General features: G+C 63.2%; 93 protein-coding genes, 1 tRNA gene and 4 pseudogenes (2 of these 98 cut by a window edge). 49 read left to right on the top strand and 49 right to left on the bottom strand.

What is annotated here, in order from left to right:
• Positions 1–1,575 carry the 3' portion of a feruloyl-CoA synthase gene (locus CLU85_RS04540; RefSeq protein WP_100409243.1) on the top strand. 225 nt of this gene lie to the left of the window's left edge, so only the last 1,575 of its 1,800 coding nucleotides appear in the window; the start codon falls outside the window, past its left edge; the stop codon is at positions 1,573–1,575.
• Positions 1,576–1,614: 39 nt separating this feature from the next.
• On the opposite strand, the gene CLU85_RS04545 is transcribed toward CLU85_RS04540, so the two are convergent.
• On the bottom strand, positions 1,615–2,109 hold the full coding sequence (locus CLU85_RS04545; protein ID WP_100409244.1) for an HU family DNA-binding protein: 495 nt from the start codon (positions 2,107–2,109) through the stop codon (positions 1,615–1,617).
• A gap of 327 nt (positions 2,110–2,436) precedes the next feature.
• On the opposite strand from CLU85_RS04545, the gene CLU85_RS04555 reads away from it, so the two are divergent.
• Positions 2,437–4,179, top strand: a complete 1,743-nt coding sequence (locus CLU85_RS04555; protein WP_100409246.1) for a diguanylate cyclase — start codon at positions 2,437–2,439, stop codon at positions 4,177–4,179.
• Positions 4,180–4,227: 48 nt separating this feature from the next.
• Here CLU85_RS04555 and CLU85_RS04560 read toward each other — a convergent pair whose 3' ends face one another.
• The 3 genes from CLU85_RS04560 to CLU85_RS23510 are packed head-to-tail and all read right to left on the bottom strand — an operon-like array spanning position 4,228 to position 5,183.
• Positions 4,228–4,875: a hemolysin III family protein gene (locus CLU85_RS04560; RefSeq protein WP_100409247.1), complete on the bottom strand. Its 648-nt coding sequence runs from the start codon at positions 4,873–4,875 to the stop codon at positions 4,228–4,230.
• A 43-nt stretch (positions 4,876–4,918) separates the two neighbouring features.
• Positions 4,919–5,083, bottom strand: a complete 165-nt coding sequence (locus CLU85_RS23090; RefSeq protein ID WP_198509133.1) for a hypothetical protein — start codon at positions 5,081–5,083, stop codon at positions 4,919–4,921.
• Entirely contained in the window at positions 5,052–5,183 is a 132-nt protein-coding gene (locus tag CLU85_RS23510; protein WP_255409630.1) for a hypothetical protein, read from the bottom strand. Before CLU85_RS23510 ends, CLU85_RS23090 begins: the two co-directional genes overlap by 32 nt.
• Positions 5,184–5,360: 177 nt before the next feature.
• Here CLU85_RS23510 and CLU85_RS04565 point away from each other — a divergent pair, with 177 nt between their 5' ends.
• Together CLU85_RS04565 and CLU85_RS04570 are read left to right on the top strand one after the other, a co-directional pair.
• Positions 5,361–6,365 carry a M14 family zinc carboxypeptidase gene (locus CLU85_RS04565; protein WP_100409248.1) on the top strand — a complete coding sequence of 335 codons (1,005 nt, stop codon included), beginning with the start codon at positions 5,361–5,363 and terminating at the stop codon, positions 6,363–6,365.
• Positions 6,366–6,379: 14 nt separating this feature from the next.
• Entirely contained in the window at positions 6,380–7,135 is a 756-nt protein-coding gene (locus tag CLU85_RS04570; protein WP_100409249.1) for an alpha/beta fold hydrolase, read from the top strand.
• 29 nt (positions 7,136–7,164) lie between these two features.
• On the opposite strand, the gene CLU85_RS04575 is transcribed toward CLU85_RS04570, so the two are convergent.
• Together CLU85_RS04575 and CLU85_RS04580 are read right to left on the bottom strand one after the other, a co-directional pair.
• A complete protein-coding gene (locus CLU85_RS04575; protein ID WP_100409250.1) occupies positions 7,165–8,475 on the bottom strand; it encodes an SPOR domain-containing protein in 1,311 nt (436 codons plus the stop codon).
• A gap of 205 nt (positions 8,476–8,680) precedes the next feature.
• A pseudogene (locus CLU85_RS04580) lies at positions 8,681–9,645 on the bottom strand (YcjF family protein).
• A gap of 427 nt (positions 9,646–10,072) precedes the next feature.
• On the opposite strand from CLU85_RS04580, the gene CLU85_RS04585 reads away from it, so the two are divergent.
• Both CLU85_RS04585 and CLU85_RS04590 read left to right on the top strand, forming a co-directional pair.
• On the top strand, positions 10,073–11,239 hold the full coding sequence (locus CLU85_RS04585; protein ID WP_100409251.1) for an acetyl-CoA acetyltransferase: 1,167 nt from the start codon (positions 10,073–10,075) through the stop codon (positions 11,237–11,239).
• Positions 11,236–12,747: an AMP-binding protein gene (locus CLU85_RS04590; RefSeq protein WP_100409252.1), complete on the top strand. Its 1,512-nt coding sequence runs from the start codon at positions 11,236–11,238 to the stop codon at positions 12,745–12,747. Before CLU85_RS04585 ends, CLU85_RS04590 begins: the two co-directional genes overlap by 4 nt.
• A gap of 70 nt (positions 12,748–12,817) precedes the next feature.
• Here the strand turns inward: CLU85_RS04590 and prpR are convergent, their stop codons facing one another.
• Positions 12,818–14,794, bottom strand: a complete 1,977-nt coding sequence (prpR, locus tag CLU85_RS04595; RefSeq protein ID WP_100409253.1) for a propionate catabolism operon regulatory protein PrpR — start codon at positions 14,792–14,794, stop codon at positions 12,818–12,820.
• A gap of 289 nt (positions 14,795–15,083) precedes the next feature.
• Between prpR and CLU85_RS04600 the strand changes: the two genes are divergently transcribed.
• The 4 genes from CLU85_RS04600 (at position 15,084) to CLU85_RS04615 (ending at position 18,691) form a co-directional block, all read left to right on the top strand.
• Positions 15,084–15,953 (top strand): oxaloacetate decarboxylase, encoded by an 870-nt coding sequence (locus CLU85_RS04600; protein ID WP_100409254.1) that lies wholly within the window; start codon positions 15,084–15,086, stop codon positions 15,951–15,953.
• A 78-nt stretch (positions 15,954–16,031) separates the two neighbouring features.
• Positions 16,032–17,075, top strand: coding sequence for a tripartite tricarboxylate transporter substrate binding protein (locus CLU85_RS04605; RefSeq protein WP_100409255.1), 1,044 nt, complete (start codon positions 16,032–16,034; stop codon positions 17,073–17,075).
• Positions 17,076–17,118: 43 nt separating this feature from the next.
• Positions 17,119–17,919: an SDR family oxidoreductase gene (locus CLU85_RS04610; protein WP_100409256.1), complete on the top strand. Its 801-nt coding sequence runs from the start codon at positions 17,119–17,121 to the stop codon at positions 17,917–17,919.
• 124 nt (positions 17,920–18,043) lie between these two features.
• Positions 18,044–18,691 (top strand): DsbA family oxidoreductase, encoded by a 648-nt coding sequence (locus CLU85_RS04615; RefSeq protein ID WP_100409257.1) that lies wholly within the window; start codon positions 18,044–18,046, stop codon positions 18,689–18,691.
• A gap of 196 nt (positions 18,692–18,887) precedes the next feature.
• On the opposite strand, the pseudogene CLU85_RS04620 reads toward CLU85_RS04615, so the two are convergent.
• The 3 genes and pseudogenes from CLU85_RS04620 to cphA (CLU85_RS04630) all read right to left on the bottom strand — a co-directional run bounded on the left by CLU85_RS04620 (position 18,888) and on the right by cphA (CLU85_RS04630) (position 24,278).
• A pseudogene (locus CLU85_RS04620) lies at positions 18,888–19,363 on the bottom strand (CreA family protein).
• A gap of 29 nt (positions 19,364–19,392) precedes the next feature.
• Positions 19,393–21,972, bottom strand: coding sequence for a cyanophycin synthetase (gene cphA, locus CLU85_RS04625; RefSeq protein WP_100409258.1), 2,580 nt, complete (start codon positions 21,970–21,972; stop codon positions 19,393–19,395).
• 98 nt (positions 21,973–22,070) lie between these two features.
• A complete protein-coding gene (gene cphA / locus CLU85_RS04630; RefSeq protein ID WP_100409259.1) occupies positions 22,071–24,278 on the bottom strand; it encodes a cyanophycin synthetase in 2,208 nt (735 codons plus the stop codon).
• Positions 24,279–24,517: 239 nt separating this feature from the next.
• Between cphA (CLU85_RS04630) and CLU85_RS04635 the strand changes: the two genes are divergently transcribed.
• From CLU85_RS04635 to CLU85_RS04645, 3 genes and pseudogenes are all read left to right on the top strand, one after another.
• Positions 24,518–26,824: an ABC transporter ATP-binding protein gene (locus tag CLU85_RS04635; RefSeq protein ID WP_100409260.1), complete on the top strand. Its 2,307-nt coding sequence runs from the start codon at positions 24,518–24,520 to the stop codon at positions 26,822–26,824.
• Positions 26,825–26,845: 21 nt separating this feature from the next.
• Positions 26,846–27,339 (top strand): annotated as a pseudogene (locus CLU85_RS04640) (DUF1854 domain-containing protein).
• Positions 27,340–27,738: 399 nt separating this feature from the next.
• Positions 27,739–28,170, top strand: coding sequence for a hypothetical protein (locus CLU85_RS04645; RefSeq protein ID WP_100409261.1), 432 nt, complete (start codon positions 27,739–27,741; stop codon positions 28,168–28,170).
• A gap of 262 nt (positions 28,171–28,432) precedes the next feature.
• Here the strand turns inward: CLU85_RS04645 and CLU85_RS04650 are convergent, their stop codons facing one another.
• The 3 genes from CLU85_RS04650 to gspF all read right to left on the bottom strand — a co-directional run bounded on the left by CLU85_RS04650 (position 28,433) and on the right by gspF (position 31,165).
• Positions 28,433–28,852 (bottom strand): EF-hand domain-containing protein, encoded by a 420-nt coding sequence (locus CLU85_RS04650; RefSeq protein ID WP_369858156.1) that lies wholly within the window; start codon positions 28,850–28,852, stop codon positions 28,433–28,435.
• 125 nt (positions 28,853–28,977) lie between these two features.
• Entirely contained in the window at positions 28,978–29,928 is a 951-nt protein-coding gene (locus tag CLU85_RS04655; RefSeq protein ID WP_100409263.1) for a 5'-nucleotidase, read from the bottom strand.
• Between the two features lie 4 nt (positions 29,929–29,932).
• Positions 29,933–31,165: a type II secretion system inner membrane protein GspF gene (gene gspF, locus CLU85_RS04660; protein ID WP_100409264.1), complete on the bottom strand. Its 1,233-nt coding sequence runs from the start codon at positions 31,163–31,165 to the stop codon at positions 29,933–29,935.
• A gap of 239 nt (positions 31,166–31,404) precedes the next feature.
• Between gspF and CLU85_RS04665 the strand changes: the two genes are divergently transcribed.
• Positions 31,405–32,154, top strand: a complete 750-nt coding sequence (locus tag CLU85_RS04665) for an SDR family oxidoreductase (protein WP_100409265.1) — start codon at positions 31,405–31,407, stop codon at positions 32,152–32,154.
• Here CLU85_RS04665 and CLU85_RS04670 read toward each other — a convergent pair.
• Entirely contained in the window at positions 32,151–33,161 is a 1,011-nt protein-coding gene (locus tag CLU85_RS04670) for an LLM class flavin-dependent oxidoreductase (RefSeq protein ID WP_100409266.1), read from the bottom strand. The two genes, CLU85_RS04665 and CLU85_RS04670, sit on opposite strands and share 4 nt — an antisense overlap.
• 202 nt (positions 33,162–33,363) lie before the next feature.
• Between CLU85_RS04670 and CLU85_RS04675 the strand changes: the two genes are divergently transcribed.
• Positions 33,364–33,849, top strand: coding sequence for a CZB domain-containing protein (locus tag CLU85_RS04675; RefSeq protein ID WP_100409267.1), 486 nt, complete (start codon positions 33,364–33,366; stop codon positions 33,847–33,849).
• A gap of 36 nt (positions 33,850–33,885) precedes the next feature.
• Here the strand turns inward: CLU85_RS04675 and CLU85_RS04680 are convergent, their stop codons facing one another.
• From CLU85_RS04680 to CLU85_RS04700, 5 genes are all read right to left on the bottom strand, one after another.
• Positions 33,886–34,314 (bottom strand): hypothetical protein, encoded by a 429-nt coding sequence (locus CLU85_RS04680; protein ID WP_100409268.1) that lies wholly within the window; start codon positions 34,312–34,314, stop codon positions 33,886–33,888.
• 37 nt (positions 34,315–34,351) lie between these two features.
• Positions 34,352–34,900 carry a crossover junction endodeoxyribonuclease RuvC gene (gene ruvC / locus CLU85_RS04685; RefSeq protein ID WP_100409269.1) on the bottom strand — a complete coding sequence of 183 codons (549 nt, stop codon included), beginning with the start codon at positions 34,898–34,900 and terminating at the stop codon, positions 34,352–34,354.
• A 57-nt stretch (positions 34,901–34,957) separates the two neighbouring features.
• Complete coding sequence (locus CLU85_RS04690; RefSeq protein WP_100409270.1) at positions 34,958–35,950, bottom strand: phosphatidate cytidylyltransferase; 993 nt, start codon at positions 35,948–35,950, stop codon at positions 34,958–34,960.
• Between the two features lie 63 nt (positions 35,951–36,013).
• Entirely contained in the window at positions 36,014–36,775 is a 762-nt protein-coding gene (locus CLU85_RS04695) for a lysophospholipid acyltransferase family protein (protein WP_100409271.1), read from the bottom strand.
• A gap of 74 nt (positions 36,776–36,849) precedes the next feature.
• Entirely contained in the window at positions 36,850–37,788 is a 939-nt protein-coding gene (locus CLU85_RS04700) for an AraC family transcriptional regulator (RefSeq protein WP_232727728.1), read from the bottom strand.
• Positions 37,789–37,836: 48 nt separating this feature from the next.
• Between CLU85_RS04700 and CLU85_RS04705 the strand changes: the two genes are divergently transcribed.
• Positions 37,837–39,291: a cytochrome P450 gene (locus CLU85_RS04705; protein ID WP_232727729.1), complete on the top strand. Its 1,455-nt coding sequence runs from the start codon at positions 37,837–37,839 to the stop codon at positions 39,289–39,291.
• 72 nt (positions 39,292–39,363) lie between these two features.
• On the opposite strand, the gene mtgA is transcribed toward CLU85_RS04705, so the two are convergent.
• The 4 genes from mtgA to CLU85_RS04725 form a co-directional block, all read right to left on the bottom strand.
• Positions 39,364–40,098 carry a monofunctional biosynthetic peptidoglycan transglycosylase gene (mtgA, locus tag CLU85_RS04710; RefSeq protein ID WP_100409273.1) on the bottom strand — a complete coding sequence of 245 codons (735 nt, stop codon included), beginning with the start codon at positions 40,096–40,098 and terminating at the stop codon, positions 39,364–39,366.
• A 16-nt stretch (positions 40,099–40,114) separates the two neighbouring features.
• A complete protein-coding gene (gene aroE / locus CLU85_RS04715; protein ID WP_100409274.1) occupies positions 40,115–40,957 on the bottom strand; it encodes a shikimate dehydrogenase in 843 nt (280 codons plus the stop codon).
• 108 nt (positions 40,958–41,065) lie between these two features.
• Positions 41,066–41,938 (bottom strand): TonB family protein, encoded by an 873-nt coding sequence (locus CLU85_RS04720; RefSeq protein WP_100409275.1) that lies wholly within the window; start codon positions 41,936–41,938, stop codon positions 41,066–41,068.
• Positions 41,939–41,993: 55 nt separating this feature from the next.
• Positions 41,994–44,069: a ribonuclease catalytic domain-containing protein gene (locus CLU85_RS04725; protein WP_100409276.1), complete on the bottom strand. Its 2,076-nt coding sequence runs from the start codon at positions 44,067–44,069 to the stop codon at positions 41,994–41,996.
• Between the two features lie 124 nt (positions 44,070–44,193).
• Here CLU85_RS04725 and CLU85_RS04730 point away from each other — a divergent pair, with 124 nt between their 5' ends.
• Positions 44,194–45,756, top strand: a complete 1,563-nt coding sequence (locus CLU85_RS04730; RefSeq protein ID WP_100409277.1) for a Wzy polymerase domain-containing protein — start codon at positions 44,194–44,196, stop codon at positions 45,754–45,756.
• Positions 45,757–45,790: 34 nt separating this feature from the next.
• Here the strand turns inward: CLU85_RS04730 and CLU85_RS04735 are convergent, their stop codons facing one another.
• Positions 45,791–46,375 (bottom strand): YqiA/YcfP family alpha/beta fold hydrolase, encoded by a 585-nt coding sequence (locus CLU85_RS04735; protein ID WP_100412375.1) that lies wholly within the window; start codon positions 46,373–46,375, stop codon positions 45,791–45,793.
• A 117-nt stretch (positions 46,376–46,492) separates the two neighbouring features.
• Between CLU85_RS04735 and CLU85_RS04740 the strand changes: the two genes are divergently transcribed.
• The 7 genes from CLU85_RS04740 (at position 46,493) to CLU85_RS04770 (ending at position 54,681) form a co-directional block, all read left to right on the top strand.
• Positions 46,493–48,931, top strand: a complete 2,439-nt coding sequence (locus CLU85_RS04740) for a serine/threonine protein kinase (protein WP_100409278.1) — start codon at positions 46,493–46,495, stop codon at positions 48,929–48,931.
• Positions 48,932–48,967: 36 nt separating this feature from the next.
• Positions 48,968–50,140 (top strand): rod shape-determining protein RodA, encoded by a 1,173-nt coding sequence (rodA, locus tag CLU85_RS04745; RefSeq protein ID WP_100409279.1) that lies wholly within the window; start codon positions 48,968–48,970, stop codon positions 50,138–50,140.
• Between the two features lie 156 nt (positions 50,141–50,296).
• Positions 50,297–50,638 (top strand): YegP family protein, encoded by a 342-nt coding sequence (locus CLU85_RS04750; RefSeq protein WP_100409280.1) that lies wholly within the window; start codon positions 50,297–50,299, stop codon positions 50,636–50,638.
• Positions 50,639–50,724: 86 nt separating this feature from the next.
• Positions 50,725–52,209, top strand: coding sequence for a metalloprotease TldD (gene tldD / locus CLU85_RS04755; RefSeq protein WP_100409281.1), 1,485 nt, complete (start codon positions 50,725–50,727; stop codon positions 52,207–52,209).
• Between the two features lie 117 nt (positions 52,210–52,326).
• Positions 52,327–52,866 (top strand): hypothetical protein, encoded by a 540-nt coding sequence (locus CLU85_RS04760; RefSeq protein WP_100412376.1) that lies wholly within the window; start codon positions 52,327–52,329, stop codon positions 52,864–52,866.
• 287 nt (positions 52,867–53,153) lie between these two features.
• Positions 53,154–54,275 carry a 3-deoxy-7-phosphoheptulonate synthase gene (locus CLU85_RS04765; protein WP_100409282.1) on the top strand — a complete coding sequence of 374 codons (1,122 nt, stop codon included), beginning with the start codon at positions 53,154–53,156 and terminating at the stop codon, positions 54,273–54,275.
• 94 nt (positions 54,276–54,369) lie between these two features.
• A complete protein-coding gene (locus CLU85_RS04770) occupies positions 54,370–54,681 on the top strand; it encodes a hypothetical protein (protein ID WP_100409283.1) in 312 nt (103 codons plus the stop codon).
• Positions 54,682–54,736: 55 nt separating this feature from the next.
• Here CLU85_RS04770 and mpl read toward each other — a convergent pair whose 3' ends face one another.
• A complete protein-coding gene (gene mpl, locus CLU85_RS04775) occupies positions 54,737–56,161 on the bottom strand; it encodes a UDP-N-acetylmuramate:L-alanyl-gamma-D-glutamyl-meso-diaminopimelate ligase (RefSeq protein WP_100409284.1) in 1,425 nt (474 codons plus the stop codon).
• Positions 56,162–56,368: 207 nt separating this feature from the next.
• Between mpl and CLU85_RS04780 the strand changes: the two are divergent.
• From CLU85_RS04780 to CLU85_RS04815, 8 genes and pseudogenes are all read left to right on the top strand, one after another.
• Positions 56,369–56,967 (top strand): annotated as a pseudogene (locus CLU85_RS04780) (hypothetical protein).
• Complete coding sequence (locus tag CLU85_RS04785) at positions 56,964–57,542, top strand: TlpA disulfide reductase family protein (protein ID WP_100409285.1); 579 nt, start codon at positions 56,964–56,966, stop codon at positions 57,540–57,542. The pseudogene CLU85_RS04780 and the gene CLU85_RS04785 overlap by 4 nt, the downstream one beginning before the upstream one ends.
• Positions 57,543–57,702: 160 nt before the next feature.
• A complete protein-coding gene (gene accB / locus CLU85_RS04790) occupies positions 57,703–58,158 on the top strand; it encodes an acetyl-CoA carboxylase biotin carboxyl carrier protein (protein WP_100409286.1) in 456 nt (151 codons plus the stop codon).
• A gap of 7 nt (positions 58,159–58,165) precedes the next feature.
• Complete coding sequence (gene accC, locus CLU85_RS04795; RefSeq protein WP_100409287.1) at positions 58,166–59,515, top strand: acetyl-CoA carboxylase biotin carboxylase subunit; 1,350 nt, start codon at positions 58,166–58,168, stop codon at positions 59,513–59,515.
• 80 nt (positions 59,516–59,595) lie between these two features.
• A complete protein-coding gene (gene prmA, locus CLU85_RS04800) occupies positions 59,596–60,498 on the top strand; it encodes a 50S ribosomal protein L11 methyltransferase (protein ID WP_100409288.1) in 903 nt (300 codons plus the stop codon).
• A gap of 55 nt (positions 60,499–60,553) precedes the next feature.
• The gene (locus tag CLU85_RS23590) at positions 60,554–61,021 is read left to right on the top strand and encodes a zinc-ribbon domain-containing protein (protein WP_369858158.1); all 468 of its coding nucleotides are present in this window, start codon (positions 60,554–60,556) and stop codon (positions 61,019–61,021) included.
• Positions 61,022–61,131: 110 nt separating this feature from the next.
• Positions 61,132–62,133 carry a DUF3426 domain-containing protein gene (locus CLU85_RS04810; RefSeq protein ID WP_232727730.1) on the top strand — a complete coding sequence of 334 codons (1,002 nt, stop codon included), beginning with the start codon at positions 61,132–61,134 and terminating at the stop codon, positions 62,131–62,133.
• A gap of 24 nt (positions 62,134–62,157) precedes the next feature.
• Positions 62,158–63,060: a carbohydrate kinase family protein gene (locus tag CLU85_RS04815; protein ID WP_100409289.1), complete on the top strand. Its 903-nt coding sequence runs from the start codon at positions 62,158–62,160 to the stop codon at positions 63,058–63,060.
• A 134-nt stretch (positions 63,061–63,194) separates the two neighbouring features.
• On the opposite strand, the gene CLU85_RS04820 is transcribed toward CLU85_RS04815, so the two are convergent.
• The 8 genes from CLU85_RS04820 to CLU85_RS04855 all read right to left on the bottom strand — a co-directional run bounded on the left by CLU85_RS04820 (position 63,195) and on the right by CLU85_RS04855 (position 73,486).
• The gene (locus CLU85_RS04820) at positions 63,195–63,797 is read right to left on the bottom strand and encodes a histone (RefSeq protein ID WP_100409290.1); all 603 of its coding nucleotides are present in this window, start codon (positions 63,795–63,797) and stop codon (positions 63,195–63,197) included.
• Between the two features lie 184 nt (positions 63,798–63,981).
• On the bottom strand, positions 63,982–65,181 hold the full coding sequence (locus CLU85_RS04825; RefSeq protein WP_100409291.1) for a ribonucleotide-diphosphate reductase subunit beta: 1,200 nt from the start codon (positions 65,179–65,181) through the stop codon (positions 63,982–63,984).
• Positions 65,182–65,316: 135 nt separating this feature from the next.
• The gene (locus CLU85_RS04830; protein ID WP_100409292.1) at positions 65,317–68,235 is read right to left on the bottom strand and encodes a ribonucleoside-diphosphate reductase subunit alpha; all 2,919 of its coding nucleotides are present in this window, start codon (positions 68,233–68,235) and stop codon (positions 65,317–65,319) included.
• A gap of 386 nt (positions 68,236–68,621) precedes the next feature.
• A complete protein-coding gene (gene ampD, locus CLU85_RS04835) occupies positions 68,622–69,230 on the bottom strand; it encodes a 1,6-anhydro-N-acetylmuramyl-L-alanine amidase AmpD (RefSeq protein WP_100409293.1) in 609 nt (202 codons plus the stop codon).
• A complete protein-coding gene (locus CLU85_RS04840) occupies positions 69,214–70,743 on the bottom strand; it encodes a sigma-54 dependent transcriptional regulator (protein WP_100409294.1) in 1,530 nt (509 codons plus the stop codon). Before CLU85_RS04840 ends, ampD begins: the two co-directional genes overlap by 17 nt.
• Positions 70,744–70,754: 11 nt before the next feature.
• On the bottom strand, positions 70,755–72,458 hold the full coding sequence (locus CLU85_RS04845; protein WP_100409295.1) for a PAS domain-containing sensor histidine kinase: 1,704 nt from the start codon (positions 72,456–72,458) through the stop codon (positions 70,755–70,757).
• 3 nt (positions 72,459–72,461) lie between these two features.
• On the bottom strand, positions 72,462–72,692 hold the full coding sequence (locus CLU85_RS04850; RefSeq protein WP_100409296.1) for a PP0621 family protein: 231 nt from the start codon (positions 72,690–72,692) through the stop codon (positions 72,462–72,464).
• Positions 72,689–73,486 carry an inner membrane protein YpjD gene (locus CLU85_RS04855; RefSeq protein WP_100409297.1) on the bottom strand — a complete coding sequence of 266 codons (798 nt, stop codon included), beginning with the start codon at positions 73,484–73,486 and terminating at the stop codon, positions 72,689–72,691. Before CLU85_RS04855 ends, CLU85_RS04850 begins: the two co-directional genes overlap by 4 nt.
• 99 nt (positions 73,487–73,585) lie before the next feature.
• On the opposite strand from CLU85_RS04855, the gene ffh reads away from it, so the two are divergent.
• Positions 73,586–74,965 (top strand): signal recognition particle protein, encoded by a 1,380-nt coding sequence (gene ffh, locus CLU85_RS04860; protein ID WP_100409298.1) that lies wholly within the window; start codon positions 73,586–73,588, stop codon positions 74,963–74,965.
• A gap of 133 nt (positions 74,966–75,098) precedes the next feature.
• On the opposite strand, the gene mdoH is transcribed toward ffh, so the two are convergent.
• From mdoH to CLU85_RS04920, 12 genes are all read right to left on the bottom strand, one after another.
• Positions 75,099–77,177, bottom strand: coding sequence for a glucans biosynthesis glucosyltransferase MdoH (mdoH, locus tag CLU85_RS04865; RefSeq protein WP_100409299.1), 2,079 nt, complete (start codon positions 77,175–77,177; stop codon positions 75,099–75,101).
• Positions 77,150–78,664, bottom strand: coding sequence for a glucan biosynthesis protein G (locus tag CLU85_RS04870; RefSeq protein ID WP_100409300.1), 1,515 nt, complete (start codon positions 78,662–78,664; stop codon positions 77,150–77,152). Before CLU85_RS04870 ends, mdoH begins: the two co-directional genes overlap by 28 nt.
• 238 nt (positions 78,665–78,902) lie before the next feature.
• Positions 78,903–80,321 carry a sigma 54-interacting transcriptional regulator gene (locus tag CLU85_RS04875; protein WP_100409301.1) on the bottom strand — a complete coding sequence of 473 codons (1,419 nt, stop codon included), beginning with the start codon at positions 80,319–80,321 and terminating at the stop codon, positions 78,903–78,905.
• An 11-nt stretch (positions 80,322–80,332) separates the two neighbouring features.
• Positions 80,333–81,040: a hypothetical protein gene (locus CLU85_RS23260; RefSeq protein WP_232727731.1), complete on the bottom strand. Its 708-nt coding sequence runs from the start codon at positions 81,038–81,040 to the stop codon at positions 80,333–80,335.
• Complete coding sequence (locus CLU85_RS04885) at positions 81,030–82,487, bottom strand: HAMP domain-containing sensor histidine kinase (RefSeq protein WP_100409302.1); 1,458 nt, start codon at positions 82,485–82,487, stop codon at positions 81,030–81,032. The genes CLU85_RS23260 and CLU85_RS04885 overlap by 11 nt, the downstream gene beginning before the upstream one ends.
• A gap of 16 nt (positions 82,488–82,503) precedes the next feature.
• Positions 82,504–83,850 (bottom strand): tRNA (N6-isopentenyl adenosine(37)-C2)-methylthiotransferase MiaB, encoded by a 1,347-nt coding sequence (gene miaB, locus CLU85_RS04890; protein ID WP_100409303.1) that lies wholly within the window; start codon positions 83,848–83,850, stop codon positions 82,504–82,506.
• Between the two features lie 101 nt (positions 83,851–83,951).
• The gene (locus CLU85_RS04895; RefSeq protein ID WP_100409304.1) at positions 83,952–84,389 is read right to left on the bottom strand and encodes a hypothetical protein; all 438 of its coding nucleotides are present in this window, start codon (positions 84,387–84,389) and stop codon (positions 83,952–83,954) included.
• A 141-nt stretch (positions 84,390–84,530) separates the two neighbouring features.
• Positions 84,531–84,607, bottom strand: a tRNA-Met gene (locus CLU85_RS04900).
• 26 nt (positions 84,608–84,633) lie between these two features.
• Positions 84,634–85,413 (bottom strand): enoyl-CoA hydratase, encoded by a 780-nt coding sequence (locus CLU85_RS04905; RefSeq protein ID WP_100409305.1) that lies wholly within the window; start codon positions 85,411–85,413, stop codon positions 84,634–84,636.
• Between the two features lie 98 nt (positions 85,414–85,511).
• Positions 85,512–87,347: a M61 family metallopeptidase gene (locus tag CLU85_RS04910; protein ID WP_100409306.1), complete on the bottom strand. Its 1,836-nt coding sequence runs from the start codon at positions 87,345–87,347 to the stop codon at positions 85,512–85,514.
• 42 nt (positions 87,348–87,389) lie between these two features.
• Positions 87,390–88,115, bottom strand: coding sequence for a DsbC family protein (locus CLU85_RS04915; RefSeq protein WP_100409307.1), 726 nt, complete (start codon positions 88,113–88,115; stop codon positions 87,390–87,392).
• Between the two features lie 56 nt (positions 88,116–88,171).
• Positions 88,172–89,305 carry an FAD-dependent monooxygenase gene (locus tag CLU85_RS04920; protein ID WP_100412378.1) on the bottom strand — a complete coding sequence of 378 codons (1,134 nt, stop codon included), beginning with the start codon at positions 89,303–89,305 and terminating at the stop codon, positions 88,172–88,174.
• 93 nt (positions 89,306–89,398) lie between these two features.
• Between CLU85_RS04920 and CLU85_RS04925 the strand changes: the two genes are divergently transcribed.
• From CLU85_RS04925 to CLU85_RS04940, 4 genes are all read left to right on the top strand, one after another.
• On the top strand, positions 89,399–90,271 hold the full coding sequence (locus tag CLU85_RS04925) for an MOSC domain-containing protein (protein ID WP_100409308.1): 873 nt from the start codon (positions 89,399–89,401) through the stop codon (positions 90,269–90,271).
• Positions 90,272–90,356: 85 nt separating this feature from the next.
• Positions 90,357–91,451, top strand: coding sequence for a redox-regulated ATPase YchF (ychF, locus tag CLU85_RS04930; RefSeq protein ID WP_100409309.1), 1,095 nt, complete (start codon positions 90,357–90,359; stop codon positions 91,449–91,451).
• Between the two features lie 139 nt (positions 91,452–91,590).
• Positions 91,591–92,460 (top strand): EamA family transporter RarD, encoded by an 870-nt coding sequence (rarD, locus tag CLU85_RS04935; protein ID WP_100409310.1) that lies wholly within the window; start codon positions 91,591–91,593, stop codon positions 92,458–92,460.
• Positions 92,461–92,967: 507 nt separating this feature from the next.
• Positions 92,968–94,626, top strand: a complete 1,659-nt coding sequence (locus tag CLU85_RS04940; protein WP_100409311.1) for a bifunctional aminoglycoside phosphotransferase/ATP-binding protein — start codon at positions 92,968–92,970, stop codon at positions 94,624–94,626.
• Between the two features lie 36 nt (positions 94,627–94,662).
• Here CLU85_RS04940 and CLU85_RS04945 read toward each other — a convergent pair whose 3' ends face one another.
• Positions 94,663–95,145: a YqaA family protein gene (locus CLU85_RS04945; protein WP_100409312.1), complete on the bottom strand. Its 483-nt coding sequence runs from the start codon at positions 95,143–95,145 to the stop codon at positions 94,663–94,665.
• Positions 95,146–95,294: 149 nt separating this feature from the next.
• Between CLU85_RS04945 and CLU85_RS04950 the strand changes: the two genes are divergently transcribed.
• The 5 genes from CLU85_RS04950 (at position 95,295) to CLU85_RS04970 (ending at position 99,656) form a co-directional block, all read left to right on the top strand.
• Positions 95,295–95,879, top strand: a complete 585-nt coding sequence (locus CLU85_RS04950) for a M15 family metallopeptidase (protein ID WP_100409313.1) — start codon at positions 95,295–95,297, stop codon at positions 95,877–95,879.
• Positions 95,880–96,110: 231 nt separating this feature from the next.
• Positions 96,111–97,157 carry a tRNA dihydrouridine synthase DusB gene (dusB, locus tag CLU85_RS04955; RefSeq protein WP_100409314.1) on the top strand — a complete coding sequence of 349 codons (1,047 nt, stop codon included), beginning with the start codon at positions 96,111–96,113 and terminating at the stop codon, positions 97,155–97,157.
• Positions 97,154–97,387 carry a Fis family transcriptional regulator gene (locus CLU85_RS04960; RefSeq protein ID WP_010459546.1) on the top strand — a complete coding sequence of 78 codons (234 nt, stop codon included), beginning with the start codon at positions 97,154–97,156 and terminating at the stop codon, positions 97,385–97,387. Before dusB ends, CLU85_RS04960 begins: the two co-directional genes overlap by 4 nt.
• Positions 97,388–97,482: 95 nt before the next feature.
• Complete coding sequence (purH, locus tag CLU85_RS04965) at positions 97,483–99,084, top strand: bifunctional phosphoribosylaminoimidazolecarboxamide formyltransferase/IMP cyclohydrolase (RefSeq protein WP_100409315.1); 1,602 nt, start codon at positions 97,483–97,485, stop codon at positions 99,082–99,084.
• Positions 99,085–99,155: 71 nt separating this feature from the next.
• Positions 99,156–99,656 (top strand): c-type cytochrome, encoded by a 501-nt coding sequence (locus CLU85_RS04970; protein ID WP_100409316.1) that lies wholly within the window; start codon positions 99,156–99,158, stop codon positions 99,654–99,656.
• Between the two features lie 125 nt (positions 99,657–99,781).
• Here CLU85_RS04970 and pobA read toward each other — a convergent pair whose 3' ends face one another.
• Entirely contained in the window at positions 99,782–100,990 is a 1,209-nt protein-coding gene (pobA, locus tag CLU85_RS04975; RefSeq protein WP_100409317.1) for a 4-hydroxybenzoate 3-monooxygenase, read from the bottom strand.
• Positions 100,991–101,231: 241 nt separating this feature from the next.
• Between pobA and CLU85_RS04980 the strand changes: the two genes are divergently transcribed.
• The gene (locus tag CLU85_RS04980) at positions 101,232–102,011 is read left to right on the top strand and encodes an IclR family transcriptional regulator C-terminal domain-containing protein (protein WP_100409318.1); all 780 of its coding nucleotides are present in this window, start codon (positions 101,232–101,234) and stop codon (positions 102,009–102,011) included.
• A 76-nt stretch (positions 102,012–102,087) separates the two neighbouring features.
• On the opposite strand, the gene hemL is transcribed toward CLU85_RS04980, so the two are convergent.
• Together hemL and CLU85_RS04990 are read right to left on the bottom strand one after the other, a co-directional pair.
• Complete coding sequence (gene hemL / locus CLU85_RS04985; protein WP_100409319.1) at positions 102,088–103,398, bottom strand: glutamate-1-semialdehyde 2,1-aminomutase; 1,311 nt, start codon at positions 103,396–103,398, stop codon at positions 102,088–102,090.
• Positions 103,382–104,326, bottom strand: coding sequence for a bifunctional hydroxymethylpyrimidine kinase/phosphomethylpyrimidine kinase (locus tag CLU85_RS04990; protein ID WP_100409320.1), 945 nt, complete (start codon positions 104,324–104,326; stop codon positions 103,382–103,384). Before CLU85_RS04990 ends, hemL begins: the two co-directional genes overlap by 17 nt.
• 94 nt (positions 104,327–104,420) lie before the next feature.
• Here CLU85_RS04990 and CLU85_RS04995 point away from each other — a divergent pair, with 94 nt between their 5' ends.
• The 6 genes in view from CLU85_RS04995 to CLU85_RS05020 are tightly spaced (at most 59 nt apart) and all read left to right on the top strand, a layout consistent with a single transcriptional unit that may run on beyond the window.
• Complete coding sequence (locus CLU85_RS04995; RefSeq protein ID WP_100409321.1) at positions 104,421–104,594, top strand: rubredoxin; 174 nt, start codon at positions 104,421–104,423, stop codon at positions 104,592–104,594.
• 59 nt (positions 104,595–104,653) lie between these two features.
• On the top strand, positions 104,654–105,052 hold the full coding sequence (locus CLU85_RS05000; RefSeq protein WP_005796099.1) for a PleD family two-component system response regulator: 399 nt from the start codon (positions 104,654–104,656) through the stop codon (positions 105,050–105,052).
• Complete coding sequence (locus CLU85_RS05005) at positions 105,052–105,417, top strand: PleD family two-component system response regulator (protein WP_010459520.1); 366 nt, start codon at positions 105,052–105,054, stop codon at positions 105,415–105,417. Before CLU85_RS05000 ends, CLU85_RS05005 begins: the two co-directional genes overlap by 1 nt.
• Before the next feature lie 15 nt (positions 105,418–105,432).
• Positions 105,433–105,960 carry a chemotaxis protein CheW gene (locus CLU85_RS05010; protein WP_100409322.1) on the top strand — a complete coding sequence of 176 codons (528 nt, stop codon included), beginning with the start codon at positions 105,433–105,435 and terminating at the stop codon, positions 105,958–105,960.
• Between the two features lie 21 nt (positions 105,961–105,981).
• Positions 105,982–108,273, top strand: a complete 2,292-nt coding sequence (locus tag CLU85_RS05015) for a methyl-accepting chemotaxis protein (protein WP_100409323.1) — start codon at positions 105,982–105,984, stop codon at positions 108,271–108,273.
• 48 nt (positions 108,274–108,321) lie between these two features.
• Positions 108,322–114,261, top strand: partial view of an Hpt domain-containing protein gene (locus tag CLU85_RS05020; protein ID WP_100409324.1) — the 5' portion only. 174 nt of this gene lie beyond the right edge of the window; only the first 5,940 of its 6,114 coding nucleotides appear in the window; the start codon lies at positions 108,322–108,324; its stop codon lies beyond the right edge, outside the window.

A 114,261-nucleotide genomic window follows, 5' to 3' on the forward strand; every position in this document is an offset into this window, starting at 1 on the left:
CAATTGCGCCGCGCTGTAGGCGCGGTCGCACAGTCGCTGATCGACCTGAAGCTGCCTGCAGGTCGGCCCATCGCCATCCTGTCTGAGAACGCGGTGGACCACGCCGTGCTCATGCTCGCGGCCATGCATGTCGGCATCACGCCGTGTTCGCTGTCGAGTGCGTATGCGCGCTCCCGCGACCTCAGCCGTCTGCACGACATGCTGGCGGTGTTGGATCCCTGTCTGGTCTACGCTTCCGATGCCCAGACCTATTTGCCAGCCCTGGCCTGCTTCGACGGGGATGCCGTGAAGGTCTTCAGCCACAACGCCGACCTCTGTCCGGGCGCCTTGGCGTTTGAGCAGTTGCAAAGTGCCCAGGAAACACCTGCAGTGCGCAAGGCGTTCGAGACCCTGATGCCCGACGGCCATGCCAAGTACCTGCTGACCTCTGGCTCCACTGGGCGGCCCAAAGTGGTCATCAACACGCATCGGATGCTGTGCGCCAACCAGCAGATGATGGCCCAGACATGGCGCTTTCTTGGCCAGGAAAAGCCGGTGCTGGTGGACTGGCTGCCCTGGAGTCATACCTTCGGCGGCAACCATAACCTCAACATGGTGCTGTGCCATGGGGGCACGCTCTACATTGATGAGGGGCGACCCATGCCAGGGCTCATTGAGAAGACAGTGCGCAATTTGCGCGACGTCCAGCCCACGATGCTCTTCAACGTGCCCCGGGGTTTTGACATGCTGCTTCCGTTTCTGGAGGCCGACGACGCACTGGCGGTGGAAGTCCTTGCGCGCATGCGTTTGGCCTTCTATGCGGCGGCGGCGCTGGCTCCGTCCACCTGGCAGCGGCTGGAGGCGCTGGCCCACCGGGTGCGCCCTTCCCGCCCTCTGTGGCTGACAACATCGTGGGGATCGACCGAGACAGCCCCCGCGATCACCACCGCGCACTGGCGCCTGGAGGGCGCAGGCTGCATTGGGGCGCCGCTGCCTGGGCTGGAACTCAAACTTGTGCCCAACGGCAGCAAGCTGGAGATGCGGGTGAAAGGAGTGTCGGTATTTGCGGGTTACCGCAACGCACCGCGCGAGACAGCGGCGGCTTTTGACCACGAAGGCTTCTATTGCATCGGCGACGCGGGGTATCTGGTTGACGCCGACCGGCCGGAGCGGGGTGTGGTGTTCAACGGGCGCGTGGCCGAGGACTTTAAATTGTCGAGCGGCAGCTGGGTGTCTGTGGGCACGCTGCGGGTGGAGCTGGTGTCGAAGCTGGCCCCGCTGGTGCAGGACATCGTTCTCACTGGCCACGACCGCGATGAAGTCGGTATGCTCGTTTTCCCGTCTGCCACCGGGGCGGCGGACACCCCCAGATTGCAGGCCGCTTTGCGTACCCTCATGCAAGTGAGGCGCAGCGCGGGTGCGGGGTCATCACAATGCCCTGTACGGGCTATGGTGATGGTTTCTCCGCCGGATGCAGATGCGGGCGAAATCACCGACAAGGGTTACATCAACCAGAGGGCGGTGTTGTCGCGTCGTGCCGTGGAGGTTGAAGCGCTGTACTCCAGCCCAGCAGGGCCGGGCGTACTTGTGGCGTAAGCCGGCCGGCCCAAGGGGCTGTGAGGCCCCTCTGGTGCATCAGGCTGTGGCGTCCTTGAGCTTCTTCAGGGCGCGGGTCTTGATCTTGACCGATGCTGGCTTGGCAGGGAACCAGCGCTCTGCACCCGTGAACGGGTCTTTTCCGAAGCGCTTCTTCTTGGCGGGCACTTGCTGCAGACCAATCTTCAGCACGCCGGGCAGCGTGAATTCGCCGGAGCCCTTCTTGTGTACGGAGCCCAGAATGGCAGCTTCCAGTGCTGCCAACACGGCCTTGGCGGCCTTGGGTTCCACGCCCGACTGCTCAGCCAGGTGGGCGATCAGCGTGGTCTTGTTGAACACCGTCTTGATCGGCTTGAGCACTGCAACGGCGGCTACAGGCTTGGCTGCGGGCGCCACAGCCTTTTTAGCGGCGGGCGCTGCCTTCTTGGCGGGGGCCGCCTTTTTTGCAGCAGGAGCGGCTTTTTTGGCTACAGGTGCAGCGGCTTTGGTGACGACCTTCTTTGCAGGAGCAGTGGTTTTTTTTGCAGTTGCCATGATGTTTCTTCGTTGGTTTGAGTTGCGATGGACCCTCCCGATTTCTTCCGAGGGCCTGCGCGATTTTAGGTGCGAGAACGCTCAGACCGATAGAGCCCATGACCAGCCGATGTCTGAGGCTTCTGCCAGCGCTGTGTTTGCAGGCTCCAGAAGGGGTGATTGCGCAGTCCTGAGCACTGGGAAAGACCTGTACCCGGAGCGGATTCAAGTGGGCACAATGCTGATGCCCGGCTGCCTGTGGGCCTTGCTGCGATTGCTACGGGTCACTGGGCGCGTGGCGGCCGCTGGGTTTTTATTTCCCGTGTTGTTCCCGTAAAGCGCTTGTTCATGCAACTCAGTCGAATGCTTCATCTGCTGGGCGCCCTCGTCCTTGTTGCGACGATTGCGTTGGTCGGACGCATGGCGACAACGGAATGGCGGTCTGTCCACCAGGCCTCTGAAAGTCTTCGGCTGTTGGATCAGTTGCGGCTGGGGTTGCTGGCGGTGGAGATGGTCTCGCGGGAACGTGGGCCGACCAATGGCGCGCTGGGGGATGCCTTGCCCTTGGAAGCGCACCGCGCTCAGGCACTGCAAGAGGCGCGTGCGCGCACCGACCAGGCGTTTGATGCGCTGCTGCAGGCGGTGGCTTTTGTACCTCGCCCTGCCGTGGGCAGCGCTGGCCTCGCGCAGAGCGTGCAGGTCGCCCGCCAGGCATTGGTAAAAGCCCGCAGTGGCGTTGACGAGGCGCTGGCAATGCCCCAAAGCCAGCGCTCTGCGACCACGATTCGCGAGGCTGTTTATGGCATGGTGGCCGTGGTGCCTCTGCTGGCCCCGGTGACCAATGCCCTTGCCAGTACAGCGCAGCACGCCTATCCCGTGCTGAGCGACGATGTTCAGGGTGCACGCCTGGCTGTGGACTTGCGCGAGTATGCCGGGCTGCTGGGCTCTCACTTCACGGCGGCGCTGGTCAAAGGCGAACCGTTTTCTCCCGCAGAACGCCGGGCTATCGATGAAACACGTGGGCGTATTGCGCAGTTGCGGGCCTTGGTGGAACTGCGGCTGCCACTTCCTGGCAAATCAGCCGCTGCAGTACATGCGTGGGGCCGCGTGGAGGCCCGCTATTTTGGTGTGACGCAAGCGTTGCTGGACACAGTGCTGGCCCAGGGAGACGGCGATGGGCACTATGGTTTGTCTGCTGCGGGGTTTGCGGCGCTGTATGTGCCGGAAATGAACCCCATCCTGGAGCTGCGCGATGCACTGCTGGTGCAGGCCCATGAACAAGCTTCTCAGGAGTACCAGCGTGCCCTGCGGGTGCTGATCTGGGCGCTGGCCGGATCGGGCGTGCTTCTGGTGGTGCTGGGTGGCGCGTTGTATGTCATTCAGTACCGGGTGCTGCAACCCCTGGCAAAGACCACGCGGGCCCTCAGTGCTCTGGCAAACGACAATTTGCAGGCGCCTTTGCCCGAGCTGATGGCCGACGACGAAATGGCCGCAGTCATTGGCGCTGTGCGTTCGTTGCAAGGCCAGACGATGCGGCGTCAGGAGCTGGAGCGTGAGCGGGATCGGCTCATAGAGCAGTTGAAGGAGCAGTCCGAAACCGACTACCTCACGGGGCTGCCCAATCGCCGCTCTTTCATTGCAAAAGCGCGCAGTGTTTTGGCACAGGCCATGCGTTACGACGTCGATGTGGCTTTGGTGGTGCTGGATATCGACTGGTTTAAGCAGCTCAACGACACGCTGGGCCATGCGGCCGGCGACAAGGCCTTGCTGTCGGTGGCCGATGTCCTGCGCGCTCAGTTGCGCGAAGGGGATCTGGTCGCGCGTTTTGGTGGCGAAGAGTTTGTAGTCTTGCTCCGTCACTGTGATCGTGAGCAGGGCCTGCAATTTGCGGAGCGGCTGCGCGAGATGATTGCGGGTGCGCAGGTGCTGGGCACTGCAGATCCCGCCGTGGCGGTGACCGCAAGTCTTGGCATTGCAGACTCAGGGCGCTTGGGATGGGGGCTGGACGCGTTGTTGTCAGCGGCAGACGCAGCGATGTATCAGGCCAAGAATGCGGGGCGCAATCGTGCTGTCGCCTCATCCAGCGCTTGAGTGCTGCACTGGCGCTGTTGTCGCGCGCCATTCCCTGGCAGTTCCGTGTCAAGCCTGCAACGGCTGCGAAAGCCCCAGCACGGCAACGATGTGGCAGCCTGTGCCCGCTGCCACGAACCCATGCCATATGGCATGTGCATAACGCACGGCCGTATCCAGCACAAAAAACACCACCCCGACGGTGTAGGCCACACCCCCGATCACCAGCCATGCGGTGCTTACCGCAGGCAATTGCGCCATGAGTGGCAGTGCCGCCAGCAAAACGAGCCAGCCCATCGTCACGTACAAGGCCGTTGAAAGCAGGGGCGGCATGTGAAGCGCCCGCACCTTCACGGCAAACCCCGCCGCAGCTGCCAGCCACACCAGGGTCAGCTGAACACTGCGGGTGGAATCCCCTGGCGAAAGAAGGGCAAACGGGGTGTAGCTGCCTGCAATGAAAAGATAGATGGCCGCGTTGTCCAGCCGCAATAGCCACTGCTTGGATCGTCCTTCAGGCATGGCGTGATAGAGGGTGGACGCGCCGTACAGCAGGGTCATCGTGGTCACGAAGATCCACAGCCCTGTGTGTGCGCTGGCATTGGCAGGCGTGGCCGATGCCAGTAGTCTGGGAGCGGCCAGGAAAGCCCCGAGCAGGGTGGCACCGTGCAGCACGCTGTTGGCGATTTCCTCGGCCATGTCCTGCTGTCGTTGCTGCATCAGGCGCCCCCGCAGACCAGAGTGACGAGCAGCATGTTTGCGCTCAGTGATGAGCCGGTGTCTGCTGGCGCTCGCGACGCAGGTGGTAGCGCGACCGCTGTAGCGCCAGGAATTCCACAAGGCCCCAGGCCAGCGCACAAGCCAGTGTTCCGCACAACGCGGCCCAGCGGTAGGGCTCAGTCTTGCGCCGGGGCTGCTGCATCGTCATAGGCCCATTCGTGTGTGCGTGGCAGGTCGAAGCTCAGCCAGCCGTTTTCATCGAACAGCTCATCCAGCAGCCGCTGCAATCCGAGCAATTTCCAGAGCATGGTGCGCCTCTTTCAAAGGGTGGTGACTGCGGCCAAGGTAGCGTGGTTGTGTGACGGTTTCGCGTCGACTGGCTGAAACCAGACATGCGTGCAGCAGGGCCCCCACGCTGGCCCGCCAGCGCTATCCTCAGCGCTGATCTCCTGCCCCGATGGGCCCCGAAACATCTTCCTCAGAACATGCTGCCCGAACTCCTGGCTCTGGAAAAAATCATGGAGCTGGGCGCGCCCCATCTTCAGGTTCAGGTGATTCGGCAAGTGCCTCTGGCGTCCGGCGAGTGCTTGCCGATCTATGCCATCGGCGTGGGCAATCCGGCGCTGGATGTGCCGGCCGTGGGCTTCTTTGGCGGCGTGCACGGGCTGGAGCGCATCGGGGCCGAGGTGGTCATTGCCTACCTGCAGAACGTGGTCATGCGCCTGCAATGGGACACCACGCTGCACCAGCAGTTGGAGCGTGTGCGTTTGGTCTTCATGCCCATCGTCAACCCAGGGGGCATGTGGTCTGCCACGCGGGCCAATCCGCGCGGTGTGGACCTGATGCGCAACGCGCCGGTGGATGCCGTGGATCGCGTACCGCTGTGGGTTGGCGGGCAGCGCGTGAGTGCGGGACTGCCCTGGTACCGGGGGCGCCTCGGAGAACCGATGGAGGTGGAAAGCCAGGCGCTGTGCGAGGTTGTCACGCAGCAGTTGCTGGCGCGGCCTTTCAGCATGGCACTGGACTGCCACTCGGGTTTTGGGGTGAAAGACCGGCTGTGGTTTCCGTTTGCGCACACACGCCGGCCGATTGCGCACCTGGCAGAACTGCATGCGCTGCAAGAGATCTTCTTGCAAGCCCACAGCAATCACCAGTACGTCATTGAGCCCCAGAGCGCGCAGTACCTGGCCCATGGTGACCTGTGGGACTACCTGTACCTGCAGGCATGCCGTGACGTGCCCGCGCACACCTTCTTGCCCCTCACGCTGGAGATGGGGTCGTGGCTATGGATCAAAAAGAACCCCCGCCAGCTGTTCTCGCGCAACGGCATCTTCAACCCCCTCATCGATCATCGCCAGCAGCGTGTTTTGCGGCGGCATCTGTCGCTGCTTGATTTTTTGTCGCGTGCGGCCTGCAGCCACGCCCGCTGGGCGCCCGCGCCTGAGCAGCGCGCACAGCGCCGCACCGATGCGCTGGCAATCTGGTATTGAGGGGAGGCCACACCATGCGCCAATGGATTTTGCTGCGGGGGCTGACCCGTGAGTCGGCCCATTGGGGTGGGCTGGTGGCCGACCTGCAGCGGGCGCTGCCGGGCGATTCCGTGCTGGCGCTCGACCTGCCGGGCAATGGCCAATGGCACCGGATGCCGTCGCCCACCTCGGTGCAGGGCATGGTGCAGGCCTGCCGGGCTGATCTGGCTGCGCGTGGATTGGTGCCGCCGTTTCACCTGCTGGCCATGTCTCTGGGGGCCATGGTGGCGGTGGAGTGGGCACGTGTGGCCCCTGAGGAGATCGTGGAAGGTGTGCTGGTGAACACCAGCTTGCGCCCCTTCAGCCCGTTTTATCACCGGCTGCGTCCGCGCAACTACGGGCCCTTGCTGCGCCGGGTGTTGCCGGCCCGGTCGGCGCTCGTGGTGGAGCAGCAGGTGTTGGCCATGACCAGCAATCGCGCCAAGGAGCATGCCCCGGTGCTGGCGGCCTGGCTGGCGGTGCGCAGGCAGCGGCCGGTATCGGTGGTCAACGCGCTGCGCCAGCTGGTGGCCGCTGCGTGCTACCGGGCCCCGGCCATTGCACCCCAGCCCCCTTTGCTGCTGCTGGCCAGCCGGGATGACCAATTGGTGGCGAGCGCATGTTCGCACACGATTGCTGCCGCGTGGAACCTGCCCTTGGTGATGCACCCATTTGCGGGCCACGATCTGTCGCTGGACGACCCCGCCTGGCTGGTGGAGCAGGTTCGGCAGTGGGCGCAGCGCCACGACTGAAGTGACCACAGGCCGTGGCAGGCCCGGCGCTATGGTTGCTTGAACACCACCGCTTCCAGCGCCATGGCGCGGATCGCTTCTGCCGCACTGTCGGCCTGCGCGCGCGTGTCGTAGGGGCCCACGCGGACACGGATGCGTCGCCCCTTGGCGTTGTTCAGCTCCTGGCGGAAGGCGGGCAGGCCTTCGTTGAGCAGGCGCGCCTGCGTCTTGCGTGCGTTGGCTTCTTCGGCGAACAGGCCCACGTTGATGTAGTAGCCCGGGGCAGTGCCCACCGTGGGCAGCGCGGTATCGGCGGTGGAAGCTGCTGCCGCCGGTGCCTTGGGCTTGGGGGGGGCTGCCGCCCGGCTGGCTGCATCGCGGCGCGCAGGGAGGGGCTTGGTGGTGCTGGCTGCAGGTGCTGGCGCGGGGGGCGATGCCGCAGAGGTCGCGGGCTTGGGCGGCGTTGCCGTGGCGGCCTTGGTGGACGCTGTGGCTGTTGCGGACGGCGTGGGGGATGGGGGCTCGGCCGATTTTTTGGCAGCTGCGGCAGCAGGCGCTGGCGGGACAGGGGCAGGTGCCGAAGGCGCAGATGGAACGGGCGCTGGCGCCACAGGTGCCGGTGTGGCTGCTGTGGCCGTCTCGGACGTGGCAGGCGGTGGAGCAGGCGTGGGCGCTGCTTCTGTCACTGGAGCGGGCAAGGCCCCTACGGGCTTGGTGGCCGATGCCGCGTTGGCCGCTGCCGTGGCCTGCGCCACTGTGACGGCGGGCTCCAGCGCCAGGGGCTTCACATCCGAGGGCGACAGGGCCAGGTAGGCGATCAGCGCGGCGATGCCCAGCACCCCATTGGCCACCACCAGCACTTGCAGCCGCTTGCGCGAGCTGGCTTGCTTTTCGAGCAGCGCACAGGCCTCGGGCACCGTGCGCGACGCCGCCAGCGCGCGCGCAATGCGTTTGCGGATGTCGGCGTACAGGATGGCGTTGCCATACAGCCCCGGCACGGCAAAGGCCAGTACCGCAAAAGCGCCCAGCACACCCAGCTCCACGCCCACAGGCCAGTGCAGTAAAGAGCGGCCCACCCCGAATACGATCAGCGCCAGCCCCTCGGCTGCCGCCACATAGACCAGCGCGGCGCCCCACAACTGGCGAAACAACATCCAATTCAGGGTGCAAAGGCAGGCGGCCCAGTTCCAGGTGGTGGTTGTGCGGCCGGTGTCGTCAAAGCGCTCGAATACCTTCAGGTAGTAGTCCGCATTCACCGGCCCCAGCGCCAGGCGCGACATGGCCGCCATGGCGTTGTCGGATGGCGAATCGAGCGACATGGCTGGGATGATGGAGGCGACAGGATCCGTGTGGTCGAGCATGGCTGGATTCTGTCATGCACCGACCGGTGTGCCACCTGCTTTGCAGCAAGGCGCTGCGCCGGGGCAACGGGTGTGCGCAGCAGCGTGGAGCCTCACGCCCAAGCCTTCTGGCAGGCCTCTACGCGGGAGCGCGGCGGATTTTGGGTCAAAGAGGCAGGAGGTGCAGGCGGAATATGCGCCAATAGCTACTAAATATGTAGCATTTTTATGCGCCACGCACCAAAGCCATGATCTGGCCAGCATCCAGCGTGGCCGCCTTTTGCTGGATCTGCGGCAGGTATTGCGTCTGCAACTGCTTGGCGGGCGTGAGCAGTCCCTGAAAGGTCTCGCGCAACATCGCCGTGCTCATGATCCGGCCGCCAGCGTAGTAGCGCTTGGCCACTTGCCCTAGTGCATAGGTGGTGGCAAACGAAAATGCCATGCCTGTGGCAGCGCCCCCCATTCCACCGATCGTGCGGCCCGCCACCTTGCCCAGCAGGCCCCCAGCAGCTTGCGGCCAAACTGCTCCAGGTACTGAGATGTCAGGCCCACACCCGCTGCCGCGATGAACTCCTTGATGTGCCCCTGGTCCAGCTCCACCCCGTGCGTTTTTCCAATGGCATAGACCATCTTCACTTGCATGGGAATGATGGCCATCGATGCCCAGGACTGCGGCAACAGCTCCAGCGCACCGTTGAGCAGGGAATAGTTGAGGATGGACTTGTCCAGCTCGGCATCCGAAGCACTGGAGGTGGCAGTGGCTGTTGTTGCGGCCGCAGCAACGGGAGCGGCCAGGGGCACAGCTTTCTCGGCCACCTCGACCAGCGCGTCCGCCGCTTGGTCAAACGCCGCCGTTTGAGGGGCGCTCAGTTGAAGGGCCGCCTTGAGGCTGATGAGGAACTCTCGCTCTGCCGCAGTCTGGCGGCCGTCCACGTCGCACACACACACGGCCATTTCGTATGCCAGCTGGCGGTGCAGGGGTTCGCTCAAGCCTTGCACGGCGGCCGATACGCTGGTGCGCTGGAGCAGCACATCCTGATAAAGGCGGGGCAGGTCGGCCATGCCCGCATCGCCCGCCAGTGACTGGGCAATGCGGCGGATCTCCTCGCGTTCGGCGTCGTCTTTGTTGCCGTCCGCAAAGGCGGCGAGAAGCGCGATGGTGAGGAGGGATTGTTGCTGGTCGAGGGTCATGGCGTATGCCCGCAAGGGCGTTGAATAAAAACGGTGGGGCGCACGCGCGGGTGTTGTTGGCCCATACAGCGGCGCGAGAGATCCTCTGCACGAATCACCGCGCGGTGTACATCTGCGGTCTCGGGCTGTCGGCGGCGTCGCAAATGCTCGCAATAGCTACGGCTATTGCTGCGCTTTGCGCCTGGCAGCCCGCTCCGATCCGCAGCGCATACTTGCTGCTCGATTCGTGCAAAGGATCCCTAGAGGTCCACATGCAGTCTAGGCAACCGGGTTTCAACGCCACAGCTTGTAGGGAATTGGCCGGGCTGGCAGCGCGATGTGGATGGATGGCCGGAAGGGTTTTCCCTTGGGTATTTGGGCGACTGTGCAGGGGTACACGGCGTGCCTACAGTGCCTCCCATTGATGTGACGTTGCTGGAGTGTGGACATGGGTGTATCGATCGTGGGCTGGGCACATTTGCCGTTTGGCAGGCTGGACGGCCTCGGGCTGGAAGACCTCATCACCCGCGCGGGCCGTGAGGCCTTGCAGCACGCGGGCATTGACGGCACGGTGGTGGATGGTGTGTGGCTGGGCAACCTCAACGGCGGGTTCACGCCCGATGTGTTTGCCTCGTCGCTGGTATTGCAATGCGACGATGCCTTGCGCTGGAAGCCCGCCACGCGGCTGGAGAACGCTTGCGCTTCAGGCTCGGCCGCCATCTATGCGGCGTGCGACGCGATCGAAGCTGGGCGCGCCAAGGTGGCCCTCGTCATCGGTGCCGAAAAAATGACCGCTGTATCCGGCGCCGAGACCACGCGTATCCTGGGCGAATGCGGTTATTCGGGCGAGGCCGGCCACCCGCCGGGCGGCTTTCCGGGCATTTTTGCTACCATTGCGCAGGACTACTTTGCCGCGCATGGCGACCACTCGTCCACCTTGGCACGCATCGCCGCCAAGAACCACGCCAACGGCGTGCTCAACCCCTGGGCCCACATGCGCAAGGACCTGGGTTTTGAGTTCTGCAACACCGTGTCCGAGCGCAACCCGATGATTGCCGCGCCGCTGCGCAAGACCGATTGCTCGCTGGTGTCCGACGGCGCGGCGGCGCTCATCCTGGCGGCCGATGGCGCGGTGGGCGACTTCCCCCGCGCCGTACGCTTCAAAGCGCGCGCGCAGGTCAACGACTATCTGCCCATGGCGCGCCGCCGGGTGGTGGACTTCGAGGGGCCACGGCGTGCCTGGCAACAGGCGCTGCAGCAGGCAGGTTGCACGGTGCACGACCTGTCGCTGGCTGAGGTGCACGACTGCTTCACCATCGCCGAACTGCTCACGTACGAGGCCATGGGCCTGGCGCCTGTGGGGCAGGGCCACCGCCTGCTGGAGGACGGCACCGTGCTGTGCGGGGGGCGTCTGCCCGTCAATGCCTCGGGCGGGCTCAAGGCCAAGGGCCACCCGATCGGCGCCACGGGCGTGTCGATGCATGTGGTGTCGGCCATGCAACTGATGGGCGAGGCGGGCGACCTGCAGGTGCCGGGCGCCACGCTGGCGGGTGTGTTCAACATGGGTGGCTCGGCCGTGGCCAACTACGTGAGCATTCTGGAGCGCGCACTATGAACATCGCCCACCTGCTGCGTCGCAGCGCCTTGCTCCACGCCCACCAGCCCGCGCTGTTGCACGGCGACCAGGTGTTGTGGACCTACGGTACGCTGGCCACCCGCACTGCAGCACTGGCCGCTCACCTGCGCACGCAGTGCGGTGTAGCCCCCGGCGACCGCGTGGCCATCTACGCCGCCAATGCGCCCGAGTACCTGGAGGCCCTGCACGCCATCCTGTGGGCGGGGGCCGTGTCGGTGCCGGTCAACTACAAGCTGCATGCCAAAGAGCTGGCCTACGTGCTGGCCGACTCCGGCGCGCAGGTGGTGCTGACCTCTGAAGTGCTGGCGCCCGCTGTGCGCGAGGCGGATGCACTACAGGGCGCGGTGCTGGTTTTCGGCTCTGACGCCTATCGCGCCGCGGTCGCACACCCTCCCATGGACGTGTGCGACCGAGCGCCGCACGATGTGGCCTCGCTGTTCTACACATCGGGCACCACCGGCCGTCCCAAGGGCGTGATGCAGACCCACCGCAATCTGCTGGCCATGACGGCCTGCTACTTCACCGATGTGGACGATGTACTGCCCGGTGATGCCATGGTCTACGCCGCGCCCATGTCGCACGGCGCGGGGCTTTACAACTACGCCCAGGTGCTGCGCGGCGAGCGGCATGTGGTGCCGCTGTCGGGCGGCTTTGAGCCTGCGGAACTGGTGCAGCTGGCGGCATCGGTCGGCCAGCTCACGCTGTTTGCCGCACCCACCATGGTGCACCGCCTGGTGGACCATGTGCGCGCCACGGGCGCCGATGTCTCGGGCTTCAAGACCATCGTCTACGGGGGCGGCCCCATGTATGCCGACGACCTGCGCAACGCCTTGGTGGTGATGGGCAACCGCTTTGCACAAATCTACGGCCAGGGCGAAAGCCCCATGACCATCACCGCCCTGTCGCGCGCCCAGCTGGCCGACCGCGACCACCCCCGCTGGGCCGAGCGCATGGTGTCGGTGGGCGTGGCGCAGTCGCTGGTGGAAGTGCGTGTGGTCGATGCCACGGGTCAGCCCGTGCCCACCGGCGAGACCGGCGAGGTGGTGGTGCGCGGCGACACCGTGATGCTCGGCTACTGGAACAACCCCACCGCCACGGCGCAGACCCTGCGCGACGGCTGGCTCTGCACCGGCGATATGGGCGCGCTGGATGCCGATGGTTTTCTCACGCTCAAGGACCGGTCCAAGGACGTGATCATCTCCGGCGGCAGCAACATCTACCCGCGCGAGGTGGAAGAGGTGCTGCTGCTCCACCCCCAGGTGCGCGAGGTCGCCGTGGTCGGCCAGCGCGATGCGGAATGGGGCGAGGTGGTGGTGGCCTTCCTGGTTGCGGGGGAGGGCGGGGCGGTGGCCGATGCGGTGCTGGATGCGCTCTGCCTTGCACACATTGCGCGGTTCAAGCGGCCCAAGGAATACCGGTGGGTGGAGGCGCTGCCGAAGAATAGCTATGGGAAGGTGTTGAAGACGGAGCTGCGTGCGATGGCTTGAGTGGTGGAGTGCACGGCGCTCAGGGAGAGTGTGTTTCAGCAACCCGTTGTCAGTCCCGATGCCGATCAGTTCATCCCTCGGGTTCATGTGTTTCAACGGTCGCGGACGGCTTGTCTCGACACCAACGCCAAAAAGTGGACCGGCTGATACCCAGCTCCGCAGCTGCTGCTCCAGGGCGCCCACCATGGCGCTCCAACGCTGCGAGGGCAAGTGCGTGCCGATCTGGTTGTTCTGACTCAGGCGCTTCGGCTGCCGGGGCTTGTTCAATGTCTGGCGGGGCAGCAAAGAGTTCCGGGCATTCGTGTCGCAACCCGCTCCACTCCACCCTTTCGATTCGGCGGTACTGAGACAGCCATACGGCGATGCGGTCGCACATGTTTTCCAGCTCGCGCACGTTGCCGGGCCACGGATGCTGTTCCAGTGCACCTCCGACATTGACGAGTACCTCAGCGGCGGCAAAGCTGGACACGCCGACCCGGGTCAGACTGTGGGCCAGCAGGCGCGCGGCAAGGGCTTGGACATCGCCATTGCGATCACGCAGTGGGGGCAACGCCAGCGTGAGGGTGTTGAGGCGGTAGTACAAGTCCTGACGGAATTGGCGCGCATTCACCATCTGCAGCAGTGGCTGGTGGGTTGCCGCTATCACGCGCACGTCGACTGGGATGGGAGTGACAGACCCCAAGCGGGTGATGCGCCGCTCCTGCAAGACGCGCAGCAAGCGGGTTTGCAGCGTGAGCGGCATGTCGCCGATTTCGTCCAGAAACAAGGTTCCCGTGTGGGCCGCTTCAAACAGCCCGCGCTTGCCGCCGCGGCGTGCACCGGTAAAAGCGCCCTCCTCGTGCCCGAACAGCTCGCTTTCCAGCAGCGTTTCAGGGAACGCGGCGCAATTGATGGCCACGAAGGGCTGGCGTGCCCTTGGGCTTGCGTTGTGCATGGCCTGCGCAAAGAGCTCTTTGCCGGTACCACTCTCTCCGGTGATCAAGACGCTGAAGTCGGTGGCGGCATAACGTCGGGCTCTGGCGACGGCTTGCAAAAACGCAGGGGCTTGCCCCGCCAGGCTTTCAAAACGATGGCGCGCAGCATGGTCGCTGCGGCGGTGCTGAATGCGCAAGCTGTTGTCGGCCTCGTGGATGGTGCGAGCGTCGTACAAAGTCAGCGCTGCGCCCGTGGTTTGGCCGCTTTCATGAATGGGGGTGCGATTGGCAATCCAGTCGCGGCCTTGCAGGCGCAGCACCGCGCCATGTTCTGGCTGGCCGCTCTCCAGCGTCTCGCGCAGCGACAGGTCGGTGGTGATGGACGCGAGTGGTTCGCCCAGGCGCGGCGCGCGCACCATGCCCAAAATGCGTTGCATCGCCGGGTTGATGGCAATGATCTGTTCAGACTGATTCACCGCCAGGACCGCCTCTTGCAGGGTGTGCAGCACCGTGTTGAGCTGTTCGTATCGCCCCGCCTCCAGCTGTGCCACTCGGGCCAACTCCAGGGCGTCTTCAAAGCCTTGGCGGATGCTGGCATGCGAATACGCCAGCAATCCAACCAAGCCTGCGTTTTCTGCCAGTTCCACCACCAGGCTGGAGCCCACGACCACGCGGATTCCATCGCTGTGCAGCTGGCGGATGCACGCGCGGGCCGAGTCGGGCGTCTGGTAGGCGTACTGGTGGATGTCGATGTTCAGCAGGCCCTTGACGGATTCCAGTTCCGGGAGGGTGTGCCCGTACATCACGATACCCACCCGGTCAGCCGTCGCTCTCGCCTTGATGAGCGCCTGCAGGATGTCAAACCCGCTCAACTGGATGGTGGCCACCGGTGCACTGATCCCGCTGCGTAGCAGGCTGGCGTTGGACCCCGCGCTGACAAAGACATCGACAAGCCCGCTGTCCAGGCGCTGGCGGGCCAGGTCAAGGGCTACCTCAAAGCTGCCATCAATCACCTCGATCTCCGCTCTGTCCCGGTATTCCGCCACGATGGGCATGGCCATCAGGCGGATCTGGCGGTAGCTCACGAAGCAAAGGCGAGGACGACTGGCAAGCGGCGTGACGGGGGTTGGCATAGGACGGAGGCGGAGCGCGGACGATGCGCTGGCTGTGCAAGCGTTTCAACGAGAGGTCGTTGCGTTTCATTGGTCTGCAAGTGAAACACAAGTATGAAACATTTTGGGGGCCAATGAAACATCCACTCCGCTGCTGCGCCACGTTGCCGTAGGCATAGTCAATCAAATCAATGCCTTGCGGCAGCGGAGCGGGTTGGCACGTACTGTGCAGTAACCACCCTCATACAACCCTGCTTACAACATCACTTCCATTGCCATGTCTGAATCTGCTCCTTCTTCCAAAACGTCCATGTCCGCTCCCACCTCTTTGCGCCACCTTCTGACCCAGCCTGGGCTGGTGATTGCACCCGGGGTGTACGACATGGTCTCGCTGCGGCTGGCCGACACCTTCGGCTTTGATGCCTTGTATATGACGGGCTTTGGCACGGTGGCATCGCACATGGGCTTGCCAGATGCCGGGCTGGCCACGTATTCGGACATGGTAGGGCGGGTGAAGGCCATGGCAGGCATGGCCCGCTCCCCGCTGATTGCGGACGGCGATACGGGCTATGGCGGTTTGCTCAACGTGCGCCACACGGTGCAGGGTTACGAGGCTGCGGGCGCGCAAGCCATCCAGTTGGAGGATCAGGAATACCCCAAGAAATGTGGCCACACCCCTGGCCGCCGGGTGATCCCCATGGAAGACATGGTGCGCAAGATTCGCGTCGCCGTTGACAGCCGCCGTTCTTCCGATTTCCTGGTCATCGCGCGCACGGACGCGCGTACCAGCCTCGGTCTCGATGAGGCCCTTCGCCGGGCAGAGGCTTACGCCCGCGCCGGAGCGGACATCCTTTTTGTCGAGTCGCCCGAGAGCGAGGAAGAGATGCGAAAGATTGGCCAAACCGTGGACAAGCCCCTGCTGGCCAACATGGTGGAGGGCGGGCGGACGCCCGTGCTGTCGCACAACGAGCTGGAGTCCATTGGCTACAAGCTCGCCATCTTTCCGGTCACTGCCTTATTGGCCGCCACCCAGGCCATGAAGACGGTGTATGCGCAGTTTCAGCGCACGGGCTCGTCGGTGAACAGCGACGCAGGCTTGATGCCCTTTGCGGAATTGACGCAGCTCATGGGTTTTGAGGACGTCTGGGCGTTTGAACGCCAATACGCCGAGACGCCCTGACTTGCGAAGCGCGTGCCTGCTGGAGCCTTTCACCCCCTCGACATGACGACCTCAAAGCACAACACGAAGGAGACAAACATGAAGCCTCATCCATTTCTCGTCCCGTACGGCAACGTGCCGCCTGCGCCTGGCATGCAGCGTCGGTGCAAGCTGCTTGCCCTGTCAGCCGTGCTGTGCCTCGGCATGGTGGCCGGGATGCCCACGGCCACGCATGCGCAGGACGTGTGGCCCAGCAAACCTCTCCGGCTGATTGTTCCTTTCACCCCTGGAGGCGTCACCGACACCAGCGGGCGTCTGATTGCCGAAAGTCTTGGCAAGCGCCTCGGCCAGCAGGTCGTGGTGGACAACAAACCGGGTGCCTCCGGGAACATTGGCACCGCGCTGGCCAAATCGGCGCCGGCAGATGGCTACACCCTGGTGCTGGGTTTTGACGGCACCATGGTGATCAATCCGCATGTGTTTTCCAAACTGCCTTTTGATACGGCCAAAGACTTCGCGCCGATCGGCAAGATTGGTGATGCGACCCTGGTGCTCGTGGCAAACCCTGGCGTGCCGGTCAAGGGCCTGGCCGATGTGATTGCCTTGTCGAAGACCCAGCAAGGAGGCCTTTCATTCGGCACCTCGGGGACGGGAGGCACCCCCCATATTGCCGGTGAATTGCTCAAGATCCGGACGGGTGCCAACCTGACCCACGTGCCCTACAAGGGCGGTGGCCAAGCCATGACCGATGTGCTGGGGGGCACGATTCCACTGGTGTACACGGCGGTGGCGGGCGCCCACGGACACATCAAATCCGGCAAGCTCAAAGCCATTGCGGTGTCGAGTGCGCAGCGCACCAGCGCCTTGCCCGATGTTCCCACGTTTGTCGAGAGCGGTGTGCCGGACTTTGTTGTCAACTCCTGGGTGGGACTGCTGGCACCGGTGGGTACGCCTGCGGCGGTCATCACGCGACTGAACACGGAACTGAACGCGGTGCTGAACGATGCCGCAGTGCGCGAGAAATTGCGTGTGATGGGTATCGAGCCCACACCTGGCACTGCGGAGCAATATCGCGATGAAATCAAGCGGGACCTGGATCGGTATGGTGCCGTGGTCAAAGCGGCTGGCATTTCGATCGAATGACGCGGCGTGGTCCTGCCAACTTAACCTTTATCAGAGCAAGTCAATGGATCTGAATCTCAAGGACAAGCATGTCCTCATCACGGGGGGCAGCAAAGGCATTGGTTTTGCCTGTGCGGCGGCGTTTCTGACCGAAGGGGCGCGCGTAAGCCTGGTATCGCGCAGCATCGAACACCTGGAGGCCGCACGCCACCGGCTGGCGGCGGATGTGAATGGCAGCGCTGGGCGTATCAGCATCCATGCCGCTGACCTGCAGCAGCCGGAGTCGGCGGCGAAAGCGCTGGCTGCTGCCGAAGCCGCCTTTGGGGACGTCGATGTGCTGGTCAACTCTGCAGGGGCTGCCCGGCGTACACCGCCCGAGGAACTGAGCGCGCAGGCCTGGCACGATGCGATGAACGCCAAATTCTTCACCTATGTCCACATGGTGGATCTGGTGGTCAAGAAGATGGGGACACGGGGCCAGGGGGCCATCGTCAATGTGGTGGGTGCAGGCGGAAAGGTCGCCAGCCCCATCCATATGCCTGGCGGGGCCGCCAATGCGGCGCTGATGCTCGTGAGCGCGGGCATGGCGGCTGCCTATGGGCCGAAGGGCGTGCGCGTGAATGCCGTCAACCCCGGCGCCACCCACACCGAGCGGTTGCAGGCGGGAATGCTCGCCACGGCACGCATGCACAACATCTCGGAACAGGAAGCGCTTGCGCAGGCGACGAGCAAGGTGCCGCTGGGTCGCCTGGCACAGCCGGAGGAGGTCGCCAATGTGGTGCTGTTTTTGGCGTCCGAGCGTGCCAGCTATGTCACGGGCGTGGTCCTGACGATGGATGGTGCAGCGACGCCCATGGTGGTGTGATACTTGAAGCACGCTCTGGTTGGACTGCACTTCAACGGCTCCCGGAGGCCTTCATTAAACCTGCGGCCTGCGCGGTTTTGAGGCCCGTCCTACTATCCCCGCTTGCCATCCTCAGACTTGACCCATGCCCACCACCCTCAAAATCGATTTCGTCTCCGATGTCTCCTGCCCCTGGTGCATCATCGGCCTCAAGGCGCTGGAGCAGGCGGCGGATCGCCTGCAGGGCGAGGTCGCGCTGGACCTGCATTTCCAGCCGTTTGAGCTGAACCCGCAGATGGGCCCTGAGGGCCAGGACATCAACGAGCATCTGCAGGAAAAATATGGCTCCACCCTTGAGCAGCTAGAGCGCAATCGCGAGGCGATTGCAGCGCGTGGCGCCGACCTGGGGTTTACGTTTGGCAAGGGCAAACGCAGCCGTGTCTACAACACCTTCGACGCGCACCGCCTGTTGCATTGGGCTGAAGAGGCGGGCCTGCAACCGCAGCTCAAGCATGCGCTGTTCAAGGCGTATTTCACCGACGGACAAGACCCGAGCAACCACGAGGTGCTCGTGCGTGTGGCGGGGGAGGTGGGGCTGGATGTGGCCGAGGCGCGTGCGCTGCTCGCCTCAGACCGCTACGCCGACGAGGTGCGCGAGCGCGAGCAGTTCTATCTGCAAAACGGCATCCATTCGGTACCCGCGATCATCGTCAACGAGCGCCATCTGATCCAGGGTGGGCAGCCGGTTGACGTGTTTGAGCAGGCGCTGCGGCAGATTGCGGCACAGGGGTGATTGGCCTCGGCGCTTTGAATGCTATTAATTAGATAGCTTCGTGTGCTTTATGCATAAGCATCAGAGGCTGTTTTGATCAAAGAATGGGGCTGCATGCAGCCCCATTCTTTTAGGTTTCTTGCGCGCTGGCTGTGCCACTGGGTATTGGTGGTAGCGGCGGGTGTCAGGGCCTGCCAGCGTGCGCGCAGCGCATGGGCTACTTGCGCAGCGGTATCGCCAGCGCCCGGTCCACCGGCACGGCGGTCACGCTGTTCTGGGGGAGCCGTCGATGAGCTTTTCAGAGTAGGTCAGGTACACCAGCGTGTTGCGGGCCGGGTCCACCATGCGCACGATGCGCAGGCGCTTGAACAGGATGGACATGCGTTCGCTGAACACTTCCTCCTGCTTCTTCAGTGGCTCGGGAATGCTGATGGGACCGACCTGGCGGCAGGCAATGGATGCTTCGGCGCGGTCCTCGGCCAGGCCCAGCGTACCCTTGATGCCGCCTACGCGTGCGCGTGAGACATAGCAGGTCACGCCCAGGACACCGGGGTCGTCATAGGCCTCGACGATGATGTCGTGGTCGCGGCCAATCCACTGGAAGGCCGTGTCTACGGTGCCGATCTTCTCGCCAGACGCAGCCTGCGCTGCACTGGTCGCGCCCAGAAGGGCCGCCGTCGCAGCGATGGCCACGAGGGTTGCCGCCGCCGCTTGGGGGGCTTTCACGCAGCAGCCCCGGCGTCGGTGCAGCGCTGGGCCAGGTGGGCCAGCGCTTCTTCGACCTGGTCCACCAGCACAAGGCACAGGTCGCCGGGCGAGAGGCGCTCCAGCGCGGCGTCGATGGCGATGAACTCGCCACGGATCTCTTCCACATGCGTGGTGCGGGGCGCGCCAGCCAGGCCTTCGCGCAGCAGGGCCATCACCTCGCCGTCGGCACGGCCGCGCTGGGCGGCGTCCTGGTACAGGATCACGTCGTCAAATGCGGCGCCCAGGATCACGGTCTGCTCGCGGATGTCTTCGTCGCGCCGGTCGCCGGCACCACTGATGACCACGCTGCGGCGCTTGCCGGGCAGGGCGTCCACGGCCTGCACCAGGGCGCGCATGGCGTCGGGGTTGTGGCCGTAGTCGGCGATCACGGTGGCACCCCGGTAGTCCATGATGTTGAAGCGGCCGGGGGCGTTGTCGCTGTCGTTCACAAAGCCCGACAGGCCACGGCGGATGGTCTGCCAGGGCATGCCCACCCCCCAGACGGCGGCGACGGAGGCCATGACGTTTTCAACCTGGAAGCCGATCTTGCCGTTGCGCGTGATGGGCACGTCGCGCAGATGGATGGTCTCGCGCCATGAGCCTTCGGAGGCCACGATGGAGTCGCCATCCACATACACCGTGCGGTGGCCCTGGGCGCGGTGCGTGACCATCACGGGGTGGTGGCGGTCGCTGGCAAAGTAGATCACCTTGCCGGGGCAGGCCGTGGCCATGGCGGCCACGATGGGGTCGGCGGCGTTGAGCACGGCGTAGCCCGTGGGCGCCACGTTCTGCACGATCACGCGCTTGAGCACGGCCAGGTCTTCCACCGTGGTGATGTAGTTCAGGCCCAGGTGGTCGCCCGCGCCGATGTTTGTGACCACGGCCACCTGGCAGCGGTCAAAACCCAGGCCTTCGCGCAGGATGCCGCCACGGGCGGTCTCGAACACGGCGGCGTCCACCTCGGGGTGCAGCAGCACGTTGCGGGCGCTCTTGGGGCCGCTGCAGTCGCCGCTGTCAATCTGGCGGCCGTTCACGTAGACGCCGTCGGTGTTGGTCATGCCCACGCGCAGGCCCTGCGCGGTGAACAGGTGCGCAATCAGGCGGGCGGTGGTGGTCTTGCCGTTCGTGCCGGTGACGGCCACGGTGGGGATGCGGCCGTCGTCGCCGTGGGCGTAGAGCTTGTCGACCATGGCCTGGCCCACATTGCGGGGCTTGCCGTAGCTGGGTGCCAAGTGCATGCGCAGGCCAGGGGCGGCGTTCACTTCGACAAATCCGCCGCCTTGTTCTTCGAGCGGGCGCAGTACGGTTTCTGCCACCATGTCCACGCCGCAAATGTGCAGGCCCACCATCTGGGCGGCGGCCACGGCGCGCGCCGCCACTTCGGGGTGCACGTCGTCGGTGACGTCGGTGGCGGTGCCGCCAGTGGAGAGGTTGGCGTTGTTGCGCAGGATCACGCGCTGGCCCTTGGGTGGCACGGAGTCGGGTGTCAGGTCCTGCATGGCAAGGCGGGCCACGGCAATGTCATCGAGGCGCATTTTCGTCAGCGAGGTGGCATGGCCTTCGCCACGGCGCGGGTCCAGGTTGACGATGTTCACCAGCTCGCGCACGGTGTGTTCGCCATCACCCAGCACCTGCGGCGGCTCGCGGCGGGCGGCGGCCACCAGTTGGTCACCCACCACCAGCAGGCGGAAGTCGTGGCCGGGTAAGAAGCGCTCGACCATCACGGTGCCATACTCAAAGGCGTTCTTATAGGCCTCTTCAAGCTGTGCGCGGTCGGTGATGTTGACGGTGACGCCCTTGCCCTGGTTGCCGTCTTGCGGCTTGACCACCACGGGCAGGCCGACCTTCAGGGCGACCTCCCAGGCTTCGTCCACAGTCTCCACCGGCTTGCCCAGCGGCACGGGCACGCCAGCAGCGTGCAGCAGGCGCTTGGTCAGGTCCTTGTCCTGGCCGATGGATTCGGCCACGGCGCTGGTCGAATCGACCTCGGCTGCCTGGATGCGGCGCTGCTTGGAACCCCAGCCAAACTGCACCAGGCTGCCGCGCGTGAGGCGGCGGTAGGGGATGCCCCGGGCCACAGCGGCCTCGACGATGGAGCCGGTGCTGGGGCCCAGGCGCTCGTCTTCGTCCAGCTCGCGCAGGTCGGCGACGGCCTTTTCGGCATCAAAGCTGCCGTTGCCCAGCGCGGCCTGGATGAGTTGCTGTGCGTCTTCAAACGCCTTGCGGCCCACGGCTTCTTCGCTGTATTCGACAACCACTTGGTACACACCGACATCACTGGTGGCTGTGGTGCGCGCAAAGGTCACGGGGCAGCCGGCCTGCGCTTGCAGCGCCAGTGCTGCGGTCTGCAGCACGTGGGCCAGCGACACATCGCCGCCACCGGTTTCCGGGTGCAGGGCGCCGATGGCGGGGAACAGGGCCCGCAGGCGGGCTTCGAATCCGGCCATCTGGCCCACGGCGCGCTCGTTCTCGGCGCAGGTCACCACGGCCTCGATGGCCATGTGGCGGCTCCAGAGATTGGGGCCGCGCAGGGCCCGGGTGCGGGTTACATCCATGGAAGTCTCTTTCAGTGGTCCATCAGAGCGCTGGGGCCCTGTTCAGGTCGTGGGATGTGGGGTCAAGCAACAAACAAAGGCAAATGCACGAGAGGCCGTCACGACCGCAGGGCGGCGGTGGGGACCAGTTCGGGCTCGAAGGTCTTGATGCCTGCGCCGATCAGGTCGGGGGCAATGTCCAGCGCCCAGGCGGTGCCGACCGCGGCCAGCAGGGCTTCGGTGTCGGGCACCACGGCATTGCGGCCGAAGGTCAGGTCAGACAGCGCGCCCAGCACATGCTCGGCACTGCCCGTGGCCAACACCACGCGACCGTTCTTCACGATGACAGCGCGGCCATTGTCTTTGGCACGGTGCTCGACGATGGCGGGCAGCGTGGCGTCTTGCGCATACAGCACCACGTCTCCGTCGGACAGCGGGGCCAGATCGGCCACCTGGGCGATGGCCGCATTCAGCACGGTGGCGCCTTCGGCCAGCACCACGTCTACCTGGGTGCGCATCACCTTGGTCATCTGGTCCTGCTCGTGCACGTCAAATTCGGCCAGCGTTTCCACCCCATCCATGTCGGTCACCACGCCCACCTGGCAGCGGTCGTAGGCCAGGCCGTCGCGCAGGATGGTGCGAGCGTCGCTTTCGATCACGGCGGCCTGCACCATCTTGTTCATGAGCAGGCGGTGGGCGGCTTCCCAGTGGGCGCAATCGGTGGCTTCCACGCAGCGGCGGTCCAGGAACAGGCCGTCGCGGCAGGCCAGGCCTGTGTGGTGGCCGCTCAGGTGCAGCAGCCAGGCCACCACGCGGGCGATGGTCGATGTGTTGCGTGTACCCGCAACACCCACCAGGGGAATGCGGCCCACGGGGCCTTCGTCGTCGTTTTCAGAGGGGAACAGGTGCTCCGCAATGGCCTGGCCTACGGGGCGCGGGGCGCCCACGGCGGGCTTGAGGTGCATGAGCAGGCCAGGGCCGGCGTTCACCTCGACGATGGCACCACCCTGGGTGTGCAGGGGTTTGGAAATGTCCCGCGCCACCATGTCGATGCCAGCGATATCGAGGCCCACCACCTTGGCCGCCAATTGGGCGATGTAAGCCACCTCGGGGTGCACGTCGTCCGTGCAGTCCACGGCCACGTTGCCGTTGCGCTGCACCACCACCTGGCGACCTGCGGCAGGAACGGAGCCGGCGCCCAGGTCCTGGCGCTTGAGTTCGAGCAGCACCTTGGTGTCGGTGGCCAGGTCGATGATTTCGAGCGGGTACTCTTCTTCGTAGCCCCTGCGCGGGTCGGAGTTGAGCTGGGTGTCGATGAGTTCCTTGACGGTGGAGCGGCCGTTGCCGGTGATGCTGACCACCTCGCCACGCGCGGCGGCTACCACCTTGCCACCCACCACCAGGATGCGGTGCTCGTCGCCGGGGATGAAGCGCTCAACCATCACATCACTACCCTCTGGGTAGGCGACGTGGTAAGCGGCCTTGATGTCTTCCTGCTTGTGCAGGTCCAGAGTCACGCCCCGGCCGTGGTTGCCATCCGAGGGCTTGACCACCACGGGCAGGCCGATATCCTGCGCAGCCTCCCAGGCTTCTTCGGGGCTGTTGACGACCTGGCCTTCCGGGATGGGCACGCCGCAGGCCTTGAGCAGGCCCTTGGTCAGGTCCTTGTCGCTGGCGATGCCTTCGGCAATGGCGCTGGTGAATTCGGTTTCGGCTGTCCAGATACGGCGCTGGCTGGCACCGTAGCCCAACTGAACCAGGTTGCCATCGTTCAGGCGGATGTGAGGAATGCCACGGTCGGTGGCGGCCGTGACGATGCAGGCGGTGCTGGGGCCTAGGTACTGGTCGTCCACTTCGGTGCGCACCCGGGCCACGGCGGTAGACACGTCGAAAGGCTCGTCGTTGATGGCCGCCATGATGAGGGCGTGGCCCTGGGCCAGCGCCACGCGCGCCACACTTTCGTCGCGGGCCCGGAACACCATGCGGTACACGCCGCGCTGGCTGGTGCTGCGCGTCTGGCCAAAACCGGTGGGCATGCCCGCCAGGTTCAGCAGTTCAATCACTACGTGCTCCAGCACGTGGCCGCACCAGGTGCCTTCCTGCAGGCGCTGCATGAAACCACCGCGCTCGCCCACGCCGCAGTGGTGCTCGACCAGCGCCGGCAGCCAGGCCGTGAGGCGGTCATTGAATCCAGGAAGGGTGCTGGATGGGTGGTCCTCCAGCGCTCCCAGGTCAAGCCAGACTTCCAGTGCAGGCCGATAGGTCCAGATATTGGGGCCGCGCAGGTAGTTGATGCGAAGCAGTTGGATGTCGTTGAGTTTCGCCATGGATTGCAGCGGGTGTGTTTCCAGCCTTAGGAGGGCTTTGCGGGGAAAAGAGGACGAAGGGGGACTTTTGTGGACGATGATTGTGCGCCAGTCCAAGGCTGTGCGCAGTGTCAGCCAAATGACTGCCGCAGACGTTACATGAGGATGCCGTCGCACCGTGGTGTGCAGTATCGGTGAGAATTCCTGCTTTCGCGAGTTCGGCCACCGTGGGCTGTCGGTGGCGGAAAAACCAACCAAAAATGCAACATCACCATTCTGTGGACGCCTCCGGTGTCTTTTCTGGCCCTGTGGGGATTGATTTGCGAGCCATGCTCGCTTCCAAAGAGAACGTGCTGGCTGCGCTGCAGGTTGACCTGAGCGTCGCACTGCAGTTTGCGGCAGGGTGGGTGGTGGTGACGTCCGAGCGTTTGTTGGCCTGCGAGCCGGGTACCACCGTCTGGCGCAGTTGGCCGCTGGGCAGCGCCCTGGCACTGCGCCTGCAGGACCATGGTGGCATCGGCTCGCTGGAGCTGCATGACCCGAGCGCCCGCTTGGCGCTGTGGCGTTTCACGCTGGCTCACCATGCCCAGGCATTGCGCCTGGTGCAGCGTTTCGAGCAGCAAAACGCACGGGGCGAGGGTGGGGCTGAGGACGAGGCCGATGAGCCTGCTTGTCCCACCTGCCACACGCCGCTGCCGCCCGACACGGACGAGTGCCCGGCCTGTGCCCGTGCCCAGCCGCCGCAGACCTCTACCTGGGTGCTGCTGCGTCTGTGGCGCTTTGCGCGCCCCTACCGCAAGCAGCTGGCGGCGGGCTTTTGCCTCACGCTGGCGTCCACCGCCGCCACGCTGGTGCCGCCTTACCTCACCATCCCCCTGATGGATGACATCCTGATCCCTTTCCAGAATGGCCAGAAGATCGAACCCAGCCTGGTGCTGCTGTACCTGAGCGGCCTGCTGGCGTCCGCTCTGGCCGCCTGGGGCCTTTCCTGGGCGCGTACCTATATCCTGGCGCTGGTGTCCGAACGCATCGGCGCCGACCTGCGCACCACGACCTACGAGCACCTGCTGCGCCTGTCGCTCGACTATTTTGGCGGCAAGCGCACCGGCGATCTGATGGCGCGGATCGGCTCGGAGACGGACCGCATCAACGTCTTCCTCTCATTGCATGCTCTCGATTTCGTGACCGATGTGCTCATGATCTGCATGACGGCGGCCATCCTGTTCTCCATCAACCCCTGGCTGGCGCTGGTCACCCTGGTGCCGCTGCCTTTCATCGGCTGGATGATCCACACCGTGCGCGACCGCCTGCGCACCGGCTTTGAGAAGATCGACCGTGTGTGGTCCGAAGTGACCAACGTGCTGGCCGACACCATTCCCGGCATCCGGGTGGTCAAGGCCTTTGCGCAAGAAAAACGCGAAGCCCAGCGCTTTCGCGATGCCAATCAGCACAACCTGGAAGTGAATGACAAGCTCAACAAGACCTGGAGCCTGTTCACCCCCACGGTGTCGCTGCTGACCGAAATCGGCCTGTTGGTGGTCTGGGGCTTTGGCATCTGGCTGGTCTCGCGCAACCAGATCACGGTGGGTGTGCTCACTGCGTTCATCGCCTATATCGGGCGTTTCTACAGCCGGCTCGATTCCATGAGTCGCATCGTCTCGGTCACGCAGAAGGCCGCTGCCGGTGCCAAGCGCATCTTTGACATCCTCGACCATGTGAGCAATGTGCCAGACCCGGCACAACCCGTGAAGGTGGACAAGGTTCAGGGCGCGATCAGCATGCAGGGGGTGGGCTTTCGCTATGGCAGCCGCTCGGTCATCAAGGGGCTTCAGCTTGACATTCGGCCTGGTGAGATGATCGGCCTGGTGGGCCACAGCGGCTCGGGCAAGAGCACGCTGGTCAACCTGATCAGCCGGTTTTACGACGTGAGCGACGGCTCCATCCAGGTCGATGGCATCGACATTCGCCGCTTTGCGGTGGCCGACTACCGCCGCCACATTGGCCTGGTGCTGCAGGAGCCTTTCCTGTTCTTTGGCACCATCGCCGAGAACATCGCCTATGGCAAGCCCGAAGCGACACGCGAAGAGATCGTGGCGGCCGCCCGTGCCGCCCATGCCCACGAATTCATTCTGCGCCTGCCGCACGGTTACGACTCACTGGTGGGTGAGCGCGGCCAGGGGTTGTCTGGGGGCGAGCGCCAGCGCATCTCCATTGCCCGTGCCCTGCTCATCGACCCGCGCATCCTGATCCTCGACGAGGCCACCTCCGCCGTGGATACCGAGACCGAAAAGGAAATCCAGAAGGCATTGGACAACCTGGTGCAGGGCCGTACCACCATCGCCATCGCCCACCGCCTGTCCACCCTGCGCAAGGCCGACCGCCTGGTGGTGATGGACCGGGGCGAGGTGGTGGAGGTAGGCCCACACGACGAACTGATGGAAAAGCAGGGCGCCTACTGGCGACTCTATGAAGCCCAGGCGCGCCGCGCCGAAGAAGATGCCCAGGCGGCCGGTGTAATCATTGACAGCGGTCTGCTGCACCCAGCCCACCCTGCTGGCAATCCCTGAGATGTTGTGAGCGAGTCTGTCATGAACCCATCCCCTTCTCCGTCGTCCACCCCGTCTTTCCAACTGGCGCGCAATCCGCATGGCCGTCTGATCCTCACGCTGCCTGATGGCACAACCCACGAAGGCGTCACGCCGGTGCGTGCCTTTCCCATTGCGGCGCCCGGTGATGGGCTCTCGCTGGTGGGCTCGGACGGGCATGAAATGCTGTGGATTCCCCGACTGGAGGCGGTAGCTCATCCCGCCCGGCAGCTCATCGAGGAAGAGCTGGAAGTGCGCGAGTTTGTACCCACTATCGAAAAAATCCTCGCCGTGTCTAGTTTTTCGACGCCCAGCACTTGGAGTGTAGAGACCGACCGAGGTCCGGCCAGCCTTGTTTTGAAGGCCGAAGAGGACATTCGCCGCCTCGGGGGCGCACGCGTCTCTTGATCGCTGGAGGCGATGGGGTGCAGTTCAGAGTCAAGGACACCACGGCGTTGGACCGGCACTCACGCCGATTGCTCGAACGTTTTCTTTGATCGGCAGGTGGCGGGGCAGACGCAGCCCAGTCCCCGTTTCTCCATCTGTAGCCGCTCTTATCGCTGCAGTGTTTTGACACGCTCGCTCGTGCCCCTGAGCGTTGGACGCGGCACCGTCTCTTAATACTCCACGGACTTTGGCTAGCTTACAGCCCCGTACGCGACCTCTTTGGGGGGCGTGCCTTTGCTCGTCGCCTTGCGCCGCTCGGAGGGATGTCCGCCGTCTGTTCTGGTGAAGGGGGCAGGAGAGGCAGGCTGTGGGCGGATTTTCTAAGGGAAAACCCTATATTTCAGTCAATCGGTGAAAAAGACCTAAATTTCCCCTTCTTTTTGCCGTAATGAATGTACGAAGAGTCCGGAAGACCTTCTGTAACTTCCTTTCAACTACGGGCCATTGTTATGCAAATGCCACCTGTCGATCGATCGCCGAGCTGGCGTCCTCAGGGCGCTGATTTGTATTCCACTGGCGCCTCTGGGGCGCCTCCGGTGCGTCCCATCAACGCCCCCAACCCCGTCGAGTCCATGGACCGAATGGGCGATGGCGCGATCGTGCGTGAGCCGGACAAGCCCTCCGCACCCGATGCGCCCAATCGGGACTGGACGACGGTCAAGAAGAAGGAGACCGTGGAAGAGCCGCCAGAGCCGCCCAAGGAGCCTCTTTACAAGCAGCTGCTGGAGCACATCCAGTCCATGTGGCGAGCCAGCGGTAGCGCGGTGGAGATGGCCCAGGAGATCAACAAGATGACCCTGCAGGAACGGCTGGCCCAGCAGGCCAAGAACGAGCCGTTGACCTACGCAGACCCGAAGGTCAAGCGCACGGGGGGTGTTTGAGCCTCGACCGCGCCCTGCGGTAGAGGAGGGGGAGGGCATGCTCCGGCTTGGTGGGGCATGGCGTTGTGTGCAGTCTCCGGCATCTTTGCTGGATAGGGCTAGGGCACATGCGGATAGAAATGCACCTCCAGTTGGGGTGCACTGCCTTCTGATGGAGCGTTTGCTCCTAAAAATATAGCTTTTTGCGCTTTATGGATAAGCGCCAGGTGCCAATTCCGCGTGAATTTTTTACCGCTGCTGGCATCGACCACAGAGGTTGCCTTCAAGGCCGGGTTTCGGGTGCTGCCGTGGATGTGTGTGGTGTGGGTGGGATGGTGGTGGCCTGCGCAGCTTTGACACGCTCGCGCTCAGCGCGGTACTTGGCCGCAAACACCCGCACCTCGTCGTACGACACGTAGCCGTCCCCATCCGTGTCCGCCTCGTCAAAAGCCGCTGCGAGGCGAGGAAAAAGTTTGACCTCGGTGCGGCTGAGTTTGCCGTCGCCATTGAAGTCCAGCATCTTGAACTCGCGCATGGCCTTGGCTTCGCCCTGGGTCCGTGAGGCCCGAGGTTCTGTGGGCGTTGTGGCGGTGTGGTAGGCGCCAGGGGCGGGTTCCGGGGTCGCAGGTGCCTGGGCCTGGGCAGCGCTACAGACCCACAGGGTGGACAACAGCCACCCCATCCTTGAAATTTGTGTGCGCAAGCTGTGTTCCTTTGGTGCAGAGCGGTGATCGTTGCACATGGGGGCGCCGTGCGGGAGATTGCAACCGGGGTTTTGCAGGATCTCACCGGTCGTTGCAAGCTTTTGCCGGGTCTTTTCAAGCCCGCTCAGTTCTGGTTACCGATTTTGTCAATGCCCACCGTTTTGTGGGGGTTCGAGATGCCGCTGTTCACGTGGCCTGCGGGCACATGGCGTGCGGCCGAGGTGACATGACCCGTCTGGTCATCGAAGAAAAAGTCGGGTTCGAACTCGCGCAGAAACTCCCCCTTGGGCAGGCCGCCCAGGAACATGGCCTCATCCACTGCGATGTTCCAGCCCATCAGTGTGCGGATTGCGCGTTCGTGCGCTGGGGCGCTGCGCGCTGTGACCAGGGCCGTGCGGATGCGCATGCCATCGCCACCTGCCTCGCCCGCAGACTGCAGGCGGTGCAACGCAGCCAGCAGCGGCTTGAATGGGCCATCGGGCAGAGGTTGTTCGGCCTTGTCGGTTTCGTGTTGCTGAAAAGCGGCCAGCCCTTCGGCCTGGTATACGCGCTCGGCCTCGTCGGAGAACAGCACTGCGTCGCCGTCAAACGCAATACGCACTTCGTTCGGGTTGGAGTCGCCTGCCTGTACCGATTCCGTCACCACCCGTGCTGCGGGGTAGCCCAGGTGCAGGGCCTCGCGCACGTCGGCTTCGTTGGCGGACAGGAAAAGATGCGCCCCCAATGGGCGCAAGTAGCGAAAGGGATCGCGCCCCTGGGTGAATACACCGCGCTGGATGGTGGGCAGGCCATGGGCGTGGCACGAGCGGAACACCCGCATGCCACTCACCGGGTCGTTGCGAGAGAGCAGCACCACCTCGACCCGCTGGTGCTCGGGCGTGTTGAACGCCAGCAGCTTGCGCACCAGCGAGAACGCCACGCCGGGTGCGGCGGGCACGTCGAGCCGCTGGCGCTGCAGTTCCACGTAGGCGCGGTCGTCGTTCTCGTGTTCGAAGACGCGGTTCTCTTCCTCGAAATTGAACAGCGCCCGCGAGGAGATCGCCACCACCAGTTTGTCGTCCAGAGTCACGGCCATATAGTCACTTCACAAACTGGTTGAGCTGAATGATCGGCAGCAGTACCGCCAGCACGATCAGCATCACGATCAGGCCCATGCCCACGATGAGCAGCGGCTCCAGGATGGTGGCCAGCGCCATGGCGCGGCGCTGCACCTCCGCCGACAACTGCCGCGCTGCGCGCTGCAGCATCACCGGCAGTTGCCCGGTCTGTTCACCCAGGCGCGCAAACATCGACAGCAGTCCCGGAAAACGTTTTTTCTGCGCCAGTGCCGACGCCAGGGGCGCACCCTCGCGCACCAACACCAGGGCGTCCAGCGCGTCGGCGCGCAGGGCGCGGTTGCTCAGGGTTTCTGCGGCGGCTTGCAGGGCCTTGAGGATAGGCACGCCGGCACCCGCCAGCATGGCCAACGTACCGGCAAATCGGGCGGCGTTGTAGCCCCGGGCCAACTTGCCCACCAGTGGCAGGTTGAGCCACGCGGCATCGAATTTTTCGCGAATATGCTCGATGGTGAGCGCCCATCTTGCTCCAGTTGCTATTAAAACAGAAGCAATCAGCAACACCCAGCCGTAGCTGCGCACAAAGGCGCTGAGGCCCAGCATGGCCACGGTCAAGAACGGCAGCGCCCGTTTGGTGCCCGCAAAAACGCTGGCGACCTGGGGCACCACATAACCCACCAGGAACAGCACGATGACGATGGCCACCAGCGTCACGATGGCCGGGTAGAGCGCGGCGCCCACCAGTTTGGCCTTGAGCGCCTGGCGCTCTTCCAGGTCGTCGGCCAGGCGCTCCAGCACCAGGCCGAGGTTGCCACTGTGTTCGCCGGCGCCGATCACGGCGCAGTAGATGTCCGAGAACTCGCGCGGATGCTGCGACAGGGCCCGTGCAAATGTGGCCCCAGCATTTACCTCGGCGCGCAGCGCCGCGACGAGGTGGCGCTGGCGTTCGTCATCGGCCTCTTCGGACAGTGCCGTCAGTGCGCGCTCCAGTGGCAGGCCCGACGACACCAGCCCGGCGATCTGCCGCGTCCAGATGGCCAGGGCCGTGGCGTTGAACACGGGGCGGGTGAACAGGCGCTGGCCGAGGCTGGCCGTGCGGCCATCCAGCGACTGTCCGGTCTGCACCAGTTCCACCGCCAGCGGCACCAGAGCCTGGGCCCTGAGCAGGCTGCGCGCCGCCTTGGCGGTATCGGCCTCCATGAGGCCTTTGCGGGTCTGGCCCTGGGCGTCCAGGGCTTCAAAGGAAAAAGCGGGCATGCGATGCGGGTGGGCGTAGTGAGGCGGCGGTTGGATGGTTCATGAACCGGGCCGCCGGTGTACAAGGGCAGATATCCGTCACCCAGCGATGGTAGCGGCTACCTGTGACCCCCGCGGGCCCGTCGCTATTGCGGCAATGCCATGACTCAGGTCAAGATACTGACGCACTGCGCGCGCAGAATAAAAAAGGGGTCTGCGGCATTCGGCTGCAGGCGTGTTGAACGAACAAGGAGTCTTTCATGCTGAAAAACAAGGTGGCGTTGGTGACGGGCGCGTCGTCAGGCATTGGCCGTGCCATTGCGCTGGTGTGGGCGCGCGAGGGCGCCAAGGTTGTCGTATCAGACGTGAATGTGGCCGGGGGCGAGGAGACGGCAGCGTTGGTGCGCGCAGCAAGAGGCGATGCGATTTTTGTGGCGGCGGACGTTGGCAAACCCGAGGACTGCGAAGCGTTGGTGAACCGCACCGTGGCCCACTATGGCCGCCTGGATGTGGCGTGCAACAACGCCGGCGTTGGCGGCCCGCAGGCGCTCACGGCCGACTACCCGCTGGACGGTTGGGCACAGGTCATCAACATCAACCTGTCGGGCGTGTTCTACGGCACGAAGTACCAGATCGCCGCCATGCTCAAGAGCGGCGGTGGCTCCATCGTCAACATGGCCTCCATCCTGGGGGCCGTGGGGTTTGCCACGGCATCTGCCTATACGGCGGCCAAGCATGGCGTGGTGGGGCTGACCAAGGCGGCAGCCATCGAATACAGCGCTCAGGGGGTGCGCATCAACGCCGTAGGGCCGGCCTTCATCCATACGCCCATGATCAGTGGGCTGGAGCAGGACGCGGGCATCAACGCCATGCTGGTGGGCGCACACCCCATTGGCCGCTTGGGGCAGCCCGAGGAAGTGGCCGAATTGGTGACCTGGCTGGCGTCCGACAAGGCGTCGTTTGTGACCGGGGCGTACTACCCGGTTGACGGCGGTTACCTGGCCCGCTAGCGCAGGGTGCCGTGGGCTTGGGCCGCGATGTCCAGCGAGCGCAAGCGCAGTGCCGGGTCGTACACATCGCTCACCAGCATGAGTTCATCGGCTCCGGTGGTGTTGGCCAGGTGCTGCAAACCGGTGCGCACGGTGTCGGGCCCACCAATGACTGCAGCCGCCAGAAAATCGCCAATGGCAGCGCGCTCCTGGGGTTGCAGGCGAGCGGCATAGTTCTCGATCGGCGGCAGCAAGCGGCGGCGGTCGCCCGTCAAGATGCCCAGCACCCGCTGGTAGGTGCTGCTGGCCAGATAGTCTGCCTCCTCATCGGTGGGGGCCGCAATCAGCGGCACACCAATCGCCACATACGGCTTGGGCCAGGCGGCCGAGGGCCGGTACAGGTTGCGGTACAGGTCCAGCGCCTGGTGCAACAAGCGGGGGGCGAAGTGGGAGGCAAAGGCGTAGGGCAGGCCGCGCTCCGCTGCCAATTGCGCTGAAAAGAGGCTGGAGCCCAGCAGCCAGATCGGCACCTCGGTTCCTGCGCCGGGCATGGCGATCAGGCGCTGGCCGGGCTCGGCCGGGGCCAACAATCGCTGCAGCTCTGCCACATCTTGCGGAAAGTCGTCAGCGGTTTCTACCCGGCTGCGGCGCAGTGCGCGCATGGTGGTGGGGTCGGTGCCGGGTGCGCGCCCCAGGCCCAAGTCGATGCGGCCGGGGTACAGCTCGGCCAGCGTGCCAAACGCTTCGGCCACCACCAGCGGCGCATGGTTGGGCAGCATCACACCGCCCGAGCCGACGCGGATGCGTGAGGTGCCGCCAGCAATGTGTCCCACCAGCACCGCGGTGGCCGAACTGGCAATACCCGCCATGTTGTGGTGCTCTGCCAGCCAATAACGGGCAAAGCCCAGCTTTTCAGCATGTTGCGCGGTACGCAGCGCAATCTGCAGTGCATCGGCCACCGTGCCGCCGTCGCGGACGGCGACCAGGTCAAGCATCGACAGGGCTGGGCGGTGAGTGTGTGAGGTCATGTGTTGATTGTCTGGTGATTGCCGCATTCATGCCGATGACGCTGCAGAGCTGGCGGGGCCAGAAGGGTTGCCTTTGGTGCTTTTTATCGGAGGGCAATTTTTTGGTAGCCAAAACAGCCATGTGGACACAGAATGTTTCAAGACTTTTCTGCATTGGCAGGTGTCGCCACGTACGGATCAGCGACCGTTTTAAGGGAAGACGATGGGTTTTTTCAGCCGCTTGTTCAAGATTCGGGAGCAGGACCCCTCCAGCCCCGAGACCACCTGGGCCATGGAGGACAACGGCAGTGAGCTGGTGCTGGACGCCGAGTACGCAGCCACGCTCATGACCGAGATTGACATTGACGCCGCCATTGCGAGCCACGAGCGCTGGCGCCTGCAATTGCAGGACATGGTCAACGGCCGGTCTGACGAGGTCATGCGGCCCGAGCGCATCTGCCACGACGACCGCTGTGACCTGGGGCGCTGGCTCTATGGCACCGGGCGTGTGCGCCTGGGGCACTACCCGGCGTTTGACATGCTGGTGGCCCGCCACAAGTATTTTCACCAGCAGGCCGCCGATGTAGTGACGTTTTTCCAGTCGGGCGAGCAGCAAAAGGCGGCGCAACTGCTCAATAGCAGTTGTCGGCATGCGTCCAACCAGGTGTTGCTGTTGCTCAAGGAGCTCAAGCGCGGTTTGGGGCGCTGAGCGCGAATCGCTGGAGGTCGCCGCGTTGTGGTCTATCTATCTCGCGCCGGGCCGACTCGGGTGAGGAGGCGGCGGCAGTGCCAATTGCCAGCCTGCCTCCGTGGCCAGATCCATGCAGTGCTTGGCGTCCACGGTGTAGTGGATCTGGGTCCCCACAGGGGTTTCCAGCGTGGGCAGCAAAGCGTGCAAGGCTGCGCGTGCAGCGTTCAGGTCGGGGGTGGTGATGTCGATGCGGATGAAGGCGGGAATGCGCTTGCCATCCGCCCGGGCGGCGCCCAGCGAATCGCCCCAGCCCACCACCGCCCCCAGTGCTTGGGCGCGCAATGCCTGATCGATCTGGTGCTCCCGCAGATGCAACGGGTCGATGGTGTGGCGGCTGACCGGAATTTTGACGAACATGAACGCCGGTGGCTCGTCGGGCACCGAAAAAGGTACGGCAGGGGTGGGCGGGGCAGGGGGATGCATGACAAGCGGGCGGGTGAAGGCGTCAGGTAGCAGCCGGTCAGTAGCTGCGCCCGCCCTTGTACATCGCGTGCTGGCGCCGGTTTAGCGTGGCCGCTTCACCCAGGCGGCTCATGGCTGCCCCTGCATGTGCATGGGTAATGGCCATGCCCAGGCCGTCGGCCGCGTCGGTGCCTGGCAGGCCGGGCAACTGCAGCAGGCGGCGCACCATTTCTTGCACCTGGCTTTTGGCGGCGCGTCCGTGGCCGACCACGGCTTTTTTCATCTGCAGCGCGGTGTACTCGGCCACGGGAAGGTTGCTGGCCACCAGGGCGGTGATGCACGCGCCCCGGGCCTGGCCGAGCAGCAGGGTGGACTGCGGGTTGACGTTGACGAACACGATCTCGACCGAGGCCACATCGGGTTCATACCGCGCTGCCACCTCGGTAATGCCGTCAAACAAAATTTTCAGGCGCCCCGGCAGGTCACCCAGCGCCAGTGTGGTGGTGCGGATGGTGCCGCTGGCCACGTAGCTCAGTTGGTGGCCGTCCATGTCCACCACGCCAAAGCCGGTGGTCTGCAGGCCGGGGTCGATACCAAGAATACGCATTTGCTATGTTATTTGTAGCTGCTGGCGTTTATGGGTAAAGCGCTAGCGGCCATTTCTTTATAAACCGAAGTACCAGCGCACCGAATGGAAGAAAACGGGTGCCGCAAAACACAGCGCATCCACCCGGTCCAGAAGTCCCCCCGCGCCGGTGACCGACATGCCCTGCATGCCCCAGCTGGTGATGCCCCGGTCGCGCTTCAGGGCCTTCATGACTAGGTGCCCCAGGCTGCCCGCCACGCAGGCCAGCAGCGCCATGCCCAATGCCTGGCCCGGCTTGAACGGGGTGATGAAGGTGAGTAGCCCACCCGCCAGCCCTCCCGCCGTCAGCCCTGCCAGCCAGCTCATCCATTGAAAGCTCTGGCTCACCTGGGGCGCCACGGGTTTGTGCGGAAGGTACCGGCCCAGCAGGTGCTGCACCACCATGCAGGTCTGCACCACAAACACCAGGAAGAACACCAGAAATGCGCCCTTGTCGCGGTAGCCCGGAAAGTCCAGCAGCAGCAGCGCGGGCACATGGCTCATGCCATACACGCAGACCATGATGCCCCACTGCAGCTTGGCATTGCGTTCCAGAAACCGCTGGGGGTCGTTGGCCAGAGCGCTCACCACGGGCAGGGCCAGGAACACGTAGACCGGGATGAACACCGTGAACAGGTCAAACATCTTGCTGCCCACAATGTAGAACTGCAGGGGCAGCACCACAAAAAATGCCAGCACCAGACTGCGATGGTCGCCGCGCCGGGTGGGCGAGAGCGTGATGAACTCGCGCAGCGCAAAAAACCCCACGATGGCAAACAGCACCGTGGCCACCGTGTCGCCCAGCACCCAGCCGATCCAGAAGACGGAAGCCATCACCCAGGATGTTTTGAGCAGGCCCCAGAAGCGTTTGGCCTCCAGCGCACTGGCTTCGGCTTCAGCGTCGTCGCTGGCGTGCTCGCGCAGATTGCGCACAAAGGCCCAGACGGTGACGATGGACAGAATGCCGAACACGACGAGGAACAAAGCCCCGATCTGCTGGGTGGCGGTGAGATTGCGCAGGAAGTTGTTCATGTCAGCGCGCCCCCTCGGGGGCAGCGATAGGCGAAGAGAGGGGCTGAGGCGTTGTCATGGGGTTCAGACTTCCCTGAGCGCAATGACGGCGCGGCGCGCGCGGTCAAGGAACGGGCGACGCTCTTCGCCTGCTTCCAGCTGAATGGGCTCCCCAAACGTCACCGAACACAGGATGGGCACGGGCACCACTTCTCCCTTGGGCATCACGCGCTGCACGTTGTTGATCCATGCGGGCACCAGCACCACCTGCGGGAACATTTGCGCCAGCTTGAAAAGGCCCGATTTGAAGGACTGCGGCTCGTCGCCATGGCCGCGCGTGCCCTCGGGGAAGATCACGATGGAGTCGCCGCTCGACAGTGCGCGCACCAGCGGTGCCAGCGGGTCGGACTCGGGCAAGGCGGCGCGCAGCTCTTCAGGGGTGGGCGCACGCGGCGGGGCTTCGGGCGAGGGGTCGGGGCCACCGGCCATTGCGGTGTCGGCATCGGTCGGTGCAATGGGCACGCCCGTTGGCTCGGCCGCTGCGGGCGCAGGCGTCCGCGCGGGAGTCGCTTGGCGGTCCACATAGACGGCGTTGAACACGGCCGTGGTGATCCACTGGCGAAACGGCGTCTGGGTCCAGTAGTCCTTGGCCGCAATGGGGCGGGTGATGCTGCGCAGCTCCTCGGGCAGCGCGGCCCAGATCAGCACCATATCAGCGTGGCTCTGGTGGTTGGCGAAATAGATGCGCTGCTCGGCCTTGGGCGGGCAGCCATACCAGCGGGCCTGGGACCCTGTCAGAAACCGCACGATCCCCAGCAGAAGGAAACTCATCAACTTGGCAAGCATGGCGGGGATGATACGGGGGCGGGCCAGCCCTTTCTTCGCAAGGCTGGCGAGGCCGCCTTTGCCCCCGTGCGGTTCTACACCCAGATCCGGTACGCCCAGAACGCCTCTTCGCCGTAGATGCCGTCGTACAGCGCCTGCGGGGCGAAGCCGGTGATGCGTCGTGTCACGCGGCACAGATGCGACTGGTCCGAGAAACCAGCCCCCGCTGCCACGTCGGCCCATTTCACCGTACCCTGGGCTGCGTCGGCAGCAATGGCGTCAAAAAATGCCTGCTCGACCTTGCCAAAGCCGCGCAGCTCGCGCAGCGGCAGCCCAGCCCAGCGTTTGATGCGCCGCTCCAGCTGACGCAGGCTGCGGCCTGGGGCGGACACTGCGGCGCGTTGCGCCAAGTGTGTGGCCCAGTCGCCGTAGCGCTGCACCTGCAGCGCCTGCATGGGGCGGCAGGCTTGCCAGCGGGGCTCCAGAAACGCTTCCAGGCATTCCATGCGGGCAGCGTTGTCGGGCTGGTATTGAACGGCTTCGCACATGGCCAGCCAGTCGGGGGGCAGCACAGTTTGTGCATCGACCATGTGGTCGGTCAGTGCCTCTGGTTCCAGGCCCGTAAGCTGGTGCAGCGCGTCGGGCATGAACATCACCATCATGGCGTGGGTGGGCTCGGCGCAGAAGCTGGCGGTGGGCCGGGTCTGCGGACCTGCCAGCACCCAGCGGCCGGGGATGGGTTCGCGCGGGCTGTGTATTCCGGGCGTCGTGTCGGGACGCTCGGACACCAGGGATTCGCTGCGGCCTTCAAACCACCAGCTCAGGCTGCACAGGGGGGTGGCTGGAAAACGGTTGATGCGCTGTGTGTCGCTGAGCACATAGCCCACCGTGCTGCGCGCCAGCGTACCGCGCAGGCAGGTCGACAAGCTGGCGCGCGGCAGCCACAACTGTCCTGAGGGGATCAGCCCTTGTGGGTGCCGTGCGGAAGGTGGTGCCAGGGTTGCCATGCGCCGCGAGTGTAGGCGAGTGCCCATGTCGAATTCATTCAATACCCCGCCGCTGTTGCGCCGCAACATGCCCGCATGAACCACGTCACCTCCACCACGGCGGCCACCCCGCCAATGCCCACAACGCCACTCTTTTCTGCACACGCCACGCACAGCGCGCGTCTGACGCCCGGTGGCCCGGCCAGCCGCTGGTGGGGCTTGCCCCTGCTGTGGCAGATGCGTCAGGACTACCTGGGTTTTGTGACCCGTCTGCAGCGCGACCATGGCGACCTGACCCGCATGCGCCTGGGCAACGAGGATGCCTGGGATCTGATGTCCCCCGACTTGGTCCGCGAGGCGCTGATCACCCATGCGGACCAGCTGATCCGCTGGGAACGCGGCATTGCCGTGTTCGAGCAGGTGTTCGGCCAGAGCGTGCTGGTGACGGAGGGCGACACCTGGCAGCGCCAGCGCCGCATGCTGATGCCTGCGTTTACCCCCAAACGCGTGGTGGGCTACGCACAGCTGATGACCGATGCGGCTCGCAGCGCGCTTGATAGTGCCGTGCCTCCAGGCCAGACCGAGGCCCTGGTGGCCATCGACACCTTCTGGACCGATGTGGCCATGGATGTGATCTTGCGCGCGCTGTTCAGTGAGTCGGCCCACGCCGATGCGCGCGATGCCGCCTGGGCCACGCAGACGCTGTCGGAGACGGCGTTCCAGGAAATGTTCATGCCCCTCACGCTGCCCGACTGGATGCCCCTGCCCGGCAAGGCCGCCAAGCGGCGTGCGCTCACGGCGCTGAAGGGGCTGGTGCGGCGCCACATCGATGCGCGCAGGCGGGAGCCGGGCGACACGGCGGGCGCTCCGCCGCGCACCGACCTGCTGCACATGCTGTTGGCGCTGCGCGATGAAACCACCGGCGAATTTCTATCGTCGCAAGAGGTGTTTGACCAGTGCATGGTCAGCTTCCAGGCCGGGCACGAAACCAGCGCCACCAGCTTGTTGTGGTGGAGCCGCCTGATGGCCGAACACCCCGAGGCCGCGCAGCGAGCGCAGGCCGAGGTGGACCATGTGCTGCGCTCCGGCCAGACCCCCGGCCCTGAGCATCTGGCCCAACTGCCTTTTCTGGCCGCCACGCTCAAGGAGGCCCTGCGCCTGTACCCGCCGGTCGCCGCCTTGATGACCCGGCGCACCACTGCACCCATCACGCTGGGTGGGGTGGATGTGCCCCAGGGCGCCATGCTGCGCATCACGCCTTGGGTCCTGCACCGGGATGAACGCTGGTTTGCGCAAGCCGACCGGTTTGTGCCCGAGCGTTTTCTGGACGGCGCACCGGATATCCCCAAAGGCGCGTGGATGCCGTTTGGCGTGGGCCCCCGTGTGTGTATTGGGCAGCACTTTGCAATGCTGGAGATGACGCTGCTGGCGGCCATGCTGCTGCAGCGGTATCAGCTGCGGTTGCCGGAGGGGGCGCCAGTGTGCACGCCCAAGCTGCATGTGACCCTGCGGCCCGAAGTACCCGTGACGCTGCGGCTGGTGCGGCGCTAACGGCGTGCCATGGAGGCGTTGTGACTGAGCGCGGCACCGGTAGTGCGGCGCCGGAACGTTGCATCCGCTCAGTCAGGGCAGCTCCGCACTCCCCATGCGTGCCAGGATGGTCCGGGTGCGGCCCGCCAAGTAGGCCGAACCTGGGGCCTTTTCAAACCGCTTGGGCGCGGGCAGCATCACCGCCAGACGGGCGGCTTCTGCGGTGCTCAGGCGGCCGGCGCTCTTGCGAAAGTAGTGCTGGGCGGCGGCCTCGGCGCCGAACACGCCCTCGCCCCATTCCACGTTGTTCAGGTAGATCTCCAGAATGCGCTGTTTGCTCAGCAGCTGCTCCAACGCCAGCGTGAGCACAAACTCCTGTCCCTTGCGCAGCAGCGTGCGTTCGCCCGAGAGCAGCAGGTTCTTGGCCAGCTGCTGGGTGATGGTGGAGCCACCGCGGATTTTGGGCGCGCGCACCGGTCGGTCGGGCGCGCGGGCTTGGGCCTTGTTGACCTGGGCTTCGGCCTGGGCGTTGCGCTCCCAGGCTTTTTCGATGGCGTTCCAGTCCACACCGTCGTGGTTCACGAATCCGTCGTCTTCTGACGCGATGACTGCGCGCTTGAGGTGGTCGGAGATGTCGGCATACGGCACCCACCGCTGTCGCCAAGGGACATGCCCCTTGCTGGCGAGCAGCGTCCAGGCTTCGGAGCGCTGGAAGGTGGTGGACTCGGGGTTGATCGCCACCATGGACGCGATGCGCAGCACAAAAAACAACTGCAGCGCCACCAGGGCCAGCATCACCAGTCCCAGCCAGCGCATCATGGCTTTCATCGTGCGGCTCCCAGCGTCAGGCCGCAGCGTGTTGCATCTCGTGCAGCACCTGTGCGGAGGGTGGACGCACGCCGCGCCATAGCAGGAAGGCTTCGGCCGCCTGCTCCACCAGCATGCCCAGGCCATCGCGAGGCGTGGCGCCATGGGCGCGTGCCCAGTCCAGAAAACCCTGGGCGGCGGGGCCGTACATCATGTCGTAGGCCAGGCTGCCAGGGCGCAGCACGGTGGCGGGTACAGGCACGCCAGCGCCTGCCAGGCTGCTGGCCGTGGCGTTGATGATGATGTCGAAATGGCCTGCTACCGCCGGTGGAGTAATCGCTATCAGCTCTGCTTTTTGTAGCGCAGCCAGCGCACTGTGTGAATGCACCAGTGCCTGCGCCTTGGACAAGGTGCGGTTGGCCACGGTGATACAGCGGGCGCCGGCGAGCAGCAGCGGGCCCAGCACGCCAGCGGCGGCACCGCCCGCGCCGATCAGCAGCACATCGCGCCCGGCCAGCGACACGCCGGCGTTGCGCGTGATGTCGGCCACCAGGCCCAGGCCGTCGGTGTTGTCGGCATAAATGCTGCCGTCCTTGCGAAAGGTGAGCGTGTTGGCCGCGCCGGCCAGTTGCACCCGTGCGCTGCATTCGGTGGCCAGGCCGGGCGCTTCGGTCTTGAAGGGCACGGTGACGTTGCAACCACGCCCATGCATGGCTGCGAAGTCGCGCACGCCTTGTGCGAAGCCATCCATCGGGACCAGGCGGCGCTCATAGACGAGGTGTTCACCCGTCAGCTCGGCAAAACGGGCGTGAATGGCGGGCGAGCGGCTGTGGGCCACCGGGTTACCCATCACGCAGTACAGGTCAGTGAATTGGCTCATGGAGGGCGATGGCTGAGGCGGGGCGGTGCGACGGCAGGGGGGTTGTGTGGGCCGCACAGGGACAAGCCGAAATGGCTCGCTGGGGCGATCAAAAGGTGCAGCGGCCGTTCAGCGGGCGTTTTCTTTGACGACGGTTTCCAGGGTCTGATCGCGTGTGAATTTGAAGCGTGCCACCATGGCGATCTGGTCATATTCACGGCGCATTTCACGACTGAATGCGTCAAAGGGGCCCGCGGCACGGGCGATGGCTTCTGCACGCCGGTCCAGGGTGACATTGCCCGAACCTTGCACGATCTCGGTGCCCAGCACGCGGCCATCGTTGTTGACGGTGAGGATCATGGTCAGCTCACCATAGAGTTTGCGACCGCTTTTCTCGGGGAAGTTCTCTGTGCCCTTGTCTTCCACCTTGTGGCGCAGGGTGTCGTAGTAGGCCGCATAGACTTTTTCCTGCGTGGCCGGACTGATATAGCGCTTCTTGGGGCGCGAGTTTTCTTCGTTGATGCGTTTTTCGATCTCGGCCAGCAGTTTCACAAGCTGGCGTCGCTTTTCCTGCTCGGTCGCCTGTTCGGCACTCTGGCTGGGTTGGCGCAGGTCGGGCTCCGGCATGGTGGCCAGTTGCTTGCGCAACTGGGCCAGCATCTGGGCCTGCTGTTCCTGCATCGCGTCCATCTTGCGCTGTGCTTCTTCATAGTCGTCGCCGACGGTTGTCAGCGCCGAATAGGGCAACGGGCTGGTGGCGCGGCCTTTTTCTGCATCGCCACCCCCCGCGAGGTTGGCCTGGGCAATGGCCTGGGCCTTGTCGGGGCGCTCGTTGGACTTGGCGTTGACCAGTATGACTTCGAGGGGCGTGTCCTGGAACACGCGGTTGAAGCCCTCTGGGTCGATGAAGCGCACGGAGATGAGTGCGGCATGCACGACCACAGAGACGCCCAGCGCCAGCTGCAGCGTGCTGAAGGTGCGGAGGATGGCGGGAAGCTTCATCGCAGCCCTTTGAAGGGGCTGCGACCCGCGTCGCTGTGGGGCGTGTGGGCTGTGTTCACGGAGTGGGATTATCTGTGTTCGTGGCCTCGGCCTCGTTCATGTCCACCGCGATGGCGATGGGCCCGCCCACGGTGTCGTCGTCCTCTTCGGCATCCTCCACCGGGCCATCGTCGCTTGAATCCGCCGGGTCGTCCAGCCGCTCGATGACGGTGCCATGGATGTCCAGGGTGATTTCATCGACTTCACCCAGCTTGACCTTGAGGCGCGCGCCGCGCGGCAGGTTTTGCGCGCCCAGTACGGGGAAGACCAGCGGAATGTCGTCTGCACGCACCAGAAAACTGCCCCCGGGGCCTTCCTTGAAGACGGTGGCGTTCAGCTCGGTGATACCGTTTTGCTCGACATATTTGAGCGTCCAGAAGCGCTCCATGCCCGCCTGGTAGCCGTTGTAGGCGCTGTAGGCGCCGTCAAAGCTGCTGATGATGGAGAACAGGTCGGCATCCTTGGGCTTGAAGGGCGCGGCCAGCGCAGCGGTCTTGCCGTGGCGGGCGCAGGCAATGATCTGCCATTGGTTGACCAGGTCGGTGTAGCGGCGCAGGGGCGACGTGGCCCATGAATACGCTTTGACGCCAATGCCCGCATGCGGCAGCGCCTTGGTGCCCATGCGCACCTTCACGCCGGGCGCCATGCTGGCCTGGCTGCGGTAGATGCCGGGCACGCCCAGCTCGGCCATCCAGCTGCCCCAGGTGCTGTTGGCCACGATCATGGCCTCGGCCACAATCAAATCGAGTGGTGCGCCGCGCTGGCGCACGCTGATCTGCACCTGCTCGTCGCCCGTGGGCTCCGCACCGTGGTTGCCGACCAGGCGGAAGTTGTAGTCCGGCCGGTTGAAGTTCTCGGGCTTGCCACGCACCACTTCGCGGCGGGCTTTGAGTTCTTTGGCCAGACGGTGCAAAAAAGATAGCTGCGGGCGCAGATCAGACAAGCGCTGCGGGTCATTTTTATGCTCAAATTCCGGGTTGCTGAGCCATTCTTCTGTCACCACGCTGTCGAGCTGGTCGTGGCGCAGGTTGGCGGCCACGTGCACCCGCTCGAGCTTGGTTTCTGAGCTTTTGAACTCCAGCGTGGCTTCGTCGATGGTCACGTATAGCGACACGGCCGGGTTGGCGCGGCCTTCGTCCAGCGTGTAGGTCTGGACCACATCGTCGGGCAGCATGGTGATCTTGTAGCCCGGCATGTACACGGTGGACAGGCGGGCGCGGCCGAGCTGGTCGATGGCGCTGCCCGGCTGGATGGCCAGGCCGGGTGCGGCGATGTGGATGCCCAGCACCACGGTGCCCGTGCCCAGGCCTTGTACCGACAGCGCGTCGTCGATTTCGGTGGTCTGCGAGTCGTCGATGGAGTACGCCTGCGCGGTGGACAGCGGCAGCTCGTCGGCAATGACCGGCGCCGTAACGGCAGGAAACCCCGTGCCCTTGGGGAAGTTCTCGAACAAAAAGCGCTTCCAGTGGAACTGGTAGGCCGAGTCGATGGCGCCCGCCTTTTGCAGCAGGTCGAGCGGCGCGGTGTGCGTGGCGCGGCTGGCGTCGACCACGGCCTTGTACTCGGGGGCGTTCTTGTCGGGCTTGAACAGGATCTTGTAGAGCTGGTCGCGGATGGGCTGCGGGCATTCGCCCCGACCCAGCGCAGCGGCCCACTCGTCGATCTGTGCGAGGAGGGCCTTTTTCTTCTCGATGGCGGCCAGCGCCTGCTGCAGGATCTCGGCCGATGCCTTCTTGAACCGGCCCTTGCCTGCGCGGCGGAAGTAGTGCGGCGCGTCGTATACGCGGAACAGTGCGCCCGCCTGCTGCACCAGCGTGGCGTTTTCCGAGAAGTAGTCGCGCGCCAGGTCGGCAAAGCCGAATTCGTCCTCGGGCGCGAACTCCCAGGCGAGGTCCAGCTCGATGGACTCGGCCACGGCCTGGGCCTGGGCGATCAATTCGGAAGGGGAGGGCTTCTCGAATTTCAGGAGGATGTGGGCGGCCTTGACCTTGACTCGCTTGCCCGAGTCAAGCTCGACCTGGGCGGATGTATCGGCTTCGGACAGGATACGGCCGGCCATGAATTTGCCGGCTTCTTCAAACAATGCGTGCATGGCGGGATTGTCCCATGGGCGCCGCCGCAGCCTGCGAAGGCCCCCGGAAGGCGTGGGAGGCGCAATCGCTGGGGGCCGGCGCATATGATCCACGGCGCCCTTTCACGCTTCATCTGGGTCCGACATGCCTTTTGCCGCTGTTGCCACGCCGCTGACAATGCTGGCGGTGGCATTGCCTTTTCTGTACTGTTTCACGCAGGCGCCCATCATCAATTTCTGGCCCGTGCTCGCTTCGTGGGGATGTGGCGTGGTACTGGTGCTTTTTGCCTTGGCGGGAAGAGGGGGGCGATCTGCCAGGGCGCGTGATCCGCGCTCGCCGTGGCAGCTTGTGTCTGTGGGACAACTGGCCGCCGGGCTGCTTTGCGCCTCGCTGGTGGCGGGTGTCATCGGCTTGTTGCAGTATTTTCTGGGGGACCCCGGGATTGTTGGGGTGCAGCCGTCCACATTGGGGCAGGCCATTGGCAACCTGCGCCAGCGGAACCAGCAGGCATCGCTGATCAGCATGGGGGTGTTGGCCGTGTTCTGGCTGATGGAACACAGGGCACCGGCACTGATGGGGAGTCTTGCTGTCGCGCACAGGCGGATGGCTCAATGGGGGCTCCTCGGGATTTGCGCGGCGGCCTTGGCACTGCTGGCTGCGGCCAGTGCGGCCACCGCGTCCCGCACGGGAGGCCTGCAATGGCTGCTGGTGGTGGCGTTGCTGGCACTGTGGCCGGTGGCGGGTGGGCGCAGGCCTTGGGGCTTCGTGCTGCTGGCTCTGGCGTTCTACGGGGTGGCCGCCTGGGCTTTGCCTGTTCTATTGCAGGCCTGGAGCGGGGTAGCCACGGATGGGCTTTTTACACGTTTTTTGGCTGAGCAGCCCGATTGCAACAGCCGCACGGCCCTGTGGTCTAACGTGATGTACCTGATCGCACAACGGCCCTGGTCCGGATGGGGGTGGGGCGAACTGGACTACGCCCACTATGTGACGCTGTTTCCGGGAGAGCGGTTCTGCGTTCTGCTGGACAATGCCCATAACCTGCCTCTGCAGTTGGCTGTGGAGTTGGGTTTGCCAACCGCCTTGCTCTTATGCGGCCTGGTTGTGACCTGGGTGGTTCGCAGCAGGCCCTGGAGAGAGTCATATCCGCCCCGTCAGTTCGCCTGGGGCCTACTCGCTATCGTGGGTTTGCACAGCCTGCTGGAGTTTCCCCTGTGGTACGGGCCCTTTCAGCTGGTCACCGTGTTGGCTGTGCTGCTGCTGGTGCGTTGGGAGGTGCCAAGCTGGGCGGAGCGGTTGGGGATTGCCCTGGTCGTGGTGGTGGTGGTCATGGGGGGCTATGCGGGTTGGGATTTCCACCGAGTCAGTCAACTTTACATGCCCATTGCGGAGCGAGCACCCTCTTTGCGCAGCGATACAGTGCGAAAGGTGGGCGGCACGCCCTTCTTTACGGACCAGGTCGATTTTGCATTGCTGACCACCCTTGGACTCACGGAAGATAACGCAGCGCAGGTCTTTGCCGTTGCCAATAAGCTGTTGCACTTTTCGCCCGAACCCCGCGTGATAGAGCCGCTGATTGAGAGTGCTGTGATGTTGGGGCTGGACGATGAGGCGGCTTTTCATCTGAAGCGCTATCGTGCGGCCTATCCTGCGGACTATGCACGCTGGCAAGAAGAAGGTCGGCGGCTTTCGTCGCGCCTGAGGCCGTGACGGGCGGCTTTGGGCACGCGTCTCGCTCAGGCTTTTAGGTCAGTTGAAGGAACCGGGTGATAACGGGCAGGTAGTCCCCAAAGTTGCCCAGTGCGTGGTCTCCGCCCTCTTGCACGATCTGGCGGGCTTGCGGATAGCGCCCCGCCATTTCGCGCCAGTCGAGCACTTCATCCCCTTTGGCCATGATGGCCAGCTCGGGGGCCGCGGGGGCATGGCCCCGCATGTCCAGGGCCTGGAGTTCGCCGATGTATTCCGGCAGAAAGTAGAACCGCTCGGAGGGGTTTTGCCAGGTGGTTTGCTCGCCGATGTAGCGCTTGAGATCGCGGGCTGGGTCCACGGCGGGGTTGAGCATCACACTGGGGCAGGTGGCGTGCTGGGCCACCCAGCTTGCATAAAACCCACCCAGCGACGATCCGATCACTGCCATCGCCCCACGGGGCCACTCGGCGATGCCCTGGGCCACCAGGGCCATGGCGGCTTGGGGCGAGGGCGGCAACTGGGGGCACCAGAAAGTAACCGCAGGGTGGTGCCGGGCCACATGGGCTGCCATCTGGCGCGCCTTGGCCGACGAGGGCGAAGATCGAAAGCCGTGCAGGTACAGGAGGTGTGTGGTGGTCATCAGAGTCAGGGGCGCGCAGGGCAGGGGAATCACTGCTTCATGCAGGGTGGCGCAGGCATAAGATAGGAGATACAAGGGCGCCACGCAGTGCGGCGTCTTGATTTGCCACCCTGCACCATGACCGATTTTGCCCCGCTTTCCACCGCCAGACGATGGGCTCTCGGATCAGGCGACAAGCCCCCCGCCTCGCTGGGCCGGTTTGAACTGAAGAAGCAGCTGGGCCGGGGGGCCCAGGCCACTGTGTGGCTGGCTGTGGACCCACGCCTGCAGCGTGAGGTGGCCATCAAGCTCATGCGCCCCCTGCAGGCCCGGGACCCATCGGTGCTGGAGCATTGGCTGCGCGAAGCGCGCCATGTGGGGCGCCTTGCGCATCCGTACATCGTGCCGGTGTTCGAGGCCGATGTGCAGGGCCTGCAGCCGTATATCGTTTTTGAGTATGTGCCCGGATTGACTCTGGCCGAGCACCTGGCCCAGCAGGGGCGGTGCACGCCACATGATGCGGTGGCGCTTTTGGTGGACGTGCTCGACGGCCTGCATGCGGCACACCAGGCGGGTATCGTCCACCGCGACCTCAAGCCTTCCAACATCATGGTCGATACCCATCGACATGCGCGGGTGATGGATTTCGGTATGGCTGCCCCGGTGCAGGCTGAGCCCGATGCGCAACTGGCCAGCGGTACGCCTGCTTACATGGCGCCCGAGGCGGCCGCAGGTGCTGCGCCGACGCCTGCGATGGATGTGTATTCTGCCGCGCTGGTGCTGATCGAGTTGCTGACAGGCAAACCACTGATTCATCAGAAAGACACCTGGCAGGCGCTGTACCGCATTGCCAATGAAGACCTGGTGTTGCCCGACGATCTGGGCCCTGGCGTGGATGACGGACTTCGGGCCATCCTTCAACGCGCCATCGCACGCGACCCCGGGCAGCGTTATCCGTCGGCTGCCGAGTTGCGGGATGCGTTGCGCGCCTGGGCAGCCCCCGCCAGCGCCCCCACGGCCGCGAGCAATGCCACGTTGGATTTTTTGTTGCGCCGCATGCGGCACAAGAGCGATTTCCCGGCGTTGTCGGATTCGGTAGCCCGCATCCAGCGCGTTGCCAACTCGGAAGACGACAGCATCAGCGACCTGACACACGAAATCCTCAAGGATGTGGCGCTGACCAACAAGCTGCTGCGCCTGGTCAACAGCGTGCACTACGCACATGCCAGCCGGGGCACGATCAGCACGGTCTCGCGTGCGGTGAGCCTGGTGGGTTTCAACGCCGTGCGCAACATGGCGCTGAGCCTGGTGTTGCTGGACCATATGCAGGACAAGGCACATGCCAGCCAGATGCGCGAGGAGTTCTTGCGGGCCATGATGGCGGGATCGGTGGCGGCCGAGTTGTGCGCCACCAGTCAGGCTGCTGAAGAAGCGTTCATTGGCGCCATGTTCCAGAACCTGGGGCGCATGTTGTGCGAATTTTATTTTCCAGAAGAGGCCCGGCAGGTTCGCAGTCTGGTGGCCTCTGGGCGCTTGGAGGGCGGAGAAGAGCCTGCGTCCTTGCAGGTGCTGGGGCTGGGTTTTGAGGATTTGGGGGTGGGTGTTGCTCGCGTATGGGGTTTGCCCGAAAGCCTGCAGCGCTGCATGCGCAAACCGCTGGGTTCCCCCATGCAGCGCGCGCCTGAGCAGGGCATAGAGCGTCTGCGCTGGGCGGCCATGGCGGCCAACGAAGTGGCCAGCACGCTGTTGTTCAGCGAGCCCGCCCAGCTCGAAGCCCAGTTGGGGCAAATCGGGGCCCGGTACGCGCGCACGCTGGCCCTGTCGGCCGAGGCAATTGCCGAAGCCACCCTGCGCGCACGCCACAAACTGGTGGCATTGGCCGAAGCGCTCGATCTGCGTGTCGCCCCCGACACCCCCGCCGCCCGACTGCTGAAGCTGCCCCCGGTGGCTGGATCGCAGGTTGTCCCCGAAGATGCCATCGGGGCGCATGAACTGCGCGTCAGCGAAACCCAGCCCCTGCCTGCGGTACTCGAATCCCAGGCCGGCGGCGCGGTGTCGGTGGCCCAGGTCAACGAGGTGTTGGCCGCAGGTATCCAGGACATCACCAATGCCATGGTCGAGAGTTTTCAGCTCAATGATGTGCTTCGCATGATTCTGGAAACCATGTTTCGTGCGCTGGGTTTTCGGCGCATGGTGTTTTGCCTGCGCGAGGCGCGCACCGACATGCTGACGGGCCGCTTTGGTCTGGGGGAGGGGAGTGAAACGGCCGTTCGTGCCCTGAAAGTGCCTCTCAAAGCGCAGGGCGATCTGTTTGCTGCGGTGTGCTTGCGGGGGGCGGATACCCTCATCAACGACGCGACCGAACCCCGCATGCAGGCGCGCCTGCCCGAGTGGTACCGCAAGGGGATCAACGCCCCGTCGTTCCTGCTCTTGCCGCTGCAAATCAAGGGGCAGACCTTTGCGTTGATTTACGCCGACCAGGCCGCAGCGGGCGGTATTGTGGTGGACGACAAGGCCCTGGGTCTGCTGCGAACGCTGCGCAACCAGGCCGTCATGGCCTTCCGACAGGCAGGTTGAGGGCGTTTCGTTCCAAGGCAGCCCGATAATCGGAGGATGGCCGTCGTATTTGAAAAGCCCACGCTGTCTCAGCGTCTTGCTCCCTTGTTTCGGGGGTTTGATCTTCCGCTCATTCTGTTAGTGGTCCTGCTGGCATGTGCAGGGCTGCTGGCCATGTATTCGTCGGGGTACGACCATGGCACACGTTTTGTGGACCACGGACGCAACATGTTGATTGCGGGCACCATCCTTTTCATGGTGGCCCAGGTGCCACCGCAGAAGATCATGGCCTGCGCTTTGCCTTTGTATGCCGCCGGTGTGGCCTTGCTGGTGGCCGTGGCGTTGTTTGGCATCACCAAGAAGGGCGCGCAGCGCTGGATCAATGTGGGTATCGTCATCCAGCCCAGCGAAATCCTCAAGATCGCCATGCCCCTGATGCTGGCCTGGTGGTTTCAGAAGCGCGAAGGCGCGCTGCGGCCTCTGGACTTCGCCGCAGCGGGTTTGCTGCTTGTGGTGCCGGTGGGGCTCATCATGAAGCAGCCCGACCTTGGTACGTCGCTGCTGGTGCTGGCGGCGGGCCTGTCGGTCATATTTTTTGCGGGTTTGTCTTGGAAACTGATCTTGCCGCCTGTGCTGATTGGCGGGGTAGGCATCTTCACGCTGGTGCTATTGGGCGACCAGTTGTGCGCGGACGGCGTGCGCTGGGTGGTGCTGCACGACTACCAGCAGCAGCGCATTTGCACGTTGCTGGATCCCACCCGTGATCCGCTGGGCAAGGGGTTCCACATCATCCAGGGCATGATCGCCATCGGTTCGGGCGGCCTGTGGGGCAAGGGCTTCATGGCGGGCACGCAGACCCATCTGGAGTTCATCCCCGAGCGCACCACCGATTTCATTTTTGCCGCCTTCTCCGAGGAGTTCGGGCTGGCAGGCAACCTGTTCCTGATCGTCTGTTTCTTGCTGCTGGTCTGGCGGGGCCTGGCCATTGCCGTGGGGGCCACCAGCCTGTTCGGGCGCTTGATGGCGGGGGCTGTGTCAATGATCTTCTTTACCTATGCCTTCGTGAACACGGGCATGGTCAGCGGCATCCTCCCCGTGGTGGGGGTGCCGCTGCCGTTCATCAGCTATGGCGGCACGGCCATGGTCACCCTCGGACTGGCGCTGGGCATTCTGATGTCGGTGGCACGGGCGCAGAAGCAGGACACGAAAGACCCCCGCCCAGCGCTCTAGAACCGGCCCCGTATCTTTGGGTAGATCGCTCACAAAGACTTTGAACAGGTTCTTCGTTCAGGCGGCCGAAGGGGTTTGCCCGGCGTTGCGTGCGCAGGGGCTTCGGGTTACAAAGCGGTTGCCAGCTGTGTTTTGGCAATCTCTGGAGGTGCTCCCATGGCGTCGAAGTTCGAGCTGAAGAAGTCCAAGAATGACAAGTTTGTCTTTAACCTTCTGGCGGGCAACGGGCAGGTCATTCTGACCAGCGAGATGTATGACTCCAAGGCGAGCGCGCTCAATGGCATCGAATCCGTCAGGAAGAACGCGCCCAACGACGGCCGTTATGGTCGGCTTTGCGCCAAGGATGGCTCACCGTACTTCACGCTCAAGGCGGCCAATGGCCAGGTAATTGGGCAAAGCCAGATGTACTCAGGAGAAAAAGCGCGCGATGCGGGCATCGAGTCTGTTCAGCAGAACGCGCCGGGTGCGGTGACCAGCGACCTCACAGCGGCTGGCTGACCAGGAATCCGGTTGATTGATGGGGTAGGGGCATGGTTCGTGTCCCTGCTTACGTGCGGGCATGGCTGCGCGCCTAAAATGCGCCAATGACTTTCCGCACCCCCACTGCCGCCCCTCAGCGCGCGGCGACCAGCCAGCGCATCGACGTTGCCCGTGAACTGTTGTTGACCCCCTTCGGTCTCGATGAAAGCCACCTGGCCCGTGCCCTGGCCGAGATCCGCGCTCACCAGGTGGACGACGCTGACCTGTACTTCCAGTACACGCGCAGTGAGGGCTGGAGTTTGGAGGAGGGCATCGTCAAGACGGGCTCGTTCAGCATCGACCAGGGCGTGGGTGTGCGGGCGGTCAGTGGCGAGAAGACGGCCTTTGCATATTCGGACGACATCTCCGAGGCCTCGCTCCTGGATGCTGCCCGCACTGTGCGTTCCATTTCGGTGGCAGCGCAAGCTGGGAAAGTACGAGTAGCTCCTAGAAAAATAGCGGTGAGTCGCAGTCTTTATCCTGGTGTGGACCCGATCGCCTCGCTGGACAGCACGGCGAAGGTGGCACTCCTGGAGCGGCTGGAACAACGCGCCCGCGCCAAGGATCCGCGCGTGGCGCAGGTCATGGCCGGCCTGGCCAGCGAGTACGACGTGGTGCTGGTGGCCCGGGCTGACGGCACGCTGGCGGCCGATGTGCGTCCGCTGGTGCGCCTGTCGGTCACGGTGATCGCTGAGCAAAACGGCCGTCGCGAGATGGGCTCGGCGGGTGGCGGTGGCCGCTTTGGCCTGGCCTATTTCGACGACGAGCAAATGGGGCAATATGTGGACGAGGCGGTGAATGCCGCCTTGGTCAACCTTGAGTCGCGCCCAGCCCCGGCTGGTGAAATGACGGTGGTGCTGGGCTCGGGCTGGCCCGGCATCTTGTTGCACGAGGCCATTGGCCACGGGCTGGAAGGTGACTTCAACCGCAAGGGCTCCAGTGCTTTTAGCGGCCGTATCGGCCAGCGGGTTGCGGCCAAGGGCGTCACGGTGCTGGACGATGGCACCATCGCAGACCGCCGGGGCTCTTTGAATGTGGACGATGAAGGCCATGCCACCCAACGCAACGTGCTGATCGAGGACGGCATCTTGAAGGGTTACATCCAGGATTCGCTCAACGCGCGCCTGATGGGTGTGCCCCCCACCGGCAACGGCCGGCGCGAAAGTTATGCCCATATCCCCATGCCACGCATGACCAACACGTACATGCTGGGTGGCGACAAGGATCCGCAGGAGATCATCGCCAGCATCAAGAAGGGGTTGTACGCCTCCAACTTCGGTGGTGGGCAGGTGGACATTACTTCGGGCAAGTTCGTGTTTTCGGCCAGCGAGGCCTATTGGGTCGAAAACGGCAAGATTCAGTACCCCGTCAAGGGCGCGACCATCATCGGCAGTGGTCCTGAATCGCTCAAAAAGGTGACCCTGATCGGCAATGACATGCGCCTCGATAGTGGCGTGGGAACCTGTGGCAAAGAAGGCCAGAGCGTGCCCGTGGGCGTGGGCCAGCCCACGTTGCGCATCGAGGGGCTGACGGTGGGCGGAACGGCCTGAACAGGACGCTCTGGACCGCTCGGAGGTCCCCATGTGTTGCGCGCCCCCACCAACTGCGTTTTGTGGTGGGTACAAAGCTCTCCACAGGCCTGCAGGCGGCGCAAAATGGGAGGCACCATGCCCGCCGCCACGCGCCCCAGTCAACTGCTGACACTCCAGTCTTTTGGGGATATCAGCCGGTTTCTGCGCGAAGGTGTGGCGGACGAAGACTCCCGCCAGTTGCGCGACAGTCTGGGGGCTTTGTCGACGCAGATCGACGATGCGGTCCGCGCTCGCCGTACCAGCACTGACACCACGGATATCACGCGCCGCGTTGTCACCCTGTCGCACTGCGCGCGTGAGCATCAGCTGTTCCTTACCGGCCTGGGTTCTGCCTGGCATGCTCTGTATGAATTCGGCGCCTACCAACGCGCGTTGCGGGAGCTGCGTACCGCGATCGCAGACTGGCTGCAGATGCTGGAGCGCCGCAGCACCAAGGAAAGTGCCTGTTTCGATCAGTTCGAACTTCTGGCGTGGCGCACGCTGGGCGAGGCACTTTTGTTGGTCGATATGTACGAGCACCAGAGCGATCCCCAGAGTGACCTGCAGGATGCGCCACCGCGCAAGGTGTCCGCATTGCAGCGCGCGCGCGCCTGGCTGAAGCGGTGGAGCCGCTGAAGTTGAGGGGCAAAAGGCGGGCGGTAACCCACCGTTGTGTCGTGCAATCACAACATCTTGGGGTTGTGGCAGTGGCGTACAGCTGTGCTACATTGGTTGCCATGCAAGTTCGCAGCGCGTTTTATTTTTGGTTTTTTATCTCGGTCCCCGGCGGATGAGAGGAAAACGCGCAAGCACACACACCTCCCCATACCAACCGCCGACGCTGCAAAGCCCGGCGGTTTTTTGTTTTCTGCCCTCCCGTTTTTCTTCATCCACCACAACTTCTACTCCACGAGGAAGCAACCATGACGGTCTCCAACACCCCCACCAGCGAAGCCTGGTACCGCAGCGTCGAAAAAACAAGCCAAACCGACGACGAACGTATCAAGGACATCACTGTGTTGCCTCCTCCCGAGCATCTGATCCGCTTTTTCCCCATCGGCGGCACGCCGGTCGAAACGCTGATTACCCAGACCCGCAAGAACATCCACAACATCATGGCAGGCAAGGATGACCGCTTGCTGGTGGTCATCGGCCCCTGCTCCATCCACGATCCAGCCGCCGCCGTTGAGTACGCGCGTCGCCTCATGGCCGCGCGCACACAGTACGCCGACACTTTGGAAATCGTGATGCGCGTGTACTTCGAAAAGCCACGCACCACGGTGGGCTGGAAGGGTCTCATCAATGACCCCTACCTCGATGAAAGCTACCGCATCGACGAAGGCCTGCGCATTGCGCGCCAGCTGCTCATCGAGATCAACCGCTTGGGCATGCCCGCCGGCAGCGAGTTCCTCGACGTGATTTCGCCCCAGTACATCGGCGACCTCATCAGCTGGGGCGCGATTGGTGCCCGCACCACGGAGAGCCAGGTGCACCGCGAACTGGCCTCGGGTATCTCGGCGCCAATCGGCTTCAAGAACGGCACTGATGGCAACATCCGTATCGCCACCGATGCGATTCAGTCGGCGAGCCGGGGCCACCACTTTCTGTCGGTGCACAAGAACGGCCAGGTCGCCATCGTCAACACCAAGGGCAACAAGGACTGCCACGTCATCTTGCGTGGTGGCAAAACGCCCAATTACGACGCCGCCAGTGTCGCGGCCGCCTGCAAAGACCTTGAAGCCGCCAAATTGCCCGCCACGCTGATGGTGGATTGCAGCCACGCCAACAGCAGCAAGCAGCACGAAAAGCAGCTCGAAGTTGCCCGCGACATTGCGACCCAGCTCGCAGGCGGTTCGCGCAGCGTGTTTGGTCTCATGATCGAAAGCCACCTCGCGGCAGGTGCCCAGAAATTCACGCCCGGCAAGGACCAATCGTCCGCGCTCGAATACGGCAAGAGCATCACCGATGCGTGCCTGGGCTGGGATGATTCGCTGCAGGCACTGGCAGAACTGTCCGACGCTGTCAAAGCGCGCCGCGCGCGCTGAGTTCGGGGCCTGCGACAGGCTCTAAACTCAGGCCTGTGGACTGCACATTTCTGTGCAGTTACAGGCGTGGATATCAGAAGAAAGGCGAACCATCATGCACAGCGAAGTGTCGGTCAGATTGACTGGGGATCAGGAGTTTCGTTTTGACCTGGCGGGAGCGGAGCCCATGGGCAACGAGGCCGGGCGACGTTGGCTGGACGAGCAGTTCATCTCGCTGGACTGCGAACCTCTGCGTGCCAGTGGCAAGGTGCTGTTGGCGGACAAGGTGCTCACTGTGGCACGCGCTGCCGGGGCATCGCTGCTGGCGGACCCTGCCTGGTCGAGCGACTTTGCGCGTGCTGCCAGCGCGGCTTTGGTCAAGCCCATCGTCAGGGTGGACGTGCCGGGAATGGCGGTCACGTTCTGAGCGCCCGTTTTTGGGTGATATCGGCGGATAGCGCTCTTGCAATAAGCGTTTGCTGCTATTGTTTTTGAAGTGCCTGTAGTAGCTTGGCGTGGATGCCCCCAAAGCCGCCGTTGCTCATGCACACCACGTGGTCTCCCGGGCGGGCTGCCTGTGAAACCTGGGTCACCAGCGTCTCGATGTCTGCGGCAGTTTGCGCGCGCTGACCAGGGCCTACTCCCAGTGGCGCCAGCGCTTGTGCCGCATCCCAGTCCAGCCCCGCCGTGTGACAGAACGCCAGGTCTGCGGGCTCCAGCGCCCAGGGCAGCTGGCTTTTCATGGCGCCCAGTTTCATGGTGTTGCTGCGGGGCTCGAACACGGCCAGGATGCGCGCCCCGGGGCCCAGGCTGCGGCGCAGACCATCGAGCGTAGTGCGCAACGCGGTGGGGTGGTGGGCAAAGTCGTCGTATACGGCAATGCCGCTCACAACGCCACGAAGTTCCATGCGCCGTTTGACGTTCTGGAAGGTGGAGAGCGCCGTGGCCGCTTGGTCGGGGGGTACACCCACATGGTGGGCAGCGGCGATGGCGGCCAGCGCATTCAACTGGTTGTGCACGCCGGTGAGTGCCCATTCCACACGGGCCACTGTGCGTCCACGGTGCATCACATCAAATGCCTGGGGCTCGCCCACTGCATAGAAGTCGCTCACTGCCGAACCAAAGCTGGTGACTTCGCTCCAGCATCCTGTATGTAGCACGCGGGTGAGGCTTTCTTCGAGGCCGTTCACGATCACACGGCCTGACGGCGGTACGGTGCGCACCAGGTGGTGGAACTGGCGCTCGATGGCCGCCAGATCCTCAAAGATGTCAGCGTGGTCGAATTCGAGGTTGTTGAGCACAGCGGTGCGGGGGCGGTAGTGCACGAACTTGCTGCGCTTGTCGAAGAAAGCTGTGTCGTATTCATCTGCCTCGATCACGAACAGCGGCGCCGTGCCAAGCTGTGTGGTGGCTGGCGTGGGGCGTTGTGGGGTTCCCAGCCGGGCTGACAGGCCAAAGTTCAGTGGAACGCCACCGATCAGGAAGCCGGGCTGTTGCCCCGCACTTTCCAGAATCCATGCCAGCATCGAGGTGGTAGTGGTTTTGCCGTGGGTGCCCGCAACCGCCAGTACATGGCGTCCTTGCAGGACATGCTCGGCCAACCACTGCGGGCCGCTGGTGTAGGGCTTTCCCGCATCCAGAATAGCTTCCATCAGAGGAAATTTGGGTGAACCGTCGGGCAGTCGGGCCCGGCTGACCACATTGCCGATCACGAACATGTCGGGTTGGAGTGCCATCTGGTCGGCACCAAAACCTTCGATCAAGTCGATGCCCAGAGCCCTGAGCTGGTCGCTCATGGGGGGGTAGACGCCGGCGTCGCAACCCGTCACCTTGTGGCCTGCTTCACGCGCGAGGGCTGCGAGGCCTCCCATGAACGTGCCGCAAATGCCCAGTATGTGTATATGCATGGGCGCCGATTCTAAGGTTCAATTCAGAACAGTCCTCTGGCGCTTGATGGGGCGTCAAATGAAGCTATTAAAAGTGTAGTGAATGGGGTGGTGCTTGGATGATGGGTCAGGATGGTACTTAGGGGCAGGCCGTCGCTCGTGTCACCAGTTCAAGCCACAATAGGGTCGTTTTCTCTGCTGTGGCCCTCCTTTTTTTGACTGACTGCCATGCACACACCTTTGAGCGAGGAAATCGCCCACACCACGGCACGCCTGGTGGTGGAAGAGGGGCTTGAGTGGGGCCCCGCCAAGCGTCGGGCATTGCGCCAGATGGGGTTGCCCGCCCGCACCCCATTGCCCGACAACGATCAGGTCGAGGCGGCAGTGCGGGAATACATCCAGATCTTCTGCGCCGATACACAGCCGCGCGAATTGAGGGCCCTGCGGCAACTGGCGCTGGTCTGGATGGAGCGCATGGCGGTGTTTCGTCCGCATCTGGGCGGGGCTGTCTGGCATGGCACAGCCACCCGGTTGTCGGATATTTATTTGCAGTTGTTTTGTGATGACCCTAAATCAGCAGAGATAGCGCTGATAGACCATCATGTGGATTACGAGCCCCGTACGGTAAAGGGTTTTCATGGTGAATCGGTCGAGGCCCTGAGCTTGGGCAGCAAGTCAGCTGAACTCAATGAGATGATCGGCGTGCACTTGCTGATTTATGACCTTGACGATCTGCGCGGCGCGTTGAAACCCGATGGCAAAGGCCGTACCCCCGCGGGGACATGACGGCCGTGCGCCGCCTGCTCCAGGAAACCATTGCGCCATGACGAACCCTGCTGATTTGCCTGTACCTGTGATGATCCCCTCCGATGCTCCATCGTCCGCACGCCGCCGCCTGCTTTATGCCGGGGTTGCTGGTGCGGCGGCGCTGGGTGGTGCTGGCCTGGCGTGGTGGAAGTTTCAGCCACACGCCATGGCATCGGGCGCCGAGCAGGCGCTCTGGGGCATGGAGTTCGACAAGCCTGATGGCGGAGCAGTCGCTATGAAGTCTTTCGCAGGCAGGCCGCTGTTGCTCAACTTCTGGGCGACTTGGTGCCCGCCTTGCGTGGAAGAGCTGCCCATGCTTGATGCCTTTTATCGAGAACATGCGGGCAAAGGCTGGCAAGTTCTGGGTTTGGCCATCGACCAGCCTTCGGCCGTGCGCAAGTTTCTGGCACGTATTCCCCTGGAGTTTCCGGTGGGGCTGGCGGGTTTGGGTGGCACGGACCTGGGGAGGTCCCTCGGCAACCTCACGGGTGGGCTGCCCTTCAGTGTGGTGCTGGGTGAGGAGGGGCGGGTGCTGCATCGTAAAATGGGGCAAGTGACTCCGCAGGACTTGCAGTTGTGGGCCCGCTTGCGCTGAGCTTTTCTTTCGGTGTTTCCCTCGTTGTGCTGTTGCCAGCGGCCCTGTTGGATGCATATTTCCATGATGAAGTTCATGGAAAATGCATGTGGAAGACTGCGGTAGGGCGAAATTGGAGTAAATTCGCGCCCTATTCAGTTTTATAGCCGTTGGAGCTCCCATGGATCTGCGAAAACTCAAAACCCTGATCGATCTCGTGTCCGAGTCGAACGTATCCGAACTCGAAATCACGGAGGCCGAGGGCAAAGTCCGCATCGTCAAGAGCGTTGGTGGTGTAGTCCAGCAGTATGTGGCTGCCCCCATGCAGGCCCCTGTTGCCCCCGCACCTGCCGCAGCCCAGGTGGCCGAGTTGCCTGCCCCCTCTGCGCCTGCTGTTCCCGCAGGCCACATCGTCAAGTCGCCCATGGTGGGCACCTTCTACCGCTCGTCCAGCCCCGGCGCTAAGGCTTTTGTTGAATTGGGCAGCCAAGTCAAGGAAGGCGAGACCATTTGCATCATTGAAGCGATGAAGATCCTCAATGAGATCGAAGCCGACAAGTCCGGCACGGTCACTCGCATCCTGGGCGAAAACGGCCAGGCGGTCGAATACGGACAACCGCTGTTCGTCATCGAATAAGGCGCTCATGTTCAAGAAAATCCTGGTCGCAAACCGGGGAGAGATCGCTCTCCGTATCCAGCGCGCCTGCCATGAGTTGGGCGTGAAGGCTGTGATGGTCTATTCCGAGGCCGACCGCGACGCCAAGTATGTGAAGCTGGCGGAAGAGGCCGTGTGTATTGGCCCCGCGCCATCGCCCCTCTCCTACCTCAACATGCCCGCCATCATTTCTGCGGCAGAAGTGACCGATGCGGAGGCGATTCACCCCGGCTACGGCTTTCTGTCGGAAAACGCCGACTTCGCCGAGCGTGTGGAAAAGAGCGGTTTCCAGTTCATCGGCCCGACACCCGACAACATCCGTACGATGGGTGACAAGGTATCGGCAAAGCAGGCCATGATCAAGGCCGGTGTGCCCTGCGTGCCGGGCTCTGAGGGCGAATTGCCGGACGATCCGGTCCAGATCCGCCGCATTGCCAAGGCGGTGGGTTATCCCGTGATCATCAAGGCCGCCGGCGGTGGCGGTGGCCGAGGCATGCGTGTGGTGCATACCGAGGCCGCGCTGGTCAATGCGGTGCAGATGACCAAGGCCGAGGCGGGCGCTGCTTTCGGCAATCCTGCGGTCTACATGGAGAAATTCCTGCAGAACCCGCGGCACATTGAAATTCAGGTGCTGGCCGACAAACACCGCAACGCGGTGTATCTGGGCGAACGCGACTGCTCCATGCAGCGTCGCCACCAGAAGGTGATCGAAGAGGCGCCTGCGCCGGGCATCCCACGCAAGCTGATCGAAAAGATTGGCGAACGCTGCGTGGCCGCGTGCAAGAAGATTGGCTACCGCGGTGCAGGCACGTTCGAGTTCCTGTACGAAAACGGCGAGTTTTATTTCATTGAAATGAACACCCGCGTGCAGGTGGAGCATCCGGTGACCGAATGGATCACGGGTGTGGACATTGTGCGCACGCAGATCATGGTGGCGGCGGGTGAGAAGCTGCCCTTCACGCAGCGCCAGATCGAGATCCGTGGCCACTCCATTGAATGCCGGATCAACGCGGAAGACGCGTACAAATTCACCCCGTCACCCGGTCGCATCACCACCTGGCATCCGCCGGGTGGACCGGGCGTGCGCGTGGATTCGCATGCATACACGAACTACTTTGTGCCCCCCAACTACGACTCGATGATTGGCAAGATCATCGTGCACGGCGATACGCGCGAACAGGCCCTGGCCCGCATGCGCACGGCGCTGTCAGAGACGGTGATTGAAGGCATTAATACCAACGTGCCACTGCACCGCGAGTTGATGGTCGATGCCAAGTTCATGGCTGGCGGCACCAATATCCATTACCTGGAAGAGTGGCTGTCGCAGCACAAGCGCTGATACTGCCCTTGTGCGGTCGCATACAACATGCTGGCTCCTGGCGACGGGTGCCAGCATTTCATTTTTTCTGAGAGGCGCCTATGTTTGAGCTGAGTCTGATGTGTCCTGAGGACCGTATTGAACCGGTCAGCGATGCGCTGGATGCGCTGGATGCGTTGAGCGTGTCGGTGGAAGATGCCGACGCTCAGACCGATGCCGAGCAGGCGTTGTTTGGAGAGCCTGGCATGCCGCCTCCCAAGGAGGGTTGGCAGCGCAGCCGCGTGGTTGCGTTGTTTCCTTCAGAGGTGTTAGCCCGCGAGGCGCAGCAACTGCTGGTGGTGCAGGATTTTTTTGTGGGCTGCCAGGTGCTTGGTGTGGCGCAGGTGCCCGAGCAGGATTGGGTGCGGCTGACCCAGTCGCAATTTACGCCCGTGGATATCACGCCTGATTTCTGGATCGTGCCCACCTGGCATGAATTGCCAGCGCAGGCGGTACGTAGCATCCGGCTGGATCCAGGGCTGGCTTTTGGGACCGGGACCCATCCTACGACGCGCATGTGTCTGCGCTGGGTAGCACGCAACGGAGCCGCACAACTGGCGTCGGGCAATCCGCTGGGGCGGGTTTTGGACTATGGCTGCGGTTCGGGCATTTTGGCCATCGGTGCTGCAAAGTTCGGGGCGACGGATATTGATGCCGTGGATATTGACCCCGCTGCGGTGGAGTCTACGGCCCAGAATGCGAAGGCCAACGAGGTGGTGTTGCAAGCAGGTTTGCCTCACGCGGCACAGGGCGAATACCAGACTGTGTTTGCCAACATTCTCGCCACGCCCCTTCGGGTGCTGGCACCCCTGTTATGTGGCCATGTAGCACCCGGTGGGCATCTTGTTCTTGCCGGCATCCTGGAGCGGCAGGCAGATGAATTGAAAGAGGCCTATGCGCCTTGGCTTCCTCTGGAAGTGGCCGATGCCGAGGACGGCTGGATTCTGATGACTGCCAAGCGCTGAGCCCGCGCGTGCTTCGCTTTGGCTGGGGTGGCACGACCCCTACAATCCACGGCTGATGAGCCAGATCACTCGCTGCCCGTCCTGCGCCACATCCTTCAAGGTTGTGGCGGACCAATTGCGCATATCGGAAGGATGGGTGCGCTGTGGCCAATGCAAAGAGGTATTTGATGCCTCGGCGCATTTGGTCCCATCGGCGCCCCCGGCACTTTTGCCAGATATGTCGCTGACCGATGCGCGGCCGCCCTCAGTCCCGGTGGCGCGCAAGGTGGATGCCGCACGCGCATGGGGCGATGGGGCTGCGTCACCTGTTGTACCTTTTTCAGGCGTTGTCTCTCGCCCAGTCGCGGAGGGTGCCGGATTCTCGGATCCACCGGTGGGTGCTCTAGGCGGCCCGCGCGGTGGGGATGCTCTGCCGCCCGCGTTGTCTGCAGCATTCACACCAGTGCTCGATATTCCCAGCCCTGCAGTGCCCGCATTTCTAGCCGCGGGGGGAATGGGGTGGAGTTGGGTACCGATGGCTTGACTCTAGAGCCCACCACGCCGTTCGCTTGGCGCTCTCCGCCGTCGCCTTCGCCCGCAGCATTGAGTGCCTCTGACCGGCTGACGCGCCCGCGCAGGGCTGAGGCCGCCGCTTTGGCAATCCCCGCCGTAACGTTGATGCCTGGGCTGGAGGATGTTGTACTTCCCGCTGTTTCGTTGCCTGCATCGTCGTTGTTGATGGATACGGCACAGCCGACGTTGCGCGGAGGATACGAGCTGCCTTTTGCCGATCAGCGTGATGCTGACTGGCCTGGGGATGCAGCAGCCCCTGCGGTCACTGAGGCTGCCGTGGAGTCCGGCCGCGTCGGCCCTGAGAGAGACATCCAGACACCACCCACACCGCTGAATGACATTGAGCGTGGCCCTGCGCCCACCTCGGTTTCCATCGCTGAGCCCATCGTGGGTTCTTTGCCTTCGGTGGATTTTGTGCAGCAACCGCCGGTGGTGGATTTGCCGGGTGCATTGGCCCTTGAGGGGGATGATCCGCTGGTGGCGGAGTTGCAGGCCAGTTCGCGCAGCGCTGCTCGCACGAGGGAGGGTGTCTCAGAGTCTGATGAGGTCACGCACGACGCTGATCAAGAAGAGGTCAGCTTTGTGATCGCAGCGCGTCGCAAGGCCTTTTGGCGCAAACCGGCGGTGCGTATCGTTCTTGTGCTGGCAGTCTTGCTGTCGATCCTGGGTCTGGCTTTGCAGGTGGTGGTGCAGGAGCGAGATCACATCGTGGCCCTGGACGCTCGTGCAAGGCCCTGGCTGATGAAACTGTGTGAGTCATTGCGGTGCGAGATTGCCCCGCAGCGCCAGATCGCCGATGTGGTCATCGACAGTTCATCTTTCAACAAAGCCAGGGGTGATAGCTATCAGCTGGCGCTCACGATGAAGAGCAAGGCCGCCATTCCGTTGGCCATGCCGGCGGTCGAGTTGACTTTGACTGATGCGCAGGACCAGCCAGTGCTTCGGCGGGTCCTGCTGCCAACGGACATGGCGGCACCGGCAGAACTCCCGGCACGTGGCGAGTGGGGTACGTCGGTCTCTGTGATCGTGACCACTGGTGGAGCGCGTGTTGCGGGATACCGGCTGCTGGCTTTTTACCCCTAAATTTTCTTAACCGACTGATTCAATATGGCTGCCCTCATTTGTGGTTCCTTGGCGTTCGACACCATCATGACCTTCGAGGGGCGGTTTGCAGAGCAGATACTGCCCGATCAGTTGCACATTCTCAATGTGTCTTTTCTCGTGCCTTCCCTGCGCCGCGATTTTGGCGGATGTGCTGGCAACATCGCATACAGCCTCAAGCTGCTGGGTGGTGAGCCCTTGCCCATGGCGATGCTAGGCAGTGATGGTGCAGAGTACCTGCAGCGACTGGAATCACTGGGCATCAGCGCACGCCATGTGGGGCAGGTGCAGGACACATATACCGCACAGGCCATGATCATGACGGACCGTGACAACAACCAGATCACGGCATTCCACCCCGGGGCCATGATGGAGGCGCATGTCAATCGCGTTGTGGCCGACGTCGGTGTGGGTGTGGGTGTGGGGATCATCGCACCGGATGGTCGTGACGCGATGCTTGAGCATGCGGCTCAGTTTGTGGCGGCGGGCATTCCCTTTGTGTTTGATCCAGGCCAGGGCCTGCCGATGTTCGATGGGCAAGAGTTGGTGCGGTTCATTGCTCAGGCGTCCTGGGTAACGGTCAATGACTACGAGGGGAAAATGCTGTGCGACCGCACGGGCTGGACCCTTGCAGAGATCTCGCGCCAAGTGAAGGGCCTGGTGGTCACGTTGGGCGCGGAGGGTTGCGAGGTCTGGGTGGATGGCCAGAAAACGCACGTGCCTGCAGTGGTGCCTGCCCAGGTGGTTGACCCCACTGGGTGCGGCGATGCCTGGCGTGGCGCCCTGCTGTTTGGCCTGGAAAAAGGCTGGCCGCTGGTGCGTTGTGCTGAGTTAGGTAACCGGGTTGGTGCTCTCAAGATCGCGCAGCGTGGCCCACAGAACTACACGCTGGATTTCACCCCTGCTTAGTTTTGTGTGTTGGCAAGGTTGCGGAAATGTCGTCGGGTCAGGGGGGTGTTGTGTTGCATGTCGCGCAGAACATCCTCCGCAGGCATAAAAAACCCGGTGCGCAGGCACCGGGTTGAGCGTGTGACACGCCAGGATTAAGGCTTGTTGCCCGTAGGGAAAGGCCAAGCAGCCTGAGGGTTCAGGGTGGTCTGTGCTGCTGGAGTTGCAGGGGCAGGGGCCTTTGGGGCCTTCTTGGCCGGTGCAGCTTTCTTTGCAGGAGCCTTGGCAGCGGGTGCTGCCTTCTTCGCTGCTGCGGCCTTCTTGGCGGGAGCGGCTTTCTTGGCCGGTACTGCTGCCTTCTTGGCAGGTGCGGCCTTCTTCGCTGCTACTGCCTTCTTGGCGGGAGCGGCTTTCTTGGCCGGTGCTGCTGCCTTCTTGGCAGGTGCAGCCTTCTTCGCTGCTACTGCCTTCTTGGCGGGAGCGGCTTTCTTGGCCGGTGCTGCTGCCTTCTTGGCAGGTGCAGCCTTCTTCGCTGCTACTGCCTTCTTGGCGGGAGCGGCTTTCTTGGCCGGTGCTGCTGCCTTCTTGGCAGGTGCAGCCTTCTTCGCTGCTACTGCCTTCTTGGCGGGAGCGGCTTTTTTGGCCGGTGCTGCTGCCTTCTTGGCAGGTGCAGCCTTCTTCGCTGCTACCGGTTTTGCCGGTGCAGCCTTTTTCGCTGGGGCAGCCTTCTTAGCGGCTGGTTTTTTCGCAGTTGCCATCATGTTCTCCTTGGGTCAATTTGCAAAGAGCACTTCCTGTCTGCAGTGGACAGAAAGCGATCCATGGAGATGGAGAAGAACTCCATCTCCATGAACACGGGAACGCACCCCACAGCCGCACTCTGAGGCGCTGTCTGTGGCGGGCGTGGTGTAAAAATCCATGGTGGTGTGATGCGAAAAGGCGCTAGTCCCAGGACAGCGCACCACCAGATTGGTATTCAATAACGCGGGTCTCGAAGAAGTTTCGTTCCTTCTTCAGGTCGATCATTTCGCTCATCCATGGGAACGGATTTTCTTCGTTGGGGAAGAGTGTTTCCAGTCCGATCTGCGTGGCACGGCGGTTGGCGATGTAGCGCAGATAGCCCTTGAACATGGATGCATTCATGCCGAGCACGCCACGCGGCATGGTGTCTTCTGCGTAGCGGTATTCGAGTTCAACGGCCTGCATGAACAAGGCCTTGATCCCCGCCTTGAACTCGGCTGTCCACAGGTGCGGGTTCTCCAGCTTGAGCTGGTTGATCAGGTCGATGCCGAAGTTGCAGTGCATCGACTCGTCGCGCAGGATGTATTGGTACTGTTCGGCAGCGCCGGTCATCTTGTTCTGGCGGCCCAGTGCCAGAATCTGTGTGAAGCCCACGTAGAAGAACAGGCCTTCCATCAGGCAGGCGAAGACGATCAGCGACTTGAGCAGCGTCTGGTCGGTCTCGAAGGTGCCGGTGTGGAAGTTGGGGTCCATGATCGCCTCGATGAAGGGGATCAGGAACTGGTCCTTGTCGCGGATCGATGGGACTTCCAGGTAGGCGTTGAAGATCTCGCCTTCATCGAGACCGAGCGACTCCACGATGTACTGGTAGGCGTGCGTGTGGATCGCTTCCTCGAACGCCTGGCGCAGCAGGAACTGGCGGCACTCTGGCGCGGTGATGTGGCGGTAGGTGCCCAGCACGATGTTGTTGGCAGCCAGCGAGTCTGCGGTCACGAAGAAGCCGAGGTTGCGCTTGATGATGCGGCGCTCGTCTTCTGTCAGGCCGTTGGGGTCTTTCCACAACGCGATGTCGCGCGTCATGTTCACCTCTTGCGGCATCCAGTGGTTGGCGCAAGTGGCGAGGTATTTTTCCCACGCCCACTTGTACTTAAATGGCACCAGCTGGTTGACGTCGGTTTGGCCGTTGATGATGCGCTTGTCGGCGGCGTTCACGCGGCGGTACGCGGTTGCGGCGGCAGGGGCTGCTTGCGGCGCTGCAGATGCAGTCATCGACGCGTGCACTTCTTGCAGGGAAGGGGTCTGGAAAGGCAAAGGCGGCTGTCCCGCCGGGTGGCTCTTGTTCAGTCCACCGTCCAGTTGATTTTGCGATGAGGGCTTGACTTCTTCGTCCCAGGTCAACATAGATTTTCCAGTGTTCGGATTATGAAAGCAGTGCTGCAAAAAGAAAAGCACTGAAGCGTTGTGCAGCAACGTTTTGTTGCTTCACAGCACATGCGCGACGCTTCGAATGCATGCGAGCCGTCGCGCACGAAGTTTTTATTGGCAGGCTTCGCAGCCTGGATCGTCGATGGGAGAAAACTGAACGTCTGTGGCGGGCACTGCTGCGGCTGCTTCCATCGCGTGTTGTTTGCTTTGCGTGGGCGCAAATGCACCGGTTGGTGCTTCGTCATTTCCCGAAGAAACCGAGTTGAGCTGGCGCGTGTTCACCGTGCTCATCTCGACGTGCGTGGCACTCTGCGTGCGCAGGTAGTACGTGGTCTTGAGGCCGCGGATCCAGGCCAGTTTGTAGGTGTCGTCGAGCTTCTTGCCCGACGCGCCTGCCATGTAGATGTTCAGGCTCTGCGCCTGGTCAATCCACTTCTGGCGACGGGATGCGGCTTCGACCAGCCACTGCGCCTCGACTTCAAACGCGGTGGAATACAGGTCCTTGATGTCTTGCGGCACGCGGTCGATGGGGTGCAACGAACCCTTGAAGTGCTTGAGGTCCATTATCATCACGTCGTCCCACAGGCCCAGGCGCTTGAGGTCGCGCACCAAGCCGCCGTTGATGACCGTGAACTCTCCCGACAAGTTGGACTTGACCGAGAGGTTGCCGAACGAAGGCTCAATCGATGCGTCCACACCGATGATGTTGGAGATGGTGGCTGTGGGGGCGATGGCGACGCAGTTGGAGTTGCGCATGCCGTCCTGGGCAATCTTTTTGCGCAGGGCATCCCAGTCCAACGTGACCGAGCGGTCCACTTCGACGTAACCGCCGCGTGCCTTGGCGAGCATGTCCAGCGTATCGGGGGGCAGGATGCCTTGGTCCCACAGCGATCCTTTGTAGCTTGCATACTGGCCGCGTTCTTTGGCCAGTTCAGTGGAGGCCCAATAGGCGTAATAACAAATGGCTTCCATCGAGCGGTCGGCAAACTCCACGGCCTGTTGAGACGCATAAGGAATGCGCAGCTCATACAGGCTGTCCTGAAAGCCCATCAGGCCCAGACCCACAGGCCGGTGACGAAGATTAGAGTCACGGGCTTTCTTGACGGCGTAATAGTTGATGTCGATCACGTTGTCGAGCATGCGCATGGCGACCTTGATGGTCTTCTTGAGCTTGTCGTGATCGAGTTGACCATCCTTGATGTGTTGCAGCAGGTTGACCGAACCCAGGTTGCACACAGCAGTTTCGGTGTCGCTGGTGTTGAGTGTGATTTCGGTACACAGGTTAGACGAATGCACTACACCAGCGTGCTGCTGGGGCGAGCGCACGTTGCAGGCGTCCTTGAAGGTGATCCAGGGATGGCCCGTCTCAAACAGCATCGTCAGCATCTTGCGCCACATGTCGGTGGCCTGCACCGTCTTGGCAGGTTTGATCTCGCCGCGCGCGGCCTTCTCTTCGTAGGCCACATAGGCCTTCTCAAAGTCAGCACCGAACAGGTCGTGCAGGTCTGGTACGTTGGAGGGCGAGAACAGGGTCCAGGTGCCCTTCTCCATCACGCGGCGCATGAAGAGGTCAGGAATCCAGTTGGCCGTATTCATGTCGTGCGTGCGGCGGCGGTCGTCCCCGGTGTTCTTGCGCAGTTCCAGGAATTCTTCGATATCGAGGTGCCAGGTTTCCAGGTAGGTGCAGACAGCGCCCTTGCGCTTGCCGCCCTGGTTCACGGCCACTGCCGTGTCGTTCACCACCTTCAGGAAGGGCACCACGCCCTGCGATTCGCCGTTGGTGCCCTTGATGTGCGAGCCCAGTGCGCGCACACGGGTCCAGTCATTGCCCAGGCCGCCAGCAAATTTGGACAGCAAGGCGTTTTCCTTGATCGACTCGTAGATACCGTCCAGATCGTCGGGCACCGTGGTCAGATAGCAGCTCGACAGTTGCGAGCGCAGCGTGCCACTGTTGAACAGTGTGGGCGTGCTGGACATGAAGTCAAAGGACGACAGCACTTCATAGAACTCGATGGCGCGGGCTTCGCGGTCTGCTTCATTGAGTGCGAGACCCATGGCTACACGCATGAAGAAGGCCTGGGGCAACTCGATGCGACTCTTCTTGACGTGAAGGAAGTAGCGGTCGTACAGGGTCTGCAGGCCGAGGTAGTCGAATTGCATGTCCCGCTCAGCCTTGAGCGCACTGCCCAAGCGTTGCAGGTTGTACGTCAGGAGGCGCTCGTCCAGCAGCTCGTTTTCCACGCCCTTCTTGATGAATTGGGGAAAATATTCCAGGTACGCGTGACCCATTTCATCTTGGGTCACATCCTTGCCAAGGACCTCGCGCACGATGGTGTGCAGCAGCAGGCGGGCCGTGGCGTAGGTGTAGTCAGGGTCTTTCTCGATCAGCGTGCGGGCGGCAAGGATGGATGCCTTGTAAACCTCGTCCATGGGCACGCCGTCATACAGATTGCGCATGGTTTCTGCCACGATGGGATCAGCTTTAACGTCTGCGCCCAGATTCACGCAGGCCGATTCGATCAGTGCCTGCAGGCGGCCCAGGTCCAGCACAACGCGTGCGTCACCGTCTATCACGTGCAGCAGTGGTGTGGATGGGGCGGGGGCTTGTTGTTCCGTCTGGCGAGCGCGCTCTTGAGTGCGGCGTTCGCGGTACAGCACATAGGCGCGTGCGACTTCGTGGTTTCCGCCGCGCATGAGGCCCAGCTCAACCTGGTCCTGTACGTCCTCAATATGGAAGGTGCCACCGCCGGGGCGCGAGCGTACCAGCGCACGGGTGACGTTGTGGGTCAACGTGTCAACGACTTCGCGAACGCTGGCTGAAGCGGCGCCCTGCGTTCCATGGACCGCCAGAAAGGCCTTCATCATCGCCACTGCGATTTTTTGCGGCTCGAACGGCACCACTGCGCCATTGCGGCGAATGATCTGGTAATGCGCGAACGAATTGTTGGTCCCCGCAAGCGTGGCCTGGGATGCGGAGGCATCTGCAGGCGTCGCGTGGGTAGTGGAAGGCGTATTCAAAGCAGCTTGCATGGGTGTCCTCTTCTGTGGGCTGTCTGGGGTAGGCGGGCGGCGCGGGTGCCGTCGCAATGTGCGAGTGGTGCGATCGACTTCAGTCTGTCGCACACTATATATGGTGTGTCGTGAGTGTTCAAGACACTACCGGTAGTGTACCGTCGGAACTGGTCTGAAAAAGAGAAGCGGCCTGTGGCAAGCCCGACGAGATCGGCCAACGACCTCGCGGAGAGCCCTTGCGGGTACTGTGGTTCTTGCTAAAAGTCACGCTGTGGCGTGTGATGGCGGCGGATTTCCTTCGCCAAGCCGCGTGGCGCTTGGGTGACGCATTTTGTGCAAATGCACAAAGAAAAATATTGTGTTGACGCGCCGCTGCGACAGTGTTTTTTGCGGGGCAGCAGTCTTTAGGGCTGGTGTGGTTCCGGGAACCGGCGCAGGGGCCAGTCCAGAGAATTCTTCAGGCAGACCCAGTCGAACCCAGAGCCTGGATCCTGCTTGCGTCCAGGGGCAATGTGCTCATGTCCCGCAATGTGTTCGATGGGATAGCGCTGCGCAATGTCCAGACAAAGTTGCGCCAGCGTTTGGTACTGCGCAGATTCAAACCCCTGACCCTCCAGGCCCTCCAGCTCGATGCCAATGGAATCGTCGTTGCACTGGCCGCGTCCGCGATAAAACGATTGTCCTGCGTGCCAGGCACGCAAGTCGCAGTCCACAAACTGCCATGGCACGCCGGCTCGGTCGATAAAAAAATGCGAAGAAACCTGAAGGCCCCGAATACCCTGGTAATAGGGATGTACGTCCCAGTCCAGGGTGTTGGTGAACAGTTGCTGCACTGCGCCCGTGCCATATTTTCCCGGCGGCAGGCTGATCGAGTGCACTACGATCAGATCGATATGGTTCTTGGCGGGGGGGCGCGCGCCATGATTGGGTGAATCCAGTCTTTTGGCTGAGCGGTGCCAGCCTCCCTCCCAGGGTGACGTCGCCACCGTCGATGCATCATCCGATGTCGTCATGCGGGTCTTGGTCGTTGGGGACGGCGATGTCCAGGCGGGCAATGCGATAGCGTATCTGGCGCAGGCTGATACCCAGCCGAGCTGCCGTGGCGGTGCGGTTAAAGCCCGCTTCTTTCAGTGCGCGGATCAGTATGTCCCGCTCTTGCTGATCCAGCCATGCTTGCAGATCGCTCGGTAGTGGCACCGTGCAACCTGCGTTGATAAGGGGAGGGCCGGCCTGCGTGTCTGTCGCACTTGGGTAGGAAGACGGCCCGGAAGACAATGCCGTTGCAGGAGTACCTTGGCGGGTCCCCAGGGCATCTGCCGCGCCTGATGGCCAGTCAACGTGTAACTCATCTCCATCGCTGAGCGCCACGGCGCGGTGCAGCAGGTTCTCCAGTTCCCGGACGTTGCCTGTCAGGGGGTGGGCTGCAATCGCATCCAGTGCGTGTTCGGTGAGTGCTGGCACGGGCGTCCCGGAATCTTGGGCAATTCGTGCCAGCAGCGCGGTACACAGTGCGGGCAAGTCCTCACGCCGTTCTCGCAATGGGGGTATCAGAATCTCGATCACATTGAGCCGGTAATACAGGTCCTGCCGAAAGCGGCCCGATTGCACATCGGCCGCCAGGTCCCGGTGGGTGGCGCTCACAATGCGCACATCCACCGTTTCTTCCTGGGTGGATCCCAGCGGCCGCACGCTGCGCTCCTGAATGGAACGCAGCAGCTTAGATTGCATGGCGAGCGGCAAGTCGCCAATTTCATCGAGGAACAGAGTGCCTCCGCGCGCTGCTTGAAAGTAGCCGTCCCGGTCCTGGGTGGCGCCGGTGTAAGAGCCCTTGCGGGCCCCAAAAAACTCAGCTTCCAGAAGGTTTTCGGGAATCGCCCCACAATTCACTGCAATCAGCGGACCCTCTGCGCGTTGGCTGCTGGCGTGCAGGGCCTGCGCCACGAGCTCCTTGCCGGTACCGGATTCTCCATGGATGAGGACGGGTGCCATGCCCCGCGAGACTTTGGCGATCCGCTGCTTCACGTTGCGGATGGCTTCTGACTCTCCCACCAGCTTGTCGAGCGCTGGGTTGCCATGGGCGTTTTCGGCGGTGGCTGCCATGGCCTGCCGGGTGTGACCTGAGCCGCGCGCAGCACGGGGTGCCGGAACCCCCCCTGTGCCTTGCACGGCGGACGCGACGACCGAGCGAAATTGTTTCAGATCCACCGGCTTGGTCAGGTAGTCGAAGGCCCCTGCGCGCAATGCTTCGACGGCATTTTCTGCCGATCCATACGCGGTCATGACCACACACCGTTCACGGCGCTGTTGGTCGCGCAAGTCTTGCAGCAGCTCCATGCCAAACCCGTCAGGCAGGCGCATATCGGTGATCACGGCATCGAAGCGGTGGGCCCGGAGATGATCACGTGCCTCCTGCACGCTGGAGGCGGTTTCCACGCGATAGCCTTCGCGCAGCAGGGTGAGTTCGTACAGGGTACGCAGATCGGGTTCGTCGTCAACGACAAGAATGGAGGCGGAAGGGGCGGTCATGGCAATGCAGTTCAGACCACGATGGTGTCAAACAGCGTGGCGGAGTCGGCGGGACGGGTGGTGCGGCGGAAACCGACGGTGAAGGCGTTTCCCCCTGTTTCGCCCCGTAGGGTTTCGCGGTTCAGGCGCTGGTAGCTGATGGACGCTCCGTGGCGCTGGCACAGCTCGCGGCAGATATAAAGACCCAGGCCGCTGGAGCGGCTCTCGGAAGAGAAGAAGGGCTCGAACAAATGGCGCTCCACGGATTTGTCCATGGGGGCGCCATCGCTCCAGACCTGCAGGCTGACTTGGCCAACCGGTGTGATGCGCGTGGTGACGCAAAGGGAGTCGGGCTCCTGTCCCCTGTAGCGCAATGCGTTGTCCAGCAGGTTCACCAGCACGCGGCGCAAGTGTTCCGCATCGAACTCCACCTGGGTGGCATGGGAGTCCAGTGTCACGACTGCATGGCGCTGCGCTGGGTTCTGGGCCTGCCAGTCATTCCATATTTGGGCGATGGCCTCGTCAAGCTGTACCGTGGATGCAGGTGCATGGCTGATCTGATGTTGTACGCGGGCAATGTCGAGCACTTCTTCGGCGATGCGTGCCAGTCGATCGGCATTCTGCTGGACCATGTGTGCCAGGCGCTTTTGTGCCGGATCATGCAGGTCCTCTTCCAGCAGTGCATTGGCCTGCACGATGGCTGCCAGCGGGTTGCGGATCTCATGGGCCACTGCCGCAGACATGCGGCCCATGGCGGCGAGCTTCTCGGTACGCAGGCGTGCTTCCATCTCTCGCAGATCGTGCAGGAACATCACGCACAAACGTTCAGTGTGAGCCTGAAGCGCTGCCTGGCGGGTGGACGTGAGCCACGTGCGTGCATGCAGGCCCGTAGGGCTTTGGCCTGCGTGCAGGAGATCGACATCCGCTGTTTGGGGCTGTTCGTTGCGAAAGGTGCGCTGGGCGAGGGTGACCAGGGGCTGCCATGGGAGGATCGTTGTCAGTGCGAAGGGAAGCTCGGGCAGTGTGCCTCCGCCCAACAACTGGAGCCCGGCTGGATTGGCAACGCGTACTACGTTGTTTTCATCGACCACCAGCACACCATCGGTCAGGTTCTGGATGACCAGTGCGCTGACCTGGGTCTGGACGCGCGCTGCGACTTGGCTTTGATGAGCCACCTCTTGCTCGCGCGTCAGCCGCGTGGCCAGTTGGTGCACCAGGTAGCTCACTATGAAATAGCCCGTGCCGGTGAGCGCGCTTTGCAGATAGCGTTGCGCGTCGTCGCCTGCGGTGTGTGTGCCCACCCACCAGGCCCAGCCCAGAAGCAGCAGGGTGACGCCTGCCGTGGTGCCCAGAGCCAGGGTGAGCGTGCCCAGAACGGCTGCCGTGAGGATGGGCAGACCGAACAAAGGGGTGTAATTCATGGCGCCGGCGTGCAGCAACTGCAGCGCCGTGATAGCTGCCAGGTCGACGCCAATAGAGGGAAGCCACTGGGGGCCGGCGCCTGGAGACGGCGGTCCGCGCCTGGCCAGCACGCGCAAGATCACCGTGGCCGCCAGATATGCGACGCAAACAGCCAAAACCGCAGGTTCGGTGACCTGATTGATGATTTGCCCCGCGCCCTGCAGCACCAGAAGGGCCAGCGCCACCATGAGGCGGCCCGTCAGAAATCCGCGCCAAAGTCGCACAAACGGTGCATCAACCGTGGGCAGGAAAGCATCTGCAGGCAGGGGTTGCATGGCTCAGGCCGGGCCCAGTCGCCGGTGCTCTGCGCTGCAATAGGCATGGTCGCCAAGCATCATGGCTTCTGCCTGTGGAATATGCATGCCGCAGTGTGCACAGGCCAGCATGTCCTGCGGCAGTGCGCGTGGTGAAGGTGCGGAAGACTTCGGCGCGTCATCGTCCCGGTCGCGGCGACTGCGCCAGATTCCGATGGCCACCACCAATACAACCAACAAGACCAGATATTTCATGTGCTGCGGCCAAGAACAACTTCCAGGACAAAACGGGAGCCCACATAGGCGAGCAACAGCAGGGCGGACCCTGCATACAGCACGCGCACGGCATTTCGCCCGCGCCAGCCAAAACGCGCGCGACCCAGCAGCAAGGTGGCAAAAGTCAGCCAGGACAGCAGGGAGAAGATGGCCTTGTGGTCCCACCGCCATGCGCGGCCATACAGCGTTTCTCCGAAAAGCCAACCCGCCAGCAGCGTGGCCGTGAGGAGAACAAAGCCCGCCGTTACAAAACGGAAGGTCAGCCGTTCCAGCGTGAGCAGCGGAATGCCGCTGTGCGGGTCTTCGGCTTGGCGGATATGGCGCTCTGCGCGTGTCATGAGCCAGGCGTGCACCACGGCGGCCGCAAACAGGCCATAACAGGCGATGCCCAGGGCCAGGTGCAGCGGCAACCAAGCCGACGCCGTCACGTGCAAGGGCTGTCCCGGAAACAACATCGCCAGCACAATGGCCGCTGCGCCCAAACCTGCCAACACCCAGCGGGATTGCATCTGTGGGAACAGCTGTCGCTCCACGGCGTACACCGTGAGAACCAGCCAGGCAGTCATTGACAAGGCGGGTGCAAAACCAAACCGAGGGGCATCGCCCCACAGGCCCCAGACCAGCACTGCGCCGTGCAACAGCCAGGCTACCAGCAGTGCGTTGCGCGCCGCTACGGCCCCTAGCCGCGAGGCAGCAGCGGCGGGCACGGCGTATGCCACGGCGGCGGCAAGGGCCAGCAGCCAGCTGACGGGGGAAGCACTGGGTAAAATCATGGGTACAGTTTAGCCTTTCGCCCCACCGCCAGCGCCCTGGCGGGCCCGCGTGCACAACGACAGCGTTGATGGCGCGCAGGCAACACCGGAACTTCTCCTATGGCCTCCGCCCTCACCGACAAACTCACGCGCCTCGTCAAGGAGATGCGTGGCCAGGCCCGCATTACCGAGTCCAACGTCACAGACATGCTGCGCGAAGTGCGCATGGCCCTGCTCGAAGCCGACGTGGCACTGCCCGTGGTGCGTGACTTCATTGCCCGTGTCAAGGACAAGGCGCTGGGCCAGGAAGTGTTGGGCTCTCTCAAACCGGGTCAGACGCTGGTGAGCATCGTCAATCGCGAGCTGGCCGTGACCATGGGCGAGGGCATTGCCGACATCAACCTGGCAGCCCAGCCGCCTGCCGTCATCCTGATGGCGGGTCTGCAAGGCGCGGGCAAGACCACCACCACGGCCAAGTTGGCCAAACACCTGATTGAAAAGCGCAAGAAGAAGGTGCTCACGGTGTCGGGCGACGTGTACCGCCCTGCAGCCATTGAACAGCTCAAGACCGTGACGAAGCAGGCCGGTGCGGAGTGGTTCCCGAGCACGCCGGACCAGAAACCACTGGACATCGCCTACGCCGCGCTCGACTACGCCAAGAAGCATTACTTCGACGTTCTGCTGGTTGATACCGCCGGCCGTCTTGCCATCGATGAAGCCTTGATGAAGGAAATCAAGGAACTGCACGCAGCGCTGAACCCGGTCGAGACGCTCTTCGTCGTTGATGCGATGCAGGGCCAGGATGCGATCAATACCGCCAAGGCTTTCAAGGAAGCGCTGCCACTCACCGGCATCGTTTTAACGAAGCTTGACGGTGACTCGCGCGGTGGAGCAGCGCTGTCGGTGCGGCAGATCACCGGTGCGCCCATCAAGTTCGCGGGGGTTTCGGAAAAAATCGACGGGCTGGAAGTGTTTGACGCCGAGCGCCATGCGGGGCGCATCCTGGGCATGGGCGACATCGTGGCGCTGGTGGAGCAGGTCACTGCCGGTGTCGACATGGAGGCTGCACAAAAGCTGGCCGCCAAGGTCAAGAGCGGAGACGGCTTCGACCTGAATGACTTTCTGTCCCAGATCCAGCAGATGAAGCAAATGGGTGGTCTGTCCAGTTTGATGGACAAGTTGCCTTCTCAGCTCACCGCCAAGGCGGGTGCGGTGGACATGGACAAGGCCGAGAAGGACATCAAGCGCAAGGAAGGCATCATTCAAAGCATGACGCCCAAGGAGCGCCGCAAACCCGAGATCATCAAGGCCACCCGGAAGAAGCGCATTGCCGATGGTGCCGGGGTGCATGTCCAGGAGGTCAACCGCTTGCTCAAGGAGTTTGAGCAGATGCAGGGCATGATGAAAAAGATGAAGGGCGGTGGCCTGATGAAAATGATGAAGAAGATGGGTGGCATGAAGGGCATGGGTGGTGGAGGCATGCCCAAGATGCCTTTCTGATTTTTTCAAGCCTTTTTGGCACTATGCGCCGTAGTCGTATGCCTGAGGTGCTATGAAAACAGGAGCCAATAGAAAAGCCGACAGAGATGTCGGCTTTTTTGTGGGTTCGGCGGACGGCGTTCCATCCGCCGCCCTACGTCGCCTGCAAAGCCACCGGCCGCGCCAGTCGGCCGGCGTGCAACCAGGCGCGGCGCAGCACGGGGGGCGACCACGACTCCTCGGGGATCAGCAGCAGCCGTTGGGCACGCAGAGCCTTGCCCAGTGCAATCTGGCTGGTGAACACGGCCAGCGGAATCGCCAGCGCCAGGGGCAGGCCCACAGGCATCAGCCACAACAGGGCGCTGCTGTCGATCAGTGCCACACCCAGCGCCAGCAAGGCGATCACCACGCTCATCGGAGCCAGCTGGCGTGCAGCGTGGCGCCAGGGCACCGCATGGGCCTCGCGCGGGGGCGACTTCCATTCCAGTTTCAGGCCCGTGAGTGCAATCAGTACAAACAATGAGTGCGCGAGCATCCGCACGGGCGCCTGCAAAATAGCCATGACACTTTCCAGTGCCGCGCTTTTGAGCAGGCTCAAGGCACCGCCGTACTGCTTTTGCTCGCGGCGCATGAACACGGCGGCCACGCCCAGGATGCGCGGCAAAAACAGCAGGCACAACGTCCAGGCCCACAGGGCGAGCAGCTCGGCGGGCAGGATGTGCCAGTCGGCCACCAGCTTGGCGCCTGACAGCCACAGCGCCGTGCCCAGCGTCAGGAACGCCAGCCACAGGGGGGCCGACAGGTAGGCCATGGCGCCCGTCACAAACATCGAGCGGTGCACCGCGTGCAGGCCCGGCTCGGCCATCAGGCGTGCATTCTGCAGGTTGCCCTGGCACCAGCGGCGGTCGCGTTGCAGTTCGGCCAGCAGGTCGGGGGGTTGCTGTTCATAGCTGCCGATCAGGTCCGACACCAGCCACACGTGGTAGCCGGCGCGGCGCATCAGTGCGGCCTCGACAAAGTCGTGCGACAGGATGCCGCCCGCCAGACCACCCTTGCCCTGGATGGGCGCGAGGGCGCAGTGGTGCATGAAGGGTGCCACCCGGATGATCGCGTTGTGCCCCCAGTAGTGCGATTCACCCAGTTGCCAGAACTGCATGCCCAGCGTGAAGAGGCGGCCGGTGACGCGCGAGGCGAACTGCTGCGCACGGGCGTGCAGCGTGACGTGGCCGATGGCCTGGGTTGCCGTCTGGATGATGCCCGCCGTGGGGTTGGCTTCCATGAGCTTGGCCATCGAGACGATGCAGTCACCGCTCATCACGCTGTCGGCATCCAGCACCACCATGTAGCGGTAGTCCTTGCCCCAGCGACGGCAGAAATCCGCCACGTTGCCAGCCTTGCGGTGCGTGCGGCGGGTGCGCAAGCGGTAGTACACCTGCACCTGAGGCTGCTGGCTGTGCTCGGCCAGGGCGCTGCGCAGTTCTTCCCAAGCAGCGCGCTCGGCCCGGGCGATGGCGGGGTCGTAGCTGTCGGACAGTACAAACACGTCGAAGGTGGTGCCGTGCCCGGTGGCGGCCACGGACTCGCAGGTCGCCCGCAGCCCGGCAAACACCGTGGCCACGTCTTCATTGCAGATCGGCATGATGATCGCCGTGCGGGCCTCGGGCGCCAAGGTGTGCTCTGCGACGCTGCGCACCGACAGCGCATGTTTGTCGCCGCGCAGCATGACCCAACAGCCCATCAACCCGGTGAGGAAGCCTGTGACCACCCAGGCAGACAGCATCGCAAACAGCGCAATCTGGCCGTAGCCCAGCCAGGCACTTTCGTAGTCGGGTTGAACGCCTGCAAACAGCAAGCTGGCCAGGGCCGTGGTCAGAACCGTCAGCACGGCAAACGCCCAGCGGCGCCTTTGTGCAGCAGCTTGCCACGTCTGCGACGGCAGATCATCCTGGGGTGTCTTGGTGCCGCTGTGGGCGACTGTGCGTCTTGTCGCGCGCAGCAGCAGAGCCGTGCTCAGGCTGTTCCAGAAGCCGCGCCAGGGAATCGGCGCCATAGACCCTCGGTGCAGCGGGGGCGCGGTCACCGCGTTGGGGTGGCGCTCTTCGCGCACTGCACTGCGGCTGGTCGCGACCGGTCTTTGGTAAGAGGCGCCACGCCGCGCCACCACGGCAGGGGCGGGGCAGGCATGTGAGTGGCGGTCTCTGGGGCTTACTCGGGAAGAATGATGTGCGTCCATGTTTCACTCACAGCGTTGTTGTCGTGTTGGAGAAAAGCGCGCAGCTCGATCGGGCGACCGGCCTTCTGGCGCTGTACGCGAACGGTCATGCGCCACTGGTCAGTGGCGGGATTGCGGTAGACGATGTTTTCCAGCACCTTGCCGTTGGCATCGCTGGTCACCACGGCCTTCACCGTGGCGTCAGCGGGCAAAGCCTTGAGGGCGGGGCCGTCGAAATCGACCACGTACTGCGTCTGCTGGCGCAGGGCGGCAGCGGTCTCTTTGGTGTAGCCCATGCCGCGGCGCGATTGCGTCGCCCAGGCCCCGGGTGGCCTCTGCTGCTCATCGCCTTGCCAGCTCAGCTCATAGGCAAATTCCAGGGGCTGGCCGGGGGCTGGCATCTGGGCGGGCACCCAATACGCCACGATGTTGTCGTGCGTTTCGTCGGGGGTGTTGAGCTGCACCAGTTCGACCCGGCCTGCGCCCCAGTCGTGCAGTGGGCGCACCCAGGCGCTGGGGCGGCGCTCATAGCGGGCTTCCACATCCTCATAGTTCGACCATTGGCGGTCGCGCTGCATCAGGCCAAAGCCCTTGGGATTCTGGGTGGCAAACGAGGTGACCAGCGTCTGCTGGGGGTTTTGCAGCGGGCGCCAGAGCCATTCGCCCTCACCCGTGGCCATCATCAGCCCATCGGAGTCATGGACCTCGGGCCGAAAGTCGTCTTTGCGGGGCTGGTTCTCGCCAAAGAAAAACATGCTGGTCAACGGCGCAATGCCCAGCGTGGCGGTGGGTTTGCTGCCCGTGCTGGGCCGCACAAAAATACGGCTGCGCACGGTGGTGGTGGTCTGCGTGCCCGGCTGAATGTCGAAGCGGTAAGCGCCGGTGGCACGGGGCGAATCCAGCAGCGCATACACGGTGACCTGCGTGGACAAGGGATCGGGCCGCACCAGCCAGAACTCGGTGAAGCGTGGGAACTCTTCGCCACTGCCACCCACGGTGTCGATGGCCAGCCCGCGGGCCGACAGGCCGTACTGCTGGCCCTTGCCCAGTGCGCGGAAGTAACTTGCGCCCTGGAAGACCACCAGCTCATCCTTGTAGGCGCTGGAGTTGAGGTGGTTGTGCAGGCGAAAGCCCGCAAAGCCGAGGTCGCCCCAGGCCTCAGGCCGCACCTGGTTCTTGCCGTAGTCGAAGTCCGCGCGGCTGTAGCCGATGTGGCGCGCGCCCTGCGGCGTCACCTCGTTGATCAGCACTGGCTCCTTCTGGTACAGGCCCAGGTGGAAGAACATGGCCTCGAACGGCAACTTTTCGGCGCGCCACAGGGCACGGTCAGGACGCCAGCGGATGTCGCGCACCTGGTCGTAATTGAGTTTGGCGAGGTCGGCGGGGAGCGTGTCGCTGGATGCGCGATAAGGCTTCTCCGCACGTTCCCGGGCGAGGCGGGTGACGCTGTCGAAATCGAAGCTTTGGGCCTGTGCGGCGCCTGTCAACAGGGCGGCGGCCAGCACCATCAAGGCTTGGGGGCGGCGGCCGGTGATACGTAAACGATGAGAAAAAACAGCTGGCATGCTGAGACTAGGGCAAACCCTGTGCCAGCTTAAAAAAACTGTTTTAAATCAATGGCTTAAGTCATCAATTGCATGTAAGCAGTTGTGCGACCCGTGGATTGACGGGGAAACCCCGGGTTTTTGTCGCTGTATGGCGACAGCGGGGCTGGGCGCTAGAGAAAAACTGAATCAAATCAACGGACTAGTCGTGTCGCTCATCAGCGACGTCTTCGTTGTCCACAACATCGTTCTTGAAGTTTCCGGGGGTCAAGGCGTGCTTTTGCAGCAGCCGGTAGAACTCCGTGCGGTTGCGCTGCGCCAGGCGCGCCGCGTCGGCCACGTTGCCATCCGTCATCTTGAGCAGGCCCACCAGGTACTCGCGCTCAAACCTTTGCCGGGCCTCGGCAAAGCTCAGCACCTGGGTAGACGGCGTGCGCAACGCGCGCTGCACCAGCGTCAGGGGCACGAGCGGTGTGGTGGACAGGGCGCACACCTGCTCGACGACGTTGTAGAGCTGGCGCACATTGCCGGGCCAGGAGGCCTGGGTCAGAGCCTTGAGTGCCTCGGGCGCAAAGCCTGACAGGCGTTTGTCGTACTTGCGTGCCAGCTTGTCGAGAAAATGATTGGCCAGCAGTGCGATGTCTTCGCGCCGGTCTGCGAGCGTGGGCAGAGTCAGCGTGACCACATTGAGCCGGTAGTACAGGTCCTCGCGAAACTGGGCCGTGGTCATGGCCGCTTCCAGATCGCGGTGCGTGGCCGAGATGATGCGCACATCGATGGGAGTCGACTGGTTGGCCCCCACGGGGCGTACTGCGCGCTCTTGCAGCACCCGCAGCAGCTTCACCTGCAGGGCGGGCGGCATGTCGCCAATCTCGTCCAACAGCAAGGTGCCACCTTCCGCGGCCTGGAACAGCCCTTTGTGGTGGCTCACTGCATCGGTGAAAGCCCCTTTGATGTGGCCAAAAAGTTCGGATTCGAGCAAGGCCTCCGGAATGGCGCCGCAGTTGACGGCGACAAAAGGGTGGCGTGCTCGCGGACTGGCTCGGTGGATGGCCTGGGCCAACAGTTCTTTGCCTGAGCCGCTATCGCCCAGCAGCAGCACGCTGGCGTCCGACTGGGCCACCATGTAGGCCTCGGCCAGCAGGTCGGTCATGCGGGCCGAGCGGCTCACGATGTCGGCCCGCCAGGCCTCGTTGGCGTGGGCCTGGTGCACGGCGGGGGCGCTCAGGGCCAGGGCCTCAGCCACTTTTTCCAGCAGCTCTTTGCCGTCGTAGGGCTTGGTCAGGTAGGTGAAGACGCCACGCGATGTGGCCTCGACCGCATCGGGGATGGTGCCGTGCGCCGTGAGCAGAATCACCGGCAGCGAGGGGTGGCGTGCATGCACCTCATCAAACAGCGCCAGGCCATCCTTGCCGGGCAGGCGCACATCGCTCAGCACCAGCTGGGGCCGGGCCACGTCGAGCTGTGCCAGCGCAGCCTCGGCCGAGCCCACGGCCATGACCTCATGCCCAGCGGCCTTCAGCCGCAGCGATAGCAGGCGCAGCATGTCGGCATCGTCGTCCACCACCAGGATGCGGTGGGCGGGGCTGTGGGCGGTTGCAGGGCGCGTGGATGCGGTCATGGCGTGGTGCCTCAGGGTTTGGCGTTGCCATTGCCGTTGCTGCTGCCCACGCCACTGGCGGCAGCGCCGGGGGGGCTTGTGGCCGGTGCTGTGGCGGGGCGCGTGGTCAGGCTGCGTTCAATGGCGCGCACGGCCTCCAGGCGCTCGCTCAGCTGGTCGTTGCGGCGCTGGGCTTCGCGCAGTTGCTGGGCCTGGCGATCCAGTTGGTCTTCCAGGCGGCGCTGCTGGGTCAGGCGTGCCTCCAGCAGGCGGGCCAGCGGGTGCAGGTCTTGGGCGGCGGGGTTGGCCAGGGTGCGCTGCACCAGGCCCAGGGCGCGGGCGGTATCCGCGGGCTGGCGGGTTTGGGCCAGCACCAGCGCCAGGCGCAGGGCGCGGGAGGGCTTGCTCTCGTCCAGGTCCGACAGCCGGGCCGTCTCACGCGCCAGGTCGGTGGTGCTGGCGCCCAGGGTGCGGTCGGCATAGGCCAGGGTGTCGCGCAGCAGGTCTTTGGCCGCTGTGGTGGGCTCGTCGCTTTCGGTGGCCAGTGGCTCGGGCTGGGCCGTGGCAGGCTCTGCGGCCTCTACCGCGTGGGCTGCGGTCACCGGAGCCGCATTGGGCGGGGTGGGGGCTGTGGCGCAGCCTGCCAGCCAGGCAGCGCACAGGCATGAGGCGGTAAGGCCCCAACGGGCAGCCCAGTGCGCTGGGCGGTCAGTCGGCAGGGCGTGCGGTTCAGGAAGCATCAGGCAATTCGATTCGGAAAAAAGAGCGGGGGGCGTCGCCCGGCATCTGCAGCACCTGCACCCGCCCGCCGTGGGCGTGGATGTATTCCTGCACGATGGACAGCCCGATGCCGGTGCCGCGCACCGCGTTCTCAGGCTGGCGCTCGCCCCGGTAAAAGGGTTCAAACACATGGGCCCGGTCGGCGGGGGCCACGCCGGGGCCGTCGTCGGTCACATCCACCAGCACCTGGCCAGGCGCGCGCGACACGGCCAGATGCACGGTGCCTTGTTCGGGTGAGAAACGGATGGCGTTGGACAGCAGGTTGCCCATGGCTGAGGTGATTTTTTCTGCATCCAGCAGCAGCACGGTGCGCTCGCCGCTCACCTCCACCCGCAGGCTGCGGGCCTGCCATTGCAGGCGCTGGGCCTCGACCAGGTCTTCCAGCAGGGCGATCAGATCGGTCTCGCGCCGCTGCAACTGGCGGGCCTCGAAGGCGGCGGCGTTAAAGCGCAGCAGTGCCTCGATCTCGCTTTGCAGCACCAGGGTGTTCTGGTGCAGGATCTGCGTCACTTCTTTCTGGCCTTCGCTCAGTTCGCCGGTCACGCCGTCTTGCAGCAGGGCCACGCCCTCGCGCAGCGCAGCCAGCGGGGTTTTGAGCTCGTGCGAGACATGGCGCAAAAAGCGCGCCTTGTCGGCGTCCAGCTCCAGCAGCCGCAGGCGCAGCCACTCCAGTTGCTGGCCCACGCGGCGTACGTCGGCGGGGCCGGTGATGGCCACGGCTTGTTCCAGCTGGTTCTCGCCCAGGCGGCGAATGGCGCGCTCCAGCCGCTTGAAAGGGCGCGCCAGCCAGATGCCCAGCCACAGCGCTAACACCAGTGCCAGCACAATTGCGCCCACCAGTTGGTGCATCACAGTGCGGCGGCTGGCGTCTACCTGCGCTTGCAGCTCGCTGGCCTGGCGGGCATTGAGTTCTTGCACCGAGTGCGTGATGGCCCCGTGCAGGGTGTCGAGCGCTACAAACTCTTCGGCCACGCTGCGTTCGTTCTCCAGCGACTGCCAGGGCGGTGCGTTCAGCAAATCGTGCACGGTCTGCATGCGGGTCTGCCACTGCTGGGCTTGGGCGGGGGGCAGGCCTGCGTCGCTCAGCTGGCGCACGATGCCCTGGGCATCGACGGCCATGTCATCAAAGCTTTGGCGAAGGAGTGGGTCGTTCAGCACCAGCGATTGCCGGGCCGACCGCTCCATGGCTTGGCCACGCTGGTTCAGCGCCTGCGCGGCCACATTCAGCGCGGCCGCTTGGGCAGCGCTGGCCTGGCTTTGGCCCATCAGCGCTTCCAGGGTGAACACCGCGCGCAGGGCACTGGCGCCCAGCAGCCCCGCAATCAGCAAGAAGGCGAGCAGCAGCAGTTGCTGAAACGATGGGCCGTGCGGGCGAGCCTGCGGGTGGCTCGTGGGGTGTAGGGCCATGCGCCAGCGTGGAGGATCAGGCCGTGAGGGCTGCGCCCTCGCGCACCAGCACTTCGCCGCGCAAGGTGTAGGCCTTGGCCTCGGTGATGGTCACATCCACCATTTGCCCCACCAGGCGGGGCTGGCCCACAAAGTTGACCACGCGGTTGCACTCGGTGCGGCCCATCAGCTCGGTGGCATCGCGCTTGGAGGCGCCTTCCACCAGAATGCGCTGCACCGTGCCCACACGGCTTTCGCTGATGGACTTGATGTTGGCGTTGATGACGCCCTGCAGGTGCTGCAGGCGGCGCAGCTTCACGTCGTGCGGCGTGTCGTCGTGCAGGCCCGCAGCAGGCGTGCCAGGGCGGGGGCTGAAGATGAAGCTGAAGCTGTTGTCGAAGTGGATGTCGTCAATCAGCTTCATCATCTTGTTGAAGTCGTCTTCCGTCTCGCCCGGAAAGCCCACGATGAAGTCGCTGCTCATGGCCAGGTCGGGGCGGATGGCGCGCAGCTTGCGCACCGTGCTCTTGTATTCCATGGCGGTGTAGCCGCGCTTCATGGCCATCAAAATGCGGTCGCTGCCGTGCTGCACGGGCAGGTGCAAGTGGCTGGCCAGCTTGGGCAGCTTGGCGTAGGCCTCGATGAGCCGGGGCGTGAACTCGTTGGGGTGGCTGGTGGTGTAGCGAATGCGCTCAATGCCGGGGATGTCCGACACGTATTCGAGCAGCAGGGCAAAGTCGGCAATCTCGGCCGTGCCGCCCATCTTGCCCAGGTAGGCGTTCACGTTCTGGCCCAGCAGGGTGATTTCTTTCACGCCCTGGTCGGCCAGGCCCGCTACTTCGACCAGCACGTCGTCAAACGGGCGGCTCACTTCCTCGCCCCGGGTGTAGGGCACCACGCAGTAGCTGCAGTATTTGCTGCAGCCTTCCATGATCGACACAAAGGCCGAGGCACCTTCGACGCGCGCAGGCGGCAGGTGGTCGAACTTCTCGATCTCAGGGAAGCTGATGTCCACCTGCGGCTTGTTCAACTGCTCACGCTGGTTCAGCATCTCGGGCAGGCGGTGCAGGGTTTGCGGGCCAAACACCACGTCTACATAGGGGGCGCGCTTGATGATCTCGGCGCCTTCCTGGCTGGCCACACAGCCGCCCACGCCAATCTTCACGCCGCGTGCCTTCAGGTGCTTGATGCGGCCCAGGTCGCTGAAAACCTTTTCTTGTGCTTTTTCGCGCACCGAGCAGGTGTTGAAGAGGATGAGGTCGGCCTCTTCCACGTTCTGTGTGGGTTCGTAGCCTTGGGCGGCATGGAGCACGTCGGCCATCTTGTCCGAGTCGTACTCGTTCATCTGGCAGCCGAAGGTTTTGATAAAGACTTTTTTGGCCATGGCAATTTCGCAAATAGCAAACAAACACCGCTGCCGGCAGGGCGCGGAGAAGGGCTGTGAATGTCGCAAGGGCGCAGCCGTTCGGGCGCGCCTGGGATGATTTACTTCAGAACGGCGCCAGAGCCGGTCGTGATGTTGGTGGTGATGGTGTCGCTGCCCTTGCGTGGCTGTGCCGCCTCGCGCTCCGTCAGGATCCAGGCGGCATGCAACATGCCGGTGCTGTTCTCCAGCACGTAGTTGACCTTGAAGGTCTGGCCGAGCACCGAATGGGTCATGACCAGCGTGTTTTGGGGGCTGAACAGCCGCATGCCGGGGGCGATGCGGATGGCTTTGCCGTTGAGCACGGCGTCTGCTGTGTTCGAGAGGGTCAGTGTGCCGCGCAGTGCAGAGTCTGGGAACGGGCGCGTAAGGCCCAGTCCGGCCTGCACTTGTGCGGCGGCGGGCATCGCTATCGTCAGAAAACTACAGGCAAGCCCCGCAAGCAATGCGTGCCGAAAGCAATGGGGGAAAGGAGATCCAGTGGTGGTGCAGCGGTTCATGGTTTACATCCAGGGGCTGAAGACACGATTTTAGGGGAGACTGACGTTGACCATTCCCATAGGCCGTTGAGCAGGCCAGGCAGCAATGCCGTGCCCGAAAGAAAAAACCCACAGTGAGTTTCCGCACTGTGGGTTTTTATTTGGTGGTCGTAGGTGGACTTGAACCACCGACATCAGCATTATGAATGCTGCGCTCTAACCAACTGAGCTATACGACCGTTAGACCAAGATTATAGAACAAAAATTATTGGTGTGTGAAGTTCGCTGTGCGTTTGTTCATGAACGCGTCCATGCCTTCCTTCTGATCCCGGGTGGAGAACAGGGCGTGGAACAGGCGGCGCTCAAACATCACGCCATCCGACAGCGTGCCTTCAAAGGCGCGATTGACGGATTCCTTGGCGGCCATCACGGCCAACTGAGAGAAGCCTGCCACGATGATTGCGGCGCCCAAGGCTTCGTCCATGAGTTTGTCGTAGGGCACTACACGGCTGACCAGACCTGCACGTTCGGCTTCGGTGGCGTCCATCATGCGGCCCGTCAGGGCCATGTCCATGGCTTTCGACTTGCCCACGGCGCGGGGCAGGCGCTGCGTGCCACCCGCTCCAGGGATCACACCCAGCTTGATTTCGGGCTGTCCAAATCGGGCGTTGTCGGCGGCAATGATGAAGTCGCACATCATGGCCAGCTCACAGCCGCCACCCAGCGCAAAACCGCTCACGGCCGCGATGACCGGTTTGCGGATGGAGCGGATCGTTTCCCAGTTGCGGGTGATGTAGTCGCCCTTGTAGGTGTCTGCAAAGCTGTAATTGGCCATGGCGCCAATGTCGGCGCCTGCAGCAAATGCCTTTTCGCTGCCGGTGACGATCATGCAGCCGATCTTGTCATCCGCATCGAACGCCTTGAGGGCCGTGCCCAGCTCGTTCATCAACTGGTCGTTCAGCGCGTTGAGTTGCTTGGGGCGGCTGAGGGTGATGACGCCGACTTTGTCCGCTTCAATGCGGACCTCGATGGTTTCGTAGGCCATGGAATCTCCTGGGTTTATGGTTGGTGATGGCAGCGCAAGGAATATAACCAACCCGGCCCCCCGGCCCACGCGTTGGCACATGCGCGGCGTTCGGGTCGTCAGGCCAGCCAGCGTCCCAGGGCTGCCGCGTCGGTTGGGGTCAGGCTGATTGTGTCTGCCGTCGGGGTGGGCAAGCCGCTGGAGGCCCCTCGGAGCGTTCTGACCGGTTTTGGCGGCGGGGGCGCACCGGTCTTGTTTCGGGCAGGCAGTTCCAGGGGCAGCTGCAACAGGCGTCCATCCCGGGCGACCAGCGCCACCAATGCGGTCTCGGTGCCAGCGTAGAACGCGACGTCATCGAGCTTGTTGATGCGCCACCCCCGGTCTTGCACCTGCAACCCCAGCCATTCGTCCCCGGGTGTCATGCCCGCCTTCTCGGCGGCGCCGCCACGCAACACGGATTTGATCTGCACACTGTGATTTTCTGCCACGCGCAGGCCCAGCCGCTGGGCCAACTGGGGGGGCTCTGCCTTGAGGTTCACGCCATGGGCCGCGAGCAATTCGGCCAAGGGTAGTTCGGTGGTGCTGTGGACCCAGTGCCCCAGTTCGGTGTCCAAGGATCGGCCCGCCAACTCTTCAAGCACAGAGCGCAGGTCGGCTTCGGTCATCGGGCCGCCTGCCGTGCGGGCCCACAGGCCGCGCATCACGTCGTCGAGTGTGGTCTTACCCTCCTTGCGCAGGGTCAGGTCCAGGCACAGGGCCACCAGGGAGCCCTTGGTGTAGTAGCTCACCGTAGCGTTGGGGGTGTTTTCGTCCTGTCGATAGTATTTGACCCAGGCGTCATAGCTGGCCTGGGCGACCGTTTGAACAGTCCTTCCTGGGGTTTGCAGGACCTGGTTGATGGTCTTGGTGATCAGCTTCAAGTAGGTGGCGTCATCGATCAGCCCGGCACGGCGCAGCAGCAGATCGTCGTAGTAGCTGGTGAAACCTTCAAAGAACCACAGCAGTTCTGTGTAGTTTTCCTGGGTGTAGTCGTAGGCGGTGAATTCGGCGGGGCGCAGGCGCTTGACGTTCCAGGTGTGGAAGTATTCGTGGCTGATAAGCCCGAGCAGCGTGGTGTAGCCGTCGGTCGCCCGGCTTTCCTCATGGCGCGGGAGGTCGCGGCGGCCACAGATCAGAGCGGTGGAGTTGCGGTGCTCCAGACCTCCGTACCCATCTGCAACAGCATTGAGCATGAACAGGTAGTTTTTGAAGGGCGCCTTGCTCCCCCCCTTGTGCCAGAAGCGGACGGCGGCCTCGCAAATTTTCTGGGTGTCGGCCAGCAACCGTTTGCCGTCAAAGGATGGCGCCGCGCCTGCCACCACAAACTGATGGGGGATGCCACCTGCCTTGAAGCGACCGACCCAGAATGCACCCATTTCCACAGGGCAATCCACGAGTTCGTCATAGTCTGTAGCGCTGTACAGGCCGAACCCCTTCTTGTCGGCGGCTACTGCGCGCAGTCCTGTGGCCACCGACCATTGCACCGTCGCGGCAGTGCTGACGATTTCAAGTGTGTGCTGCCGCTTTTCCTGTCCATGCACCCGCAGGCACAGGCTGGTCCCGTTGAAAAAACCGCGTGAGGCGTCCAGCCATGCCGTGCGCACTGAGCTGTCATAGGCGCACACGGTGTAGGTCAGCTCCAAGGGCTTGCCTGGCGCGCAGTCGGCCTGCCAGCGATGTTTGTCGCGCTGGGTCAGTGTGATCCCACGCTTACCCTGGCGGGCCTTCAGTTCTTGCAGGTTTTTTGAGAACTCCCGCACCAGGTAGCTGCCTGGAATCCATACCGGCAAGGACACTTCCTGCTCTGCCGCCGGATGGGCAACGGTCAGGGACACCGTGAACAGATGGGCGTGAAGGTCTGACGGCTCGATGCGGTAGTGAACGTCAGCAGGTGGAGTTTTGCGGGCAGATGGCATAAGCGCTGGCGGGATGGGGCGTCAACAACGAACAAGCGGGGCTCAGTTCGTTCCCGATTCGCTGCTGGCCTCCGCCAGACGTTTTTCAACCTCCTGAGCGCCGATCGCACCCGGCACGCGGGTCCCATTGGTGAAGATCAGCGTAGGGGTTCCGGTGATCTTGTGCTTTTTTCCGAACGCCAGGTTGCGTTGCAGTGCGCTGGTGTCGCAGCTGGCTGCAGTCGCGGGTTTGTCGCGCACCATCTGGTCTTGCCAGGCGCCGGCCTTGTCTTTGGAGCACCAGATATTGCGCGATTTTTCGGCCGAGTCAGGGCTCAGGATGGGATAGAGGAACAGATAAACGGTGACGTTGTTCACCTGTTGCATGTCACGCTCAAACCGCTTGCAGTATCCGCAGTTGGGGTCTTCAAAGACCGCGACCTTGCGTTTGCCGTCACCACGCACGATGGTCACGGCATCTTTCAGGGGGAGTTCAGAAAAATTGACGGCCGTCAGCTTGTTGATACGGTCCTCGGTCAAATTGCGACGCGCCTTGGTGTCAATGAGTTCGCCCTGGATCACGTAGTTGCCCTTGGCATCGGTGTAGAACAGGTCCGTGCCAATGCGCACTTCGTACAGCCCTGCCATGGGCGTGGAGCGTACTTCGTCGATCTTGTCCATCTGGGGAATGCGCTCGGCAAGCGCCTTGCGGATGTCCGACTCCTGAGCCGTGGCACTCAGGCCCAGGGTCATGGCGGCGATGGTCAGCAGGCTGGTGGTCAGTTTCATGGTGTTCTCGTTCAATCAATGCCTCACAGGGAGCAGGCGCTCCCATGCGTGTGTCTTCAGTGCATTCCCATGGCCCGGCGGGCCACAAAATCTTTCAAAGCGCCACTGCGCTCAAACCCCTTCATGCCCCAGTTGCGCAATGCTTGCCAGGGCGCCTCCTGGCGTGCGAACAACTGCTGCAGTCCGTCCGTGGCCAGGCCCATGGCCGTCAGGGCCGCTTTGCGCTCCCGTTCATAGCGTCGCAGCAACCGCAGGTCGGCTACGCTGCGCCAGTAGTCACGCGTGCGCAAAACCTCGGCCAAAGCCTGCACATCGGCCAGCCCCAGATTCAGTCCTTGCCCCGCCAACGGGTGCACGTTATGGGCGGCATCACCTGCAAGAACCCAACTGCGGGGAGCGCTCCCGTCGGAGGGGCTGGCTCCGCACCAGCGGTCTGCCTTGGCCAGTTGCAGGGGCCAGGCGGCTCGCTCGGAGCACAGCGTTAGCGTGCCCAGGGCCTGCTGGCTGGCGGTCTGAAGCGCTTGAGAGAATTCTTTGGGGGACAGGGCCATCAGCGGAGCCACTTGCTCCTGTAAGACGGACCACACAACAGCCACGGAGTTCCCCAGCGGGCCGTCCAGGGGCAAAAATGCCAGGATGCCATTTGGCAGAAACCATTGGCGTGCCACCTGCCCATGGGGGTGTTCGCACTGCACTCGGGTGGCAATGGCGTGCTGGGCGTAGGGCGTCACTTGAAAATCCACGCCGAATTCCGACCGCGTACTGCTGGCCCGGCCCTCACACACGACCGTCAGCGGGGCTGCCACAGTGGCTTCCACCACCTCCACCTGCGGTTGAAAACGCACAGCCTCCGCGAGACGGGCTTCCAGGGCCGGTACATCGACGATCCAGGCCAGTGCGTCCACACCCTGCCGGTCCGCGTCAAACACCACGGCGCCACCTTGATCACCCAGAACCTGCATTTGTTTGACAGCCGTTGCATGTTGGGCATCGGGCCAACTGCGCAGGGATTCAAGCATCTGGCGCGATGCAGTGTTCAAGGCATAGGCCCTCACGTCGGCCGATACGGCGTGTGGGGGCGGTGGGGCGGGCACCAGGGCCACTTTCAGTCGTTCTCGCGCCAGCAGCAGTGCCAAGGTCCTGCCCACAATGCCGGTGCCACGAATACAGATATCAAAGGTTTGGGCCATGACGGCCATTGTAGGAGGGGTCCAACGCCCTGCTGGCGCAGGGCAAAATTGTGGTTCTTGCCCTGCCATCCATTTATTGAGGAGTATCCCGGCGTGAGTTTCAACCCTGATCCCGATCTGTCCGGCACCATTGCGCGGCTGTTTGTGTATCCCATCAAATCTTGTGCCGGCATTGAGGTTCAGCAGGCCTTGCTGACGGAAACCGGGTTGGATCTGGACCGCGCCTGGATGGTGGTGGATGCCAGCGGCATGTTCCTGACCCAGCGCGCCTTGCCCCGCATGGCGTTGATCCGGCCTCAGCTCAAGAGCGACGAAATGGTGCTGCGTGCGCCCGGCATGCTGGCCCTGCATGTGGCGATTGATGCCGTCGAAGCCCCTGCAACCGTGACCGTGTGGCGGGACACGGTGCCGGCATGGGACATGGGCGCCGTGGCTGCCCAGTGGTTCACCGACTTCCTGGGGCAGCCGTGCCGACTGGTGCGGTTTGATCCCGAGCACCGGCGTTTGTCGAGCATGGAGTGGACGGGCGGGGTGGAGGTGCCCAATCAATTTGCGGACGGTTTTCCCATCCTCATGGCCAGTGAGGCTTCCATGCAGGAACTCAACGGTCGGCTGTCTGCAGCAGGCCATGCCACCGTGGGCATCGAACGTTTTCGGCCCAATGTGGTGCTCGCTGGGGTCGATGCGCACGATGAAGACCGGGTGGATCTGGTGCGTTTGGACGGCGACGCCAGCGGCCAGATTCACCTACAACCCGTGAAGCCCTGTGCGCGCTGCCCCATTCCCAACATCGACCCGGCCACGGCAGAGGCCAGCCCCGCGGTCGGCGACGTGCTGCGCGCCTATCGTCAGGACAAGCGACTGGACGGAGCTATCACCTTTGGCATGAACGCCATCGTGTCCCAGGGGGCGGGGCAGTGGTTGCGCGTGGGGCAGCGTGTGGCAGCCGATTTGCGGTTTGAATGACGTTCGCAAACCGGGGCGTGAGGTAGGGTGGCCGGTAGCCCCGTAAAATCGGCGGTTTGTCTCCAGAACACCAGAAAGCCCTGCCATGAGCCTCCAATGCGGCATCGTGGGCCTGCCCAACGTCGGCAAGTCCACTCTTTTCAACGCGCTGACCAAGGCCGGCATCGCCGCCGAAAACTATCCCTTCTGCACCATTGAGCCCAATGTGGGCGTGGTGGAGGTGCCAGATCCGCGCCTCCAGCAACTGGCCGGCATCATCTCGCCCGAGCGCATCGTTCCCGCCATTGTGGAGTTTGTGGACATCGCCGGTTTGGTGGCGGGTGCGAGCCAAGGCGAAGGCCTGGGCAACCAGTTCCTGGCCCACATCCGTGAAACCGACGCCATCGTGAACGTGGTGCGCTGCTTTGAAGACGACAATGTGATCCACGTGGCGGGCCGCGTGGACCCGATCTCTGACATTGAAGTCATCCAGACCGAGCTGTGCTTGGCCGACATGGGTACGGTGGACAAGGCGCTGAACCGCTACACCAAGGCCGCCAAGTCGGGCAACGACAAGGACGCCGCCAAATTGGTGGCCCTGCTCACGCGCATCCAGGCTGCACTCAATGAGGGCAAGCCCGCCCGCTCGGTCGAAATCACCAAGGAAGAGCAGCCGCTGCTCAAGTCCCTGTGCCTGATCACCGCCAAGCCCGCGATGTTCGTGGGCAACGTGAGCGAAGATGGTTTCGAGAACAATCCCTTCCTGGACCGTCTGAAGGAATACGCCGCCAGCCAGAACGCCCCCGTGGTGGCCATCTGCGCCAAGATGGAAGCCGAAATGGCCGAGATGGGCGATGAAGACCGCGACATGTTCCTGGCCGAAATGGGCCAGAGTGAGCCAGGCCTGGCTCGCCTGATCCGTGGTGCCTTCAAGCTGCTGGGTCTGCAGACCTACTTCACTGCTGGCGTGAAGGAAGTGCGCGCCTGGACCATCCACATTGGTGACACCGCCCCCCAGGCCGCTGGCGTGATCCACGGTGACTTCGAGCGCGGCTTCATCCGCGCGCAGACCATTGCTTTTGACGATTTCATCGCCCTCAAGGGTGAGCAGGGCGCCAAGGACGCGGGCAAGATGCGTGCCGAAGGCAAGGAGTACGTGGTGAAGGATGGCGATGTGCTGAACTTCTTGTTCAACGTGTGATTCGCCTGTGGGCCCGTTTTGTGGGCCTGCGTTGGGGCAATGACTCCCCTGTCCCTGTCCGGCCGCTGGCTGGCAGGGATTTTTTACGACTGCTCTCTGTGCACTGCAGCAAATTTGCCCATCTTTCATTTGCTCGCTCATGAACACCGGAATCTTCTACGCCACGTTGGCCTACATCGCTTGGGGCCTGTTTCCCCTCTACTTCAGGCAGGTCGCCGATGTGCCATCGCTGGAAGTGGTCATGCACCGCACACTGTGGTCTCTGGTGGTCGTGCTGGGCCTTCTGGCGGTGCGCAGGCAATGGGCCTGGATGGCCACTGTGTTGCGCCAGCCTCGGGTGTTGGGTGCGTTTGCGTTGTCTGCCGTGCTGTTGTCCGGCAACTGGTTGACCTATGTGTGGGCCGTGCAGAACCAGCATGTTGTCGATGCCAGCCTGGGCTACTTTATTCTGCCGCTCGTGAATGTGGCGCTGGGTTTTGTGTTTCTTCGCGAACGTCCTCGCCCGGGGCAGTGGCTGGCCGTGGCTGTGGCCGCAGCGGGTGTGCTCTGGCTGACAGTACAGGCGGGTCGCCTGCCCTGGATTGCGCTGGTATTGGCACTCAGCTTCGGGTTTTATGGCTTGCTGCGCAAGGTGGCGGTGCTGGGCGCGCTGGAGGGACTCGCGCTGGAAACCATGATGCTTGCGCCGGTCGCCGCCCTGGTTCTGGGGTGGTGGGCCTGGAACGGCGATGGGGCGTTGGTGCACGGCGACTCAGCCTCCATTGGCTGGTTGGTGCTGGCAGGGCCCATGACGGCCGTGCCACTGCTGTTGTTCGCTGCGGGTGCGCGGCTGATACCGATGTCCACGCTGGGTATCCTGCAATACATCTCTCCCAGCCTGCAGTTTGCGCTGGGCGTCTGGATTTTTCACGAGGCCTTCCATCCTGCGCGCCTGGTGGGTTTTGTCTTGATCTGGGGTGCTCTGCTGGTCTACAGCCTGGAAGGCTGGTGGGTGCGGCAGCGGGAGTAGGCGGCTAGCGGCCGTTCGCGGGCCAAGGGGGTTGGGTGCGACAGAAAAGCGCGCGGAGTTTTCTATGTCTGTCCCACACAAGATCGCTCGCCGGCCCTGGTCCGAACCCGTGTTCAATGGATTCATACCGCTTGGGCGGAGCCGTGGCACTGTATGCGGCGCTTTGGCTGGCTCAGCGGACCGGTTGGAATTTTGGGGCGACTTGGTATGAGGTTTTTTTGCGCAGTGTTGTCTCCTGCTGCCGTCGTCGTGTCGCCTACGGCCTATCGAACGAACCCAGGCCTTAGCCTGCCTCTGTGTGTTTTCTGGACGCAAAAACCTGTTCTCGGCCATGGATGGGGCGTTGCTCTTTGATTGATCTGGTGGGTTGACATGTTCTCGGTAGCTCGGACACTGGATGGCTTCGCCATCTTTGTGCGCTGTCCTATGTTTAATGTCTGGTTTTATGTTCCACGCATCGTCTGCGAGAGTCCTCATGGCGGCTCGCACTGAGCAGCAGGTGCCGTGATGGAAGGTCCCGCGTCCGCATCGACAGATCTGCATGCCGAATATGCGGTGGCCGAGCGCCGTATTGCGTTGCTGCGGCGCAGTCCGCAGGTCTTTGCGCATCCCGTGGGGCGCATTGAATGCATCGAGACCCATATCTCGTGGGTGCTGCTGGCGGGCGACTTTGCCTACAAGTTCAAGAAACCTTTGCAGCTCGATTTTCTGGACTTCAGCACCGCCGCGTTGCGACGTGCAGCCTGCGAGGAGGAACTGCGCATCAATCGTCGCACTGCCCCTGCGATGTATCTGGGGCTTGTGGGCCTTCACCACGAGGTGGCCGCAGAGGCGCTGTGGTTTACGCCGCTTTGCGATGCCGCGCAAGATGCAGAGCCTGCCGTACAGATGCGCCGCTTCGGTCAAGAGGCATTGTTTGGCACCGCCCTGGATCTGCAGAAGGTGCTGCCGGTGCAGGTTGATCTGCTTGCCCGGCATGTGGCGCAATTTCATGCGTCTGCAGCCATCGCTGCACCTGGGCTGGGTTGGGGGACGGCACCAGCGGTGCGCGCTCCGGTGGATGCCTGCCTGACGGCATTGCGGGATGTGGTGGCAATGGCTTTGCCCGCGCAGGCGCCGCTGCTGGACCAGGTGGCCGCCTGGTTCCGTCAGCAGGGCGATGCACTCGCGCCGGTCTTTGAGGACCGGCTGACCCATGGGCGGGTGCGCGAATGCCATGGGGATCTTCACCTGGCCAACATCGCGCTCATTGACGGACATCCCCAGTTGTTTGATGCCATCGAGTTCAATCCGGCGCTGCGCTGGATCGATGGTGTGGCTGATATCGCCTTTGTGGTCATGGACCTCACGGCCCATGGTCGTTCCGATCTGGCCTGGCGTTTTGTGAATTTGTGGCTGGAGTACACCGGGGACTACCACGGCCTGCGGGTGCTGCGGTACTACTGTGCCTATCGCGCGCTGGTGCGGGCACGGGTTGCTGGCATGCAATGGGTGCCGCGTGGTGACGCGGGCTCTGGTGGCGCGGCCGTTCGCACTTTGCAGCAGTATCTGGCACTGGCGGCAGAGTATGCGGGGCTCTTTGCCGGGGGCTTGCCCACGATACCAAACGCATCGCTGTGGATGGCCCATGGGTTCTCGGGGGCGGGCAAGAGCACACACACTCTTTCGCTGGCCTGCCAGCGCGGCATGGTCCGGGTGCGTGCCGATGTCGAGCGCAAGCGCCTGTTTGGTTTGCTGCCAGAAGCCCAAAGTGACGCAGTGCCTGGCGGCATCTACACCCCTGACGCCACGCGACGAACCCGTGACCGCCTGGCGCAAGTGGCTTGTGATGCGCTCTCGGCGGGGCTTTCCGTGATCGTGGACGCTACTTTTCTGGACTCTGAAGCGCGGTCGCACTTCGTGGGTCTGGCGGGTAGGTTGGGAGTACCTTGTCGCATCCTTTCGTTCGAGGCGCCGCTGGAGATATTGAGGGATCGGGTGCGCGGGCGATCCGCCGCAGGCGGGGATGCTTCGGAGGCAAGCGTCGCAGTGCTGGATGCGCAATGGGCGAGCGCCAGTCCCTTGCTGGCGGCTGAGGAACTGATCACCTTGCACGTGGACACGACCCGGCCGGTGGATTGGGATGTGTTGCTGCCTCGGGTGGGGGCGTCGCCCGTCGGGCCGTGAGGTGGCGTGGCCCAGGCCCACGTCCACGTCCACGCACTAAAGGCTCAGATGCCCTGGCATGAAGTACAGCAGCACGCTCGTCATGGCCAGGTAGCGGAGGAATTTGCCCACCGCCATGTAGGCCAGACATTGCCAGAACGGCAACTTCAGCCAACCGGCCACGGCGCACAGGGGGTCGCCCACCACAGGCAGCCAGCTTAGCAAGCAGGCCCGCGCGCCAAAGCGCTTGAGCCAATTCAGCGCCCGTACATCGGTGGCATTGCCACGGGCCTTGTCCACGGCCTTGTGTGCGCCCAGGCCCATCCACCAGCTGACCCCGCCGCCCAGCGTGTTACCTGCCGTGGCCACAATGATGGCGGGCCAAAACAGTTCAGTGTTGAGTTTGATCAGGCCAAAAACGGCGGGCTCAGAGCCCAGCGGCAGCAGGGTGGCCGAGACAAACGACACGACAAAGACCGTACTCAGGCCGAATTGCGGCAGGGCCAGCCATTCCATCAGCTGGTGCATCCAGATTTCCATAGGCCCTCAGTGTAGGGCGCTGTACGAATTCCCAAGGCGTCCTGGGTCGCTGTCCTACAGCGGTCTGCGCCATCCACGCATGGCTTGGCCTGGCGAGCCTTTGTATCGTGAAACCACGCTGCACCGGACAGCCTCCCAGGAGGAACCTCATGCTCTTCGCCCCCCAATACCCCATCGCGCGCTTGCCTTCACCGTCTGATACGTGCCCGGCTTCTACCCGGTGGTGGTCGGTGGCCGCAGCCTTGTTGCTGGCGGCCTGTGCGCACAGCCCCCAGGCTGCAGTGCCGCCCGACGGCGCGGGTACGGCTGTGGTGGTAGGGGCTTCTGCATCGGCCCTCGCGTGCCAAGAAGCGCCCAGGGTGCGCCCCTCGCTCCAGCGAATCGCCCACGAACTGCAGGCCCAAGGCATGGTGTTGCAAGCCAGTTGCAAGGCCGCCAGTGGCGGCTGGATGGTGCAGGTTCGGGTGGTGGACGGTGTGAAGGCGCGAAAGGTGGTGCGGGGCCCACTGGCCGATGGCGGGGACGTGGACATGGGAACCCCCTCCGGTGTGGTGCTGGCGGGTGCCCCGACGGGTGCCGACGGATTCTCTCCCGATGTGCAGCACAACCGGCAGTGGCTGCGCGCGCTCATGGCGCGCCATCAGTTCGATAACCTGCCGGACGCTTGGTGGCATTTTGCGCAGCCTGGTGTGTCGCCTGCGCAGGCCGCGGATACCGATCTCGCTGTGCGCTGACGGACGGACGGATGGATGGATTGACTGATTGACGGCCGGCACTTGCCGTTTTTTGTCTGCGGGGTGTGGCCAGGAATCGGCCTCTCGGGCGCCGTGTTTTTGCTGTACCCATCGGGTGGCGTGCACGGACAGATTCAGTGGGCCGCAAATTTCATTTGCTGAAATTTTGAGCAGGTACAATCCTGCCTCCTTTTTCAGCATTCGCTGCTGCCCTGATCGCACCCCCCATCCATGCACATCGGCCACATTCCTTTGGCGAACCGGTTGTTCGTCGCCCCGATGGCGGGCGTCACCGACCGGCCGTTTCGCCAGCTGTGCAAGGCGCTGGGGGCGGGCTATGCGGTCAGCGAGATGGTGACCTCGCGCAAGGACTTGTGGAACAGCCTCAAGACCTCGCGCCGGGCCAACCATGAAGGGGAGCCGGGGCCCATTGCCGTGCAGATTGCCGGCACCGATGCGCCGATGATGGCCGAGGCAGCGGTCTACAACGTGGAACGCGGCGCGCAGATCATCGACATCAACATGGGCTGCCCGGCCAAGAAGGTCTGCAACAAGTGGGCGGGCTCCGCCCTGATGCAGAACGAAGCCCTGGCGGTGGAAATCGCCGAGGCGGTGGTGCAGGCCTGTGCGCCCTTCAATGTGCCCGTCACGCTGAAGATGCGCACCGGCTGGTGCCAGGAGCACAAGAACGCGGTGCAACTCGCGCGGCAGTTCGAGGCGGTCGGCATCCAGATGCTCACCGTCCACGGCCGTACGCGCGAACAGGGCTACAAGGGTTTTGCGGAGTACGACACCATCGCGGCCGTCAAGGCGGCGGTGAAGGTGCCCGTGGTGGCCAATGGCGACATCACCACGCCTGAAAAGGCGCGCGATGTGCTGGCGGCCACCGGCGCCGACGCGATCATGATCGGCCGCGCTGCCCAGGGCCGCCCCTGGATCTTCCGCGAGATCGGCCACTTTCTGGCCACGGGTGAACACCTGGCGCCACCGCTGGTGGCCGAAGTGCGCCGCTTGTTGCTCGACCACCTACAAGACCACTACAGCCTGTATGGCGAGCTGACCGGGGTGCGCAGCGCACGCAAACACATTGCGTGGTACCTGCGCGCGCTGCCGGGGGGCGAGGCCTTCAGGCAACACATCAATACGATCGAAGACTGCACCACACAGTGGCAGGCCGTGGCCGACCATCTGGATGCCTTGGGGCAACAGATGGACCGCTTGCCCGCTGCCACCGATGTGGATGCAGAACCAGAAGAACAAGAGGGATTGGCTGCATGAGCAAGAAACACATAGAAGAATGCGTGCGGGAGAGCCTGCAGGGCTACTTTCGTGACCTGGGCGGCGAGACCCCCGATGGCATGTACGAGATGCTGGTGCGCGTGGTCGAAAAGCCGCTGCTGGAGGTGGTGATGACGCACGCCGACAACAACCAGTCGCGCGCGGCCGAATGGCTGGGCCTGAACCGCAACACCCTGCGCAAGAAACTGGTCGAGCACAAGCTGCTCTGACGGATTGAAAGTATTTGCTATTTAATTTATAGCTGTATGCGCTGATTGAATAAGCGCTAGAGCCTGTTTTTATTCAAACCCTCCCCACCCACACCATGAACGCACTTCTCTCCGTCTCCGACAAGACCGGCATCGTCGAATTCGCGCAAGCCCTGCACGCGCTGGGCATCAAGCTCTTGTCCACCGGCGGCACCGCCAAGCTGCTGGCCGACAAGGGCCTGCCCGTGACCGAGGTGGCCGAGGTCACCCAGTTCCCCGAGATGCTCGACGGCCGCGTGAAGACGCTGCACCCCAAGGTGCACGGTGGCCTGCTGGCCCGCCGCGAGCTGCCCGAACACATGGCGGCTTTGAAGGAACACGGGATCGACACCATCGACCTGCTGGTGGTCAACCTCTACCCCTTTGAAGCCACCGTGGCCAAGGCCGGTTGCACGCTGGCCGACGCGATTGAAAACATCGACATTGGCGGCCCGGCCATGGTGCGCAGCGCCGCCAAGAACTGGCGAGACGTGGGCGTGATCACCTCGGCCGACCAGTACGAAGCCGTGCTGGCCGAGCTCAAAGCAGGCGGCAAGCTCAGCGACAAGCTGCGTTTTGCGCTGTCGGTGGCGGCGTTCAACCGCATCGCGCAGTACGACGGCGCCATCAGCGACTACCTGTCGTCGGTGACGTTTGAAGCAGAGAAACTGTCGGAAACCTACGTACCCACGCGCGCCCAGTTCTCCGGCCAGAGCAACGGCATCTTCACCAAGGTGCAAGACCTGCGTTACGGCGAAAACAGCCACCAGCAGGCCGCGTTGTACCGCGATCTGCACCCCGCTCCGGGTTCGCTGGTGACGGGTGTGCAGTTGCAGGGCAAGGAGCTGAGCTACAACAACATCGCCGACGCCGACGCCGCGTGGGAATGTGTGAAGAGCTTTGACGCCGCCGCCTGTGTCATCGTCAAGCACGCCAACCCCTGCGGCGTGGCCGTGGGCCTGGATGCGCTGGACAGCTACAGCAAGGCTTTCCAGACCGATCCCACCAGCGCCTTTGGCGGCATCATCGCCTTCAACCGTACGGTGGACGGCAATGCCGCGCAGCAGATCTCCAAGCAGTTTGTCGAAGTGCTGATGGCCCCCGACTTCACCCCCGAAGCGCTGGAAGTGTTCAAGGCCAAGGCCAATGTGCGCCTGCTCAAGATTGCGCTGCCCGCACACGGTGGTCAGACTGACTGGGCGCGCGGCCGCAATGCCATGGACGCCAAGCGCATCGGCTCGGGCCTGCTGCTGCAGACGGCCGACAACCATGAGCTGTCGCTGATTGACCTGAAGGTCGTGACGCAAAAGCAACCCACACTCGAACAGATGGAAGACCTGCTGTTTGCCTGGAAGGTCGCCAAGTACGTCAAGAGCAACGCCATCGTCTTCTGCAAGGGCGGCATGACCATGGGCGTGGGTGCCGGCCAGATGAGCCGCCTCGACTCGGCCCGCATTGCCAGCATCAAGGCTGGGCATGCCAATCTGTCGCTGCAGGGCACCGTGGTCGCCAGCGATGCGTTCTTCCCCTTCCGTGATGGCCTGGATGTGGTGGTCGATGCAGGCGCCACCTGCGTGATCCAGCCCGGTGGCTCGATGCGTGACAACGAAGTCATCGACGCTGCCAACGAGCGTGGCGTGGCCATGGTGTTCAGCGGCGTGCGCCACTTCCGCCATTGAGTCCAGTAGTCGCGCGGTGGTGGGCAGGCCCGCGCAGCGGGTCCCTGGGCCCACCTTGCTGAACAAACCCAATGGCCCAGCCCCCTTTTGACGACGAGCCGGACAGCCCGCGCCCGCGCTGGCTGGCGTGGGCTATCGGCGTGTTGGCTGTCTGCATTGCGCTGGGCATGGTGAACCTGGCCTGGCGCATGCTCACCGGCAGGCTGGGCCCCACGGTCGACCAGAGTGTTGTTGCGCCCGCAAGCACGGCTGACGCTCCCGCTGCACAGTCTGTGTTGCCGGCGCCGGCAGCCGCAGGCAGTTGCATGCGTTGCCATGGGGTCGAACACAGCTTCGTCGGCCCCGCTTTTGTGCGCATTGCGGAGCGCTACCGCGATCGCGCCGACGCGCAGGCGTATCTGGCCAGCAAGATTGTGAACGGTAGCGTGGGGGAGTGGGGCCGCGTCATCATGCCGCGCCAGGTGGGCGTGACAGACGCCATGGCGCAGCAGCTGGCGGCCTGGATTGTGCAAATGGCACCGCCGCCTGCGCAGAGCGGGGCCGAGCGCCCGGCCAGCGCGGTTGCGCCCTGACGCCGAGCGCACAAGCCTGGCCTGCTTCCCGTCGGCATGCAGCGGGCTACGGCACTGGATTTATGGTGTTTTAAGCCTCCAGCGCCTGTTGCATATGCTTGGGCAGCTATTGTTTTTGCGTACTACTATGCCGTTGCCTTGCAAGGCGTTCCCAGCGCAAATTCCAGCGGCAGGCCCACGTAGTTCTCGGCCAGCGATGTAGAGGCCGCGCGCGAGTTGACGAGGTAGTCAAGCTCGGCCTCCTGGATCTTCTGGCCGAATTCGCCCGTTTCTGGAAAACGGTGCATCAGCGAGGTGAACCACCACGAAAAACGCTCGGCGCGCCACACGCGGCGCAGGCAGCGGTCGGAGTAGGTGTCGATGCCGACGTTCGATTTTTCGTTGTAGAACTCGGTCAGTGCGTTCCACAGATAGCCGACGTCGCTGGCGGCCAGGTTCAGCCCCTTGGCGCCGGTGGGGGGCACGATGTGGGCCGCGTCGCCCGCCAGAAACATGCGTCCAAACCGCATGGGCTCGGCCACAAAGCTGCGCAGTGGGGCGATGCTCATCTCCAGCGCCGGGCCGGTGGCCAGATTTGCGCGTGCCTCTGGGTCCAGGCGGTGGCCCAGCTCGGTCCAGAACTGGTCGATGGTCCAGTTCTCGACCTTGTCTGTGGAGGGCACCTGCAGGTAGTAGCGGCTGCGCGTGGCACTGCGCATGCTGCACAGGGCAAAGCCGCGTTCGGTATTGGCGTAGATGAGTTCGTGCGAGACCGGTGGTACATCGGCCAGCACGCCCAGCCAGCCAAAGGGGTAGACGCGTTCGTAGGTTTTGAGCACGTCGGCCGGGGCGCTGGCGCGGCACACGCCGTGAAAACCATCACAGCCCGCGATGAAGTCGCAGGCCAGTTGGTGCTTCACGCCGTCTTTCTCGTAACGCACGACGGGGGTATGGGTGTCGAAGCCTTCAACGGCCACGTTCTGTGCGTCGTATACCGTGGTCAGCCCTTCTGCCGCGCGGGCGTCCATCAGGTCGCGGGTCACCTCCGTCTGGCCGTACACCGTCACGCGGCTGCCGCCCGTGAGTTCGTGCAAATGGATGCGGTGGCGCTGGCCCTTGAACAGCAGCTCGATGCCGTCGTGTGGCAAGCCCTCGGCATGGGCGCGGGCACCGACTCCGGCCTGGTCCAGCAAGTCCATGCTGACTTGCTCCAGCACGCCAGCGCGGATACGGCCCAGCACGTAGTCGGGGCTGCGCTGTTCGATGATGACGGCGTCAATGCCCGACTTGTAGAGCAACTGTCCGAGCAGCAGGCCGGCGGGGCCTGCGCCGATGATGGCAACCTGGGTACGCATGGTGGACAACCTCACAAAGGCGTTGAAAAGCGATAAAGGAACAGGGTCAAGCGTAGGTTGATCCATGTCAATTCGGGGTCGGCCTGTGCCACTAGCGTGCGATTGGTGGATGTGTTGTGCGATCATCGCGCAATCTTCGGTGCTTAGGCATCTCGGCACGCCTGCTGCTGGCTTGTTCGTTGAGCCGCCTTGCGCCTGACGCCGCCCATCAACCAACTGACCCAACCACGCTGGAACCCGCATGACCACCGTTCCCATTGCCAAAGCAGACTTCATCGAAGGCATGGCCAAGGGCATGGCCGTGCTGGAGAGTTTTGACACCGAACGCCAGCGGCTCAATGCCACGCTGGCCGCGCAGCGCACGGGCCTTACGCGCGCGGCGGCGCGGCGCCACCTGCTGACGCTGGCGCATCTGGGGTATCTGGAAACGGATGGCAGCTACTTCTGGCTGGCGCCCAAGGTGCTGCGGTTTTCAGGCAGCTACCTGGCCTCAGCCCGGCTGCCGCGTGTGCTGCAGCCCACACTCAACCGCCTGGCGGCGCAGACCCAGCAGTCGTTTTCGGCCGTGGTGCTGGATGGCAGCGAGGTGGTGATCGTGGCGCGCAGCGGCGTGTATGGCGCACCGACGCGGGTGCTGGCCTATGGCCTGCATTTGGGGGCGCGGCTGCCCGCCCACCCGACGTCGACCGGACGGGTGCTGCTTGCGGCCTTGCCCGCTGCACCATTGACGGCGTGGCTCAAGGCCTGTTCGTTGCACCGGCTCACGCCCCACACCCTCACGCAGGTGGGGCCGTTGCGGCAGGCGATTGCCAAGGTGCGGCGCGACGACTATTGCCTGGCGGTGGAAGAGCACGAACTGGGCGTGCATGCGCTGGCCGTGCCCCTGCGCAATCTGCAGGGCGACACGGTGGCGGCGCTCAATGTGGTGGCGTCGCCCAAGCAGGTGGATGAGAGCAGCCTGCAGCGCGACATGCTGCCGCTGCTGCAGGAGGCCGCCCGCGAGTTGCGCGGGCTGCTGTGAACGCTAACGTGGAGTTGGAAAACGGAAATATTAATAAAAATAGGCCTAGCGTTTGATGGTAAAGCGCTAGTAGCTATTATTTTGATAGTGCCTTGAACACTTCGCGGGCCGCTGCCACGGTGGCGGCAATGTCGTCAGCGGTGTGGGCAGAGCTGACAAAACCGGCCTCGTACAGCGCAGGTGCTATATAGATACCGCGATCCAGCAGGCCATGGAACAGCTGGTTGAAGCGCGCGTTGTCGGTCTTGAGCACCTGGGCGTAGTTCTGGGGCAGCTCGGGCAGCAGGAAGAATCCGAACATGCCGCCTTCGCAGTCGGTGCTGAAAGGCACGCCTTCGGCGGCGGCGGCGGCGGCCAGCCCATCGACCAGCGAACGGGTGGTGGCGGACAGCGCGTCGAAGAAGCCGGGCTTCTTGATCTCGCGCAGCGTGGCCAGTCCGCAGGCCGTGGCTACCGGGTTACCCGACAGTGTGCCGGCCTGGTACACGACGCCCAGCGGTGCGAGGTGTTCCATGATGGCGCGCGGGCCGCCAAAGGCCGCCAGCGGCATGCCGCCACCAATCACTTTGCCCAGCACCGTGAGGTCGGGCTTGAAGCCGGGAATGCTCTTGGCATAGACGCTTTGTGCGCTGCCCAGGGCGACGCGGAAACCCGTCATCACTTCATCCAGCACCAGCAGCGCACCGTATTCGGTGCACAACTCGCGGCAGCGCTTCATGAACGGCACGCTCGCGCGCACCAGGTTCATGTTGCCCGCAATGGGCTCGATCATCACGCAGGCCAGTTCCTTGCCGTGCAGGGCAAAGGCTTCTTCCAGCTGGGCCACGTTGTTGTATTCAAGCACCAGGGTGTGCTGCACCACTTCAGGCGGCACACCGGCGCTGGTGGCATTGCCAAACGTGGCCAGGCCCGAGCCGGCCTTGACCAGCAGCGAGTCGGCATGGCCGTGGTAGCAGCCCTCGAACTTGATGAACTTGCTGCGGCCCGTGGCGCCCCGGGCCAGACGGATGGCGCTCATGCCCGCCTCGGTGCCGGAGCTGACGAGGCGGATCATCTCCATCGAGGGAACGAGGCTGAGGATTTCCTCGGCCAACTCGACTTCGCGTTCCGTGGGGGCGCCAAAGCTGAAGCCTTCGAGCGCTGCAGCTTGCACTGCCTCCAGCACGGCGGGGTGACCGTGGCCCAGGATCATCGGGCCCCAGGAGCCGATGTAGTCGATGAAACGCTGGTCGTTGGCGTCCCAGAAATACGCGCCCTTGGCGCGCTTCACAAAACGGGGCGTGCCACCCACGGCCTTGAAGGCCCGTACGGGAGAGTTCACGCCGCCGGGGATCAGCGCCTTGGCGCGTTCGAACAGGGGGATGTTGAGATCAGTGCTTGGTGTCATGGGGGGGCATCACAAAGCCTTCGAGGGCCTGTGCTTCGTCAATCGGGGGGTCTTCTTCGTCATCGTCGGGCTGGGCCCAGAACATGCGGTCGGGCACGATATGCCCCATTCCGGGGCGAAAGCCCGCATCCAGGCAGCGGTCGAGGTAACCCAGGGCTTCGCTGGTGGCTTCGCCCAGGTCATTGCCGCTGGCCACCAGGGCGGTGAGTGCGGCCGATAAGGTATCGCCCGCGCCGGAGAAGGTGGCATCAAACAGCTCGAACTTGCCGCTGCCCATCACGGTCTGGGGGGAGGCGAGCACATTCTCGACAAACTGCTCAGGCAAGGGAATGCCGGTGACCAGGGTGTATGGCACGCCCATCTCGGACGCCGCCCGGGCGATGTCGCGCGCCGTGGGGCTGCGGTCACCCGTCCAGTCCGGCAGCAGCCAGCGCCACAAGGTACTGTGGTTTCCAACCAACACCGAGGTCTGCGGCAACAACAATTCGCGAAAGGCGTCCAGGTACTCGTCGATCAGCTCTTCACGCCACCATGACAGGTTGGGCATGTACGCTATCACTGGGACTTCGTCATAGTCTGTCGTTATTTCGGCAATGGTGCTGATGTTCTCGGGGCTGCCCACAAAGCCCACCTTGATGGCCTGCACCGGCAGGTCCTCCAGTACGGCGCGGGCCTGCTCGGCGACGGCCTCATCGTCAAAGCTGAAGTGATCGAAAATCTGAGCAGTGTCGCGGGCATAGGCGCCGGTAACGACAGCAATGGGATGTCCGCCGACGGAGGCGATGGTCGTGATGTCTGCGGTCAGACCACCCGCGCCACTGGGGTCACTGGCGTTGAATACGAGCACGCAGGCCGGACTGGCTTCCTCCGAGTCGTCATCTTCAATATCTATGATTTCTGAGGGGGAAAGAGGTGCTTTTTTGGTCATGGACCAGTTCCTGCTTGAAGGGTGGCACAGAAGCTGCAGGCGGCGGAGATGACTAGATACAATCGTTGCATTCTATGTGAAGGCCCTTTAAGCTGTGATCGACTCTAAAACTTGGATGTGTTTGATTTGCGGTTGGATTTATGACGAGGCAGAGGGCTCTCCAGAGCACGGCATTGCACCCAACACGCCATGGGATCAGGTTCCAATGAATTGGACCTGCCCGGAATGTGGCGCCCGCAAGGACGATTTCGAGATGGTTCAGATTTGAGGCGCTGCAGCACCATTTGCTGCGGCGTTGTTTATTTTCTCCATCGGGAGCAGTGACAATTGACTACAACAGGCGCATCTTTCAAAGTGCTCGTGGTGGATGACAGCAACACCATCCGTCGAAGCGCCGAGATTTTTCTCAAGCAGGGGGGGCACGAAGTCTTGTTGGCCGACGACGGCTTTGACGCTTTGGCCAAAGTCAACGATTACCAGCCTCAGCTGATTTTCTGTGACATCCTCATGCCCAAGCTCGACGGGTACCAGACCTGCGCCATCATTAAGCGCAATGCCCGTTTTGCAGATACTCCGGTGGTGATGCTGTCCTCCAAGGATGGTGTATTTGACAAGGCGCGTGGGCGCATGGTCGGCTGCCAGGAATATCTCACCAAGCCATTTACCAAAGACCAACTGTTGCAAGCGGTTCAACAGTTCGGCAATTCCCAACAAGGAGCCATGTAATGCCCATTCAGAAAGTATTGGTCGTCGACGACTCGAAGACCGAGTTGATGTTTTTGACGGACCTGCTTCAGAAAAAAGGCATGCAAGTCCGTACTGCAGAAAATGCCGACGAAGCATTTCGCCGCCTGGCTGAAGAGAAGCCAGACCTGATCCTGATGGACGTTGTGATGCCGGGCCAAAATGGTTTTCAGCTGACCCGTGCCATTACCCGCGATCCGCTGTATGCCGATGTTCCGATCATCATGTGCACCAGCAAGAACCAAGAAACAGACCGTGTTTGGGGGATGCGTCAGGGTGCGCGTGGCTACATTACCAAGCCGGTGGATCCCGCCGAATTGCAGGCCAAAATTGACGCTCTGAACTGAGGCTGCGGCGCGCTCATGGCCAACCGCGAAGCCCTACGAGAGCTCCAGACCCGACTTGCCAGTCGCCTTCAGGCTGCAAGAACCGAAGGTACGTCTGTTTCATCCTGGCTGGCTGTCGAGTCCGCTGGGAGTTTCTATTTGCTGCCGCTAGCACAGTCGGGGGAAATTTTCCCCTGGGTGTCTGTGCAGGCGGTGCCCTATACCCAAAGCTGGTTTCTCGGCGTTGCCAATCTGCGTGGCGGCTTGGTCGGCGTGGTTGACCTTGCCGGGTTGATGGGCGGTGTGGCGCCCCGCACCGAGCAGGCTTTGGCAGAAGCCAGCTTGCTGGCCTTCAACGCAGCGCTGGAAGTCAATGCGGCGCTGTTGGTGGATCGTCTTGCTGGGTTGCGCGGAACCGATGCATTCGTATCGTCTGAGCCACCGGCTGAAGACTCCCCCAGCTTTTTTGGCACCACCTATATCGATTCCAGCGGCACACGCTGGCAGGAACTGAACTTGCAGATCCTGTCCCAACATCCCGATTTCCTGAGCATCAGTGCTTGAGTTTTTCTGTAAGGCTGCACCATGTCCGTCGTCAATCAATTTGGAAAACTGTTCAACCGGAAGCCCGCCACGCCAGATGCGGATGTGGCAGCAGCCGGCACGGCTGACGATGGACAAGATGTCCTGGCCACAGGCGCGTTGGATGGTTCGCAACTGCGTGACTCTTATCAGGCTGAAGGCATGAACAGTGTCCAGGGCGATCCGGAAGGCTATGCCCCTGAGCTGACATCTCCAGAGGCTGAGGAGGATCTCATCTCGCTGCCTCTGCTGGGGCGTTCGACCGCTGCAGGCCATCAGCGCCGTTTGCTGGCGCTGCTGGCCGTTGGGGTGGTGGTTCTTGCTCTGATTGCGGGCTGGGTGCTGCAGCAAGCTGATCGCTCGGCGCAGCAACTCGCGGCGACCGGCCAGTCTCTGATGCAGTCGCAGCGATTGGCCAAGTCGGTGTCTCAGGCGCTGGTGGGTAGCCCACAGGCCTTTCCTGACGTGGTGGAGAGCTCCGGCGTGCTTGCGCGCAATGTGCGTGCTCTGAATGCTGGCGACAATGAACTGGGTGTGCAATCGCTGGGCGAGCCCTTCAAGCCGGATCTGGATGCCGTCAACCCGTTGATGGAGCGCGCAGAGCGCAATGCCAGCGTGGTGATGGGACAGCAGAAGATTTTGACCCAGGTGGGTGACGCGCTGCGTACCATCAACCGCCAATCGTCCGATCTGCTGGAAATTGCCGAAACGGTGTCTTCGCTCAAACTTCAGCAGAATGCTCCAGCCGCTGAAATTTCTGCTGCCGGTCAACTCGTGATGTTGACGCAGCGTATCGGCAAGTCTGCCAATGAATTCCAGACCATGGAAGGTGTGAGTCCTGAGGCCGTTTTTCTGCTGGGCAAGGATTTGAACTCGTTCAAGGAAATCGCACAGGGTCTGCTGGACGGTAGCCCTGAATTGCGCCTTGCCGCAACCAAGGATGGTCAGACCCGCGAACAACTCGAAGCGCTGGTCAAGCTCTATGAGCAGACCCGCACCCAGGCCAGCGCCATTCTGGGCAACCTGCAAGGTTTGGTGTCTGCCCGTGAGGCGCAATCTGCCATCATTGCCGACAGTGAGCCGCTGCGTCGCCAACTGGAAGGCCTGCAGACCAAGCTGTCCGCACAAACCGGTCTGGGCGCTGGCCAATTTGCAGCCCTCGCTTTGGCGGGTCTGTTCGTGCTGCTTTGCGGTATCGGCATTTCGCGCGTTCAACTGCTGGACAGCCGGGGCCGGCAGGCTGCTGCGGAAACGCAGCAAAAGGACGCCAAGCGCCAGGAGCAGGAAGCCAAGCGCGTCAACGACGCCAACCAGGCCGCCATTTTGCGTTTGATGAACGAACTGCAGTCGGTGGCTGAAGGTGACTTGACGCAAGAAGCAACGGTGACGGAAGACATTACTGGAGCCATCGCTGACTCGGTGAACTACACGGTGGAAGAGTTGCGTCAACTGGTGGGCAGCGTGCAGAACACGGCGACCCGCGTGGCGCAGACGACGGCACAGGTGGACAACACATCCACTGAACTGCTGGCCGCTTCGACCGAACAGCTGCGTGAAATTCGCGAAACCGGTCGCTCGGTGCTGGACATGGCGACCCGAATCAACGAAGTCTCCACACAGGCGCAAGAGTCCGCCACGGTGGCCCGCCAATCGCTGCAGGCTGCCGACTCCGGTCTCCAGGCCGTGCAGAACGCCATCGGCGGTATGAACTCCATCCGCGACCAGATCCAGGATACCTCCAAGCGGATCAAGCGCCTGGGCGAATCGTCGCAGGAGATCGGTGAAATCACCGAGCTGATTTCCGACATTACCGAACAGACGAACGTGCTGGCCCTGAACGCCGCCATCCAGGCCGCCTCCGCTGGTGAAGCCGGCCGAGGCTTCTCGGTGGTGGCCGAAGAAGTGCAGCGACTGGCTGAACGTTCTGCAGATGCTACGCGCCAGATTTCGGCACTCGTGAAGGCCATTCAGACCGATACCCAGGATGCTGTGGCTGCTATGGAGCGTTCCACGCAGGGTGTGGTGGAAGGGGCTCGTCTGTCTGACAGTGCCGGTACTGCGCTGACAGAAATTGACCGCGTGTCACGCCGTCTTGCTGAACTGATTGAGCAGATTTCGTCTTCGACTTCCCGGGAAGCTGTTTTGGCCAACGAAGTGGCCGACAACATCCAGCACATTTTTGCGGTGACCGAGCAAACGGGTGAAGGTACCCGGACCACAGCGCAACAGGTGCGCGAACTCTCGCACATGGCTGAAGAGCTGCGCCAATCGGTGGCACGGTTCAAGATTGCCTGACCGCAGTAGTCATCAACCAGCTGGCTCATAGCAGCCGGGGACGAATCCATGTCATCTATTGATGCCAACAATGCACCGGCCACAGAAGGGCCCCAGGGGGACCAGGACCTGGGTCCTCTGGCTTGGGTGCTTGACGAACTGCGCAAATCGCTGGACGGTGCGGTCAAGGCGATGCGCCGTTTCGTGCGCGATGCTGAAGTCGCGCGTGAGTCCGACCTTGCGGCGTTAGACGCTGGCTCCCTGCGCATCGCGCGTCAGCAACTGCACCAGGCTTGTGGTGCACTGGAAATGGTCGGCATGGGCCCTCCAGCACTGGTGCTGCGGTCCATGGAGTCTGCCGTTCAGAAGTTTGTTCAACGCCCTGAAACCTGCAGCGATGAAGCTGCAGCCGTGATAGAACGGGCGAGTTTTGCGTTGATTGAATACCTGGAGACCGTGCTCGCAGGCAAATCTGTCTCTCCAGTGGCCTTGTTTCCGCAATACCGTGATGCGCAGGCGTTGGCGGGTGCCGACCGCGTGCACCCTGCAGACCTCTGGCCTGTCGAGCGTCGCTTTCGGGAGCCCGAGGGGACTGTGGCGGCGTCTCCTTTGCCCTACGGTGCAGAGGCGCGTGCGCGCCTTGATTCTGCCGTGCTGCGCATCGTTAAGTCAGGGGATCTTCGGGCGTCCTTGAGCCTGCGGGATACTTGTCTCGGTTTCGTGGCGGCACAGACAGATCGGCAGTCGCGTGCTTTCTGGAAGATCTGCGCAGGTTTCTTCGAGGCCTTTGGTTCCGGGCTGTTGCCTCCGGACGTCTACGTCAAGCGCGTGGCGTCCCGGGTGCTGATGCAGTATGCGACCCTCGCCAAAGGGGATCCGACCATTGCAGACCGCTTGGTTCAGGATTTGCTGTTCTTCTGTTCGCAAGCCAAGACCGCCGATTTGGCGGACGATGCTGCTCCGTCGCTGCGGGCAGTGCGTCAGGCGTTTTCTCTCGACCGCTTCAAGCCTGTGGATTACGAAACCGCCCGCTTTGGGCGTTTTGATCCCGCAGTGCTCGCACAGGCGCGCAAGCGCATTGCTTCGGCCACGGAGACTTGGTCGGCATTGGCCGGCGGCGACCGCAACAAGCTCAAACCAGCGGCCGATCAGTTCAGTCTGGTATGTGATTCGCTGCGCAAGCTTCATCCCGACAGCGAGAGTCTGGCGCAAGCGTTGACGCGCGCTGTGGATTCCACCACCCGTTCGGGCGAGCCGCCATCAGCCGCTTTGGCCATGGAAGTTGCGACGTCGGTGTTGTATTTGCAGGCTGCATTTGAAGAGCTGGATGCCGCTGACGACCAGATGGAGATCCGGGCTGTCCGCCTGGCTGAGCGTCTGGATGCGGTGAGTGCTGGCGCAGAGCCCGAGCCCCTGGAACAGTGGATGGAGGAGTTGTACCGAAGGGTCAGCGACAACCAGACCATGGGCAGCGTGGTGGATGAGTTGCGTGTCACCCTGGGTGAAGCCGAGAAGGCACTGGACCAATTTTTCCGTAACCCCAAGGATGCAGCCGTCTTGGCCACGGTGCCAGGACATCTCGCGCAAATGCGTGGCGTGTTGTCGGTTCTTGGACTGGACCAGGCGTCCCTTGCCGTGGTCCGCATGCGCGACACAGTGGAGCGCCTGCTGATCAACGAAGTACCTGAAGAAGATCGTCAAGGCGTTTTCGAGAAGCTCGGAAACAGCCTGGGGGCTCTTGGCTTCCTGATCGATATGCTGAGCTACCAGCGCACGATGGCGCGCAAGCTTTTTGTGTACGACGAAGAACTCGGTGAGTTGCGTATCCTCATGGGCAAGACACGTGCCCGTGCGTCAGATGCGGTAGAAGAGGCGCCGGCCAAGCTTGAAGAGCGTTCGTCGGCCTTGGTGCCGGATGTGCTGCCGCGTTTCCCCGCACCGGAGCCTGTGAGCGAACCTACAGACTTCGCTCCCTTCCCGGATTTTGAGCCTGCACAAGAATCCTCCCATATTGAATCTGAGGCCTTGCTGGCCCCAGATATCTCCTTCGACATGCCTTCGCCCGTCGAGGCGAAGGCAATTCCGACTCCCACAGCTCCAGACGCAGCCATCGCTGCTGCGCCCGTCTCCAGAGCGCCCGTCGATGTAGAAGACGAGTTGCTGGAGGTGTTCCTCGAAGAGGCTCGTGAAGTCGTGGTCAATGGGTTGGCCGCCATCCAGCTGCTCAAAGAGGAACCCGGCAATCTGAGCGAACAGACAACGCTGCGTCGCGCGTTCCATACGCTCAAGGGAAGTTCGCGCATGGTGGGGCTCAACGACTTTGGCGAAGCCGCCTGGTCGATGGAGCAGGTTCTGAACGTTTGGTTGGCCGAACAAAAGCCGATGCAGCCAGGGTTGCTACAGTTGTCTTCGGATGCACTTCAGGCCTTTGGCCGTTGGGCCGATGACATTGCGGCGGGCCGTACGGCGGGTTGGGACACCGAGGCATTCCGTGCCTCGGCAGATGCCATGCGCCTTGATGGCACGCTGGTTCCGCTTGTGGTTCCTGCGGCGGGTAACGCATTGATGGTGTCGTCTCCAGAAGCAGCGCCTGAGGTGGAACCGCGTCAGGATGAGGTGGCAGATCACGCCGCACCGGTGGCCGAAGAGATGGCCGAGGTGGTCGAACAAGAACTGGCTATACCAGACTTCCAGGCCACTGAAATTTCGGACCATGTTCCGGAGCTGCCTGCGGATACAGCCGTGTTTGGGGTTCCCGATGTGGCCGAGGACATCGACTTCTCGGTGTTCACTGCCGCGCTGAACGACGCGCCGTCCGAGTCTGCTGCGGTCGATCCATCCAGTGCCGATTTCGTGCTGGATCTTGAACTGCCCGACCTGGAGCCCGTTACAGCGTCGGCTCCCGTGGTCGAAAGCCCCGTCGAAGCACTGGAGGTTGCCGGCGAAGCCACAAACTCCGATGCTGCTGAGGTGGTCGCGTTGGAATCCTTGAATGTCGAGGAGTTGGAGCGTTTGCTGGATGCTGATGCGGCGCAGCCTGAAGAACTGGTGGCGAGCGAGGCGATCAATACCGAGGCAGCCTCCGAGATGGCCGATCTTTTGGATGCCCTGCCGCAGGAGGAAATTTCCAGCGACGACGATGCCGTCAAGGTGATCGACACCTTGCGCATCGGCATACCGCTGTACAACGTTTACCTGAATGAAGCCGATGAGTGGTCGCGCCGCTTGGTGACTTGTCTCCAGGAATGGGCGCTGGAGCTGCATGAGCCTTTGCCCGACGTGGCTGTGGCCTTGTCGCATTCGCTGGCGGGCAGTTCTGCCACTGTTGGTTTCAATGCTCTTTCGGAAATGGCGCGGGTGCTGGAACACGCCATGCAGCATGTGCAGCTGCAGTCCGGCGGAACGCAAGAGCAGGCGCAGGCCTTTATGGCTGCCGCAGAAGACATTCGCCGACTGTTGCACCAGTTTGCTGCGGGTTTCCTCAAGGAGCCCAGCCAGGAAGTGTTGGAGCAACTCCGCCAGATTCTGGAAACCGAGGTGGTCAACACCCTGTCGCCGCCCGAAGAGGATTTGGACGAGTTCCTGGATGCACCAGCGCAAGAGGTTGTCGAAGCACCGCCAGTAGAAGCCTTGCTGGCGCAGCCTGAGGATGTGCCGGAGCCCATGCCAGAACCGGAGCCTGTCGCAGTCCCCGTGCGCCATGTTGCACCGGCTCTCTCGGCAGTGCTGCATGACCATGACCAGCATATCGATAACGCCATTGCTCATGCCATTGCAATGAGCCCTGACGCCGACGATGACATTGATGCCATCGATGTCATCGATCCGGACTTGTTCCCGATCTTTGAGGAAGAGGCCGCAGAATTGTTGCCCCAATTGGGCGGTGCGCTGCGCCAGTGGGCTTCGCGGCCCGACAATCTGGGGGCCCGCAGTGAAGTTCTTCGGGCGTTGCACACGCTCAAGGGCAGCTCCCGCTTGGCCGGTGCCATGCGGTTGGGTGAAATGGCCCACCGGTTGGAATCCGCCATCGAGCAGCTCGATGCTGAAACGGTAACTGCCGATCAGATTGAACCGTTGCAGGGTAGCTTCGATGGCTTGCAAGCGAACCTTGACGCACTGCGTGCCATCGGTCAGGGGCCAATCGATACGGTAGTCTCCTTGCCGGTCGATGCGACGCGCAGCCGTACCGAAGCTGCTGATGCGTCAACAACGCCTGCGACTGCCGCTCTTGAGGTATCGACAGCGTTGGCAGCCCCTGCGGTGCGCCTGCCAGGTCCTTCGCAGTTGGCTCCCTTGCGTGTGGCTGCCAGCCAGTCTGTGCGTGTGCGTGCACAGTTGCTTGACCGCTTGGTCAATCAGGCTGGCGAGGTGATGATCAGTCGATCGCGTCTGGATGTGCGCCTTGGGCAGTTCCGTAGTTCGTTGACGGACTTGTCGGGCAACCTGGATCGCTTACGCCAACAATTGCGAGATATCGAGGTACAGGCTGAATCGCAAATGCAATCGCGTCTGGCGCTGTCGAAAGACTCAGCGGCCGGCTTCGATCCGCTGGAGTTTGACCGCTTTACCCGTGTGCAGGAACTCACGCGAATGATGGCCGAGTCGGTGAACGACGTGGCCACCGTGCAGCGCAACTTGCAGCGTGCCATGGAAGGCGCCGAAGACGATCTGATCGCCCAGGGGCGCCAGGCCCGGGAGCTGCAGCGCGATCTGCTGCGCACCCGCATGGTGGAATTCGAGGGCATTGCAGAGCGCCTTTATGCCGTGGTGCGCCAGGCCTCCAAGGAGACCGGCAAGCAGATCAAGCTGGACATTACCGGCGGCTCCATCGAAATGGACCGTGGAGTGTTGGACCGCATGACGCCGGCTTTCGAGCATTTGCTGCGCAACTGCGTGGCACACGGTATTGAAGATCCGCAGGTGCGGCTGGCCGCTGGCAAACCAGCGTCCGGCACGATCACGGTAGATCTGCGCCACGAAGGTAACGACGTCTCGGTCGAATTTCGTGACGACGGAGCCGGTTTGAACCTGCCCCGTATCCGGGAGAAAGCTCTGGCGCAGGGCATCGTCGCTCCGGACGTGGAACTCAGCGATGCCGATGCGGCGCACCTAATTTTCATGCCGGGCTTCTCCACGGCGTCTGAAGTGACTGGCCTGTCGGGGCGTGGTATCGGCATGGACGTGGTCCGCGCTGAAATCAATGCCTTGGGCGGACGTATCGAGACGTCGACCGAGGCTGGTAAGGGGGCCGCTTTCCGCATGGTGCTGCCGCTGACCACCGCAGTGACGCAGGTGGTGATGCTGCGTACCGGCGATCTGGCCGTTGGCGTACCTGCCAACGTGGTGGAAATCGTGCGCCGTACATCGGCAGCCGATCTGGAGGAGGCCTATCGCACCGGCGTGTTTGACGACGGCATGGAAAAGGTGCCCTTCTTCTGGTCGGGCGCATTGCTGCAGGCATCCTCGCGCAGCAACGAGTCTGCGGGAAAGACTCGCCCGGTCGTGATTTTCCGAAGCGCCGCGCAGCGTGTGGCCATGCACGTTGATGAAGTGCTTGGCAACCAGGAAGTCGTGGTGAAGAACCTCGGCCCCCAACTGTCTCGTTTGCCGGGGTTGGCGGGTATGTCTGTACTGGCTTCAGGTGCTGTGGTCCTGATCTACAACCCCGTGGCGTTGGCGACGGTGTACGGCGACCAGGTACGTGCAGCCAGTGTCGGCATATCGTCCGCACCTGCACCGGAGGGCGGCGCTGGCTCGGGCAAGGCTGTGGTTTCGCTTCAGCTGGCAGGGCCGAGTCAGGTGCCACTGGTGCTGGTGGTGGACGACTCGATCACCGTGCGCCGTGTCACGCAGCGTCTGTTGCAGCGTGAAGGGTATCGGGTGGCATTGGCGGCTGACGGCCTGCAGGCATTGGAGCGGCTCCAGGAAGAGCGCCCGACTGTCGTCTTGTCTGACATCGAAATGCCCCGTATGGATGGGTTCGACTTGGCGCGCAATATCCGTGCGGAC

Source organism: Acidovorax sp. 69, assembly GCF_002797445.1.
In the GTDB taxonomy this organism is placed as follows: domain Bacteria; phylum Pseudomonadota; class Gammaproteobacteria; order Burkholderiales; family Burkholderiaceae_C; genus Acidovorax.

Bases quoted from the DNA above. Each gene is read 5' to 3' on its own strand.
- CLU85_RS04545 (WP_100409244.1), bottom strand. From the start codon at position 2,109: ATGGCAACTGCAAAAAAAACCACTGCTCCTGCAAAGAAGGTCGTCACC.
- CLU85_RS04555 (WP_100409246.1), top strand. From the start codon at position 2,437: ATGCAACTCAGTCGAATGCTTCATCTGCTGGGCGCCCTCGTCCTTGTT.
- CLU85_RS04560 (WP_100409247.1), bottom strand. From the start codon at position 4,875: ATGCAGCAACGACAGCAGGACATGGCCGAGGAAATCGCCAACAGCGTG.
- CLU85_RS23090 (WP_198509133.1), bottom strand. From the start codon at position 5,083: ATGACGATGCAGCAGCCCCGGCGCAAGACTGAGCCCTACCGCTGGGCC.
- CLU85_RS23510 (WP_255409630.1), bottom strand. From the start codon at position 5,183: ATGCTCTGGAAATTGCTCGGATTGCAGCGGCTGCTGGATGAGCTGTTC.
- CLU85_RS04565 (WP_100409248.1), top strand. From the start codon at position 5,361: ATGCTGCCCGAACTCCTGGCTCTGGAAAAAATCATGGAGCTGGGCGCG.
- CLU85_RS04570 (WP_100409249.1), top strand. From the start codon at position 6,380: ATGCGCCAATGGATTTTGCTGCGGGGGCTGACCCGTGAGTCGGCCCAT.
- CLU85_RS04575 (WP_100409250.1), bottom strand. From the start codon at position 8,475: ATGCTCGACCACACGGATCCTGTCGCCTCCATCATCCCAGCCATGTCG.
- CLU85_RS04585 (WP_100409251.1), top strand. From the start codon at position 10,073: ATGGGTGTATCGATCGTGGGCTGGGCACATTTGCCGTTTGGCAGGCTG.
- CLU85_RS04590 (WP_100409252.1), top strand. From the start codon at position 11,236: ATGAACATCGCCCACCTGCTGCGTCGCAGCGCCTTGCTCCACGCCCAC.
- prpR (WP_100409253.1), bottom strand. From the start codon at position 14,794: ATGCCAACCCCCGTCACGCCGCTTGCCAGTCGTCCTCGCCTTTGCTTC.
- CLU85_RS04600 (WP_100409254.1), top strand. From the start codon at position 15,084: ATGTCCGCTCCCACCTCTTTGCGCCACCTTCTGACCCAGCCTGGGCTG.
- CLU85_RS04605 (WP_100409255.1), top strand. From the start codon at position 16,032: ATGAAGCCTCATCCATTTCTCGTCCCGTACGGCAACGTGCCGCCTGCG.
- CLU85_RS04610 (WP_100409256.1), top strand. From the start codon at position 17,119: ATGGATCTGAATCTCAAGGACAAGCATGTCCTCATCACGGGGGGCAGC.
- CLU85_RS04615 (WP_100409257.1), top strand. From the start codon at position 18,044: ATGCCCACCACCCTCAAAATCGATTTCGTCTCCGATGTCTCCTGCCCC.
- cphA (WP_100409258.1), bottom strand. From the start codon at position 21,972: ATGGATGTAACCCGCACCCGGGCCCTGCGCGGCCCCAATCTCTGGAGC.
- cphA (WP_100409259.1), bottom strand. From the start codon at position 24,278: ATGGCGAAACTCAACGACATCCAACTGCTTCGCATCAACTACCTGCGC.
- CLU85_RS04635 (WP_100409260.1), top strand. From the start codon at position 24,518: ATGCAACATCACCATTCTGTGGACGCCTCCGGTGTCTTTTCTGGCCCT.
- CLU85_RS04645 (WP_100409261.1), top strand. From the start codon at position 27,739: ATGCAAATGCCACCTGTCGATCGATCGCCGAGCTGGCGTCCTCAGGGC.
- CLU85_RS04655 (WP_100409263.1), bottom strand. From the start codon at position 29,928: ATGGCCGTGACTCTGGACGACAAACTGGTGGTGGCGATCTCCTCGCGG.
- gspF (WP_100409264.1), bottom strand. From the start codon at position 31,165: ATGCCCGCTTTTTCCTTTGAAGCCCTGGACGCCCAGGGCCAGACCCGC.
- CLU85_RS04665 (WP_100409265.1), top strand. From the start codon at position 31,405: ATGCTGAAAAACAAGGTGGCGTTGGTGACGGGCGCGTCGTCAGGCATT.
- CLU85_RS04670 (WP_100409266.1), bottom strand. From the start codon at position 33,161: ATGACCTCACACACTCACCGCCCAGCCCTGTCGATGCTTGACCTGGTC.
- CLU85_RS04675 (WP_100409267.1), top strand. From the start codon at position 33,364: ATGGGTTTTTTCAGCCGCTTGTTCAAGATTCGGGAGCAGGACCCCTCC.
- CLU85_RS04680 (WP_100409268.1), bottom strand. From the start codon at position 34,314: ATGCATCCCCCTGCCCCGCCCACCCCTGCCGTACCTTTTTCGGTGCCC.
- ruvC (WP_100409269.1), bottom strand. From the start codon at position 34,900: ATGCGTATTCTTGGTATCGACCCCGGCCTGCAGACCACCGGCTTTGGC.
- CLU85_RS04690 (WP_100409270.1), bottom strand. From the start codon at position 35,950: ATGAACAACTTCCTGCGCAATCTCACCGCCACCCAGCAGATCGGGGCT.
- CLU85_RS04695 (WP_100409271.1), bottom strand. From the start codon at position 36,775: ATGCTTGCCAAGTTGATGAGTTTCCTTCTGCTGGGGATCGTGCGGTTT.
- CLU85_RS04700 (WP_232727728.1), bottom strand. From the start codon at position 37,788: ATGGGCACTCGCCTACACTCGCGGCGCATGGCAACCCTGGCACCACCT.
- CLU85_RS04705 (WP_232727729.1), top strand. From the start codon at position 37,837: ATGAACCACGTCACCTCCACCACGGCGGCCACCCCGCCAATGCCCACA.
- mtgA (WP_100409273.1), bottom strand. From the start codon at position 40,098: ATGAAAGCCATGATGCGCTGGCTGGGACTGGTGATGCTGGCCCTGGTG.
- aroE (WP_100409274.1), bottom strand. From the start codon at position 40,957: ATGAGCCAATTCACTGACCTGTACTGCGTGATGGGTAACCCGGTGGCC.
- CLU85_RS04720 (WP_100409275.1), bottom strand. From the start codon at position 41,938: ATGAAGCTTCCCGCCATCCTCCGCACCTTCAGCACGCTGCAGCTGGCG.
- CLU85_RS04725 (WP_100409276.1), bottom strand. From the start codon at position 44,069: ATGCACGCATTGTTTGAAGAAGCCGGCAAATTCATGGCCGGCCGTATC.
- CLU85_RS04730 (WP_100409277.1), top strand. From the start codon at position 44,194: ATGCCTTTTGCCGCTGTTGCCACGCCGCTGACAATGCTGGCGGTGGCA.
- CLU85_RS04735 (WP_100412375.1), bottom strand. From the start codon at position 46,375: ATGACCACCACACACCTCCTGTACCTGCACGGCTTTCGATCTTCGCCC.
- CLU85_RS04740 (WP_100409278.1), top strand. From the start codon at position 46,493: ATGACCGATTTTGCCCCGCTTTCCACCGCCAGACGATGGGCTCTCGGA.
- rodA (WP_100409279.1), top strand. From the start codon at position 48,968: ATGGCCGTCGTATTTGAAAAGCCCACGCTGTCTCAGCGTCTTGCTCCC.
- CLU85_RS04750 (WP_100409280.1), top strand. From the start codon at position 50,297: ATGGCGTCGAAGTTCGAGCTGAAGAAGTCCAAGAATGACAAGTTTGTC.
- tldD (WP_100409281.1), top strand. From the start codon at position 50,725: ATGACTTTCCGCACCCCCACTGCCGCCCCTCAGCGCGCGGCGACCAGC.
- CLU85_RS04760 (WP_100412376.1), top strand. From the start codon at position 52,327: ATGCCCGCCGCCACGCGCCCCAGTCAACTGCTGACACTCCAGTCTTTT.
- CLU85_RS04765 (WP_100409282.1), top strand. From the start codon at position 53,154: ATGACGGTCTCCAACACCCCCACCAGCGAAGCCTGGTACCGCAGCGTC.
- CLU85_RS04770 (WP_100409283.1), top strand. From the start codon at position 54,370: ATGCACAGCGAAGTGTCGGTCAGATTGACTGGGGATCAGGAGTTTCGT.
- mpl (WP_100409284.1), bottom strand. From the start codon at position 56,161: ATGCATATACACATACTGGGCATTTGCGGCACGTTCATGGGAGGCCTC.
- CLU85_RS04785 (WP_100409285.1), top strand. From the start codon at position 56,964: ATGACGAACCCTGCTGATTTGCCTGTACCTGTGATGATCCCCTCCGAT.
- accB (WP_100409286.1), top strand. From the start codon at position 57,703: ATGGATCTGCGAAAACTCAAAACCCTGATCGATCTCGTGTCCGAGTCG.
- accC (WP_100409287.1), top strand. From the start codon at position 58,166: ATGTTCAAGAAAATCCTGGTCGCAAACCGGGGAGAGATCGCTCTCCGT.
- prmA (WP_100409288.1), top strand. From the start codon at position 59,596: ATGTTTGAGCTGAGTCTGATGTGTCCTGAGGACCGTATTGAACCGGTC.
- CLU85_RS23590 (WP_369858158.1), top strand. From the start codon at position 60,554: ATGAGCCAGATCACTCGCTGCCCGTCCTGCGCCACATCCTTCAAGGTT.
- CLU85_RS04815 (WP_100409289.1), top strand. From the start codon at position 62,158: ATGGCTGCCCTCATTTGTGGTTCCTTGGCGTTCGACACCATCATGACC.
- CLU85_RS04820 (WP_100409290.1), bottom strand. From the start codon at position 63,797: ATGGCAACTGCGAAAAAACCAGCCGCTAAGAAGGCTGCCCCAGCGAAA.
- CLU85_RS04825 (WP_100409291.1), bottom strand. From the start codon at position 65,181: ATGTTGACCTGGGACGAAGAAGTCAAGCCCTCATCGCAAAATCAACTG.
- CLU85_RS04830 (WP_100409292.1), bottom strand. From the start codon at position 68,235: ATGCAAGCTGCTTTGAATACGCCTTCCACTACCCACGCGACGCCTGCA.
- ampD (WP_100409293.1), bottom strand. From the start codon at position 69,230: ATGACGACATCGGATGATGCATCGACGGTGGCGACGTCACCCTGGGAG.
- CLU85_RS04840 (WP_100409294.1), bottom strand. From the start codon at position 70,743: ATGACCGCCCCTTCCGCCTCCATTCTTGTCGTTGACGACGAACCCGAT.
- CLU85_RS04845 (WP_100409295.1), bottom strand. From the start codon at position 72,458: ATGCAACCCCTGCCTGCAGATGCTTTCCTGCCCACGGTTGATGCACCG.
- CLU85_RS04850 (WP_100409296.1), bottom strand. From the start codon at position 72,692: ATGAAATATCTGGTCTTGTTGGTTGTATTGGTGGTGGCCATCGGAATC.
- CLU85_RS04855 (WP_100409297.1), bottom strand. From the start codon at position 73,486: ATGATTTTACCCAGTGCTTCCCCCGTCAGCTGGCTGCTGGCCCTTGCC.
- ffh (WP_100409298.1), top strand. From the start codon at position 73,586: ATGGCCTCCGCCCTCACCGACAAACTCACGCGCCTCGTCAAGGAGATG.
- mdoH (WP_100409299.1), bottom strand. From the start codon at position 77,177: ATGGACGCACATCATTCTTCCCGAGTAAGCCCCAGAGACCGCCACTCA.
- CLU85_RS04870 (WP_100409300.1), bottom strand. From the start codon at position 78,664: ATGGTGCTGGCCGCCGCCCTGTTGACAGGCGCCGCACAGGCCCAAAGC.
- CLU85_RS04875 (WP_100409301.1), bottom strand. From the start codon at position 80,321: ATGACCGCATCCACGCGCCCTGCAACCGCCCACAGCCCCGCCCACCGC.
- CLU85_RS23260 (WP_232727731.1), bottom strand. From the start codon at position 81,040: ATGCTTCCTGAACCGCACGCCCTGCCGACTGACCGCCCAGCGCACTGG.
- CLU85_RS04885 (WP_100409302.1), bottom strand. From the start codon at position 82,487: ATGGCCCTACACCCCACGAGCCACCCGCAGGCTCGCCCGCACGGCCCA.
- miaB (WP_100409303.1), bottom strand. From the start codon at position 83,850: ATGGCCAAAAAAGTCTTTATCAAAACCTTCGGCTGCCAGATGAACGAG.
- CLU85_RS04895 (WP_100409304.1), bottom strand. From the start codon at position 84,389: ATGAACCGCTGCACCACCACTGGATCTCCTTTCCCCCATTGCTTTCGG.
- CLU85_RS04905 (WP_100409305.1), bottom strand. From the start codon at position 85,413: ATGGCCTACGAAACCATCGAGGTCCGCATTGAAGCGGACAAAGTCGGC.
- CLU85_RS04910 (WP_100409306.1), bottom strand. From the start codon at position 87,347: ATGCCATCTGCCCGCAAAACTCCACCTGCTGACGTTCACTACCGCATC.
- CLU85_RS04915 (WP_100409307.1), bottom strand. From the start codon at position 88,115: ATGAAACTGACCACCAGCCTGCTGACCATCGCCGCCATGACCCTGGGC.
- CLU85_RS04920 (WP_100412378.1), bottom strand. From the start codon at position 89,305: ATGGCCCAAACCTTTGATATCTGTATTCGTGGCACCGGCATTGTGGGC.
- ychF (WP_100409309.1), top strand. From the start codon at position 90,357: ATGAGCCTCCAATGCGGCATCGTGGGCCTGCCCAACGTCGGCAAGTCC.
- rarD (WP_100409310.1), top strand. From the start codon at position 91,591: ATGAACACCGGAATCTTCTACGCCACGTTGGCCTACATCGCTTGGGGC.
- CLU85_RS04940 (WP_100409311.1), top strand. From the start codon at position 92,968: ATGGAAGGTCCCGCGTCCGCATCGACAGATCTGCATGCCGAATATGCG.
- CLU85_RS04945 (WP_100409312.1), bottom strand. From the start codon at position 95,145: ATGGAAATCTGGATGCACCAGCTGATGGAATGGCTGGCCCTGCCGCAA.
- CLU85_RS04950 (WP_100409313.1), top strand. From the start codon at position 95,295: ATGCTCTTCGCCCCCCAATACCCCATCGCGCGCTTGCCTTCACCGTCT.
- dusB (WP_100409314.1), top strand. From the start codon at position 96,111: ATGCACATCGGCCACATTCCTTTGGCGAACCGGTTGTTCGTCGCCCCG.
- CLU85_RS04960 (WP_010459546.1), top strand. From the start codon at position 97,154: ATGAGCAAGAAACACATAGAAGAATGCGTGCGGGAGAGCCTGCAGGGC.
- purH (WP_100409315.1), top strand. From the start codon at position 97,483: ATGAACGCACTTCTCTCCGTCTCCGACAAGACCGGCATCGTCGAATTC.
- CLU85_RS04970 (WP_100409316.1), top strand. From the start codon at position 99,156: ATGGCCCAGCCCCCTTTTGACGACGAGCCGGACAGCCCGCGCCCGCGC.
- pobA (WP_100409317.1), bottom strand. From the start codon at position 100,990: ATGCGTACCCAGGTTGCCATCATCGGCGCAGGCCCCGCCGGCCTGCTG.
- CLU85_RS04980 (WP_100409318.1), top strand. From the start codon at position 101,232: ATGACCACCGTTCCCATTGCCAAAGCAGACTTCATCGAAGGCATGGCC.
- hemL (WP_100409319.1), bottom strand. From the start codon at position 103,398: ATGACACCAAGCACTGATCTCAACATCCCCCTGTTCGAACGCGCCAAG.
- CLU85_RS04990 (WP_100409320.1), bottom strand. From the start codon at position 104,326: ATGACCAAAAAAGCACCTCTTTCCCCCTCAGAAATCATAGATATTGAA.
- CLU85_RS05005 (WP_010459520.1), top strand. From the start codon at position 105,052: ATGCCCATTCAGAAAGTATTGGTCGTCGACGACTCGAAGACCGAGTTG.
- CLU85_RS05010 (WP_100409322.1), top strand. From the start codon at position 105,433: ATGGCCAACCGCGAAGCCCTACGAGAGCTCCAGACCCGACTTGCCAGT.
- CLU85_RS05015 (WP_100409323.1), top strand. From the start codon at position 105,982: ATGTCCGTCGTCAATCAATTTGGAAAACTGTTCAACCGGAAGCCCGCC.